Raw genomic sequence first — 113,883 nt, forward strand, 5'->3', positions numbered from 1 at the left:
GGGGGCGGCGTCGGCTGTGAGGATGGCGCGGACTGCGCAACCGGTGCGGATGGGGCGACCGGTGCGGATGGGGCCACCGGTGCGGGCTTCGCGACCGGTGCCGGCGGGGCGATCGATGTCGGCGCGGGAGGCGCGGGAGGCCCGACCAGTGTGGGCGGCGCAGGCGGCTCAGGCAGGGCAGGCGGTTGCGCAGGCAGGTGTGGGACGGACACCGGCCTGCTGGGCGGCTCTTGTACCCGGGGCCCATGGTTCTGCTGCTCGGCCTCGGCGGCCGCCATGGCGTCGGCCATGTGCTCAGAGGGCACGACGAGATCGTGCGGGAGCAGGACGATCGCCGTGGTGCCGCCGTACGGGGACGGGTTCAGTGAGACCTTGATGTTGTGGCGGGCGGCCAGCCGGGCGACCACGAACAGCCCAAGCTGGTCGGTGTCGACGAGGTCGAACTCCGGCGGTTCCGCCAGCCGCGCGTTGATGCTCGCGAGCAGCTCGGGCTGGACGCCGAGGCCGCGGTCCTCGATCTCCACGACGAACCCGCTGCCGACCCGTTCGGCGAGCACGCGCACGTCGGTGTTGGGCGGCGAGAAGGCGACCGCGTTCTCCACCAGCTCGGCGAGCAGGTGCACGACGTCGGTCACGGCGGTGCCGACGAGGCCGTCGGCGGACTCGGTCATCACCTTCGCGCGGGTGTAGTCCTCGATCTCGGCGACCGCGCCGCGCAGCACGTCCACGATCCGCTGCGGCTGGCGCCAGCCGCGGCCCGGGGTCGCGCCGGACAGGATGATGAGGCTCTCCGCGTGACGCCGCATGCGGGTCGTGAGGTGATCGAGCCGGAACAGGTCATCGAGGTCGTCGGCCTCCGCCCGGCTCTCCAGCGTGTCCAGCATCGTCAGCTGCCGGTGCAGCAGCGACTGGTTGCGGCGCGCGATGTTGAGGAAGATCCGGGCGACGCCGCGGCGGAGCTCCGCCTGGCCCACGGCGGCGTCGACGGCGGTGCGCTGCACCGAGGCGAACGCCTCGGAGACCTTGACGACTTCGTCGATCTTGCCGCGGGTCTGCAGCGCCGGGACCTCGGCGGCCACGTCCACGCTCTCGTTCCGGCGCAGCCGTTCCACGACGCCCGGCAGCCGCTGCTCGGCCATCTCCTGGGCGGACCGGCGCAGGCCGACCAGCTCGCGGCCGAGGCCGCGGCCGAACCGCAGCGACAGCAGGATCGACACGATGACCGCGAGCAGGCCGACGCCGCCGACGACGCCCACCCGGATGTAGGCGTTGCGGCCGAGGCCGTCCGCGTGCTCGCCCGCGCGCTTGGAGTTGGCCAGCAGCATCTTGTTGACGTTGAGGACGAGCGGCTGCGCCGTCGCCTGCCACTCGCCGGAGGACACCGGCAGCGCGCCGCGTGTCTGGTCGGCGACGCGGTCCTCCATCGACTTGAAGGCCCGGTACTGCTGCGAGGCGAACACCTGCGCCGTGCCGGTGTTGTAGATGGCCGGGTCGAGCAGGGACCGCTGCTTCGCCCACTGCTGGCGCTGCTCGCCGACCATCTCCACGAACATCCGGTGCTCGGCGGCGGTCATCCGGTTCTTGGTGACGAAGGCCCCGGCCACGAGCGCGTTCTCGCGCTGGATCAGCTCGAGCGCCCGTCCGGCCGCACGCGTCGACAGCGTCCAGTTGTAGAGGGACGAGTCGTCGATGACGACCAGGGCGTCGTACGCGCGGTGCATGGCGTCGACCATGCGGTTGTAGACCTGGATGGACCCCAGCCGGTCCACCGACCGGTCGTCCACGGCCGCACGCGACGTGCGCAGCGCGTCCAGTTCGTCGAGCACGTCCGCGACCCGCTGCTCCATGGCGGCGTTGGTCGCGCCGCGCGCCACGTCGCCGGTTGCCTCCTTGCGGAAGAAGGCCACCGCGGCGTCGACCTTGGCGCGCTGCGCGCGCAGCTCCGCGGGGATCTCTGGCGCGGCCGAGGCGGGCGTGCTGAGGAAGATGGCCGAGGCAAGGCGTTCCTTGCCCAGCTCGATCAGCACTCCCTGGCCGCTGGGAGCGAACTTGCGGTCCAGCGTGTGGTAGCGGCGCTGGTCCAGCGCGTCGCCGACGGTGACGCTCGCGGCATAGCCCCAGAGCGCTATCAGCGATATCAGCGGCACGAAGAGAAGAACGGCGATCTCAGCTCGGATCGACCGTGTGCGGGGGGATGTCAAATGAACCTCGAACGATCGGACTCCTGGTGTCCTGGCACCTGGTCCCAGGCGCCCGCGGGACCAGGGCTATCGATCATAAAGGCCGCCCCGAATGCCCCCGCAACCCCCCTCGCCCGGTTTTTGAATACCTGGTGGTTATTCGGCCTGGTTGGAATGGGTCCGACCGAAACGAGTCGCACTTAGTGATCATGTAATTCTGTGGCGTGGACCACACCGGACAATTCCCCGCGGCTCCGGGACGTGCGCCATACTCGGCGTCTTTGATCACCTTTGAGCGGAGGCGTCGGAACGTTGAGCACGGACACGGTGGCGAAATCCATCACGCGGGCCCTGTCGGCGGGCACCCTCTGCGCGGCGTACCAGACCACCGCCGCTGAACGGCCGGACCAGCTCGCGGTCCGCAGTCACGACGGGACCGTGGAGCTGACGCACGCGCAGCTGGCCGCGCGGGTCCGCGCGCTGAGCGCCGGGTTCGCCGCCCTCGGCCTCGGGCACGGCGACCGGGTCGCGCTCATGCTCACCAACCGGCCGGAGTTCCATCTGGTCGACACCGCCGCGATGCACCTCGGCGCGGTCCCGTTCTCCATCTACAACACCAGCGCGCCCGCACAGATCGCGCACATGCTGGCCGACGCCGCGCCGCACATCGTCGTCACCGAGCGGCTGTTCGCGGACGCGGTCAAGGCGGCGGGCGTGCCCGCCGCGCACCTGGTCATCGTGGACCACCCGGACGTGGACGACCCGGAAGACGATCTTGATGAGGGCGCGCTGAGCCTGGCCGGGGTCGAGGCGGCCGACGCCGCGGATTTCGACTTCGACGCCGCCTGGAACTCGGTGCGCCCCGACGACGTGCTCACGCTCATCTACACCTCCGGCACGACCGGTCCGCCCAAGGGCGTCGAGATCACGCACGCCGCGATGATGGCCGAGATCCGCGGGCTGCACGAGGTCATGCCGGTGACGCCCGGCGGCCGGCTCATCTCCTACCTGCCCTCGGCGCACGTCGCCGACCGCTGGACCTCGCACTACTCGGGCCTCATGACGTGGGGCCTCACCATCACCACCTGCCCCGACCCCAAGGCGCTGATCGGGCTGGCCGCGCAGCTCCGCCCGACGTTCTTCGGCGGGGTGCCGCGCATCTGGGAGAAGCTCAAGGCCGCGCTGGAGATGTTGTTCCCGGCCGAGCTCGCGGCCGGCGACCCGGCCGGCCACCAGAAGATCAAGGAGGCGATCGGGCTGGACCAGGCCGAGTACTTCCTCACCGGCGCCGCACCGACTCCGCGTGACGTGCAGGACTTCTTCGGCCGCATCGGCATCCCCCTCCTGGAGGGCTGGGGCATGAGCGAGACCAGCGGGTTCGCGGTGGTCAACCGGCCGGGCGACCCGCGTCCCGGCTCGGTCGGACGGCCGCTTCCCGGCGTCGAGGTGAGGCTCGCCGACGACGGCGAGCTGCTCTGCCGCGGCGCGGTGGTGATGCGCGGCTACCGCAACCGGCCCGACCTGACCGATGAGGCGGTGGACGCCGGCGGGTGGCTGCATACCGGCGACGTGGCCACCATCGATGGTGACGGTTACGTCACCATTGTGGACCGCAAGAAGGAAATGATCATCAACGCGGCGGGCAAGAACATGTCCCCGGCGAACATCGAGAACACGGTCAAGGCCGAGAGCCCTCTCATCGCCCACGCGGTCTGCGTCGGCGACCGCCGTCCGTACAACGTGGCCCTCATCGTCCTCGACCCCGAGACCGGCCGCTTCCCCGGCGACCCGGCGACTCTTGCCGAGATCGAGGCGGCGGTCGAACGTGCCAACGCCCGGCTGTCCCGGGTCGAACAGATCAAGAAATTCACCGTGATCGGCGACGACTGGGCACCCGGCGGGGACGAGCTCACACCGACCATGAAACTCAAGCGAAAGCCCATCGCGGCCCGGTACGACAAGGAGATCGAAGATCTCTACCAGCGGTGAAGGGAGCGAGATCGGCGACTCGGGACCGACAGACACGCCCAGGAGCGTTACCATTCCGGCCGTGAGTCCCGAAAGCCAGGCATCCGAGGCACTTCCGTCGCGGCGCCGCCGAGCCCCCAGGGGCGGGCGGCATCGCGGCGCTGAATCCTACCTGCTGCCACCCGGCTCCCCCGCCCTCATTCTCGCAGCTCCCGGCCCTGCCGCCGCTCCCGGTGGCGCCGTCGCGACCGAGCTCGCGCGGCTCGTCGAGATCGAGCAGACCGGCCAGCCCGCGCTGGTCGGCCACCTCGAGGGCGCCGAGCGGCATCTGAGCGCCGTCCTCGCGGAGGTGCGCGCGGAGCGGCCCGACGAACCGGCGGCCGTCGTCGTGCCGCTCACCACCGGCCCCGATCCCGAGGTGGAGGCCGCGGTCCGCAAGATCGTGGCCGACGCCCACGTGCCGGCGGTGGCCGCCGATCCACTCGGCCCGCACCCGCTCATCGCCGAGGCGCTGCACGAGCGGCTCGCCGAGGCCGGGCTGGCCCGCGCCGACCGGGTGCGGATGATGACGATGGTGACCGCCGCCAGCGGGGTCGTGGTGGTCACGCCCGGCGACGCGGAGGCGGTCCGCCAGGCCGAGGTCACCAGCGTGCTGCTGGCGGCCCGGCTGGCCGCGCCGGTCTTCACCGCCTCGCTCGGCGACGAGGCCGCCATCGCGGCGGCCGCCGCGCAGTTGCGCGCGTCCGGTGCCACCCGGCTGGCCGTGGCGCCACACCTGATCGGTCCTGAGGTCTCCGCCGAGCGCCTCGCCGCCGCGGCGGCGGCGGCCGGCGCGGAGCACGCCGCCCCCATCGGCGCGCACCCGGCGCTGGCCCAGGTGGCCGCGCTCCGCTACGTGGAGGCCCTGGCCACCGCCCTGTCCGACTGAACCGCTCTGTCCCGGCTGAACCGCCCTGTCCGGCTGAGCGGCCCGACCGGAGCCTCAGCGTTCGATCAGGGTGGCGCGGAGCCGGGCGATGGTGGCGTCGGCGACGCCCAGGGAGCGCAGGAGGGCGGGCATGTCTCCGTGGCGTGCGCGCAGGTCGGCGATCAGTGCGCCCATGGTGTCGGTCTCGGCGGTCATGGCGTCGCGCGGCAGGTAGGCGTAGGTCCGCTCGTACGCGGCGTGGCGTTCAAGGCGCGCCTGGATGTCCACCAGGTTGCGGCCGGTCATGGCGTAGTCGGCGACCACGTCCTCGTCGGAGACGCCGAGCGTGCCGAGCACGGCGGCGCTCACCAGCCCGGTGCGGTCCTTGCCCGCGGCGCAGTGGAAGACGGCTGCGCCCGGCGCCTCGGCGATGGCGCTGACCGCGTCGGCCAGCGCGGTGCCGGTGCTCTCCATGATCCGGGCGTACCGCTGCGCGAGCGTCAGCGACGTGTCGGCCATGAGGTGCCCGTTGCCCTCGTCGATGATCGGCGCGCGGACGAGCTCCACCGCGCCGTCGAGCGGATGCGGGCCGCCGTCGTGGGCACGTTCGAAGTCGGATCGCAGATCGATCACGGTCGTCACGCCGAGCTCCCGGAGGGCCGCCACGTCGGCCTGGGTCAGCTCGTGCAGCGCGTCGCTGCGGAAGAGCCTGCGCCACCGGACGATCCCGCCCTCGGCGACGTAGCCACCGAGGTCCCGGAAGTTCACGCAGCCCTCAAGAGCGATCTCCCGCTCCACCGCGCCCCCTCTGCTGGTCGGCTCGTGGCGGTTCGTCCATGAACGAACCGCCACGAGTCAACAGCAGAACTAGCGGTTCTTGAACGCCGGGGGTCGCTTTTCGATCGTGGCCGTCATGCCCTCGACGAGGTCCTCGGTGAAGAAGGCCATGGTCTGGATGCCCGTCTCCACCGCGAGCTGCCGGCGGAGGCCTGGAGCGTCCAGCGACATGTTGAGGAGCTCCTTGGTGCGGTTGAGCCCGTACGGGGACTTGGTGAGGAGCTCCCCGGCGAGCGCCAGCGCGCCCTCGAGGTCGGCGCCCTCGGCGGTGAGCTCGGTGATGAGCCCGAGTTCGGCCGCCTTCGCCACGTCCAGGCGCTGGGCACGGTAGAAGATCTCGGCGGCCTTGGCCGGGCCGACGAGCCGCGGCAGCAGCCACGAGAGCCCACAGTCGCCCGCCGACAGCCCGAGGTCGACGAACGGCACCACGAACCTCGTCGTCGGATCGGCCACGCGCAGATCGCAGGCCAGCGCCCAGGAGACGCCCATGCCGGCGACCGGGCCGTGCAGCGCGGCGATGACCGGCTGCGGTATCTCCCGGAGCCGGGCTGTCACCTCGCCGCCCCGCGCGATCCCGCGATAGATCCGCTGAATGCGTCCCTCATCACCGCCTCCCGGGTCGCCGCCCTGGAGGTCCATGCCGGAGCAGAAGCCGCGCCCCTCACCGGTGAGGATCACGACCCGGGTGTCCGGGTCGCGCATCAGCTCGTTGAGGACGTCGAGCATCTCCTCGGTGACCGACGCGGTGACCGCGTTGAGCCGCTCCGGGCGGGACAGGGTGATGGTGAGCACCCCGTCCTGCCGGCCGAGCCGTAGGTCTCCCATGAGGAGTCCCGTCAGGAGGTCAGCTGCTGGATGAGGGGACCCATCTGCTCGCCCACGTTCTTGAAGACCGTGAGCGGGGCGTCGGCGTTGATCGCGGCCCAGTTGTCGCGTACGGCCTCGACCGTCAGCGTCTCCTTCTGGCCGTAGCCCGGGCCCTCGGCGACGAAGATCTTGGCGATCCGGCCGCCGCCGACCGTGTAGACCTCGCCGGAGTCGGGGTTGCTCTCGTGCGCCAGGTAGGCCACCAGCGGGGTGACCTGGTCGACGCCCAGCTTGTCGGCGAAGTCGGCCGGCAGGAGGTCCTCGGTCATGCGGGTCCACGCGACGGGGGCGATCGCGTTGGCCTTGATGTTGTACTTGGCGCCTTCGTGGGCGAGCGTCTTGGTGAAGCCGACAAGGCCCATCTTGGCGGTGGCGTAGTTGGCCTGGCCGAAGTTGCCGAACAGGCCGGCCGGCGACGAGGTGTTGACGATGCGCCCGTAACCCTGCTCGCGCAGCGTCGGCCACGCGGCGGACGACACCAGGAACGAGCCGCGCAGGTGCACGGCGATGACCCCGTCGAACTCCTCGACGCTCATGTTCTTGAACGACCTGTCGCGCAGGATGCCCGCGTTGTTGATGACGATGTCGACCTTCCCGAACGCGTCGAGCGCGGTCTGGATGATCGCCTGGGCGCCCTCGGGAGTGGCGACGTTGTCGGGGTTGGCGACGGCCTCGCCGCCGTTCTTCGTGATCTCCTCGACGACCTCCTGAGCCGGGCCGGCGGAGGCGCCCGCGCCGGAGCGGTCGCCGCCGAGGTCGTTCACGACGACCTTGGCGCCGCGCGACGCCAGCTCCAGCGCGTGCTGCCGGCCGAGGCCGTGCCCCGCCCCGGTGACGACCGCGACCCGCCCGTCGTAGCGCAGTTCCGACATCCTGTCTCCTCACATCGCACCGACTGCCACCCGGTGAACAACCAGGGGGTTACTTAGTACCACGCCGACCGAACGGCGCTCGGATTCGGGCCCGCGGTTATCGTGGCGACGGAGCTCCCACCCGAGGAGGAACGCGGATGATCACCCGGGAAATGGCGGAAGGCCGGTTCGTCCGGCAGCCCAACCGGTTCACCGACACGATCACGGCCGACGGCTCCAGCGGGTATCCGGCCGAGTCCGGCCGCTACCGGCTCTTCGTCTCCTACGCCTGCCCGTGGGCGCACCGCACGCTGATCGTGCGCGCGCTGCTGGGCCTGGACGAGGTGATCGGCCTCGGCGTCGTGGACCCCATCCGGGACGAGCGGGGCTGGCGCTTCCCCGACCGCGACCCGGTCACCGGGGCGGCCTTCCTCTCCGAGCTCTACCTGGCGACGGACGGCTCGTACGAGGGCAGGTACACCGTGCCCTGCATCTGGGACACGGTGACCGGCCGCCTGGTCACCAACGACTTCCCGGCGATCACGACCATGTTCGAGACGCAGTTCACCGACTACCACCCCACGGGCGCACCCGACCTCTATCCGGTGGAGCTGCGGCCGGACATCGACGAGCTGAACGAACTCGTCTACGCGACGGTCAACAACGGCGTCTACCGCGCGGGCTTCGCCACCGAGCAACAGGCCTACGACGAGGCGGTGGACGCCCTCTTCGCAACGCTGGACCGCCTAGAGGAGCGCCTTAGCGCCCATCGCTATCTCTTCGGCGACCGCATCACCGAAGCCGACATCCGCCTCTATCCCACGCTGGCCCGCTTCGATGCCGTCTACCACGGCCACTTCAAGTGCAACCTGCGCCGGCTGATCGACTATCCCAGCCTCTGGGCGTACGCGCGCGACCTCTACCAGCAGCTGGCCTTCCGCGACACCACCGACTTTGACCAGATCAAACGCCACTATTACGTGACCCAGAAGAACATCAACCCGTCAGGCGTGGTCCCCAAGGGTCCGGTCGCCGACTGGACCGAACCCCACGGCCGCACCGCGCTCAGCGGGAGCTGAGCAGCACGAAGAGGGATCCCAGCAACAGCAGCGCCATCCCCACGCACGCGAAGATCCCGCCCACCCGCCAGGAGAGATCCCGATCCCTTTCCGGCACCACAGGCAGCGCCGTCGTGGCGGCGCTCCTGCCATTGGCGGCGGCGCCCGCGCCGTTCGTGGCGGTGGCGGCGGCGGTCGTGAGGGTTGTGCCGCCGCCGGTGGCCTGGGGATGGACCACCGGCGGCAGCCGGGGAAGGCGATCTTCGTTGATCGCCAAGTCTTCGCTGATCGCCAAGAGGACGGCCTCGGCCACCCCGATCGGCATGCGCTCGCGGGGGTCCTTGCGGAGCAGGCCTTCGAGGACGGGCCGGAGGGCCTGGGCCTGGGGCGGGATGGGCGGTTCGTCGTTGAGGACGGCCCCGAACACGGCTACCGGATCGTCGCGGTGGAAAGGCGGCCGTCCGGATGTGGCCGCGTAGAGCGTCGCGCCCAGAGCCCACAGGTCAGAGGCGGGAAGGGCACGTTCGCCCAGGAAACGTTCGGGCGCGATATAGGCCGGTGAGCCGAGCACGCCGCCGGCCTGGGTCAGCGTGACGTCGCCTTCGATGGTCGCGATGCCGAAGTCGGTGAGCACGGCCCGGTCGCCCTTGGCCAGCAGGACGTTCCCCGGCTTGACGTCGCGGTGCAGGATCCCCACCCGGTGTGCGGCGCCCAGCGCCGAGAGCAGCTGGCAGCCGATGCGCGCCGCCCTGTCCGGCGGCAGCGGGCCGTCCTGCTTGATCACTTCCTGCAGCGAACGTGCCTCGACGTACTCCATGACCACCCAGGGCCGGCCGCCCTCTTCGACCACGTCGTAGACTTTGACGACAGAAGGATGGGACAGCCGCGCGGCCGACCGGGCCTCCCGCAGGGCCCGGCGGGCGGCGTCGTCGGAGGGGCTCAGCACCTCCTTCACCGCGACCTGGCGGCCGAGGACGACGTCCTCCGCCCGCCATACGATTCCCATGCCGCCCCGGCCGAGCTCGGCCAGCAGGCGGTAGCGTTCGGCGATCACCTGATCCGTCTGCATCACACGGGTGATTCGGTGGCGGGAACCGACCGGATTGCCCTGGTCGTCCAAGAATTAAACCCGCCACTATGCTGGCGAGCTTCTTCCACCGACGGACACTCTCCGAGATAGAACGAGAAAGGCCCTCCGATGCTGCGCAGTCAGTTCTTCGGCAACCTGGAGCAGGGGCAGGTCCCCGGCCACTTCACCCTGCAGAACTCCAAGATGCTCCGGGTGCACCTGAACGGCGAGGTCCTGGCCCGGCAGGGCTCCATGGTCGCCTTCCAGGGCCAGATGGAGTTCGACTACGAGGGCTCGGGAGGGATGGGCAAGTTCCTCAAGAAGGCCGTCACCGGCGAGGGCGTCCCGCTCATGCGGGTACGCGGGCAGGGCCTGCTGTTCGCGGCCAACAACGCCGACGACATCCACCTGTTCTACCTGGAGAACGACGGGATCACCGTCAACGGCACCAACATCCTGGCCTACGACCCCCAGCTGCAGTCGGACATCCAGCGGGTCCAGGGCGCGGGCGTCGCCGCGGGTGGGCTGTTCAACACCACGCTGACCGGGACCGGCTGGGTGGCGCTCACCGCCCACGGCACCCCGGTGATGCTGGACTGCGGCCGCGCCCCGACGTTCGCCGACGGCCAGTCCGCGATCGCCTGGAGCACCAGCCTGCAGGTGGGCGTCAACAAGACGTTCAAGGCGGGCGCGCTGATCGGGCGGGGCAGCGGTGAGGCCATGCAGCTGGCCTACCAGGGCCAGGGCTTCGTGCTCGTCCAGGCGAGCGAGGGCCCGCCCGTGATCGGTGAGGGCGGCAAGGGCGGCCTCGGCGGCCTCCTGAGCGGCTGACGCCCTCTCGTCACCAGCGCTCCCGTCACCAGCGCCCTCTTTACCAGCACTCGCGTCACCAGCACGTTCTCCACACCGGCCGATCTTGACGAAACCGGCTGCCGGACTTGGGCAAGATCGGCCGGATTGGGGTGTGACAGGCGGTGGAAGCCACGTCGGTTGCATCTGCGACATGGAAGTGCGAGTAGCCTTGACTCGTCTTAGAACTCACCTGCGAGCTGCGGAAGAGGGCGATCTCCGCCGTGTCGACAGAGTCGTCGCATTCAAGTGCCGACCCCAAGCACACAGATTTCGGCGCCAACGAGTGGCTGGTCGACGAGCTGTACCAGAAGTACCTCGAAGACCCGAACTCCGTTGACGAAGCCTGGTGGAACTTCTTCGCGGACTACCAGCCGGACACCCGGCCGTCCGCGACCCCTGGAGTGACCACGGCGCCCGACGGCCAGGCCCCCAGGGCCGCGAACGGCACGGCAGCCGCCCCGCCGACAGCACCACCGACAGCGCCGCCTGCGCAGGCCCCCGCCAAGCCCGCCGCTCCGGCGAAGGCGCCCGCGAAGGCCGACAGCAAGCCCGCCGCCCAGCCGGCGGTGAGCAAGCCCGCCCCGCCCCCGGTGCCCGCCGGCGCCGAGGAGGTCCGGCTGCGCGGCGTGGCCGCCCGGACGGCCACCAACATGGAGGCCAGCCTCGCGGTGCCGACCGCGACGAGCGTGCGGGCCGTGCCGGCCAAGCTGTTGATCGACAACCGCATTGTGATCAACAACCATCTCAAGCGCGGCCGCGGCGGCAAGGTGTCGTTCACGCACCTGATCGGCTACGCCATCGTCAAGGCGCTGGCGTCGATGCCGGAGATGAACGCCGCGTACACCGAGGTCGACGGCAAGCCGGTGCTGGTCAAGCCCGAGCACATCAACTTCGGCCTGGCCATCGATCTGCAGAAGCCCGACGGCCAGCGCCAGCTGGTGGTGCCGAGCATCAAGACCGCCGACACCCTCGACTTCCGCCAGTTCTGGGCGGCCTACGAGGAGATCGTCCGCAAGGCCCGCAACAACAAGCTCACCCTGGAAGACTTCCAGGGCACCACGATCAGCCTGACCAACCCCGGCACGATCGGCACTGTGCACTCGGTGCCGCGCCTGATGCCGGGCCAGGGCACGATCATCGGCGTGGGCGCGATGGAATACCCGGCCGAGTTCGCCGGTGCCTCCGACGAGGCCCTGGCGCGCATGGGGATCAGCAAGGTCATGACGCTGACCTCCACCTACGACCACCGGATCATCCAGGGCGCGCAGTCCGGCGACTTCCTGCGGAGGATCCACGCCCTCCTGCTGGGCGAGGACGGCTTCTACGACGAGATCTTCGAGGCGCTGCGCATCCCGTACGAGCCGGTGCGCTGGGTCAAGGACATCTCCGCCACCCACGAGGACGACGTCGCCAAGGTCGCCCGCGTGCACGAGCTGATCCACGCCTACCGGGTCCGCGGCCACCTGATGGCCGACACCGACCCGCTGGAGTACAAGCAGCGCCGCCACCCCGACCTCGACATCCTCAAGCACGGCCTCACCCTGTGGGACCTGGAGCGCGAGTTCGCGACCGGCGGTTTCGGCGGCAAGCCGACCATGAAGCTGCGCGACATCCTCGGCGTGCTGCGCATGGCCTACTGCCGTACGGTCGGCATCGAGTTCATGCACATGCAGGACCCCGAGGAGCGCGCCTGGATCCAGGAGCGCCTCGAGGTCCCGCACGTCTCCCCGTCGCGCGACGAACAGCTGCACGTGCTGCGCCGCCTCAACAGCGCCGAGGCGTTCGAGACGTTCCTGCAGACCAAGTTCGTCGGCCAGAAGCGGTTCTCGCTGGAGGGCGGCGAGTCGGTCATCCCGCTGCTCGACTCGGTGATCTCCTCCGCCGCCAAGGCGAACCTCGACGAGGTCGTCATCGGCATGGCCCACCGCGGCCGCCTCAACGTGCTGGCCAACATCGTCGGCAAGTCCTACGCGCAGATCTTCGGCGAGTTCGAGGGCAACCTCGACCCGCGCAGCGCGCAGGGTTCCGGCGACGTGAAGTACCACCTGGGCGCCGAGGGCGACTTCGTCGCCGACGACGGCTCCAAGATCCGCACCGAGCTGGTCGCCAACCCCTCCCACCTGGAGACGGTCGACCCGGTGCTGGAGGGCGTCGTCCGCGCCAAGCAGGACATCCTGGACGTCGGCGAGGCGGGCTTCACCGTGCTGCCGGTCCTGATCCACGGTGACGCCGCGTTCGCCGGGCAGGGCGTGGTGGCCGAGACCCTCAACCTGTCGCAGCTGCGCGGCTACCGCACCGGCGGCACCGTGCACGTGATCATCAACAACCAGGTGGGCTTCACCACCGCGCCGGAGTACTCGCGCTCCAGCGTCTACGCCACCGACGTGGCCCGGATGATCCAGGCGCCGATCTTCCACGTGAACGGCGACGACCCCGAGGCCTGCGCCCGGGTCGCGCGGCTGGCGTTCGAATACCGCCAGACGTTCAAGAAGGACGTCGTCATCGACATGGTCTGCTACCGGCGCCGGGGCCACAACGAGGGCGAGAACCCCTCGTTCACCCAGCCGCTGATGTACGACCTGATCGACGCCAAGCGGTCGGTGCGCAAGCTCTACACCGAGGCGCTGATCGGCCGTGGCGACATCACGGTCGAGGAGGCCGAGGCCGCGCTCCGCGACTACCAGGAGCAGCTCGAACGCGCCTTCACCGAGACCCGTGAGGCGGTCAAGCAGCCGCCCGCGCCCGGCTCGGTCGTCAAGCCCGACGTCGAGGAGCGCATCCCGATCGACCACGCCTCGGCCGGGACGGCGATCCCGCAGGAGGTCGTCAAGCGGATCATCGAGACGCAGGTCAGCCTGCCCGAGGGCTTCACCGTCCACCCGCGGCTCCAGCCGATCGTGCAGCGCCGCGTGCAGTCGATCGAGGACAGCGCGATCGACTGGGCGACCGGCGAGCTGCTGGCGATGGGCTCACTGCTCATCGACGGCCACCCGGTGCGGCTGGTCGGCCAGGACACCCGGCGCGGCACGTTCGGCCAGCGGCACGCGGTGCTCGTCGACCGCAAGACGGGCGAGGAATACACCCCGCTCCGCCAGTTCGGCAAGGGCATCTCGAAGTTCTACGTGCACGACTCGCTGCTCAGCGAGTACGCGGCGATGGGCTTCGAGTACGGCTACTCGATGACCCGGCCGGACGCGCTGGTGGCGTGGGAGGCCCAGTTCGGCGACTTCGCCAACGGCGCCCAGTCGATCGTCGACGAGTACATCTCGTCCGGCGAGCAGAAGTGGGGCCAGCGCTCCGGCGTGGTGCTGCTGCTGCCGCACGGCTACGAGGGCCAGGGCCCTGACCACTCCTCGGCGCGCATCGAGCGTTACCTGCAGCTGTGCGCCCAGGACAACATGACCGTGGTCTACCCGACGACGCCGGCCAACTACTTCCACCTGCTGCGCTGGCAGGTGGTGTCCGACCGCCGCAAGCCGCTGATCGTCTTCACGCCCAAGTCGCTGCTGCGGCTCAAGGCGGCGACCTCGGCGGTCGAGGAGATCACCGGCGGGGCATTCCTCCCGGTCATCCCGGAGAACGACCCGGCGATCGAGCCGGCCGGCGTCAAGCGCGTGGTCCTCACCACGGGCAAGATCTACTACGACGTGGTGAACGCCCGCAAGGCCGCTGGCGCCAACGACACCGCGGTGGTCCGGCTGGAGCGGCTCTACCCGCCGCCGATCGACGAGATCAAGGCCGAACTGGCCAAGTACCCGGCCGACGCCGAGGTCATCTACGTCCAGGACGAGCCGGCCAACATGGGCGCGTGGCCGTTCTTCGCGCTCAAGCTCCAGCCGCACCTGGAGGGACGTGTGCTCAAGCGGGTCTCCCGCCCGGCATCGTCCTCGCCCGCGGTCGGCTCGGCCAAGCTCCACCAGGCCGAGCAAGAGGCACTCCTGGCCCGCCTCTTCGGCGAAAGGCACTAGCAAGCCCAAACGATCGAGGGCCCCGGCATGCACCATCCGCCGGGGCCCTCGCCCGTCCGGCACCCATCGAAGCGAGAGAGAATCACCTCATGTACTTCACCGATCGGGGGATCGAGGAGCTGGTCGAGCGGCGTGGCCAGGAGGAGGTCAGCCTGGTCTGGCTGGCCGACCGGCTGCGCGAGTTCGTCGACCTCAACCCGGAGTTCGAGACGCCGGTCGAGCGGCTGGCGACCTGGCTGGCGCGGCTGGACGACGAGGACGACGAATAGGTCGGCGGGCAGGGCCCAGACGCGACATGTCTTGACTTTGGGTGGACGCGACATATCGTGTTTACTGGTAGGTGGTCTCCGGTCCATGACCTGAGGGCTCGAACGAAAGGCAAGACGCGATGTCGCGTTGGACGATCGAAGAACCGACCACCCTCGACTTCGACGGCGTGGTCGCGCTGAAGGCGACACTGATCGCCGGGAGCATCTCGGTGCTGGCCGCGGACGACCGGCCCTCGATCCAGATCGCCGCGATCGACGGGCCGCCGCTGGTGATCACGCACGAGGCCGGCATGCTGAGCGTCACCCACGAGCGCATGTGGGAGGGCATGCTCAGCTGGCTGCAACGGCAGAAGGTGCAGGCCGTCATCACCGTCACGGTCCCGCCCGAGTGTCCCGTCACCATCAACCTCGTGTCCGCGGACGCGGTGATCGCCGGGCTGACCGCCCGTGCCACGATCAAGAGCGGCACCGGCGACGTCACCCTCGACGGGGTCATCGGCGACATCGACGCCAACACCGTGTCGGGCGCGGTCGAGGCACAGGGTCTGGACGGCAAGGTCGCGTTCGCCTCCGTCTCCGGCGACCTCGCCCTCGCCGGCGGCTCGATCGACCGGCTCGCGGCCCGCACGGTCAGCGGCCGGATCGCCGCCGACGTCGATCTGGCCGGGACGAGCCGGGTCGAGGTCAACACCGTCTCCGGCGAGGTCACGCTCCGGGTCCCCGACTCGATCTCGGCCACGGTCAGCCTGAACTCGGCGGCCGGCCAGATCGACACCTCCTTCCCCGGGCTCGACCGGCAGGACCGGCCCGTCGGGCGGAGCCTGGGCGGCACGATCGGGGACGGCTCCGGCAAGCTGTCGGTCACCACGGTCTCGGGCGGCGTCACCCTCCTCAGCAGGCCCGAGGACGACGCCCCGGAGATCGACGCATCCGGAATGGAGAACTGAGTTGAGCCCCGTCTTCGGCCATGGCCGCCTCCGGCTGTACCTGCTCAAGCTGCTGGAGGAGAGCCCGCGGCACGGCTACGAGGTCATCCGGTTGCTCCAGGACCGGTTCCTCGGGGTCTACTCCCCCTCCCCCGGCACCATCTACCCCCGCTTGGCCAGGCTGGAGTCCGAGGGCCTGGTCAGCCATGAGCTCATCAAGGGCAAGAAGGTCTACACGCTGACCGACAAGGGCCGCGCGGAGCTCGAACGCCGGATGGACGAGCTGGCCGAGCTGGAAGAGGAGATCTCCGCCTCCGCCCAGGAGTTCGCCCGCGAGGTCCAGCAGGACGTCCGCCAGACCGTGCGATCACTGCGCGAGGAGCTCACCCAGGCCGCCCGCGAGATGCGCGACCAGTCCCGCGCCACGTCCAAGGACGCCTGGAAGGAGACCACCGAACGCCAACGCGAGGAGTGGCGCCGCCACAAGGAGCACTGGCGCGAGCAAAAGCAGGCCTGGACGGAGGAGTGGCGGCAGAACTGGGACGACGCGTGGAAGACCGCGACCGGTTCGAACGACGACATCGCCCGCCTCAAGCTGGAGCGCCTGCTGCGCAAGTTCGTCGAGGACATCCGCAAGAGCGCCAAGAAGTCGCACCTGGACGACGACGACCTCACCGCCGTCCAGGCCCTCCTGGACGAGACCCGCGAACGTCTCAAGAACGAGATCCTGGACCGCGACCACTGACGGCCGCGTCCCACGCCGCTACGGCGTGAAGACGATCTTGCCGAAGAGCTCGCCCTCCGCCATCGCCGCGAAGCCCTCGTTCGCCCGCGCCAGCGGCAGCACCCGGTCGATCTGCGGCCGGACGCCGCTCTTGACCAGGAAGCGGGCCAGCCGCTCCAGCTGATCGCGGGTGCCCATCGTCGACCCCACGACCGACAACTGCAGGAAGAACACCCGGCTCAGCTCCGCGGGCGGTACCTGGCCGCTGGTCGCGCCGGAGACCACGATGCGCCCGCCCGGCCGGAGCGACTTCAGCGAGTGCGACCAGGTGGCCTCGCCGACCGTCTCCATGACCGCGTCGACCCGTTCGGGCAGCCGCGCACCCGGCTCGAACGCCTCGTCCGCACCCAGCTTCAGTGCCCGCTCACGCTTGCCCTCGCTCCGGCTGGTGGTCCAGACGCGGTAGCCCGCCGCGGCGCCCAGCGCGATCAGTGCGGTCGCGACGCCGCCGCCCGCGCCCTGGACCAGCACGGTCGAGCCGGGCAGCAGGCCCGCCTTGTCGAACAACATGCGGTACGCGGTGAGCCAGGCGGTCGGCAGACAGGAGGCCTCCTCGAAGGACAGCTCCGCCGGCTTGGGCACGAGGTTGCGCCGCGGCACCGCCACCTTCTCGGCGAACGTGCCGTCGTACGACTCCGAGAGCAGCGAACGCTTCGGGTCGAGCGTCTCGTCACCGCCACCGCGGTCCGGGTCGCCGATCACCGCATGCACGATGACCTCGTTCCCGTCCTCGTCCACGCCTGCCGCGTCGCAGCCGAGGACGATCGGGAGCCGTTCCGCGCGGAGCCCCACGCCCTTCAGCGACCACAGGTCGTGGTGGTTGAGCGCGGTCGCCTTCACCGTGACCGTGGTCCAGCCCTCGGGCGCCGCCGGATCGGGCCGCTCTCCCAGGGTCAGGCCCTTCAGCGGATTGTCTGCGTCGAACTGCGAAGCCGTGACAGCGAACATGCTCCGCACATTACACACGCTCTAAATCGCGGCGATGCTCCTGGGTGCGCGTTCGGCTCGGCTCAGGGCACGGATCACGTCCACGTGGCCGTGCCGCCCTACCGCCAGGCGGGCCAGCAGCACGACCACGGTGTCGACGGCTCCGGGTGGCAGCGGAGGCGTCGGCAGCCCGACACTCACGGCCAAGTCGTCGGTGTGGACGACCAGCTCCATCAGGCGGCTGGTCACGAAGTCGTCCAGGCTCAGCGACCAGTCGCCCCACACCGGCAGGTGCACGGCCCGGGGCGGCGCGTCTGGGAGGGTGTCCCGGAGCCCGTCGAGGGCCTTCCTTGTACGCGCGATCAGGGCCTGTGGCCCGTCCGCCGCCGCCTTCTCCTCTCCGCGCTGGACGCGCAGGTTGAACGGCTCGTCCAGGCCGCTGCCGATCCAGCCGACCCGCTGGTAGTAGTCGAGGATCGGGATGGCGGGAAGGTCGGTGGGCGGCTCGGGCAACACCAGCGAGACGAACGAGATCTGCCCGGCGAGATGGTTGGCCAGCGCCCCGACGCTGAGCCGGGGAAGCGCGCTGGGCTCGTCCCACGCACGGGCCACGGCCGCGCTTCCCACCAGCGCGGCCGCAGACTCGGCGACGGCCAGATAGTCGTTCCGGATCTGGGTCAACGCATCTGCTCCCTCATGAGTCCCAGCGGCGCAGTACGGGCAGCGAGACGGCGGCGACCAGCAGTGAGATCACGCCGCCGACGATCCAGGGCGAGACCAGCCCGTACGTGTCGGCGACGAAGCCTCCCGCCAGCGCGCCCAGCGGCGTGGCGCCGTACGCGAGCATCCGCCCGGCGCTGGTCACCCGGCCGAGCAGCTCGTTGGGGATGAGCCGCTGGCGGACCGACACCGACACCACATTCCACATCGCCAGCGCGATGGAGAACACGGTGAACAGCGCGACGACCACCACGACGTTCCGGCCGTAGAACCCGATCGCCAGCCAGGCCGCCGGGCTGATCACCTGCACCGCGATCGCGACCTCCCGGGCCCCGAACCGGGCCACCACCCAGCCGCTGACCAGGCTGCCGAGCACCCCGCCCGCCGCCATCGCGGCCAGCAGCAGCCCGAAGCCGAAGTCACCGAGGCCGAGCACCTCGTGCGCGAACAGCACCAGCAGCGACAGGGCCATCGCCTCGGCGAAGTTTCCCGCGGCGGCTATCAGGGTGAGGGCCCTCGGCAGCCGTGCGCGGCCCAGCCAGCGGAGGCCCTCGGCGATCTCGGCGAACATCCCGCGCCGTGCGGGCACGGCCGCCGGTTCGATCGTGTCGATCGGTTCGGTGGCCGGGGCCGGGGTCCGGATCCGGGCGAGCAACACAATGGAGAGCAGGAACGTCACCGCGTCCACCCAGAACGGGAACGGCGTCGCGAACGCGAACAGGGCGGCGCCGAGCGGCGGGCCGAGGAACTCGCGCGACACCGACTCGGCCCCGATGAGCCGGCCGTTGGCCCTCTCCAGTTCGTCCGGGCGGACGAGGGTGGGGACGATCGCCTGGCTGGCGCCGGTGAACAGGATGTCCCCGCAGCCGATGCCGAACGCGAAGATGTAGATCATCCAGATCTCGGACAGGTCCAGCGTGGCGACCATCGCGATCAGGGTCACCAGCGACAACTGGCCGATCTGCGTCCCGATCATCAGCCGGCGCCGGTCGAACCTGTCCACGATCACGCCGCCGAACAGCGCCAGCACCAGCCAGGGCAGCCGCCCGGCGAAGGCCACCCCGGCGACCAGCCGGGGATCCTTGGTCAGGGCCGCCGCCATCAGGGGCAGCGCCGCGAGCAGCACGCCGTCGCCGAGTGTGGAGATGAAGCTCGCCGACCACAGGTAGCGGAACGTGTTGCGCCTGGTCCTGTCCTCCAAGGCCGGCCGGGACGGTGCCGGCGTCAGCTCACTCGTGCTCACGGGGCCTCGTCCTTCTGATCATGGTGGTAGACGACGGCGGAACGGGTCCGGGCGTTGCCGCTGATACCGATGACGGCGCTCTCCGTCGCCGGCAGCGTGCGCGCCTCGAGGCCCGCGTGGCCCAGCGGCGTGTAGAAGAATCCGTAGACCGCGTGCCAGGGCTCCTCCGCCCCGGTGACGGGATCGATCACGGCTTCGGCACGGGGAACGACGCGTTCCTGGACGACGCATCCGTTCGCGGCCTTGTCCCGCAGCAGCGGCAGCCAGTCGGCCTCGGCGACCTTCCAGCCCGGCACGACCCCGTACCCGCCGTACCGCCCGTTCGGCTTGACGATCAGGTTCGGTCGGCGGTGCCGGCACTCCTCGACCAAGTCTGGATCGCTGCGGAACGCGTCGGCGTCCAGCACCCGTGTCCAGGGCAGCACCCGGTCGACGAGCGCGCGCTCCCGAGCGGTGAACCGGTCCCGGTGGCACGGCTCTGACATCAGCGCCATGCAGGTCTTCTCGCAGAAGATGTTGCTCTCCAGTGGCGTCCACAGGACCGCCGTGCCCGCCTCGTGGGCGCGGAAGATCAGCTCGGCGTGCGCGATCGCGTCGGGATCGCCGACAAGCTGGTCGGCCTCGAAGCCGCGGTAGACGACGTCGATGGGCATGCCGCGCAGGCAGAGCCGCCCCCCGCGTTCGGAGAGCTCATTCACCTCACCGAGGTGGAAGTCGAGCCCGAGCCAGCGCATCTGATCCTGGAGCACGCGCCAGCTGTGACAGCCGGCCAGCGCGCCGGGTCCTTCCAGCAGCGCCACCACCGGGTCCCGGCCGGGGGCGACGGTGGCACCGAGCTGCCGCAGCAGCCCGGCCAGGTAACGGCCATGATGGACGTAGCCGAGCCCGTGCTCGTCGGCGAACGCGGCGAACTCCTCGTCCCCGAGCAGGCACCGGCACATCTCCCCTGCCCGGTCCCAGCCTCCGAGCTCGCTTCCGGTCCCGAACTCCAGGAGCTTCATCGACGTGCCGTCGTGGTAGACGTCCGCGCGCCCGCAGACCGGTGCGGTGGCGGCTCCCAGCCGTCGCATCAACGCGGCTCGTTCCCCCGTGACGTGCACGGCCGCGCAGAACCGGTCCATGTCGCCGTCGAACAGGCGTTCCGGCAAGCTGAAGAGCAATCCGGCCAGCCGCTGGAGGTCGCCCGCGAAGGACCTGACCTCCCGGCGGCCGAGGAACAGCGGCCTGGGCAGGTATTCGCCGGGCCAGCGTTCGAGCGTGGGATGTTTTTCGAGGCGCTCGGTGATGGCGAGCAGACCGCTGCCCCGCGACCTGGCCTGTTCGTTGAACGCCACCGCGACCCGATCAGCCATGGCAGTATCGGCCGTTTCGGTGTCGGCCGTTTCGGTATCGGCCACGTCAGCCTCCCTTCGGCTGGTGCGCGGGCATCCGTCCCCAGGTCGCGCAGCCCGCGCGCCCGATGGGCTCGGCGATCAGCTCGTACCGGGCCATGACCTCCAGAACGGCGCGCCGCACCGCGTCCTGGCCGGAGCCGCGCAGCCGGAACCGCCCGCCGATGTGGTCGTAACCGCCCGTACCGTCGAAGATCGAACCGACGTCCGGCAGCACCTCGGCGTACACCTCGGGCACGACGCCCACCAGCGGGGTGCGCGACAGAACGCGGCTCGGCAGCGGCCTGGGCTCGGGCACGCTGACCCAGCCGCCCGCCCCGGTCGGACGGAACGCCTCGCGCGGGGTGAGCGGCGGGAGGCCGAGCGTCGCCCGGAACGCCTCGCCGAACAGGTCGATCCCGAACAGATCGCGGTGGATGAACGCGACCTCGGCGCCACCGGGCCGCAGGCCGATCTCCAGGAAGACCAGTTCGCCGTCCGGCCGCCCGAAGACCTCAAGGTGGAACGGGCCGTCCCGCAGGCCGAGCGCGTCCAGGCAGCGCGACGCGAAGGCGATCAGCCGGTCTCGCAGGCGCCCCTCGTCCAGCAGCAGGGACCCGAGCGGGACGCCGTCCATGAAGTCCAGGCAGGTGTTGACGTAGACCGACGCGCTCACGAAGTGGAAGAGCCCGCCGCGCCGGATCCCGTCGACATGGAAGATGTCGCCCGCCACGTACTCCTCGCACTCGTGACCGCCCGGGGATGCTTGTGAGGAACGCGTAGATGCCAGCGCCTCCGCCAGCCCGGCCACGGTGTGTGCCAGCACCACGCCCTTGGAACCGGCGCCGTCGCGCGGCTTGAGGATGACCGGCAGGCCGAGGTCAGCGACCACCTGCTCGGCGGTCGTGTCCTCGTCGAGGGTCCGGAACCGCGGCACGGGGAGGCCCGCCGCGCCGATGATCTCCTTCATCCGCGGCTTGTCCCGGAACGCGTTGACGAACTCCGGCGTCCAGCCCGGGAGCCCCAGCTCGGTCCGGAGGCGGGCGGCCGTCAGCACGTCGCGTTCCGACAGGCCGACCACCCCATCGAACGGGCCGAGGGCCGCGCTGAGCCGCCGCGCCACCGGCAGCACGGTCTCGAACCCGAGATCGTCCACCACCACCGTGTCCAGGGCACCCTCGGTGTTGAGGATCGGCAACCCGTGCCGCAGCGTGATGTAGGCGAGCCGGTGGTCCTTCGTCGGAACGAACCGGTGGTACTCCCCGAACTCGTCGTCAAACCGGTTGAGGACGAGATATCTAGGCATCGTCGCCCACCCCCCTGGCCCGGACCGACTCCGTGATGCGGACCGACTCAGTGATCTCGTGAAAGCGCGCGACCGCCTCGGCATGCGAATCGGACGTGTAGATCACATGTCCCAGCCGGGAACGGAAGTCCTCCAGGGGCGGCACCGGATCCCCGGGCGCCACGTACAGCTCCGCCTCCAGGATGTCGCCGCCGACCTGCCACCTGTCCCATCCGGACACCGCGCCGACCGTCTCCACACCGGGTGCGATCAGCAGCGCGATGCCCGCGTACTTGGCGCGCGGCGCCCTCGGCGGTGCGACCGTGCCGAGATCGAGGCCGGTGTAGGCGGCCAGCATGACGGCCGGCAGCGAGATCCCGGTGACGATCTCGACCAGGTCGACGATGTGGCCGCCGGGCAGCCGCGCCCCGATCTCGATGAGGACCGGCTCGCCGTCCACGAGCCGCAGCTCGCAGTGGAACGGGCCGAGCGTCAGGTCGAGAGCCGCGCACAGGTCTCGGACGTACGTCTCGACCGCGTCCCGGGTGCCGCGCGGCAGGTCGGCCTGCGCGATGTGGCCCGTCTCGACGAACGTGGGCTCCGGCCCGAGGAACTTGCCGGTGACCGAAACGATCACGACTGTGCCGTCCGCCACGTACCCCTCGACGGTGAGCTCGGGGCCGTCGAGGTACTCCTCCACGACCGCCCGGCCGTCCATGCCGCGCCCCAGGTCGGTCCGGGGATCGGTGAGCATCCAGTCGTACGCCTGCTGCAGCCCGGCCAGGTCGTCGGCCCGTGAGACGTGCACGCTGCCGGCCGAGTCGCGCGGCTTGAGCACCAGCGGGAAGCCCACTTCCGCGGCGGCGTCCGCGAGCCCGGCCGCAGAAGAAATCGTGGTCAGCCGCGGCACGCGCAGGCCCGCCGCAGCCGCCCTGGCGCGCATCAGTGCTTTGTCGCGCAGCCCGTCGACAGCCGTGATGCGCAGTCCCGGCAGCCCGAGGCGGTCGGCCAGTCGTGCCACGATCTCCACATAGAACTCGAAGCCCGGGATCAGCGCGGTCAGCGGGCGTTCGCCGTGCAGCCGCAGCACCGTCTCGGTCAGCAGTTCCTCGTCGTTGGCATCGAGGACCACCAGCCTGTCGGCGAGCTCGCGCACCCCGTCCGCCAACTTCCGGTCACCGTCGTCATGGGAGACCACGATCGTCTCCAGGCCCAGTTCCCGCGCGCGATGCAGGATGCCGTGGCAGGACGCGGTGGGCTCCACCACCAGGACGCGGCCCTCCCGTTTCCCGGCCGTCATCGGTCGATCACCAGATCCGTCGCGGGCTGCGAGACGCACAGCAAGATCTCCCCGTTCTCGGGCTCCTCCTCCGGAGCCATGTGATAGACGACCGAGCCCTGTTTGAGCCCGGTGGCGCAGGTGCCGCAGACCCCGGCCCAGCACAACGACTCGACCTCGACGTCGTGGTGCTCGGCGAACCGCAGCAGCGAGTCGTGCTCCCAGTCCCACTCGTACTCGTCACCGGACCGGGCGAAGCGCACGCGCGGCGGCGTGAGCGCCTCCAGCACCTCGCCCGAGCCGATCGGCGGAATCGTGCGGCGCAACATCGTCGAGCCGCGGGACGCGTCGAGCAGGGCCACCCGGTCGCTCGGCAGCGTGGCCGGGTCCGCGGGCACGAACCCCTGCCGGGCGAACCACCGCGTCGTCGTGCGCGAGAACAGCACGACCTCGGTGTAGCCCGCCCGGCGTGCGGCACCGATCATGCAGGCCAGCAGGATCCGGCCCATGCCGAGCCCTTGCCACTGCGGCGCGACGGCCACGTTGAAGATCTCGGTGATGTCGCCGACCCGGCTGAGCCCGGCGCAGCCAGCGAGGGTCTCGCCGACCTCCAGGACGAAGAGCTCCTCGACACGCTCGTCGAAGAACTGCCGGTCACGGGTGATGAGCGCGCCCGACGCCATGAACGGCCGGGACAGTTCGTGCACACGATCCACGTCGGCCGCCGTGGCCGGCCGGAACCGCACGTCGACGACGTCCGGCCCGCCACGGCTCAGCACAAGATCGATGTTCCTCTGGCGAATCATGAGCATGGCCCCCTACAGGTACGACTCGAGGGAGCCACGGCGCCGGACATCGAGGCTGCAGCAGTGGAAGCCGCCGCCGAACGTGCGGCCATGGCGGTAGGGCACCGGGACGACGGTGAAGCCTTCCTTCTCCAGCTGCCGGACCAGCCCGTTCTGCGCAGCCGGGACGATCACGGTCTCCCGGTCCACCGACACGATGTTCATCCCGATCCAAGTCGAGGCCCGTGCCCAGTCCAGGCCGTAGCCGTCGTCGGCGGGGTCGTCGAACCAGAGCGTCTTCCACGACCGCAGCGGCGCCGGGATGTCCTCCTGGCGGAGCCGCCCCGCGTTGGCGAGGAGCAGGCCGGGCCGCAGCAGGTGCAGCGTGGTACCGACATGGTCGTCACAGATCGAGATCTCGTGGACCGTGTAGTCGTCGCCGACGGCGCGGGCGAGCCAGCGCGCGCCGAGCCGGTTGCCCGTGTTGCTGACGTTGAAGAACAGGTCCGCGCCGCACCTGATGACGTTGGCGCCGTCGAAGAGCGGCTCGTTCTCGGCGAGGACGGGACCGTCCGGGGTGAAGCGATAGGTGTCCTCGGGCAGCCGCGGCCGCGGCGCGGCGAGCCAGCGCGCGCCGGCGTCGAAGTACTCGGTGAGCAGGCCGCGGTACGGGAAGGTCTCGGCGTAGCGGGCCCGCACCGGCATCGGCGCCTCCACGACCGTGGAGCCGACCACCAGCAGGCAGTCGCGCGGCATGAGCGCGTGGTTGGCCTCGGCCTCCCAGCCGGGCTGCGCCAGGCGTTCGCCCAGCCCGGCGGGTTCGGGCCGCCGGACGCGCACGCCCAGCCCGGTGAGGGCGGCGGTGAACGCCGCCAGGTCCTCCTCGGTCTCCTCGATCACACGGGCGAGACGGGCGGTGTCCACGCGTTCGGCGTCCACGGGCTCAGCGCCGGGGCCGTCGAGCTGGAAGAAGTGCCGGAGGGAGATGTCCACCGGCGGCAGGTGGTAGGCGTTCGCCGTCCCGACGACGATCTCCTCCAGCGGGTCGAAGTCGTTGTAGGAGCTGACGAGGCCGGTCATCTGGCGTCCTTCCGTGAGGTCAGGGCGAGGCCGTACGGCTGGTCGAGCGACATGAGCTCGATGTAGTTGACGTTCACGTTCGCCGGGCAGCGGTGCGCCCAGACGACCGCGTCCGCCACGTCGTCGGCGGTGAGCGGCTCGATGCCCTCGTACAGTGCGTCGGCGCGTTCCCGGTCTCCGCCGAAGCGGACCATCGCGAACTCGCTGCGCACCATGCCGGGTGCCACGCAGGTGACGCGGACACCGCTGCCGTGCAGGTCGACCCGCAGGTTGGCGGTCAGATGGTGGACGAACGCCTTGGTGCCGGCGTAGACGTTGCCGCCCATGAACGGGTACTCGGCGGCCAGCGACCCGATGTTGACGATGTGACCGCGCCCGGCGGCGCGCATGCCCGGGATCACGGCCTGCGTGCAGGCGAGCAGGCCCTCGATGTTGGTCTGCACCATCGTGTGCCAGTCGCCCGCGTCTCCGTCGTCCAGCGGGCCGAGACCCAGGGACAACCCGGCGTTGTTGACGAGGAGTTCGATCCCCGCACCGTTCGCGGTCAGGTCGGCGACCGCCGCCCGGACCGCGGTCGCGTCCCGCACGTCCACCTGGGACGGCCGGACACGGTCAGCGCCGTAACGTTCCACAAGTTCGGCCAGCCGGTCGCCGCGGCGCGCCCACGCTGCGACGTGGTGACCGTCCTTGAGCAGGTGCTCCACGATGGCCCAGCCGATGCCCGAGGAGGCGCCGGTGACCACCGCCCATGACGCCGTCATCGGATGCTCCCTTCACCGGCCGCCGGCTCGGCGGCGTGCGGCCGAAAGGGGCATTTCCAGGTGGCGTCCACCGCAAGGCCGGAATACTGAACGGCTTCTGACGCCTCTCCGAACTCCGCGAGATTGGGATTCAATGAGCCTTGCAATGTCATCTCCCGTGCACGTGTCTCGCGTTGGAGCCGTGGATAAATACCGCGTTGTTTGAGGCGGTCGAACTGGACATGTGAATTGAATGCCAATGCCGGTCGTTCGAAACGCCGGCTGACGCGCGATGATTGTGGATGGAGTCCGACCACGAAGAACGGATGACCACCCGCACTGAACCCGAAGTTCGGTGAAGACGGATCCGAATCCACCCGTTCAGACCAGCCGAATCGCGCCGAATCGAGATCATGAAGGCGCTGCAACTGGTGCCAGAGAACCTCGTCGAACTCTTCCTCGGTCAGCCCTCCCGGGCCGTAGAAGGTCGCCACGAAGGACGCCAGCAGAAGATCGATCTCGTCCTTGGCGGCGGCGAACCCGGCCAGATCCGCGTGCAGGGCCTCGGTGGTGCCCTCGTCCCCCATCACGCCGTAGTGCCGATGCACGATGGTTCCGCGCCGCGCGGCGGTCTTGCCCGCGACGCAGGGGAACGAGTCCCCGGTCACCTTGTCGATGAGTGCTTGCCGCACGTCGTTTTGCCGGATGCTGTCAGGCACGGACGACGCCCCCGTCGTTGGTGCTGTGCTCACACTGAGTCCTGTCTGGTAACGCTGTGTCCTGTCGGTGTCTGGTCTTCAGTCAGCAAAGAGATCGGCCGTGGCCCCCCGCTGCGGCCACGGCCGATCGACCAGTGTCAGACCTCGGCCAGTTCGGGCGTGGCCTCCGCCCGCCGGCCGACGGTCGCCTCGTACAGCTCCGCGAAGTAGTCGCCGATCAGGTCGATGTAGGTCACCAGGTCCTGGTAGGCCTCCTCGGCGCTGCCGAAGCCCTCGACGGCGAGCGAGACGGTCTTGAACATCAGCTCGTCGTGGTCGTGGTCCTCGTCGAAGTCCAGGTGGGTCTGGGAACCCCGGGTGTACTCCTTGCCGAACTCCTCGGTGGCCTTGTTGAGGATGATCTGGTTGTAGCGGTCGGAGTACCACTCGACGAACCAGTCCCAGACCGTGGTCGGCGCCGGGCCGCGGGAGTCGGCGGCGAGCCGCAGGTACCCCATCAGCTTGGCGGTCGACGGGAACACCGGGGTGGCGTTGAGCTCGTCCAGCGTCAGCCCGAACTTGACCAGGTCGCGGGTGAACATGTTCTCGTGGCCGTACTCCTCGGCCAGGTACTGCGCCAGCTTGGCGGCGAGGGCGTCGTCCTTGGAGCCCACCTTGAACAGCGCGTACGAGTCGACCTCGTTGTTGAGGCGGATCCGGAGCACGGTCTCGGTCTTGTGCCGGACGAAATACTCCCGGTCCGTCCATTCCCCCGTGTGGAACTCCCGCATCTTGGGTACGCGGTCGAACTGCCGCTCGACGCTTTCCTGAGCGAGTTTCTGCAGGCGTTCCCGATCCAGCTTTGCCACGTTGTGCTCCCCTTGCGTTCTACCTATGTCAGGTCGTGATACGCATCCTTGGGGAGCCCACGCGGCTGGGCAAAGAGCCAATCCGAAACGCTTGGCACCCTCGGGCCGAACGGGATATGGCCGCTTCTGGCCGCAGGGCGCCTGACCTGATACGTCGAGGCGAGTGAGCGGCCGGGTGGCTTGTTTGTTGCGAACCTGACTGCCACCATGACCATCTCAGGAGCATGACCGTGCTTCGGATGAAAAACCCTCGACCCCCACAAGGGGCGGAGAGATGACCGAAGCTCCCAGGAACGGGAAACGTGAATCCATGACCTATTCTAGAGTTAACCGATCGTTTAACTCTGTGAACGCCGAACAACTCGCCAGGATCCTTGGCCCCTGGTCCCGCGAAGGTGTCATCTACGAGGAACTGGCCGCGGCGATCCGCTACGTCATCACCGATGGACGCCTACAGCCCGACACCCGCATCCCGGCCGAACGCGCCCTCGCCAAATACCTGGGCGTGAGCCGCAACTCGGTGGCGGCGGCGTACGGCATGCTGCGCACCGAGGGCTACCTGCACAGCCGCCGCGGCGCCGGCAGCTACGTCTCGCTGCCACCCCGGGCTGACACGCCCCGCGGCATCACCTGGGCACCGGACGCCGCGCCCGCGGAGATCGACTTCGCCATGGCCTGCCTGCCCGCGCCGGAGCCGCTGCTGACCCAGACCATGGTCGAGACGGCACCGGAGCTGGCCCGCCACACCGACCAGCCCGGCTACGACCTCACCGGCATCCCCTCCCTCCGGAAGGCCATCGCCGACCGGTACACGCGCGGGGGCCTGCCCACCCTGCCCGAAGAGATCATGGTGACCGGCGGCGCCCAGCAGGCGTGGACCCTGCTGCTCCGGCTCCTGGTGAGCAAGGGCGACCGCGTTCTCATGGAGTCCCCCGTGCATCCCACGGTCCACAACGCGATCCGCCACGCCGGCGGGCGCCCTGTCGCAGTCTCCGTCGGCGTGGACGGCTGGGACGTCGACATGATCAGGACGACCCTGCACCGCGCCCGCCCCGTCCTCGGCTACCTGATGCCGGACTTCCACAACCCGACCGGGCAGGTGATGCCCGCCCAGGCCCGCCGTGCGATCGCGGTGGCCGCACGCGAGGCGGGCACCCGTCTCGTCGTGGAGGACACCGTCTCCGAACTGAGCGCCGAACCGGGCCGCCTGCCCCTCCCCCTCACCGCGCACGGCAACCCGTCCCGCATCATCACCGTCGGCTCCATGAGCAAGGTCTGCTGGGGCGGCCTGCGCGTCGGCTGGATCCGCACCACCGCCGCGCTGATCGACCGGCTCGCCCGGGTACGGGAGTCGCTGGACGCAGGCAACGCCATCGTCCAGCAGTACATCGCCGCGCGGGTCTTCGAGTCCTACGACGACCTCGTCGTCACCCGCCGCCGAGTCCTGACCGAGCAGCGCCGAACACTGATCAACGCCCTGCGCGACCGCCTCCCCGGCTGGTCCTTCGCCGAGCCCACCGGCGGGCTCGTCCTATGGGCGGACATCGGCCGCCCGGAGAGCACCCGCCTCTCCCGCGCCGCCGCCGCCCACGGCGTGCGGATCCCCGCGGGCCCCCGCTTCGGCATAGGCGGAACGCTGGAGAACTACCTGCGCATCCCCTACGTCCACCCGCCCGAGACCCTGATCGAAGGGGTGAGACGCCTGGCCCTGGCCGACAACGACCGGTCCAAGCCCTCCCGATTGGACCTACACACCGTCTGACCCCCGTTGGCACGCTCGAACGCGTGCTGATTTCGGAACTATGGCGTTATCCGGTGAAGTCCTTGGGCGGCCAGCGAGTGACCAAACTCGAACTCGGCCCCCAGGGCGTCATCGGCGACCGTGCCTTCGCCCTGCTGGACGCCCGGACCGGCAAGGTCCTCACGGCCAAGCGCCTCCCCACCCTCCTACGCGCCCGCGCACGCCTCCGAAACAACGGCGCCGAAATAGTCCTCCCCACAAGACGCGTCCACAGCTCAGACCCCGCCGTCGACCTGGTACTGAGCGCCTGGCTGGAACGCCCCGTCCACCTCCTCCGCACCCCCACCCAGAACGCCCAGGTCGAGGAGGACAACGGCTCCACCTTCGAGCTCCCACCCTGGGGCTTCGTGGACGAGTCCCCCCTCCACCTCCTCACCCGCAGCACTCTCCGCAAGGCCCGCCAATGGCACCCCGAAGGCGCCTGGGAGGTACGCCGCTTCCGCCCCAACATCGTCCTGGAAGCCCCAGACGACATCGAGGGCCATCTAGACCTAGGCGAAGCCCAAATCCACATCACCGGCGCCTGCCGCCGCTGCGTCATGGTCACCCAACCCCAAGAGGGCCTCCCGACCGACCGCGCCATCCTCCGCGCCATCACCACCCAAGCCGCCGCCACCCTAGGCGTCTACGCCACCATCACCCGCCAGGGCACCATCTCCCTGGGCGGCAAGGCAAAGACCGCCGCCCCCGCCCTAGCAGAATCAACCGCCCCTGCCTCGTGACGTGCTCGGAACCCCGCTCACCACCTTCTGACCTGCCCGGGAGACGTTTGAACGACGTTCCGACGACGCCAGGAAGACGCGCACCTGTTTCTCTTCACCCATCCGAATCGAGAGAGAAACGAGGCACAAGGTGCGACACGTCATCAAGAGTCTGCCCGGCGGCAGAGCAGGCAAGAGCGCGGCCATCGGAATGGCCGTGCTCGCCGCCGCGACCTTCTCTCCAGTTGCTTGGTCCGACGCCGTCGCGCAGACCCCGCCCGCGCCGATCCCTGCCACCGTCGGTGAGCCCACCACCAAGGGAATCAAGGCCCCTGGCGTCCGTCGCATCATGCCGAAGCACGTCTCCAACAAGTGCCTCACCGTCCATGGCGCAGGCGGCAGAGGCGCCAAGTTGAACCAGTACACCTGCGTCGGGCGAGGCAACCAGAAATGGGAGCTCGTCCCGGTCAGTGCCCCGCTGCCCACTTACACGCTCCGCCCCCAGCACCGAGCCGGGCTGTGCCTGTCGGTTCCAGGTGGGAAGTACAAGAAGGGTGTTCAGCCCGTCGTATGGAGCTGTAACCGCGCCCAGGACCAGATGTTCTGGATCACCTGCGGCGGCAAGGGGAACACGAAATGCGAGATTCGGCCGTACTCTCGGCCCGGCCGCGGCCTGTGCCTCTCCATCCGGGGTGGCTGGAAATCGAACAACGCCCCCGCGATCCTCTGGCGATGCAGCAAGGCCAAGGATCAGAAGTTCGATATCCGATAGCGGAACGGTCCGCGCCCCGGCTCCGGGGCGCGGACCGTCCCGTCCGCTGCTTGGGCGCTCAGAAGCCGGTCGGTTTGGGGATCCCTCCGGGGGCTTCGCCGGGCGACAGGCCCTTGGGCCGTTCGTAGTCGACCGCCTCGCCGACCTCCACGTGAGTGGGGTCGAGGACGCGGCGCAGGAACAGCTTGGTGCGCTCGTGCTGCGGTTCACCGATGACCTGGTCCGGCGGGCCCTGCTCGACGATCACGCCGCCGTCCATGAAGACGACGTGGTCGGCCACTTCGCGGGCGAACGCCATCTCGTGGGTGACCACGAGCATGGTCATGCCGTCCTGCGCGAGCTTGCGCATGACCGTGAGCACGTCCCCGACCAGTTCCGGGTCGAGTGCCGAGGTGGGCTCGTCGAACAACATCAGCGCCGGGTCCATGGCCAGGGCCCGGGCGATGGCGACCCGCTGCTGCTGCCCGCCGGAAAGCTGGGCCGGGAAGCTGTCGGCTTTCTCGGCGAGCCCCACACGTTCCAGGTTGGCCCGCGCGGTCTTCACCGCCTCGCTCTTGCCACGCTTGAGCACCCGGCGCTGCGCGATCGTGACGTTGTCGAGCACCTTCAGATGCGGGAACAGGTTGAACTGCTGGAAGACCATGCCGACCTTGCGGCGTGCGGCGTCGATGTCGACGTCGGGGTCGGTGAGTTCCTCGCCTTCGACGAAGACCTTCCCGCCGGTGGGCTCCTCCAGCAGATTGACGCAGCGCAGCAGCGTGGACTTTCCCGAGCCGGACGGGCCGATGATGCAGATGACCTCTCCGCGCTCGACGGTGAAGTCGATGCCTTTGAGGACCTCGTTGTCACCGAACGACTTGTGCAGGTCGCGGATCTCCACCATGTGGTTCATCGGGTCACCGTGCCTTTGCCTGCCGTGATTCCAGGCGGCGCACCAGGAAGCCCAGCGGGATCGTGATGGTCAGGTACGCGGCGCCGGCGGCGATGTAGGGCGTGGTGTTGGCGACGGTGTTGGACAGGCTCTCGCCGAACTTGGTCAGGTCGTACTGGTCGGCGGTGAAGCCGAGCACGAAGACCAGCGAGGAGTCCTTGAAGAGCAGCACCAGCTCGTTGGTCATCGGCGGGATCACGATCCGCAGCGCCTGCGGAATGATGATCGAGATCATCGCGCGGGTCCGTGACATGCCGAGCGAACGCGCGGCCTCCAGCTGCCCCTTGGGCACGGCCTGGATGCCCGCCCTGATCGTCTCCGCCATGTAGGCGGCGGCGACCAGGCCGAGTCCGACGGAGACGCTGAAGAACACGCCGCCCGGCGGGTTGGCCATGTCGGGAAACGCGATCGGGACACCGAAACCGACCAGCAGCAGGATCAGCAGCGCCGGCAGGCCCCGGAAGATCTCGATGAAGACCAGGGCGAACCACCGGTACGGCAGCACCGACGACAACCGCATGAGGCCGATGACCAGGCCGACCGCCAGGCCGACCACGTAGGCGGCGAGGGTGTAGAGGATGGTGTTGATCAGCGCGGTGCCGAACAGGCTCCCCCACCGGCCGTCGAGCTTGTCGAAGTCGAGGAAGTACGTGTTGATCGCGGACCAGTCGGCCCCGAAGATCACACCAATGACGACCAGGACGAAGACCGCGTACTGGATGTAGAGGCTTATCTGGCGCTTGCGGCGAGGGCTGAGCCCGGTCCTGCGGGGGGTCTTCCCCGCAGGACCAGGCTCTTGCACGGTTGTCGTCATTGCGACGTCATCAGCTCTCTGCGGGCTTGGACTTCGGCTCGGACCCGACCCACTGCTTGTACAGCTTGGCCCACTCGCCGCTGTTCACGGTCTCGGTGATCGTGTCGTTGATGGTCTTGAGCAGCACCGGGTTGCCGCCCTTCTTGACGGCGAAGCCGTACTGGGCGCCGGTCGGGAGCTCCGCCGCGACGGTGAACTTCGAGGAGACGTCGCTCTTCTTCAGCCACTCGTTGACGACCGGGGTGTCCTGCAGGACGGCGTCGATCTGGCCGGAGACGAGCGCCAGGCGCTGCTTCTCGGAGTCCTTGTACTCCCTGGGCTTGATGCCCTTGGTCTTGGCCATCTCCAGGCTGGTGGTGTCGGCCTGGACGCCCAGCTTGAGGTTCTGCGACTTGACGTCGTCGACCGTCTTGGCCGTGACCCCCTTCTTGGTCAGCAGGGTGATGACCTCGGGGTAGTAGGGCCGGGAGAAGTCCAGGCTCGCCTTGCGCTCGTCGGTGATGGTCATGCCCGCGGCGGCCAGGTCACAGCGGCCCGCGTTGAGGGCCGAGCCGCCCTTGATGGCGGCGAAGTCGATGTTGACGATCTCCTGGGTCACGTTGAGCTTCTTCGCCACCAGGTCGATCATGGAAACGTCGAAGCCGACCGTCTTGCCGCCCTGGTCGAACTGGAACGGCGGGTACGGCAGGTTGGTGCAGACCGAGAGCTTGCCGGCCTTGACCGGCTTGAAGGCGGCGGCGCCGCCTGCCTTGTCTCCATCTCCCTGCTTGTCAGCTGACTCGCCACAGGCGCTCAGCGCCAGGAGACCGGTCAGGGCAAGCGCGGCCGTCGCGACAACGCCACGGCGCAGAGAACCAGTGATCACGGGTCCCCCTCCAGTTCGAATCTAGGTCGGACCTTCGCAGATCCGGAGGTCAATGGCACATTTTGGCCTACACCAGGCACTATCTGGATTAAGGCTCCGAAACAATCGGACAACACTGCAACCCCGATTGGGAAGATCACCGTCATACGAACGCGCCGCGTAAGATAGGTATCACGCTGTGACGTCTTGGTGATGGCCGCCACCTCACAGTTCAAGGTTGGGCGCGGTCAGGTGTGGCACAATCGGACAACGGGTGACCCCCGTACGTCGCGAGATGCCCAACACGGTGACGGCTACCAGACCGCACCTACGCGGCGGCATCGCCCGCAAAACCCATTCTCTGACAGGGGTCGCTGTGGCTGCTGAGCCCATTCCCAACGAACCACTCTCCTATGACGACGATCCGGCCTTCCCGCTGCACCGCGGCGGCAAGCTCGAGGTCCGCTCGACCATCCCGGTGCGCAACAAGGACGATCTGTCCCTGGCGTACACGCCCGGGGTCGCGCGGGTGTGCACGGCCATCGCCGACCACCCGGAGCTGGCCTACGACTACACCTGGACCTCGAAGGTCGTGGCGGTCGTCACCGACGGCACCGCCGTGCTGGGTCTGGGCGACATCGGCCCCGCCGCCTCCATGCCGGTCATGGAGGGCAAGTCGCTGCTGTTCAAGGAGTTCGCCGGGGTGGACTCGGTGCCGATCGCACTGAGCACGACCGACGTCGACGAGATCGTCGACACCGTGATCCGGATGGCGCCGAGCTTCGGCGGCATCAATCTGGAGGACATCAGCGCGCCGCGCTGCTTCGAGATCGAGGACCGGCTGCGGGAAGCGCTCGACATCCCGGTCTTCCACGACGACCAGCACGGCACCGCCATCGTGGTGCTGGCGGCGCTGACGAACGCGGCGCGGCTGATCGGCAAGCCGCTGTCGGATCTGCGCGCCGTGGTCGCCGGGGCGGGCGCCTCGGGCATCGCGGTCTCCCAGATCCTGATCAACGCCGGCATCGGCGACATCGCGCTGTCCGACAGCAAGGGCCTCATCTACGAGGGCCGGGACGGCCTCAACCCGATCAAGCAGCGGATCGCCGCGATCACCAACCGATCGCATCTCAAGGGTTCCACCGAGGAGGCGCTGCGCGGCGCCGACGTGTTCATCGGCCTGTCCGGGAGCACCGTGCACGAGTCGTGCATCGCCACGATGTCGGACACCGCGATCGTCTTCGCGTTGTCCAACCCCACTCCCGAGGTGCAACCCGAGGTCGCGCGCCGGCACGCCAAGGTGGTCGCCACCGGCCGCAGCGACTTCCCCAACCAGATCAACAACGTGCTCGCGTTCCCGGGCATCTTCAAGGGCGCCTTCGAGGTGCGGGCACACTCCATCACCGAGAACATGAAGCTCGCGGCGGCCACCGCGATCGCCGACATCGTGAGCGACGACCTGTCCCCCGACTACGTCGTCCCGAGCCCGTTCGACGAGCGCGTCGCGCCCGCCGTCACCGCAGCCGTGGCCGCGCAGGCGCGTGCTGATGGCGTCAGTCGCATCTGATCTGGACGTCCGTACATCTGATCTGAGTGAACGGCCCGTGATCCCTAGGCTGGGGTCACGGGCCGTGATCGTCTGCTAGGCATGCGTGACGAGCGTGAAAATTCCGTCATGTCGGGTACGTCGCGATCAATTTGTCGGTAAATGCTCTCGGGAGCCGCACAATATTTCATATTCCGAGTAGACCACTTCGTTCTCCGGGTGGGCGGAGGTGTAATACTCGACAAGGGGGAATGACACCTACGATTCGCACGATCAGGTCGACTCCGTCAGGAGCGAACGTGGACCTCGCCTCTTACGCAGACCTGGCGATCGAACTCGTGAACACGCAAGACTCGCAGGCGGACAATCTGCGTGACCTCGACGCGCTGCGGGAGCTGCTGGTGATCCGGCCCCATCTGGGCGGCCGGGTCGCACACCGCGACCTCGACGCCATGCGCGAACTGCGCGCCCAGCTTCGCGCCATCTTCGTCTCCGCGGTGGCCGGTGACGAGGAGGACGCGATCGAACGGCTCAACTCGCTGTTGATGCACCATCCGGTCCATCCGCAGCTCTCCGCCCACGACGGACATCGCTGGCACCTGCATCTGAACGAGGGCGGCTCGATCCAGGACCGGTACGCCGCGTGGGCTGCCATGGGGCTGGCCATCAAGGTGAGCGACCGCGGGCTCGACCGGCTCGGGATCTGCCGTGCCGACGACTGCGAGCGGGTGTTCTTCGACACGACGGCCAACAAGTCCCAGCGTTACTGCTCGGACCGCTGCGCCGGACGGCCGAGCGTGGCGGCGGCCCACCATCCGTCCCGTACGAGCGCCCGGGCGACGATCGACCCCGGATTGATCGACACGGCGGTGCCGGCCCAGCGGCGGGCCGCTCAGCAGGACGGGCGGAAGACCGAGACCCGCGACGGCGGCCAGTAACACGCGACCACCCGTCCGATCACGAGTTCGTCGGGCACCGCACCCCAGTTCCAGCTGTCACGGCGACCGCGCGCCCGCTGGTTGTCGCTCTCCAGCCACCAGCCGTCGCCGTCCCGGAATGTGGCGCGCTTCACGGTCAGCGTGTCCGGCTGTTCCGGATGGCGCGCCACCACGAGGTCGCCGGCCGTCACCCGGCCGCCGCGCCGCACGACCAGCGCGTCGCCCGGACGCAACGCGGGCGCCATCGAGTCCCCGGTCACCGCGACGACGCGCCACGGAATGCGAATCACCGCTCCCCCCATGACCTCGGATTTGCCGGCTTGCCCGCATGCCTTCCGCATTCGCGGATACAACAGGCCGGTGAGGGCCCCCACATGGGACGACCGCGGGTTCGGGTCCTAGGCCCAAAGACCGAGCGCCCTGCCCATACGCCCTCCAGGCCACAAGAGTAATGTCGGTGGCCTGAGCATGATCCGATACGAGGGAAGGGAAACGCAGGTGCTCGTCAACCTTCTGCGTCCGAAGACAACGGTCTCCGCGCACTGCGACCTGCCGTGCGGGGTTTATGACCCGGCGCAGGCACGCATCGAGGCAGAGTCCGTCAAGGCGATCATCGAGAAGTACGCCGCCAACGAGGACCCGGCCTTCCGGGCCCGGGCGATCCAGATCAAGGAGCAGCGCTCCGAACTGGTCAAGGAGCACCTCTGGGTGCTCTGGACCGACTACTTCAAGCCGCCGCACTTCGAGAAGTACCCGCAGCTGCACCAGCTGTTCAACGAGGCCACCAAGCTCGCCGGCGCGAGCGGCACCAAGGGCAGCCTCGACGTCAAGGTCGCGGAGGACCTGCTGGGCAAGATCGCCGAGATCGACAAGATTTTCTGGGAGACCAAGCAGGCTTGACCATCCGGGAACACCTGCTCAACTCGCCGTAAAAAGGACTCGTCGGGAGTCGCTAGCCTGTCAGGCATGATTCGGGCTGCGACTCCTGACGATGTCCCCACCATCCTGCGGCTCGTGCGCGAGCTCGCGACCTACGAGCGTGCTGCGGACGAGGTGAAGGCGACCGAGGCTGACCTGCGGAGCAACCTCTTCGCCGCCGAGCCGAAGGCCTTCGCGCATGTCGCCGAGCACGAGGGCGAGGTCGTGGGTTTCGCCTTGTGGTTCCTGTCGTTCTCTACATGGCTCGGCAAGCACGGCATCTACCTCGAAGACCTCTACGTCAGCCCCGATGTGCGCGGGCACGGGTACGGGAAGGCCCTCCTGACCGAACTCGCCCGCATCGCCGTGGAGCGCGGATACGGGCGAGTCGAATGGTCGGTGCTCGACTGGAACACGCCGGCCATCGGGTTCTACAAGTCGCTGGGCGCGGCGCCGCAGGACGAGTGGACCGTCCACCGGCTGACCGGCGAGCCGCTGCGGGCGCTCGGCACCGCAGAGCGCAACTGACCGCGCAGCCCGCCTGACCGCGCAACCCTCCTGACCTCAGATCGCGCTTAGCATGACGGTCGGGTCAGCCCAGCGTTCGTTGGGAACGAGCGGATACCAGCCGGGGCGGCCGGGGTCACGGTCGTACGGATAGCCCCCTAGCTCGCGGTACAGCTCGACGTACTCTGCGACCTTGTCACGGTCCAACCGCACCCCCAGGCCGGGTCCCGTCGGCACCGGGATCCGGCCGTCCACGTACCGCATCTTGCCGCCTTCGATCACGTCGTCGGCGAGGTGATGGTAGTGCGCGTCCGCGGCATAGGTCAGGTTGGGCAGGACCGCCCCCAGGTGCAACATCGTGGCGAGCTGGATGCCCAGCTCGCCCGATGAGTGCACCGAGACCCCGACCTGGAACGTCTCGCAGATCCCGGCCGCCTTGATGCAGGGACGGATGCCGCCCCAGAACGTCGTGTCCAGCAGGACGACGTCGGCGCTGCGGCGCAGCACGTTGGTGGCGAGCTGTTCGAAGTTCACCACGACGGTGTTGGTCGCGAGCGGTACGTCGACGCGTTCGCGGACCAGGCGGAGCCCCTCCAGCCCGAGAACGGGGTCTTCGAGGTAGTCGTTGTTCAGATGCTCGATGGCCTTGCCGAAGCGGATGCCCTCGTCCATGCTCAGCACCGCGTTCGGGTCGTACCGGAGCCGGTCGTCCGGGAACGCCTCCGCCAGCGCCAGGTAGCACTCCAGCTCGTACCCGGGTGGGAACACCCCGCCCTTGAGCTTGTGGACCGAGAACCCGTGCTCCTCCTTGAGCGCATGTGCGTGCGCCACGAGCTGCTCGGGCGTGCGGACCTCGCCTGTGTCCTTCCCGGGATACCGGTAGAAGAGGTACGAGGCGAACGGGACCGTGTCCCGGATCTTGCCGCCGAGCAGGTCGTACGCGGGGACGCCGAGGTGCTGGCCGATGAGGTCGATACAGGCGAACTCGATCGCCGCCAGCATCTGCGTGCGGTTGTTGTAGAGGCTGGCCGTCGGGTTGGCGATTTTGAAGCGGAGCGCCTCCAGCTCGAACGGGTCGTGGCCCTCCAGATAGGGCGCCAGGGCACGGAACGCGTCCTCGGCGCTCTGCCCGCCGCCGCCCATCTCGCCCAGCCCGACCAGCCCGTTGTCCGCCTCGACCTCGACGATCGTGCGGATGAAGCGGCCCCAGTGGGCCCCGTTGCTGTGCAGCAGCGGCGCTTCGAGGGGCACCGCGACGGTGGTGGCCCGGATGTCGGTGATCTTCATCTACGCGTTCCCCTTCACCGTGACGGCGACGATCCCGCATGCGGGCAGGCGGACGACCGCGGTGCCGTCCCGGACCGGCACTTCCTCGACGTCACGGCCAAGGCCGGAGTCGACGAGGGCACGGCGGAGCCCGGGCAGCCGCAGTCCGGCCTCCACGGGCCCGTCGGCCAGCGACTGAAGCCGGACGACCAGGTCGCCGTCCACCCGGCCGATCGAGGTGATCAGTACGTCCGGATCGTCGACCGAGACGAAGGTGCCCGTGGCGGCCGCCTCGTTCTCACCTGTCGCGAGGGTCGCCACGAACGCGTCGGTGAGCCCGGCGGCGGTCGCCGCGCCGAGCCGCCGTCCCGGTACGCCGCCCGTGGCCGATGCGACGGCGTACCGGAACGTCGTTTCCCCCGACTGCTGGGACGGGAAGTTGGTGTCCCAGATGTTGTTGAGCGCCCAGGAGTAGACCGTGGACGGCTCGACATCGAGTGTCGGTGGGAACGGCGCGTACGGCATGTGGATCGAGCCGAACTGCACCAGCGGTGCCTCCAGCGTCGCCCACGCGACCGTAAGATCAGCGTCTTCGAACGCGGTCCAGTGCCTGATAGGCCGCATGTGCTCGGCGGATCCCGGCACGCTCGGCACGTGGGTGCCGCCGACGCCGCCCGTGAGCTCCCACACCGACGGCGGCCCGCCGACCGCGAACGGGAAGGAGAAGAAGACCGCCTCCTTGGCCGCCGTCGGCTGCTTGCCCAGCTGGAAGCGCAGGTCGAGGCGCGGGACGCCCGCGTACAGGTCGATCGTCGTCCGCAGCCAGTCGACGCCCTTGCCGGTCAGCTCCACGACGAGCCGTTCTCCCGCGGGCGTGCGTTCGCACCTGACCACACCGGCGTTCCTGCCGATCGCGCGGTCGCCCAGGAGCGTCTTGTCGTGCACGAGCATGTGCCCGGACAGGTGGTTGAAGTGCGGCGCGGTGGCGTACCGGTCGTAGATGTACTGCCCGAAGCCCGCCGCCGCGTCGGCGTTCACCAGCTCGCGGCCCGCGACCTTGTCGAAGACCGAGCTGAGATATCCCTCGGCGAGGTCGTACGTCACCCGGTAGTACTCGTTCTCGATCATGCCGTCGCGGCCCAGATTGATCGGCTCAGGTGCGGGCGCCTCACCCCGGATCACGTCCAGCCGTACGTGGCCGAGACCCGGCACATCCGGGACGACGGCGTCCAGGTGCCGGCCGATCGGGCGGGTCGGCCACTCGTCCGGGTCGACCTCCTCCTCGCGGTGCGGCACCGGCTCGCCGGTCCGGGCGTCCACGATCGTGATCGGGACGTCCACGGCGACCACGTCGCGGGGCAGGAACGCCCGCGCCACGTCGGTACGGGCGAACGTGCCCGGGTTGACGACGACGAACGAGGCGAGCGCATCCGGCGAGGCGCCCTGCGTTGAGCCGAAGCGGCGGGACCCCGCCTGGAGCAGGTCGAGGGCGTCGTCGTACGACTGGTAGCCCACGGCGGACTTGCGGGTCCACTGCAGGCCGCCCGAGTCGCCGCCCTCCTCGGCGTCCTCCCAGGGGTTGGCGGCGCCCCAGGTGTGCTCGTCGAAGAGCGCGGCCTTGTCGTACGCCTCATCGACGCCGTCAGCCGTCGCCCCGGCCAGGGAGTGCAGGGTCTCAGCTGCGCGCAGCACGTTCTGCGCCCGCCGGACGTAACCGAGCGGGCGGGCGCCGGAGCCGAGCCCGTCGGCCCACCAGTCCGTCCAGTCGCCCTCGTGGACCTGCAGCTGGTCGAGGTGGTGCTCCTCGACGTGCTCGAAGAAGTCGGCGTTGGTCGCCATGCGGAGCCGCGGGTACGCCCACGTCTCGTTCCACTTGCGCGCGATCTCGGCGGGCATGATCGACGGCCCGGCGTTGTCGGCGTGGGCGCCCTGCACCCGCAGATGCACCGCGTCCAGCACGTCGGGCGCCTTGGCCGCGCCGACCTGGCCGGGCGCCGCATACCAGCCGAACGTGCCCGGCCCGTACGGATAGGGACGGTCGGCGAGCGAGCCCAGATAGCGCGGCAGCAGGTCTTCGGCCAAGTCGTAGCCATCGACGAGGCCGACGGTGTTGCCCTCCATGTAGGCCATGCCATGCGGGGTGTCGGTGAACCACACGAGCAGCTCGCGCCCACTGGGGGCCCGCCACCGGAACGGCCGGCCGAGCTTGTCGCCGCCCGTGATGTACGGGACGGACCGTCCAGCCCAGTTGTGCGCCGCCGCCAGGTAACGCACTCCGGCTGCGTTGAGCGCGTCCACGACACCCACGACCGCGCCCGGGATGTCGGTGTGCATCGCCGACCGCACATCGATGCCGTACGACGAACGAAGCCGTTCAACGAAACGCAGTTGCCGGTAGAGCTCCTCGACCGAGCACGCCTCCGTGTGCAACTGCATCGGGAAGGCGGTGACCTCGATCTGGCCCGCACGGCTCCGTTCGGAGAACTCGGCGACCAGGTCCTCGGGCCGGGTCGCCAGCCAACGCAACGCCGGCAGCGACGATTCCACCGACCAGCGGAAGCGTGCGTCGTCCGGCCAGTCCGCGGTCTCCTGGGCGAGCCGCAACGCCGCATCCAGATAGTCCAGGTGGTGGCGCAGCACCGTTCCCTGGGTATCGGTGTAGCCGATGTCCAGGTGGGAGTGGTGAACGACGAAGACGTTCCACTTACGCTGCGGCGTGACGTCGAGCGGCGCGGCGCCGACGAGCCCCGCGACGTCGCGTACGCGCAGCGTCAGCCGCCGCGTCTCGGCGACCTCCGGCACGAGCAGCGTCGCACGCCCCTGGTCGTCCGTCCGTCCCGTGGCGACGCCGGAGCCGTCCTCGTCTTCGAGCGCGAGGTCGAGCCCGCCGGCGGCCTCACCGGTCACGTCGATCCGTACGACCTGCCGGAGTCCGCCGTCGCCATCCCGCTTGAACAGCGGCAGCACGGCGGCACGGACCGCCAGCCCGCGCACTGCGAGGACCTCGACCGAAGAGTCCTGGCGCAGCGCGTCGCGGATCCCGTCATAGTCGGGTGATCCGAGACTGGCCTGCAACAGACGGCTCGTCATGTTTCCCCTAAAACAAATGAGAGCTGAACAAATAAGAGCTGGTTGAGAAAAAGCCGATCAAAGCTGGGCGATGGAGAGACCCCTCGCGAACAGGCGCTGTGTCGCCAGGAAGAGCACGACGGTCGGCAGCGACACCACGAGCCCGGCGGCCAGCGCGATCGGCACGGGCGTGCCCGCGTAGACGTCGCTGGTCAGCGCGGCGATCTCCGTCATGACCGGCCGCGCGGTCTCCGACTGCGTGAGCGTCAGCCCGAACAGCAGGTCGTTCCAGGTGAACGTGAACTCGAAGATGAACACCGCGGCCAGCGCCGGCCACGAGACCGGCAGGAAGATCCGCAGGAAGACGCGCATCGTGGACGCGCCGTCCATGCGCGCGGCCTCGAAGATCGAGACCGCCACACCACCGTAGAAGTTGCGCATGACCAGCGCCGCGAACGGGATGTTGATGGCGAGGTGGATCAGGACCATGCCGAGCCTGGTGTCGTACAGCGGGGTCTTGCTGTACCCGACGAACAGCGGCACCAGCAACATCTGGAACGGGAAGATCGACCCGCCGTAGATGAGCATGAACCATGCGAAGCCGTATTTGAGCCGCAGCACGACGATCGCGTATCCGGCGAGCGCACCCAGCAGCACGGCGAGCCCCGGCGACACCAGCGCGTAGAGCATCGTGCTGAACAGGCTCTGCGCGATGTCGGTGCGCTCCCACACCTCCGCGATGTTGTCGAACAGCGCGAAGCTGCCGGACGGCTTGATCGCGTCGGAGGGCTGGTACTCGTCGGCCGGCCGGAACGCGTTCGCCAGGATGAGGTACGTCGGGAACAGCCAGATCAGCCCAAGCCCGGCCAGCACGGCCCGGCGCAGAATCGCACTGGTGGCGGTGGCGCGCATCAGTGGTCCTCCTTCCCGATCTGGCGGCGCATGTAGGCGTACGAGGCGAGCCCGGTGACGGTGGTCAGCAGCACCGCGACCGCGGAGCCGTAGCCGTACTCGTCGGCCACGAACACGTCGCGGTACATGGTCACCGCGAGGGTCTCCGACGTCCGGCCCGGACCGCCCTGGGTCATCACCCAGACGATGTCGAACGTCTTCAGGCTCGCCACCAGCGCCAGCCCGACCACCACGGTCGTGAGCGGGCGCATCAGCGGCCAGAGCACGTGCCGGAACAGCCGCCAGCCGGAGGCGCCGTCGATCCGGGCGGCCTCGATCGGCGCGCGCGGGATCGACTGCAGGCCGACCACGAACAGCAGCATGTTGACGCCGAGCTGCTGCCAGGTCCACACCCCCAGCATGGCGAAGGTGTTCTCCGGCCCGTCGTTGAGGAACGACATGTCGCCGCCCGGCATGCCGAAGAAGGTCAGTGCCTGGTTGGCGACGCCCTCGGGTTGCAGGATGAAGCCCCAGACGAGGCCGAGCCCGGCTCCGGACATCGCGTACGGCAACAGGAACGGCAGGCGGAACCAGGGACCGCCCCTGATGTCGTACGAGAGCACGGCGACCAGCAAGCCCAGCCCGACCGGAAGCACCGTCGTGCCGGCCACCCACAGCAGGGTGTTGCGGATCGAGGTGATCAGCGCCTCGTCTTCGAACAGGCGGGTGTAGTTGTCCAGGCCGATGAACTCCGGCGATCCCAGGCCGTCGTAGCGGGTCAGGCTCAGCCAGGCCGTCCACACGAACGGCAGGTAGAGCAGGACCGCGACGAGCAGGAGCGCGGGCGAGACGTAGGCGTAGCGCAGCCGGCCGAACAGTGCGTAGGAGCCGCCGGGCCGGTGCGGGCCGGACCGGTGGCCGCCGCTCCCGGCACCGCGGCGCTTGGTGTGCGCCGCGGCCGGCCGGGACGGCGAGGTGGCGGGGGCCATCAGTTTCCTTGGGTCTTCCAGTACTGGTCGTTGGCCTTCTGGATCGTCTCCAGCACCTTCATGTAGGTGTCGGGCTTGACCGTGAAGCCGCTGAGGCCGTCGAGCGCGGCGGTGAGCACCGGGGCGGGAGCCGCCTCGAAGTACCGCTGCATCAGCCGGTAGTCGCCGCCGGCCGCGTCCTTCGTGATCTTGCCGAGCTCAGGCTGGGCGATCTTCACCCGCGGGTTGCCGGAGACGTCGCCGCGCGAGTTGGCCCACTTCTCCTGGGCGGCGGGGGTGACCCACCACTTCAGGAACTTGGTGCTGGCCGCGGGGTCCGGGGCCTTGGTGAGCGAGCACAGCGGCCCGCTCTCGAAGACGAGCGACGTCTTGGGCAGCGAGGGGTTGACGTTGGGGATGAAGAAGAACCCGTAGTCCTCGCCGAGCTTGAGCTGCCGCTGAGTCATGCTGGTGTTGAACCAGGTGCCCGAGGAGACCATGGCGGCCTTGCCGCTCTTGAAGTGGTCGGCCGGGTCGGCCTTGTCGCCGGGGTTGCTGAACCACCCGGCGTCGATCATCGTCTTCCACCGCTTCATGACGTCCACGACGCCCGGGTCGGTGTAGGAGGCCTGGCCGGTGCCGAGCTTCTCGTACAGGTCCGGGTTGGTGCCGACGAGAAGCTGCTCGAACCACACGAACGAGAACAGCGAGGTCGGCGTGGTGTGGTTGAACGGCGTCTCGCCCTTGGACTTCAGGGTCCGCGCGATGTTCTCCAGCTCCGCCCACGTGGTCGGGGTCTTGAGCTTGTACTTCGCGAACATCTTCTTGTTGTAGAACATGCCCCAGTAGGCGGTGTTCAGCGGGACGCAGTACTGCTTGCCGTCGATCGTGTAGTACTTCGCCAGATCGGCGGACAGGTCACCGCTCTTGATCGCCGCCTGCCAGATGTCGGTGGTGTCGGCCACCTGCTTCTGCTTGACGATCTCGGTCAGCCGGCCGCCGGTGCTCCAGGTGAACAGGTCCGGCTTGACCTTGGTCCGGAACGAGGCCTTGATGAACGCGGTGTAGGCGGGCTCGTCGGTGTAGCCCACCGGCTTCATGCCGAGCCCGATCTCCGTCTTCGACTGGGCCCCCATCTGGTCGAAGAACTGCGACCAGGCTCCCTTGTCGTTGTAGAGCTTGATCTCGGACTTGGACCCGCCGGAATCATTGCCGGACGAGCAGCTCGCGAGGGCGAGCATCGCCGCGCCGGTGGCGAGCGCGGTAACCCGCAGACGCATCGACGGCATCATGGGGCCTCCTAGTCGGGGGTGGGACGAGGGGTTGGCTGTGGAGCCGCCGGCCCTGCGCGGGCGGACGGCCTGGGTGGAACGGGGTGTCAGGTGGAACGGGGATGTCAGATCAGGTGAGTCTGGCTTCGATGACGCTCTTCACGTCCAGGAGGTGGGAGCGCATGAGCTCCTCGGCTCGCTCCGCGTCGCCCGCCTCGATGGCACCGAGGATCGCCCGGTGCTCGTCGTGGTCGCGGGCCCGGTCATCGAAGATGCGCAGTATCTCCCGCTGTTCGGCGGCGTGCACCGAGAGCAGCGAGTCGATGACCTCGTTCAGCACCTCGTTGCCCGCGGCCTTGGCGGCCGCCCGGTGGAACGACCGGTTGGCCTGGTCGAGCTCGGCGTCCGCGCCGTCGAGGTGGCAGCCCGCCTCGTCGAGGACCGACCGGAGGGTGGCGAGGTCGGAGGGGTCGGCCCGGCGGGCGGCCATCGCCGCCACCGGGGGTTCGATGAGCAGCCGGGCGTCCAGCAACTGCAGCAGCTGGTCGCCTTGGAGCTCGCGGACGTTGGGATTGGGCATGACGACCCGTTCGAGGTCGGCACCCACATAGATGCCCGAGCCGTGCCGCATCTGGACCGCGCCGGTGGCCTCCAGCCGGCGCAGCGCCTCGCGCAGCGTCGGGGTGGTCACGGCGAAGCGCTCGGACAACTCCCGGGCCGAGGGCAGCCGGTCGCCGGGACGGAGCCCGCCGGACCGGATCAGCTCCAGCACGCTCTCGGTGAGCGCGTCGGAGAGACTGGGCCGGGCCACATCCTGAGCCATCGACTACCTCGTTCGCAGAAGAAGTTAAGTCATCTAATCACTTGATGTGCTGCGGTGTCCAGCGTTCACGAGACCCGCATCCGACCGGGATCCGCATCCGACACTGCCAACCCCCGGCGCAGGGCTGCGCGCTGACCTGCGAGAGCCTCGCGCGCAACGGCGGCCGAGAGCACACCGTCGAAGCCGTGGTAGACGTGCGGCATGTGATGCAGTTCGGTCGGCACCCCGGCCTGGATGAGCCGCAGGGCGTACGCCAGGTCCTCGTCGCGCAGCGGATCGCCCTCCGCGACGAGCATGTACGTGGCCGGCAGCCCGGACAGATCCCCGGCACGCGCCGGAGCCGCGTAGACGGGCGCTTGGCCGTGATGCGGGCCCAGGTAGTGCCGCCACATGTGCCCGACATCGCCCCTATTGAACAGCGGAGGCTCGACGAAGGCCCGCATCGAGGGCGTGTCCATCCGGTCGTCCAGAACGGGATAGATGAGCAGCTGGAACACCAGCGGCGGCCCGTCCTCGTCCCGGGCGCGCAACGCGATCCCGGCGGCCAGGCCACCGCCCGCGCTCCCGCCGCCGACGCCGATCCGGTCCGGATCGACGCCGAGCTCCGCCGCGTTCTCGCGCACCCACACCGTCGCCGCGTAACCGTCGTCGAACGCGGCCGGGAACGGATGCTCGGGCGCGAGCCGGTAGTCCACGGAGACGACCACGATGCCCACCTCACCGGCGAAATCCAGGCAGCGCACGTGCTCGTTCTCCAGGTCACCGGTGACGAAGCCGCCGCCGTGGAGATAGACCAGCGCCGGCACCGGCCCTCGCCGCTCCTTCGGCCGGTAGATCCGGACGGGCACGGACCCCCCGGCCGGGTCGGGGATCTCGCGATCCCCGACCTCGACCCGGGCGTCGGACACCGGCTCCGACAACACCTCGACGAGCGCGCGCATGGCGTCCCGTGCCTTGGCCGGGTCGGCCAGGCTCACGTACGGCATGTCGGCGAGGGCGTCGGTCAGCTCGGGATCCATCGGTGTCCTTCTTTCTCAGCCGCTGACTCTCTCAGCCGCTGACTTTTCTCAGCCGGAGACCGGGAGGTTGACGAAGCGCGGGCGGTAGATGCTGACGTTCTTGTAGTTGTCGTTCTCCGCGCCCTGGGTGGTGTCGAGGCTGTTGACGTTGTACGACACGACGATGTTGTTCGTGGTCGTCATCGAGGCGTGGGCGTGGGCGTTGTAGGTGTAGATGTTCGGGTTGCCGGCGCCGGTCTCGGGGGTCCGGTAGACCGTCTTCTCGTCGGTGAACGGCCCGGCGGGCGAGCAGGAGAGATAGGTGTCGATCTCGGTGCTGAACGCGTCCTTGGTGTCCTGGGTCAGCAGGATGTAGAAGTTGCCGCGCTTGGACACGCTGAACTCGTTCGACACGCCGCTCAGCATGCGGACCGCGGACGCCTCCGACGTGGAGTCGAAGTTGCCGCTCGTGGTGCGGTAGGTCCACGTGCCGCGCAGGTCGGTGCCGGAGACCCGGGCGATGTAGAGGTGCTTGCCGGAGGTGCCGAGGTCCTCGGTGCCATAGATGTAGGTGTAGCCGCCGTCCCTGAGGAGCGCCGAGCCCCACATGATCCCGCGGCTGGAGGGCAGGTCCGTCACGGAGGTCGGCTGGTTGAGGTTGCTCGTCGAGAAGCGGGCGAGCACGTTGCGCTCGAACTTGAGGTTCCAGGCGCCCCCGACCCAGTACTCCCGGTAGGGCTGCTGCACCTCGCTGCCGTTCACGGTCATGTCGCCGGCCCAGTAGACGTGCGAGGCGTCACGCGGAGGCAGGAGCGCGGTGGGGTTGGCCGTCGTGCCACCGTGCGCGGTGGTCATCGCCCCGCTGGTGGACCGCACGACGAAGGTGTTGTTGGGGAACGGGGTGGTGCCGCCGTCGGCGATGGTCAGCGGGCGCGTGCCGCCGTTGACCTCGCCGAGGAAGGTGTCGGAGAAGCCGAAGACCGTCCGGCCATCCGGCAGCTTCACCGAGTAGGTGCTGTCGGCGCCCGTCCAGTCGTCGAGCCGGGCGTTGCTGTTGCCGTACGTGGTGAACGAGTTGTTGAGGGAGGTGTGCTGGGAGGCCGTGCCGAAGGTCGGGGCCGCGGCGCCACCGCATACGGGGGCGGCAGCAGCGGAGGCGGGTGGGGCGAGGAAGAAGGTGGCCAGAAGCGCGGAGGCCACCGTGGTTCGGGCAGCGTGCAGGGTCAATGGACGCATGCGAAAACTCCTTGTGGGGGTGAAAAGGAGATCTGTGGGGGTGGACGGAGATAAGGCGTAGACGGAGATAGGGAGAGGTGGACGGGGATGAGGAGATCTAGAGGTCGATCGCGGTGATGTGCCAGCGGCCGAGGTTCGCCACGTACGCCGTGGTGCCCTTGAACGCCAGGTTGGTGGGGTGGCACAGAAGGTGGGCGGTGGGATCGTCGGCGACCACCTCGACGTCCCCATCTGTGTTCTCGTCGGGCCGAACTCGCAGCACCTTGCTGGGCTCGTAGCAGGCGACATAGAGGAGGCCGTCGGGGCCGAAGGCGATCCCGTCGGGGACGGTGCCGGGGAGTTCGACGACGGTGCTCCGCTGCCCCACGCTGCCGTCCGCGCGGATCTCGACGCGGGTGACGCCGGGCATGAACGACTCGACGACATAGAGGGACGACTCGTCCGGCGCGAGCGCGAGCCCGTTCGCGAACGCCATCGGGCGTTCGTCCCAGACCTCGCCGGTACCGTCCACCTCGTACCGGAACACCGCGGGCCCCGGCTCGTCCAGCTGGCGGCTGTCGGAGACGTACATCCGGCTCTGCGCGTCGAACACCGCGTAGTTGGGGTTGCGGAACCGGTGGCCGCCCGCCCCGTCGGCGAACAGCTCCACCTTGCCCGTGGCCAGGTCGAGCCGGAACACGCCGGGATGGACGATGTCGCAGATGAACAGGTAGGAGGCGGTCGGGTCGAACGCGATGCCGAGCACGAAGCCGTTGGTGGTCGCGATCTGCTCGATCTTCGTGCCCGCCGGGTCGATGCGGAAGATCTGACCGGCCTCGCCGCCGCACCAGATGCTGCCGTCCGCCGGGTGCACGGCGACGCCCTCGGGGTGGTCCAGCCGCGGGCTGGTGAACAGTCCGTCGAAGAACACTCGGGTGCTGGTCATCAGACCTCCGGCAGCGCTGCGGGGTTGCGGGCGAGCAGGCCGCCGTCGACGCGGTGCTCGGCCCCGGTGATGAACGAGGAGCGCGGCCCGGCGAGGAACGCCACCAGCTCGGCGACCTCCTCGGCCCGCGCGACCCGGCCGAGCGGGTGGGCGCGGCCCCACTCGGCGACCTGGTCGTCCTGGCTCGTGCCGCCGCGGAACAGGTCCGCGGCCCAGCGCAGCATCGGGGTGTCCACGGAGCCGGGGCACACCACGTTCGCCCTGATGCCGTCGGCGGCGTGATCCAGGGCCATCGCGCGGGTGAGCCCGTTGATGGCCGACTTGCTCGCGGTGTACGCGGCGACCCGGTCCTGGGAAGCGAAGGCCTGGACCGACGACATCGTGACGATCGTGCCGCCGCCCCGCCGCCGCAGCTCGGGCACGGCCGCCTTGCAGACCAGGAAGACACCCTTGAGGTTGACGCCGAGCACCTCGTCCCAGAGCTCCTCGGTGGTGTCCTCCACGGTGCCGTACCGCTGGATGCCGGCGCAGGTCACCACGGTGTCGAGCCCGCCGTGGCGTTCGACCGCCAGCCCGACCAGACCATGCATCTGCGCGACGTCGGTGACATCGGCGACGACCCCGGTGACGTCGTGTCCCTTGTCCCGGAGCTGCGTTTCGGCCGCCCGCACCGACTCCTCGTCCAGCCCGCAGAAGACCACCGCGGCGCCATCGGAGGCCAGCCGTTCGACCACGGCCCGGCCGATCCCGAGCGAACCTCCGGTCACGACGGCGACCTTGCCGTCGAACTCCCCGCTCACTTAGCCTCCCTGCTCAATGTCTCGCCCTGCTCACCCTGGCCGTGCTCATCCTGCTCAATTTCTCGCTCCGTTCAGGGGCCGCTCTTCGTCGATGACGCTCGCGCGCAACCACAGCGGCTTGATCTCGTGCGGTTGCAGTGTGAGCGCAGACCCGTTCCGCACCGCCTCGGTCAGTCCCTCGGTCGGGTGCCCGGCGAACGGCTCCAGGCCGACCACGTAGGCCCGTCCCCACCAGGGATGATCTCGGGAGGCTCCCAGCTCGCGCCACACCCAGAGGTGCCGCAGCACGGTCGCGTCCCAGCCGACCCGGAGCCCGAGCCCGTCCACCGGATCGGTGATCTCGTACCAGCCGTCCGGTCCGAAGCCGGTGAGGTAGTGGATGTCGCTCGGCCGGCCGTAGTCGGGGACCACGGTGAGCTCCTTCTCGGTGACCACGGGATCGGACTCGACCTCCGGCGGCAGCCGGATCCGGTGCCCGGGGAGCAGGAACGGGGCGCCGAAGACGATGTGGTGACCCCACATGACCTCCAGCTCCACCCCGGACTCGTTCGTCAGCTCCTCGTCGATGAGGAGCTCGGGCCGCCCGCAGACCAGCCGGAACGTCTTCGTCACGCGCAGCGGCATCCGCCGCGCACGCACGCTCAGCCGCACCGCGATCTCGCCCGGGTCGTCGGTCACGATCTCGACGTCCCACGGCAGCCCGGCCACCTCGCCGTGCTGCGCGAGCGCCGCACCCCGGTAGGTGCTCGGCAGGCCGCCGTTGGGCAGCACCTCCTGCCAGCCGCCCTCGTAGTGGTCGAGGAAGGCCGCCACGTCGTCGGAGGCGCCGCCCGCCACGTCGCGGGGGTTGCGGATCCCGTCCGGCGCCAGCCAGACGAAGTCCATGTCCCGCCGCTTGTAGCAGAACTCGGCGACGTCACCGCCCTTGTCCGCCAGCACGGTGACCCGCAGCAGTTCGTTCTCCAGCACCACGGCGCGCAGGCCGAACCAGGTGATCTCGTGCAGCCGGGCACCCCAGTTGCGGGCCGGGCGGTGACGTCGGTGACTCATCGGTCAGCGGAACCTCACGTCGACGAAACGGGGGCGGTAGATGCTGCTGTCCTTGTAGTGGTCGGTGTTCTTGAAGGTGTTCACGTTGTACGACACCACGAGGCGGCCCTTGGAGCTGAGCTCGGGATGGGCGTGGGCGTTGTAGGTGAAGACGTTGGCGTTCTTGTAAGTGCCGGTCAGCCCGGTCTCCGGGGTGTTGTAGACGGTCGTCTTACCGGTGAACGGACCCTGCGGCGAGCAGGAGTAGTACGCCACGATCTTGGTGCTGAAGAGCTCGGTGGTGTCCTGGGTGATCAGAACGTAGCCGCGCCCTAGCCTGCTTACGCTGTACTCGTTGGCGACGCCGTCCATCACGCGGGCCGAGTCGGCCTCGCGCTTCGACCAGCCCTTGCCCGTGTAGAACTCCCACCGGCTCTTCAGGCTGCTGCCCCGGACACGGGCGAGGTGCATGTACTTGGAGTTGCCCTTGTCCTCGACGCCGTAGATATAGATCGTGCGACCCGAGCGTTCCAGCCACGACGCCCAGGAGATGCCCTTGCTGGAGGGCAGCGGGGTCACGCTGGTGGGCTTGGACAGGCGCTTGGGCGAGAACTGCGCCAGCACGTTCCGGTGCCAGCGCCAGTCCCAGATGCCGGGGCCGAACCGCTCGTACTCCTGGTAGGTGGCCTGGACCTTGCCACCTGCGGTGATGGCGTCCCCGGCCCAGTACCAGTGCTTCTTGTCACGCGGCGGCATGACCGCCTTGGGCGCCCCCTTGCTCCCGCCGGTGACGGTGGTGAGCCTCTTACCGTCCTTGACCACGAACGTGTTGTTGAGGAACGGGGTGGTGCCGCCCTCCTCGATCACCGGTGACCGCGAGCCGTCCTTGTTCACCTTGCCGAGGAAGGTGTCGGAGAAGACGAAGGCGAGCCGGCCGTCGGGCAGGGTCGTCGAGTAGGTGCCGTCGGCGCCCGTCCAGTCGTCGACCCGGCGGTTGTCGGTCGCGTACCTGGTGAAGAGCCCGTTGAGCTCGGCGTGCGGCTTGGAGCTCACGAACGCCGGGGTCCGTACCCCGTCGCAGGTCAGGGGCGCCGCAGCAGCAGCCGTCCGCAGTTGGGCGGCGGACGCCTGGCTCGGCTTGGGCGGCGCCGCGTTCGCCGGAACGAACGCGGTCGTGGCCAGGGTGAGGGTCAAGGCACCGGCCGCGAGGCCGAGCGTTCTCTTCCGGAGTGTTCTGTTGTCGCGGGGGGTGGGTTTCCGCACGTGCACCTCACGGGTCTCGTCGATCACGATTCCATGGAGCTAGAAGTTTGGTCATTAGATGACTTGTTGTCTAGATGTATCGTGCTGCGCATGACGACTGGACCCCGGGCGGCTCGCGTGGCCTTGATCGGCGAGTGCATGATCGAGCTTCGGCATCTGTCGGCGGACCGGCTCGCGCTGGGCTACGCCGGAGACGTCTTCAACACGGCCGCCTACCTCGCGCGCAGCGCGGAGCCCGGCGCGGTCGACGTCCAGTTCGTCTCGGTCACCGGAGACGACCCGTACAGCCTGACCATGCGCGAGCACTGGCGTGCGTACGGCGTGCACGACACGTACACGCGCACCCTCCCCGGCGGAAAGGCCGGCCTGTATCTCATCCGCACCGACGAACGCGGAGAGCGCACGTTCCAGCACTACCGGCGGGGATCCGCCGCCCGCGACCTGTTCGGCCCAGACCAGCCCGCCGAGATAGACGAGGCCATCGCCTCCCACGACCTCGTCTACCTGTCCGGCATCACCCTCTCGATCATGACCCCGACCGCCCGCGCCCGCCTCGTCGACGTCCTCGCCGAGACCCGCCGACGCGGCGGCCGCGTCGCGTACGACGGCAACTACCGCCCCAGCGGCTGGCCCTCACCCCGCGCCGCCGCCGGCGTCGCCAACACCGTCCTCGCGCACACCGACATCGCGCTCCCGAGCCTGGACGACGACCGCCTCGTGCACGGCGACACCGACGCAGACGCCTGCATCACCCGCCTGCGCGCCGCCGGCGTCCGCGAGATCGTGGTCAAACTCGGCGAGCAGGGCTGCGTCATCGCCGACGAATGTTCGACCGAGCCGATCCCCGCCGTGCCCGGAGCAACGGTCGTCGACACCACCTCCGCAGGAGACGCGTTCAACGGCGCCTACCTCGCTGCCCGCCTCGCCGGCGCCACCCCGCGCCCCGCCGCCGAGGCCGGAGCCCGACTGGCCGCCGAAGTGATCGGCCACCCGGGCGCCCTCCTGCCCGCCTAGACGCTCGCCGCCCGCCCCGCGCCCCGCCGTGGGTCAGGTCCAGGCGGGGGCGTCGGCGAAGGGGAAGTGCTCGCCGGGGACATAACGCGGTTTCGGCTGGTAGGTGTTGACGCCGGGCTCGCCGCGCAGGAGCAACGCGCTGGGGAACGGCTGCGGCTCGGCGGTGATCCGGGTCGAGGTGGGGATGTAGCGGATGGTCAGGCCGCAGCGCCGGTAGGGCGAGGTGTTGGCGTTGCTGCCGTGCATGATGCCGGGGTGGTGCACCTCGACGTCGCCGGGCTGGAGCACCATGTCGACCGCCTTCGACTCGTCCACGGTCACGTCGCTCTCCACGTTGAACACCGCGTCATCGCCCTCGTGCTCCCGCACGGCGTGCAGTTCCTCCCGGTGGGTGCCGGGGATGACGCGCAGGCAGCCGTTCTCGGGAGTCGAGCGGTCCACGGCGAGCCAGAGGGTGACCACGTTCATCGGATCCAGGGGCCAGAACGCGCCGTCCTGGTGCCAGAGCACCGCCTTGCCCGTGCGCGCCGGCTTGGCGATGTAATGCGAGGCGAACAGCGCGATGTCGGGGCCGATGAACTTCTCGGCGATGTCCAGCAACCTGTCGTCGGAGACCAGCCGGACCCAAAACGGGTCCCGGGCGACGAGCTCGGTGGACAGGTCCTCGCCGCTGCGTCCGGGGTACCGCTCCTGCAGCCAGCGGACGTGCTGGTCGGCCTCGGCGATCAGTTCCGCGTCGAGCACGTTCCGAAAGATCGCGTAACCGTCCGTGTCGTACTTCTCCATGAGATCCATGGCGGCAAGATATCTAGAGAACAAGTCATCTAGTCAATAGACCGGAGCGATTGAACGTGATCCTTTCCTCGCGGTTGTCACGTTTGAAGCGAGAACAACCGCGTCGGTCCGCGAATCCGTGGGAAAGCCACGCGCGGCGAAGTCTCGCCGGGGGCTCCGCACGCGGTAGTTTCGAAGCAGCGGGACTATCCCAGTTAGGGAGTGACGTGACCGAGGAAACCGCTGCGATGCCGGCCAGTACGAAGTTGTCCTTGCGCGACGTGGTGACGGTGAAGTTGCCCGCCGCCAGTGCCTACCTGTCCGTCCTGAGAACCGCCACGGCGGGCCTCGCGGCCAGGCTGGACTTCACGCTGGACGAGATCGAGGACCTGCGCATCGCCATCGACGAAGCGTGTGCGATGTTGCTCGCCCAGGCGGTCCCCGGGACCGACCTGACATGCGAGTTCGAGCTGACCGGAGACGCCATGCGGATCTCCGTGTCGGTGCTGACCGTCGAGGGCACGGAACCCAGCCGCGACACCTTCGCCTGGACCGTTCTCTCCTCGCTGGCCGGAGAGGTCGACTCGCGCGTCGGTGCCGACGACCGGGTGACCGTGACGTTGCAGAAGCGCCGCGGCGCGGCGGGGGCCCCGTGACGGAAAAGACGACGGTCGCCGGCAGCACCGGCAACGAGCGCACCGAAAGCGCGGTTCCGGACCGCGCCCGGGCCAGGGCCCTGTTCGAGCGGCTCGCCGAGCTGCCCGAGGGCGACCCCGAGCGCCAGCGCATCCGCGACCAGCTGGTGGAGCTGCACCTGCCGCTGGTCGAATATCTCGCCCGCCGCTTCCGCAACCGCGGCGAATGGCTGGACGATCTGATCCAGGTCGCCACGATCGGCCTGATCAAGTCGATCGACCGGTTCGATCTGGGCCGCGGGGTGGAGTTCTCCACGTACGCCACGCCCACGATCGTCGGCGAGATCAAGCGGCACTTCCGCGACAAGGGCTGGGCCGTCCGTGTCCCGCGGCGGCTCCAGGAGCTGAAGCTGTCGCTGACCAAGGCGATCAGTGACCTCGCCCAGCGCGAGGGCCGCGCGCCGACGGTCAGCGAGCTGGCGGCTCACCTCCAGATGACCGAGGAGGAGGTGCTCGAGGGACTGGAGTCGGCCAACGCCTACTCCACCGTGTCGCTCGACGCCCCCGACTCCGGCGACGAGGACGCCCCCGCGGTGGCCGACTCGCTGGGCATGATCGACGAGTCGCTGGAGGGCGTGGAATACCGCGAGTCCCTCAAACCGCTGCTGGAGAAGCTGCCCGCGCGCGAGAAGAAGATCCTTCTGCTGCGGTTCTTCGGCAACATGACCCAGTCGCAGATCGCCGCCGAGCTCGGCATCTCCCAGATGCACGTGTCGCGGCTGCTCGCCCGCACCCTGGCCCAGCTGCGCGACGGGCTCACCGCCGACGAGTGATCAGGGGTCAGGCATCGGAGCGGGGACGCTCGTCCGCGCTCCCGGTGCCGCCCGCGTCGTCGCCATCACCCGCGTCGTCGTCGTCCGCGTCGCTGTCACCCGCGTCACCATCGCTCTCGTCCTGGACGAGCCACGCGGTGCTTGGCGGAGCGAGCACCGTGACGAGAGCAAGAACAGCGACCACACCGAGCGGAACGCCGATGAGGTACTGCTCGCTCTGCCACAACGACCAGGCGATCGGCAGCGCGAACAGCTGCGTCAGCACCGTGGGCGCGCGGCTCCAGGGCTCGGCGCGCAGCAGGCCGCGCGCGCACGCCAGCATCCCGGCGCCGCCGGCCAGCGCCAGCGTGGTCACCCCGATCGCGGTCGCCGGGTCGTGCGGCTCGCCGAGCAGGGTCTCGACCCCCACGTAGAGGCCGAATCCGACGGCGGCGACGCCCTCCGCGGCCTCTAGGGCGGCGGCGGCGTTCACGGTCATGGGGCGCTTGGACACAACCTGGAACCCTACCGGCGCCTGAGTACTGGGCGCGATGGATACCCTTGCGCCCGTGCGCGCCATGCTCATCGCCAACCCCAAGGCGACCTCCACCTCCCGGCGGGCCCGCGACATCCTCGTGCGGGCCGTCTCCGGCGACCTCGACCTGTACATCGCCGAGACGGGACACCGCGGCCACGCGACCGAGCTCGCCCGGCAGTCGGCCGAGGAGGGCTACGACATCCTGGTGACCGTCGGCGGTGACGGCACGGTGAACGAGGCGGTCAACGGACTTCTGGCCGAGGGCCCCTCCCCCGACCTCCCGGCCCTGGCGGTCCTGCCGTGCGGCAGCGCCAACGTCTTCGCCCGCGCGTTGGGCCTGCCGAACGACCCCATCGCCGCGACGCGCACCGTGCTCGAAGCGCTGCGTGCCGGACGTCACCGCAGTGTGGGTCTGGGCACCGCCCGCTTCGCCGACGAAGCAGAGCGATATTTCACGTTCGGCGCAGGAGTGGGCTTTGACGCGGAGGTGGTCCGCGAGGTCGAACGGCGCCGGGTGACGGGCGCGAGGGCCGACCCGTCCCTCTACGTGCGGACCGCACTCCGGCACTTCTTCACGGGAACCGATCGCAAGCGGTCGGCGCTCACCATGGAGCGGCCCGGGCGGCCCGCCAAATCCGGTTTGTTTTTCGCGTTCGTGTCCAACACGTCGCCATGGACTTTCATGGGTCCCCGTGCGCTGAATCTCAGTCCCCGCGCGAACTTCAACCGCGGCCTCGACGTCTTCGGAATGCAATCCATGGACGTCCTCCCGATGCTGGGGGCCGTCGGCCAGATGTTGCTGGGCGGTAACCGCCCAGTACAGGGGACGCACACGCTCAACGTTCACGACGCCGCGGAACTCACCCTCCGCGCGGAGCGTCCCGTGGCCTTTCAGCTCGACGGCGACTACCTTGGTGAGCAGGAGAGCATCACATTCCGATCGGTGCCCAAGGCGATACGCATTGTCATATGAGGCTGATCATGGGCCCTGTTAACGACAAGGCAACAAGCCCGACTCACTGATGTGACACATCCGACACCCATACTTTGAGAAACGTTTCTCAAAGGTCTTGCGTCCGGCTGCGGGGCCCTGACACGCTCAAAGTGCGCCAGCCGAGAGCGGCCCAATGTCGTCAGCCGCCTGCTCGCAGCGCCGTAACCAAATCACCCCTGCACACAAAACCTTTGCGGTACGGGGTGTTCGCGACATGTGAAACCGTTCACAAGTGGAGCATCTCCACGCTGACGAAGGAGTGGACCGCATGGACTGGCGCCACCGCGCAGCCTGCCGTGACGTGGATCCCGAGCTGTTCTTCCCGATCGGCAACACCGGGCCCGCGATCCTGCAGATCGAAGAGGCCAAGCAGGTATGCCGCCGCTGCGACGTCACCGACGCCTGCCTCCGCTGGGCCATCGAGTCCGGCCAGGACTCCGGCGTCTGGGGCGGCATGGGCGAGGACGAGCGCCGCGCCCTCAAGCGCCGCAACGCCCGCGCCCGGGCCCGCGCCAACGCCAACCTCTAACTTCACACTTCTTAGCTTCACACTTCGCGAACACCCGCCGCCCGGCCATGCCGGGCGTAACCGGCGCCGCCTCCGAACTCCCCAGCCGGAGAGCCCAAGACGCCGACCAGGGCACCGCAAACGCCCGTGGCCAAGCCACGGGCGTTTGTCATGTCCGCCCCGCAACATCATCACCTGCACCACGGGAGCTTCAGCGGACCGGTGGGCCGCCTGGGCGGTTGCTGTGATTCAGGGGGACGTCGACGATCACTTCGGTGCCGCCGCCGGAGCGGCGGTGGAAGTCCAAGGTGCCGCCCAGTTCGCCCACGATGAGCGTGCGGACGATCTGCAAGCCGAGGCTGTTGCTGCTCTCCACGTCGAAGTCGGCGGGCAGCCCGACGCCGTCGTCCGCGACGGTGACGACAAGCCGCCGTGCCTCTTCGTCGGAACGGTGTTTGTCGGGACGGTGTTTGCCGGAACGGTGCTCGTCGGGAGGGTGCCCGTCGGAACGGTGCTCATCGGGACGGTGTTCGTCGGAACGGTGGGCCACGACCTCCAGGGTGCCGTCGCGGTGATCGGGCAGGCCGTGCTCCAGCGCGTTCTGCAGCAGCTCGGTGAGCGCCATGGCGAGCGGCGTGGCGATCTCGGCGGGCAGCACGCCGAAGCTGCCGGTGCGCTTGGGGACGACCCGGGTCTCGGGGGTGGAGACCTCGCCCGCCATGGTGATCACGCGATCGACGATGTCGTCGAAGTCGATCAGCTCGTCCGGGGTGAGCGAGAGCGTCTCGTGCACGATGGCGATCGAGCCGACGCGGCGTACCGCCTCGTCCAGCGCGGCCCGTCCCTCGGGGATGCGAAGCCGGCGGGCCTGCAGGCGGAGCAGCGCGGCCACGGTCTGCAGGTTGTTCTTCACCCGGTGGTGGATCTCCCGGATGGTGGCGTCCTTGGTCATCAGCTCCCGGTCCCGCCAGCGGAGCTCGGTGACGTCGCGGACCAGCACGATGGCGCCTATCCGGGCACCCCCGACCACGAGCGGGATGGTCCGCAGCTGCATGATCGACCCGTTCGACTCGACCTCGACCTCGCGCGGTGCCCGGCCGCTGAGAAGGGCGGTCAGTGCCTCCTCCAGCGGCTCGCCGGTGTCGCACAGCTCGGCCGTCACCTCGCCGAGGGACTCTCCGACGAGGTCGGCCTGCAGGCCGAGGCGCCGGTACGCCGACTGCGCGTTCGGGCTGGCGTAGGTCACCCGGCCGGTCCGGTCAAGCCGGATCAGCCCGTCACCGACCCTGGGGGAGCGGACCAGATTGGGTTCCTCTCCCGGCACCGGGAACCGGCCTTCAGAGATCATCTGGGCGAGGTCGCTGGCGCTCTGCAGATAGGTGAGCTCCAGGCGGCTGGGCGTACGGGCGGAGCTGAGATTGGTGCTGCGCTGGATGACGCCGAGCAACTTGGCCCCCCGGCGGACCGGGATCGACTCCTCCCTGACCGGGATGCCGCTCCCCCATTCGGGATCGCCCTCACGCACAATGCGCCGTTCCCGCCAGGCGACGTCGATCAGGCCGCGCCGGCCGGTCCGGACGATCTTGCCGACCAGGTCCTCGGGGTAAGCGGTCGGGCCCGTCGTCGGGCGCATCTGGGCGACCGCCACCCAGCCGGGCACGGTCCCCTGCCCGGCAACCGCCGGGCGCGGGCGTGACCTCGGCGCGTTCTCGGCGGGCAAGGCCTCCGCCGAACGCAGCGGAACCCACAACAGAAGGTCCGCGAACGACAGGTCGGCCAGCAACTGCCAGTCCGACACGAGGGCGTGCAGCCACTCCACGTCGGTCTCGTTGAGGTCGGTGTGATCGCGCACCAGATCGGTCAAGGTAGGCACCGCTCCATCATCGCCTATCCCCATGCCTGCCCGGCCCCGCCCACCTGGCAGGATGCGGGGACATGACCGCAGGACAGGACCCCCTGGCCAGGTTCCGGGCCGCCACGGAACGCCGCGACGAGGCGGGGCTGCGCCGCCGGCTGCGCCCCCGTACCGCCGACCATGACGGCCTCATCGATCTGGCCTCGAACGACTACCTGGGCCTGTCCCGGGATCCCCGGCTGATCGAGGGTGCGGTCGCCGCGGCCCGCGAGTGGGGTACGGGCTCCACCGGATCACGGCTGGTCACCGGCACCACCGAACTGCACGCCGAGCTCGACCGCAGGCTCGCCGCGTTCACCGGCAGCCCGGCGGGCCTGACCTTCTCCTCCGGCTATCTGGCCAACCTCGGCGCGGTGGCGGGCCTCTCCGGCGCGGGCACGCTCGTGGTGTCGGACCAGGTCAACCACGCCTCGATCGTGGACGCCTGCCGCCTCTCCCGGGCCCGCGTGGTGATCACCCCGCACCGGGACGTGGCCGCCGTCCAGCAGGCCCTGGCCGACCGCGACGAAGAACACGCGCTCGTCGTCACCGACGCCGTCTTCTCCGTGGACGGCGACCTGGCGCCCCTGGCCGCCCTCCACCGAGTCACCCGCGCCCACGGCGCCCTCCTGGTGATCGACGAGGCGCACGCCCTCGGGGTCGTCGGCGAGCACGGCCGCGGCGCCGCGCACTCCGCAGGCCTGACCGCCGAACCCGACGTCGTCCTCACCCTCACCCTGTCCAAGTCCCTCGCCGCCCAGGGCGGCGCGGTCCTCGCCGCCCCCGAGCTGATCGAGACACTGGTCGACACCGGCCGGGCGTTCATCTTCGACACCGGCCTCAATCCGCCCGCCGCCGGTGCCGCCCTCGCGGCGCTGGACGCCATCGAGACCGAACCCGGCCTTCCCGCCCGCGCCCGTGCGGTGGCCCGTCGCATGGCCGGGATCGCGGCAGACCTCAGTTTGGAGACTGCCGCCCCGGCCGCCGCCGTCGTCCCGGTCTTCCTCGGCGAGCCCCATGTCGCCCTCCGCGCAGCCGAGATCTGTGCCGAGCACGGCGCCCGCGTGGGCTGCTTCCGGCCGCCCTCGGTCCCCAAGGGAAGGGCGTGTCTGCGCCTCACCGCCCGCGCGTCGGTGGCCGAGTCCGACTTCACAATCCTCCGGGCGGCCCTGACGGCGGTCTCGGGCTCTACCAGCCGTAGTCTTCACACGTAACATCGGGGACAACCGCTGGTGAACGTGAGGAGAGTCCGTGACGGAGGTCAGGGGTGGGCCCCGTCCGGGCCCCGGATTCGACGCCGCGCCCATGAGTGACTTCGGACGCCACCACCACTCGGCGTCCGCCCCGCGCATCCCCAAGTACTACAAGCTCAAGGAACTGCTGGTCGAGCTGATCCAGCAGCTCCCCCCGGGCAGCCCGCTGCCGCCCGAGCGCACCCTCGCCGAGAAGTACGAGACCTCCCGCACCACGGTCCGCCAGGCTCTGGCAGAGCTGGTCGTCGAGGGCCGCCTCCAGCGCATCCAGGGCAAAGGCACCTTCGTCGCCAAACCGAAGGTCTCCCAGGAGCTCCAGCTGGTCAGCTACACCGAGGACATGCGCCACCACGGCCTCCAGCCGGAGACCCGCATCCTGGAGATCGGCTACGTGAGCGCCGACGAACGCCTGGCCACCCTCCTCGGCATCCGCCCCGGCGGCCGTGTCCTGCGCATTCACCGGCTCCGCCTCGCCGACGGCGAAGCCATGTCGATCGACACCTCGCACCTGCCGGCCCGCCGTTTCCCCGGCCTGCGCCGCGAGCTCCCCCGCCACCGTTCCCTGTACGAGACGCTCGCCACCGCCTACGACGTGCACCTCGCCGAAGCCGAAGAGACCATCGAGACCGTCCTGGCCACCCCGCACGACGCCCAGCTCCTGGCCGTCGACGTAGGCCTGCCGATGCTCCTGCTCTCCCGGCACGCATTCGACTCCACCGGCCAGCCCGTCGAATGGGCCCAGTCCCTCTACCGCGGCGACCGCTACAAATTCATCACCCGCCTCCGCCGCGGCTAAAAAAGTCAGCCGCGTTAAGCGGCCATTTCCCCCCGGTTACGCCACGCCCGATGACCTTCACTGACCGTATCCGGCCACGGTGACCGCCATCACACGTCACTGAGCAGCACTTTCGTCACCCACAGCAACCAGGTCACCCGTTCTGGGTACGCTCTGAACACACGATCCCTACGATGACCGGAGCAGATCGTGAGCGAAGGGTCGCCTAAAGTGACACTCGTAGAGCTTCCGCCATACACGGCGGAACTCCCTGACACCGCGTACAACATGTGGGTGCGCGGGGAGTTGCACGACTTTCTCCACCTCCCGAACGACGGCACTCGCGTAGAGATCATCGGAGGCGAGATCGCCGTGTCCCCCGCACCGACGGTCCGTCATGCGATCATCGTCCAGGATATTTCCAATGCACTGACTCGGGCGCACCACGAGAATCCCGAGTTTCCATGGCGGCTGCTGCAGGTCACGCAATTGACGCCCGTGGGGCCGGACGGCGGCTACATCCCCGACCTGGTCGTCCTGGATGCCGCCATGCTCAAGGACGCCGACGACGCGGACGTGCCCGGATTCGTCCCCGACCAGATCGAGATGGCTGTGGAGGTGACCTCTCCCAGTCGCGCGGACGACGATCGAAAACCGACCGAGCAGCGCGACCCGGCCAAGAAGCCGTCCAAATGGACGGGCTACGCGCGGGCCGAGATTCCCTACTGCCTCCTTGTCGACCGTGATCCAGAGCGGTCGGCCATCACACTCTTCTCCATCCCAGATCAGGCGAGTGCCGCCTACCTGCATGTGGAGGGGTGGCAGTTCGGCGAGAAGGTCCACCTACCTGATCCGTTCAACGTCGACATCGACACCAGCGGATGGAAGCCATGGAAGAAGTGAGCGAGGAGTCGCGCACCGAGTGGTACGTCGTCCGGCAGGCCTACGAGATCGAACTGCCCGACACTCCCTACAACCTGTGGTGCTCCGGCGAGCTCTGGGATCACGTCAACGCCGAGGAGGGGGCAAAGGTCGAGGTCATCGGCGGCGAGGTCTGCATCGATGGAGCGCCCCGTCCACCACTGCCCGACTCACCGAGAGCTCGTCATCGGACCGTTCAGGAGGTGTGGGAAGAGAACGAGCGCCTTCGCGAGGAGATCCGTCGTGGGTGGGAGGCGTCGAAGCGGGAGGCGTCCAGGGACCAGACGTGAGGCCGGGCATACGTGTTGGGCGCCGGGTCGGCGCCCACACGTGTGATGGGGTTAGAGGGTCTGGGATAGGGCCTTGATGGGCATGTGGAGTTCGGTGAGGAGCTCCAGGTCCTTTTCGGCGGGGCGGCCGAGGGTGGTCAGGTAGTTGCCGACGATCATGGCGTTGATGCCGCCGAGCATGCCGTCGCGGGTGCCGAGGTCGCCGAGGGTGAGCTCGCGGCCGCCCGCGTAGCGCAGGATCGTGCGGGGCAGGGCCAGCCGGAACGTGGCGATGGTCTTGAGCGCCTCGCTGCCCTCCACCAGGGAGAAGTTCTCGAACGGGGTGCCCGGGCGCGGGGTGAGGAAGTTGAGCGGGACCTCGTCCGGCTCCAGCTCGGCGAGCTGCCCGGCGAACTCGGCGCGCTGCTCGACGGTCTCGCCCATGCCGATGATCCCGCCGCAGCACACCTCCATGCCGGCCTCCTTGACCATGCGGAGGGTGTCCCAGCGTTCTTCCCAGCTGTGCGTGGTGACCACGTTGGAGAAGTGGGAACGGGCCGTCTCAAGGTTGTGGTTGTAGCGGTGAACGCCCATCTCGGTCAGCTCGTCGACCTGGGCCTGGGTGAGCATGCCGAGCGAGCAGGCGATGTTGATCTCGACGGCCTCGTTGATCGCCTTGATGCCCTCGCGGACCTGCTTCATCAGGCGCTCGTCCGGGCCGCGGACCGCGGCGACGATGCAGAACTCGGTGGCGCCCGTCTTGGCGGTCTCCTTGGCGGCCTCGACCAGTTCGGGGATGTTGAGCCAGACGGCGCGGACCGGGGAGGTGAACTGGCCTGATTGGGAGCAGAAGTGGCAGTCCTCGGGGCAGCCGCCGGTCTTGAGGGAGATGATCCCCTCGACCTCCACCTCCGGGCCGCACCAGCGCATGCGGACCTCGTGGGCGAGGGCGAGCAACTCCTCGAGCCGGTCATCGGGAAGGTTGAGACACTCCAGGGCCTGCGCGGCGGACAGACCCTTGCCCTCGTCGAGCACCTGGCGGCGAGCCACCTCGAGGATGTCGGTCACGGATTCTCCTTTGTGAGGCCGTAGCTATCGCGGAAGGTAGCAGCGTCGAAGGCACCGCCGAACGCCGGGGCCAGCGACCGATGCGCGGTGATCAGGAACTCGGCGGGGTCGAGGGCGCCCGCGCCCGCGGGCATCGCCCCGGCGAGCGGCCGCGCGGCGATCGTCTCCAGGTCCTGGATGTTGCTGCGCATGGCCAGCCCGGGTTCTTCGGGCCACTCCCCGATCACGACTCCGGCGAGCTGGATCCCGCGGTGCGCCATCGCCTCCAGCGTCAGCGCGGTGTGGTTGAGCGTCCCGAGATCGGGCCGGACCACCACGACCACGGCCGCGCCGAGCCACCGCGCCAAATCTGCCACCGTCGCGCCCTCGTCGTCGTACCGGACCAGCAGGCCGCCGGCGCCCTCGACGAGCACCAGCCGCCGGGTCTCCGACAGCTCGCGGACCTGGTCCACGACCTCGGGCAGGCTGATCGGCGGCATCCCCGCCCGTCGCGCGGCCGCCGCGGGCGACAGCGGGTCCGGGAACCGCCCGAGCTCGTGCACGTCATCGATCGCCGCGAGGCGCCGTACCTCATCGAGGTCGCCGAGCTCATCGGGGGCCGCCCCGGTCTGCCCGGGCTTCACGACGGCGACCGGCGTCCCCCGGGCCGCCGCCAGCGCGGCCAGCGCGGCGGTGACGATCGTCTTGCCGACACCCGTACAGGTTCCGGTCACTACGAGCACACTCACGAGCCGCACACTAGCGTGCGGTCACTCACTCAAGGCTCGCTGATTCCCACAGTCTTGACACGCAGACTTTGTACGGGCGGAAACCCGCGGCCCCGGCCACGCGTCCAAGCCATATGGCAGCTCCATCCGCAGGCCTGGCCAGCCGGAGCATCGCACTCATACTGATCAGCGTGGGCGTCCTCACCGGCTGCGGCTCGATCTGGGACGACAAGGAAGCCTGCGCCCTCTCCGATCCCGACTGCTCGACATGGACGCCGACACCCGCGACCTCCGCACCGGCGTCCGAGGCCCCGTCGGCCGGTCCGTCAGACCGGTTGCTCCTGCGGTGGCGGATGACCGGCGGTTTCGCCGGTCTAGGTGGTCCCGGAAGCATCCCCGAGTTCTCCCTGTACGCCGACGGCCGCGCGTACGCGATCCAAAAAGGCGACGTCGATTCACCGGTCGACAGCCTGGCGAAGTTCCAGCTGAGATCGGATGCGCTGACGCGGCTGCTCCGCGACGCCCGGGCAGCCGGTCTCGAACGTTCCAGAACGGCCGGCTCCGAGGATGTCGCCGATGCGCAGATCGTGGAGATCACCATGGGTTCGGCGCGGACCAGGGTCATCCAGCCCGAGTCTCAGCCTGCCGACCCGGCCGTGCGGATGTGGAAGCGACTCCAGCCGTACGCCTGGCCCACTGCCGATCAGCAAGGCTCCCACCGCCCCTACCTGCCACTCCAGGTCGCCGTCCTCGCCGGAGAGACCACGTCCTCGGGCAAGACCATCAAGCCGTGGCCCCTCGCACCGCTGGCCCAGGGCGAGCGGGCAGCCGGAGCCATCTGCAAGGTGGTCACCCATCTCGACTCGACTACCGCCAGGGAACTCGCCCAAAGCAACGTCGTCTGGCTGAGCCAGGGCAAGACCTATGCCGTGCGCTTGCGTCCCCTGCTTCCCAACGAGCACACCTGCAGGGACGTAGCCCGCGCCTGACGCCTATTCCCCTAACACCTATTCGGTGAACGGTCGCTTGTTAGCGTGCGTTCATGGAACCTCGGCACGGTGGGGCACCGAGATCGCCTATCCGCGAAGCACCACCGGTGTCTGAGCCGCCTTCCGTCCTCGTCCGTCTGGCCAGGCCCGACGAGTACGCCAGGGCGGGAGATCTGACCGTGGAGGCCTACGTCGGCGGCGGTTTCGTGTCCCCCACCTCCACGTACGTGCCGATCCTGCGGAACGCCGCTGACCGCGCCGCCAAAGCCGAGCTCCTGGTGGCAGAGATCACCGGCGCGCTCGTCTACTGCGTTCCAGGCAGCCCTTACACCCAGCTGGCGCGGCACCCCGACGAAGCCGAGATCCGAATGCTGGCCGTCGGTGAACGCGCACAAGGCAAGGGCGTGGGACAGGCCTTGGTGTACGCGTGCCTGGAACGTGCCCGTGCGGCAGGCCTCGCCCGCGTCAGACTGGCCACCCAACCGGACATGCGGGCAGCGCAACGCATGTACGAGCGAATGGGCTTCACGCGCACCCCGGAACGGGACTACTCCCCGGTGCCGGGATTCCCCCTCAAGGCCTACGTCCGGCTCCTCTGAGCCTCGACCGTCAGGTCGACGCCAGCTCTCCATGCTCCGAGCAGCGGGCGCTCCAGCCCGTGGGCGTCACCTGAACGATCATCCGCCGGCGGCACCGGCCGCAGTAGCGGGGCGGCTCCATCCGGCGAGCGGCGCGGCACGAGCCGTGGTCACCCTGGTGAACGGGCTCGCCGCAGCGATCGCAGTAGGCACTCTCCACGACCGGCACAGTACTCCCTCTATTGATGTAAGCAGCACGCGCGTCCTAGTGCGCGCGCATCCGGTCCACCAGCCCGGTGTCGTACGTCCCGTCCACGAACTCGCGACGGTCCAGCAGTTCGATGAGGAACGGGAGGTTGGTCTCCAGACCCTCGATCCGGAAGGCGTCCAAGGCCGCCCGTGCGCGCCGGAGCGCGTCGGCCCTGTCGGTGCCGTGCACGCACAGTTTGGCCAGCAGGGGGTCGTAGAACGGGGTGACCATGGTGCCCTCGGCGTATCCGGCGTCGATCCGGATCCCGTGCCCGACGGGTTCCTCCCAGATCTTGATCTCTCCGGGGTTGGGCAGGAAGCGCTGCGGGTCCTCGGCGTACACCCGGAACTCGATCGCGTGCCCGTCCGGCCGGACCGGCCCGATCGTCAACCGCTCACCGGCCGCGATGCGGAACTGCAGCTCGACCAGGTCAAGGCCGGTGACCAGCTCGGTGATCGGGTGCTCGACCTGGAGACGGGTGTTCATCTCCAGGAAGAAGAAGTCCTGCGTGGCCGGATCGACCAGGCACTCGACCGTCCCGGCGCCGCGGTAGCCGACCGCTTCGCCCGCGCGCACCGCGGCGGCGAGCATGCGCTCCCGCAGCTCGGGGGTGATGCCTGGGGAAGGTGTCTCCTCCGCGACCTTCTGATGACGGCGCTGCACCGAGCAGTCGCGTTCCCCCAGCGCGATCACGGTGCCGTCGGTCAGCCCGAGGATCTGCACCTCGACGTGCCGCGCCCGTTCGACGAACCTCTCGATCAGGATGTCCGGGCTGCCGCTGTGCTCGCCGAGATGACGCTCCGCCCGCGATCGTGCCGCCTCGTAGGCGCTGCGCAGACCCGGCTCGTCGAACGCGGCGCCCATGCCGACGCCGCCTCCGCCCCTGGCGGCCTTGACCATGACGGGGTAGCCGATGCGTTCAGCCTCCTCGACCGCGGTGGCGACGTCGGGGACGGGTTCCCAGGTGCCGGGGGTGACCGGGATGCCGGCCTCCTTCATCAGGTTGCGTGCGTTGATCTTGTCGCCCATCCGGCCGATGGCCAGCGGCGGCGGGCCGACCCAGGTCAGACCGGAGTCGATCACGCGGCGGGCGAACTCGGCGCTCTCGGCGAGGAAGCCGTATCCGGGGTGAACGGCCTGCGCGTTGGTGCGGTGCGCGGCCTCCAGGATCGCGGAGGCGTCCAGATAGCTGGCGGCGGCCGGCGGCGGGCCGATGAGGATGGCCTCGTCGGCCTCGGCGACGAACGGGAGGTCGGCGTCCGCCTCGGAGTACACGGCGATGGCCTTGACGCCCATCCGGCGCGCGGTGTGAATGATCCGGCTGGCGATCTCGCCGCGATTCGCCACGAGCACGGATTCGAACACCTGCGGACACTCCTTCATCGGCTCCGGCCGGTCGCTCGCACTGCACACGACCGCTCTGCATGCGACACCTTGGACGTGGCCGAGACTAGTGGTGCGACGGCGTCCAGTCCGGCCATGCCGTTGACAAATACCAACTCGTGGACTTGTCCGCGGGGACGTATACCCCCGGACGCGGATCTACACGCGGTCAGCGGCGAACGTGTCAGCGGCGGACGTAGCGGTCCACGACGCGGCTCAGCGCCTCGACGACGGTCGGGTCGTACTCGGAGGCGGAGTCGAGCCGGAGTCGTTCCAGCACGGCGGCGCCGCGGTCACGGTCGCCGGAGTCGCCGACGAGATCGTCGTAGGCGTTGGCAACCTTGATGATGCGGCTGGCGAGCGGCGGCGGCACCGGCCGCTCGACGTGGGCGGCGGCGCCGTTGGGGGTCTCGCCGTGGCCGGTCCGGTACGGGTGGGACGACAGGTGCACGATGTGGGCCACCCGGTCGAGCACGCCGGTCTGTTTGATCACCTCGGAGCCGAGCTCGGCGATGCGGCGCTGCTCGGTCGGTGCGGCCAGCACGGTGGCGCCGCCGGGGATCGGGTCGGCGAGCGAGAGCTGGCCGATGTCGTGCATGAGCGCCGCGTACTCCAGTTCGAGGAGTTCCTCCTCGCACATGCCGAGCTCGCGGCCCATCGACACGGCGAACCGGGACACCCGGCGCGAGTGGCCGGTCTCGACGTAGCCGCCGACCTCGGTGACGCGCGACAGCGCGCGCACGGTCTGCAGGTACGTGGCGCGCACACCGGCGTAGCGGCGGAACGCGAACTGCGTGACCAGAATCGGCGCGGTGAAGATCAGCAGCGCCGCCGGACCCATCACGGTGGTGGAGACGGCGACGAGCATGGCCGTCGCTGTGGTGGCGGCACAGAGCGCGATCTTGGCGCGGATCTCGTCGCGCAACGCGATGCCGAAGCGCGTCCGCACCGCCTCGGCCCGGATCACCGACGCGACCAGGACGTCGGCGAAGCAGGCGAAGACGGCGACCACGCCCATCAACGTGAACAGCAGCGGCAGCGAATCGATCCCAGAGGTCACGAGCGGCCGGAAGCACAGCGACACCACGGCGACGGTGAACAGCCGGCGGGCCATCGCGTCCAGCCCGGGCGAGCGTCCGACCGCGATGTGCGGCAGCGAGCCGATGAGCATGCCGACGGCGGTCACGGCGACCACCTGCAGCGGCGAGTGCGTCGCCAGCACCACGCCGGGATCCGGGTCGGCCCCGGCGCTCTCGGGACCGACCCCGACCAGGAGGGCGTAGCCGATCGCGCCCGCGGTGGCGATGGGCGCCACCTCGCGGTTGCCGGGCATGACCATGCGGAACAGCTCACCGAGAGCGATCAGCACCCCGAAGATGACCGCGACGTCGGGCTGGACCAGGCCGACCGCGGCCACCTGCGTGACCGCGACGATGACGAAGAGCCCCGCGGAGGCGATCAGCAGCAGCTGGCCCGAGTCGAGCGTCTGCCACGCGGCACGTTCCTGGGTGGTCACCGTTACCGCCGGACCTCGTCGGTCGCGACGCGGATCGGCACGGTCGGATCATCGTGGTCCTGCAGGGTGATCTCCACGACGTTGTCCTCCGGCAGGACGACCGGCTCCGGGGGCTCCCAGCCGCTGCGTTCCAGGGCGCACAGGAACGCGTCGACCATGACCGGGTCGAAGTGGTCGCCCGCGCACTTGCGCAGCTCCACCACGGCCTCCTCGATCGTCCGGGCGGCGCGGTAGGAGCGGGTGGAGGTCATCGAGTCGAACGCGTCCGCGACACCGATGATGCGGGCGAACTCGGGGATCTCGTCGCCGGCGAGGCCCATGGGGTAGCCGCGGCCGTTCACCTTCTCGTGATGGTGCATGATCCCGGCGAGCGCCTCGTCCAGGAAGCCGATCTCGCGGACGATCTCCAGCCCGCGCATCGGGTGGAGCTGGATCGCGGCGAACTCCTCCTCGGTGAGGTCACCGGACTTCTGCAGCACCTTGGTCGGCACGCCGAGCTTGCCGACGTCGTGCAGCATCCCCGCGTAGCGGATGGCCTCGACCCGGTCCGAGCGCATGCCGATCTCCTGCGCGATCATCACCGAGCCGCGGGACACCCGTTCGCTGTGGCCGCGCGTGTAGTAGTCCTTGGTCTCGACCGCCTGGCAGAGCGCGGCGAGGGTGGCGGCGTGCGCCTGCTGCTGCGCGCGGGTCTGCTCCAGGGCCCAGCGCGCGATGAACAGCGGCAGCAGCACGAGCACGGCGGCGAACGGCCCGACCCGCGGCCACAGCCCCGCGATGAGCAGCCCGAACATGCCGTAGCCGAGGCAGCCGAAGGCGAGCCCGCCGCTCTCGCGCAGCAGCTCACGGAGAGTGGCCTGCTTGCTGAGTAGCAGGATGCCCGCCACAAGCAGCAAGTTGACCAGCACGAACGTGACGAGCGCGCCGAGGAACGGGCCGATGACGTGCTCGACCCAGTGGCCCCGCCCCGGCTTCAGGCCGTCGGGGGCGAGCGCCTCGAAGACGACGCCGGAGGCGAAGCCGCACAGCGCGAATTGCGCGCCGTTGAACAGCCGCTTGACCGTGGAGAGGCGGCGCTGCCCTGTGACGACCGCACAGAAGCCGAGCAGCGCGGCGCCCACCGGGTCGAGCAGGACGACCGACGCCAGGCTGGCGGCGAAGCTGAGGGAGACCCGGGCGCGCTCCAGGTTGAGGAGCGCGGGCGCCGAGTCGCAGATGAGGAAGAGCACCCCCAGGACCGCGAGCACGATCAGCGTCTCCCAGTCGAGCGGTTTGAAGTTCACCGCGATGAGACCGGTCGCCAGCGCCACCACTCCGCAGACGTACGCCCATGCCGCGAGCGGTAGTCCACGCATTGCCGCCCCCTCAGAGGTCGACGCGGCCGAAGCCGGCAGGCCTACGCCCAGGAAACGCCCCTGGACTCCAGCTGTGAGGACACCGTGGCGTCGCCGCCCTGCCCGCCGACATCACATGCTCTGGCATGGCTCCTCGCCCCGGCCACCCGGGCAGGTGATGATGCTCCCGTCGCTGATTTCGGCACAAGCCTAACCTGGGGGGCCCACGCCACACAGGCATGCGGGGAATCGTGAGCAAAGCGTGAAGCAATCGTCACCTTAAGTGATCAGCTGTCTCGGGACCGTGCCCACGCAACCGTTGCGGACAGACCCTCACGCAGCCTGACGGCGGGCGTCCAGCCGAGCACGGCACGGGTGGGGCCGGGGTCGACCGACATGGCGGGCAGGTCGCCGAGCCGCGGTGGCGCGAACGCCGGCTCGTCCGGCGCTCCGGCCGCCTCGGCGACGAGCGTGTGCAGCTCGCGGTCGGTGGTCTGCAGCCCGGTGCCGACGTTGAACCGCTCGCCGCCGCCCTGCTCGCCGGCCGAACGCATGAACGCGTCCACGACGTCGGCCACGTAGACGTAGTCGCGGGTCTGCTTGCCGTCGCCGAAGACCTGGGTCGGCCTACCGGTCAGCAGCGCGTCCGTGAAGATCGAGATCACCCCCGCCTCGCCCTCGGGCGTCTGCCGCGGGCCATAGACGTTGGCGAGCGTGAGCGTGGTGAAGTCGAGACCGTGCAGCGCCTTGTACGTCTGCGCGTAGATCTCACCGGACACCTTGGACGCCGCGTACGGGGACGCGGGCCGCAACTGGGCGTCCGGCGGCACCGGGAGGACGTCTGGCACGCCGTAGACCGCACAGCTGGATGTGAAGACCACCTTGCGGCTCCCGGCCACGCGCGCCGCCTCGAACACGTTGGCCGTGCCGACGACGTTCGTCCGGGCGTCGAGCAACGGGTCGGCGACGCTCAGGCGCACGCTGACCTGGGCAGCGAGATGGAAGACGACCTCGGGGCGGCGGCCCGCGACGCGTTCGGCCAGGGCCGGATCGGCGACGTTCATCCGCCACAGTTCGATGTCGGTACGGGTGTTGCCGCCCGTCGAGAAATCGTCGACGCCGACGACCTCATGGCCGTCGGCGAGAAGGCGATCGACGAGATGGGAGCCGATGAATCCGGCCGCGCCGGTGACGAGTGCGAGCACCCGAGTCACGATACCGAGCCGCGACCGCGGCGCGGGGGACCCTGGCAGGCCGGGTCAGGCCGGGCCGGCCCGCGTCAGGCCCGGCTCGGGCCGTTCACGGCCGGTTCAGGCCGATTCGGAGGACGTCGTCTCGGCGGACTTGATCTCGCCGCAGATCTGCTCGATGCGGCCGAGCACCTTGGCTCGCAGGTCGCCGGGCACGGGCTCGCAGCCGCAGGATTTGTTGACGAGCTTCTTCACGGCCTCCTCGAGGCCGTACTCCTGGAGGCAGGGGCCGCACTCGTCGAGATGCTCCCGCACCTGGCTGCAGCCACCCTGGTCGAGCTCGCCGTCGAGGTAGGTGTAGACCCGGGCGAGAACCTCGGTGCAGGGCGTCTCGTGGTGGTTGCCACAGCTCATGCCGATCCCTCCCTCGCACGGGTGAGGCCGCGCTCCTGAGCGTAGTCCTCAAGCATGCCGCGCAGCTGCCGCCGGCCTCGGTGCAGCCGTGACATCACCGTACCGATAGGGGTCCCCATGATGTCGGCGATCTCCTTGTACGCGAAGCCCTCGACATCGGCGAGGTAGACCGCGATGCGGAACTCTTCGGGGAGCTCCTGGAGCGCCCTCTTGACGTCGGAGTCGGGCAGGTGCTCCAGCGCTTCGGCCTCGGCGGACTTGAGCCCGCTGGAGGTGTGCGACTCGGCGCGCGCGAGCTGCCAGTCTTCGATCTCCTCGGTCGCCGCCTGCTGAGGCTGGCGCTGCTTCTTGCGGTAGGAGTTGATGAACGTGTTGGTCAGGATCCGGTAGAGCCAGGCCTTGAGGTTCGTGCCTTCCTTGAACTGATGGAAGGACGCGAAGGCCTTGGCGAAGGTCTCCTGCACGAGATCCTCGGCATCCGCCGGGTTTCGCGTCATGCGCAGGGCGGCCGAGTACAGCTGGTCCAAGAACGGGAGCACATCGCGCTGGAACCGTTCCTGGCGCTGCTCCACGGTCTCCGTGGTGCCCGGGACCTGACCCACCCCCTCCGTCGTGGCGACGCCGGCGGCGTCGTACCTCACAGACGATATAGGTCGGCGTGGCCTGACAACGCCAGCGGGTGCCCGCGTGCTGCCCTGAGACGGCACCACGGCGGTGCCGCTTGGGCTTTCTGCGACGGCTGTGGACATCGACTGCACCTCCGCTGGACGTTCTGTGTCATCTCCCGCCCACGCTGCGCCATCGGCCCTCCGAAACCGTTTCCGGAGCGTGAGCCGTACGCGTGCAGGCGGTTATGCATCGGTGCAACGCCGCCACCACCCCGTCGATTCCCGGCCGCGGACCGTGTTTTCGGGCGGGTCTCACCGGGCTTAAGTCAGGTCACCCATACCTGCACGGAGGGTGATGTGGGCGCCTCCGCGGGGAACAAGTCACATACGCGGCTAGAACAGGAGCAACCCTTTGCTACCGGTGCCGGCACGACCTCCGGAGCCCTCCATTGCCAGCCTGCGGAACTCTCCCGGTGACGGAGAGTCGCTGGCCATGTACTGGACGTTCTACTGGGCCGTGGCAGCGGCCCAGCTGGCGCGCTGGCTCCCCCGCCGTCCATCCCGGGTCCTGGACGTGTCCGGTGGCCATTCGCACAGCGGCGCGCACGCCGCCGCGGCCGGCCACACGGTGCTGGAGGTACGAGATCCCCATCTGGCCGCGGCCCCGCCCGTGGCGCCGGTGGCGCCGGCCGCCAACGGGAATGGCCGTCACCGGCCGCCGGCGCCGCGCTCCGGGCACAACGAGCACCACCCGCCCGGCACCCTGCGCCAGATCATCGCCGAGACGGGCGCCCTGCCGTTCCTCTCGGACGCCTGCGTGGACGCGGTGATCGCGGAGGACCGCACCCTCTCCCGCCACCTGGCGACCGAGTCGACCATCGCTGAGATCGCCCGGGTGCTGCGCCCCGGCGGCCGCGTGCTGCTGACGGTCGACTCCCTCACCCTCGGCATGGCCTTGCTGGCCGAGCAGAACTGCTGGGCCCACCTGTCGGACGTGCCAAGCGCCGAGGTCGTCCTCGTCCCCTGGCCGGACGGCACAATCACCCGCTGCTTCTGGGCCGATCAGCTACGCGAGCTGCTCACCGAGGTCGGGCTGGAGGTCGAGTGGATCAGGCCCCGCACGGTGCTCTCCCCGTCGACAGTCGAGCACATCCTGACTGCGTCCCCCCGCGAGCTCCCCCGCCTGGTCCGCACGGAGCTCAGCGCCCCGCTGGTCGACGAGTCCCTGGGAATCCACCTACTAGCCAGCGCCAGGCGTATTTGATGGCCTTTGGGGCCTTGGGCCCTCGCCTGGCGGCTCGGACCCAAACCCCAAAAGCGGCGAGCGCGACATCGCTTCACGACCCGTTAGCGCGCTCGCGCGCGGGCTGAGGTCGCAGACCCAAGCCCCGAAAGCCTTGCATTCACCGGAACGCCCTGTCGTGTTTGGCTTGGCAGACCATGCAGCGGGCGGCGTCCGGGCGTGCCTCCAGGCGGCCCGGCGGGACGTCCTTGCCACAGCCGATGCACTGGCCGTACGAGCCTTGCTCGATCCTCTGGAGCGCCGCCTGGACCGCGTTGCGGTGCCGTTCGAGGGATTCGAGCGCCGCTTCGACACGGTCGCTGTCGGTGAGGCCCGCACCCGCGTCGGCAGCGGAGTTCTCGCGCTCGGGGTGCTCGCCGGTAAGGATCGCGATCGAACGCTCCAGGTCGGCGAGCATGGCCTCAAGTCGGGTACGGGCGGTGGCGGCGTCCACGTGCTCCGAGCTCCTCCCGGTAATGCCCCGGGCAAAGGGGGTGGGCCTCGCCTCCGACCGCCACCGACGGGGAGCTCCGGCCAGGGGGTACCGGGCAGGAAGCGCCGGGACGGGACACCGGCGCGAAAACTACCGGTTGCGGCGGTCAGAACAAGGTGTCGGAATGTTTGCCAGAACTATCCCCCATTTGTCGAGGGCTGTATCAGTTCTGGACCGTTGTTTTTTACGCTGTTCACGGCCTTTGAGACCGGATAGGCCTCGAAGTTCCCGGCCATCGCGGGGGTGAGCAGCTCACGTACCTGGTCGGTGTCGGTCAGCCCCGGGTCGAGCCAGGCGTCCCAGCGGTCGGGGGTGACGATCATCGGCATCCGGTCGTGGATGCGGCCGAGCTCGTCGGGGGCGTCGGTCGTGATGACCGTGCAGGTCCACACCCATTCGTTCTCGGGCGACTTCCACAGCTCATAGAGCCCGGCCATCGCCATGACCGCGTTGTCCTTGGGATGGATGAAGAAGGGCTGCTTTTGCGGCTTTTTCTTCTTGGCCTTCTCCCCTTCGGCGGGGTCGTCCGTCCGGGAGTCTTCCAGGACGTACCACTCGAAGTAGCCGTCGGCGGGGAGCAGGCAGCGCCGCCTGGCGAAGGCCCGGCGGTACGCGGGCTTCTCATGCACCGTCTCGAACCGGGCGTTGATCATGCGGCTGCCGATGGACAGGTCCTTGGCCCACACGGGCACCAGCCCCCAGCGCACGGTGCGGAGTGTCCGTTGCGCCTCCTCCTCGGGCTCGTCCTTGGCCGCGCGCGTGAGCACGACCGGCACCTGTTTGGTGGGCGCGACGTTGTAGTCGGGCTGAAGATCCTTTTCGACGGCGTCGACCTGCACCTGGAACTCGTCGATCAGCTCCTGGCGCGCCCGGGCCGTGGCATAGCGACCGCACATGTGCCCATCCTGCCCGCTGGGTCTGACAGGCCACCAACCCAGACCGTTTCCGGACGGTGGGCGCACGCCAAGCTGCGCTTGACCGCCGCCAGCCCCCACCCGCCCGCCCAACAAGGGACAAGCTGCGCTTGACCCCTCGGGTGGCGGGCATAGAGGGCCCATGCGACCCTTCACGACTCTGGCCCGACCCTTCGTGGCGGCCCCGTACATCATCACCGGCCTGGAGACACTCCGCGACCCGCGTCCGCGCGCCGAGCAGGTCGCACCCACCGTCAAGCCGATCGCCGACCGTCTCGACTGGCTCCCCACCAAGGACCCCGAGAGCCTCGTGCGCATCGAGGGCGCGCTCAGCCTCGGCACCGGTGTGCTGCTGCTGACCGGCAAGTTCCGCCGCGCGACCACGTTCCTCATGGCGGTCCAGCTGGTGCCCGCCATGGCGAGCGAGCACCGGTACTGGACCGAGGACGACCCGGAACGCCGCAACAGCGAGCGTTCGCACCTCCTTAAGAACGCCAGTCTCTTCGGCGCCCTGCTCATGGTCGCCACCGAGCCGCGCCGCGGCCGCCGCGTCGGCGAGCTCCGGCAGCAGGTCCGCGACGCCCGCGTCCAGGCGGCCATGGAGTCCAAGGCTCTCCGCAAGGAGACCAAGGCCGAGCTCAAGAACGCCCGGAGGGAGGCGGCGCGGCAGATCAAGGAAGCCCGCAGGCAGGGCGACCGCAAGACCGCCAAGGCACTGGCCAGGTCGGCCAAGGCCGCGAAGGCGGCTTCCAAGGCGACCGTCAAGGGCACCTCCCAGGCCGCCTCCAAGGCCGGCACTGCCGCCGGCAAGGCCGGATCGGCCGCCAGCAAGGCCGGATCGGCCGCGTCCAAGCCCGTTCAGGCGGCCAAGGGCAGGGCGTCGAAGGCGCGGAAGCGCTGAACCTGGCGGCTCCGGAAGGGCCCGGCTTCCTCAAGCCGACCATAAGAAAACCTAAAATCCGTTGAACCACCCATGGGTGCGGCCTCGTACTGCCCACTGACCGCCCGTTCTTTCAGGGATCCCCTCCTACCTGACGGAGACGCCCGGCCATGGCAATGCCCGGAACAGTCGGACGCCCCACCGGGGGTGGGTTGCGGAACCTTCTCCGCCGCCCAAGACCGGTACGCGACGCCGACGACGAGAGACTCGTCGCGGAGCTGTACCGCGAGTACCACCGCCCACTGCTGGCCTTCGTGCTCCGGCTCACCGCGGGGGACCGGCAGTGGGCGGAGGACGTGGTGCAGGAGACCATGGTCCGCGCCTGGCGCAATGCCGACCGTCTCGATGCCACAACAGCATCCCTGATGCCTTGGCTCGCCACAGTCGCCAGACGTATCGTCATCGACAATCGACGGCACCGCGACGTCCGGCCGCCGGAGGTCGGCGACGGCGCCCTGGAGAACGTTCCGATGGCGGATGAGATGGACGGCCTCTTGCACAAGGTGGTCGTGGCCGAGGCGTTGAACGCACTGTCACCCGCTCACCGCGAAGTGCTGACCGAGACAGTCCTTCGCGACCGGACAGTCAATCAGGCCGCGGAAGTACTCGGCATTCCGGTAGGGACAGTCAAGTCCCGAGTTTATTACGCACTCCGCGCACTGCGCGTCGCATTGGAAGAAAGGGGGGTGACGGCATGACTCCAGAAGTCGAGCACACCGATGTCGGAGCCTATGCCCTGGGCCTTTTGGAAGAGGACGATAAAAGGGCCTTCGAGGCGCACCTCCGTGAATGCGAAACGTGCACCGCCGAGCTCGCCGAGATGAGCGGAATGGCGGACGCGCTGAGCGAGATCGGCTCTTTCACCGACGTCGGGCATGTGCACGGGCGGGGCGACGACGCCGCCCCGCCGGCCGCCGAACCCGACGTTCCGGATTCGGGGGACGCCCCACCCGACGCCGTTATCGACATGATGCGGCGCCGCCGTCAACTCGACAAGCGGCGCCGTCGCGGCACGTACGCGATCGGCTCGATCGCCGCCGCCGCGGTGCTGGCCACCGGGATCACGGTGGGCGCAGCGATCAACAATGAGGGCGGCGGCACCGAGCCCGGCCACAACCACGGCCCGGCGCAGGCCCTCGTCATTTGGGGCGAACGGCACAACGGCAGCGACGCCAAGACCGGCGCGGCCGGTGTCGTGGGCTTGGAGAGCAAGCTCTGGGGCACGCACGTCGGGCTTGAGCTGCGCAATGTGCGCGGCCCGCTGAAGTGCCGCCTGGAGGCGGTGTCCCGCACCGGTGAGCGAACGGTCGTCACCGGCTGGCGGGTCCCGAACAAGGGCTACGGCGTGCCCGGCTCGCCCGCGCCGCTCGTCACCCACGGCGGCACATCCATCCCGCGTGCGGACCTCGACCGGTTCGAGGTCGTGGTCGAAGGCGGCGGCGGGACCCTGCTGACCATCCCGGTCTGACCGTTCCAGTCTGAGGCCCCCATCTGACCGACCCTCGTACATCTGACCGACCCTCGTACCTGAGAGCCGCCCGGCAACGCGACCCCCGCCGGGCGGCTTTCGCATGTCCAAATGACAGGCGTCCAATTGATAAGGGAATCGCATCATTGAAATAAGAAAAGAAATGTTAAACCTATTGAACCCGGGTCGGCGACCACCGCGTGCCTCAGGGTGAAGGCAATAAAGCCACACCCTAGAGACCAGGGGTAAAACAATGTCCGTTCGCAAGATCGTGGTGCCCACCGTCGCCGCCGCCGCAATTATCGCTTCCCGGGGCCGGAGTGGCCGCCGCCACTGGAATTACCGGTGAAATCACCGGCGCCTCGAATAAGTCCGCCAATGGTAAATCCGCGGTCGCGGAGCAGGGCAACGGCCACGGCCACGGCCGCACGGCCGCAGCAGCGGCGGCCGCGCAGAACGGTGCGCTTCCCGTGGACGCCCCCGGGACCGCCCCTCAGGGCAGCGAGATCACCTACCTGGCGGCGAGCCTGCTCGGCCGCAACGAGGTGCCCGCGGCGGATGGGAAGGCCGTGGGCGACCGGGACGGGAGCGCGACGGCGCTGATCCGCATCCAGGGCGACCGGATCTGGTACGCGCTGCGCTGGAGCAATGTCGCGGCGCCGACCGCCGGGCACATCCACCTCGGCGCCAAGGGCGCGAACGGCGCGGTCAAGGTGCCGTTCTTCGCCGGAAACCTGCCGGACACCGCGCGAGCGGTCGCGGGAGTCGTCCAGGTCACCGACAAGGCCACGCTGGACCAGCTCAAGAGCAACCCGAACGGCTTCTACGCCAACCTGCACACGGGTGAGTTCCCGGGCGGAGCCGTACGCGGCCAGTTCCACAAGCTCAGCAAGCCCGCCGACCTGAACGGCGTGCTCATCGGCTCCACGCCCGCGACCCTGCAATCCATCGCCGACGGCGCGCAGGAGATCCCCAGCGCGGAGGGCAAGAAGACCGGTGACCCCGACGGCCGGGGTACCGCGTTCGCCCGCAGCCACGGCGCCATGATCACCTGGGGCTTCACCTGGTCGTCCACCGCTCAGCCGACCGTCGGCCACATCCACCAGGGCACCAAGGGCGTCAACGGCCCGGTCGCCGCGGACCTCTTCGCCGCCCCCGCCGGCCTCCCCGCCGGGGTGACCGGCCTGGCCGGGATGACGCCGGTGGCCGGCGACGTCGCGGACCGCATCATGCGCCAGCCGGAGAACTACTACTCGAACCTCCACACCGCCGAGTTCCCGGCGGCGCCATCCGTGGCCAGTTTGCGCCATTCAGCGGCACCCAAGCCCGGACGTTCACCAAGCCGGTCATCAGCGGCGCACAGATCTACCGCTGCACCAAGCAGGCCGACGGCACGCTCGCCTTCACGCAGGAAGGCGTCACCGCCACGCTGGCCGGCCCGATCGCGCACTCGTTCGTCAAGCCCGGCCCGCAGGGCCCGCCGCAGTGGGTCGCCCGGGATGGCAGCGCCGTCACCGGCAAGGCCGTCGTCAAGACGCCCAACGGCGATGGCAACATCCCTGAGCTCGTCCTCGACGCCACCCAGGCCGGCGCGAAGCAGGGCCTGCTGGCCGGTTCGACCGCGATCCTCCGCCTGAACACCATCGGCGGCGTCGCCCCCGCGGGCACCTGCGCCCCTGGCGCCGGCGCCAAGGTTCCCTACCAGGCTGACTACCTCTTCCTCGGCTGATCGTCTTCCTCGGCTGATCGCCGAGGGTCACGACCGGGCCCCGCATTCCCGGGGAGCGCCGCACGGTGGCCGGTCCACGCCACCGTGCGGCTTTCCGCTGCCAGGATCCCGGCTCGCCACCGCATCCCGATAACCTTGGGGTTATGCCTGCTCCGCACTGGTCCGCCCCGGTAGCCCATGCCCCGGTCGACGCCACCGTGGCGATTCCCGGGTCCAAGTCGATGACCAACCGTGCGCTGATCCTGGCCGCCCTCGCAGGCTCCCCCACCTCCGTGACACGCCCGCTTCATAGCCGCGACACCGAGCTCATGGCCGAGGCGCTGCGTTCGCTCGGGGTGGGCATCGGCGAGGCCGCATCCAACAAAGACGCGGACGACTGGCAGATCCTCCCCGGCAAGCTGACGGGCCCGGCGCACATCGACTGCGGCCTCGCCGGCACCGTGATGCGGTTCGTGCCCCCGGTCGCGGCGCTGGCTGACGGCGAGGTCGTCGTGGACGGCGACCCGTACGCGCGCAAGCGCCCGATGGGCCCGATCATCACGGCGCTGCGCGCGCTGGGTGTGGAGATCGACGACGGCGGACGAGGCGCTCTCCCGTTCACCATCCGGGGCACCGGAGCCGTGCGGGGCGGGACCGTCACCATCGACGCCTCCAGCTCCTCCCAGCTGGTCTCGGGCCTGCTGCTGGCCGCGCCGCGCTTCGACAAGGGCGTGGAGCTACGGCATGAGGGGCCGCCCGTCCCGTCCGCGCCGCATCTGGCCATGACCGTCGAGATGTTGCGCGCCGTGGGCGCGACGGTCGAGACCGAGGAGAACGTGTGGCGGGTGGCGCCGGGCCCCCTCCGCGGCGGCGAGACCGTCATCGAGCCGGACCTGTCCAACGCCGCGCAGTTCCTCGGCGCCGCGCTGGTGACCGGCGGCCGGGTCACGGTGCCCGGCTGGCCCGAGCGCACGACGCAGCCCGGTGACGCCCTGCGCGACCTCCTCGCGGCGATGGGCGCCGAGGTGTCACGCGGGCCGGGCGGCCTGACCGTCCGCGGCACCGGCACGTTCGACGGCCTCGAAGCCGACCTGCACGAGGTCGGCGAGCTCACCCCCGTCCTGGCGGCCCTCGCCGCGCTCGCCGCCACCCCCTCCCGGCTGACCGGGATCGCGCACCTGCGCGGCCATGAGACCGACCGGCTCGCGGCCCTGGTCAACGAGATCAACGCGTTCGGCGGGGACGCCCGGGAGCTCCCGGACGGCCTCCAGATCAACCCGCGCCCGCTGCACGGCGGCGTCTTCCACACCTACGACGACCACCGGATGGTCATGGCCGCGGCGGTCCTCGGCCTCGCCGTTCCCGGCGTCGAGGTGGAGAACGTGGCCACGGTGGGCAAGACACTTCCCGACTTCACCAAGCTGTGGGGCTCGATGGTGACCGCCTCTCCGCTCGGCCCCGCCTAGAAGGGTCCGGACCACTGGCACGCCGAACACGCGACTACGACGAGGACGACGTCCGGGTACGCCCCGGGCGCCGCGGCTCCAAGCCGCGCACCCGGCGCCGCCCGGCGCACGACGACGCGGTCGCCGGCTTCGTGACGGCCGTGGACCGCGGCCGTTACCAGTGCCTGCTCGACGACAGCACCGACGAGGGCACCGACGACCGCCCAGATCTAGGTGGAGGGACGACCCCGCACGACCCCCGCAGCGCGGAAGAGGCGGCGGCACGGCCGGGAAGGCGCAGGGTGGTCGCGATGCGCGCCCGCGAGCTCGGCCGCAAGGGCGTCGTCGTGGGCGACCGGGTCGCGCTGGTCGGAGACGTGTCCGGCGATCCCGACACACTGGCGCGGATCGTCCGGGTGGAGCCGCGGACCTCGTCCCTGCGCCGCACGGCCGACGACACCGACCCGTTCGAGCGGATCATCGTCGCCAACGCGGACCAGCTGGTGATCGTGACGGCGCTCGCCGATCCCGTGCCGCGGCCCCGGATGATCGACCGCCAGCTCGTCGCCGCGTACGACGCGGGCATGGACCCGCTGCTCTGCCTCACCAAGGCCGACCTGGGCGACCCCGACGCCCTGGTGGCCGAGTACGCCCCGCTCGGCGTCCCGTACGTGGTCACGGTGCAGGGCGAGGAGCTCGGCGAGAACCGGGAGCTGCGCGGCCACCTGAAGGACCGCATGAGCGTGCTCGTCGGCCATTCGGGTGTCGGCAAGTCGACTCTGGTGAACGCCCTCGTCCCGGACGCCGAGCGCGCCGTGAGCCATGTCAACGCGGTCACCGGCCGCGGCCGTCACACGTCGTCCTCGGCGGTCGCGCTGGAGCTCCCCGACGGCGAGGGCTGGATCATCGACACCCCGGGCATCCGCAGCTTCGGCCTCGCGCACATCAAGCCCGAGAACGTCATCCACGCCTTCGAGGACCTGGCCGAGGGAGCCGCCGAGCGCTGCCCGCCGCACTGCGACCATCTCCCCGGTGGCCGCAGCGAAGCGAGGACCACCGGGGAGCAGTTGCCGGGGGGCCTGGGGGGTCGCCCCCCCAGAGAGGCAGGGCAGGACTGCGGGCTGGACGAGTGGGTCACCGAGGGGCACGCGTCCCGGGCACGCCTCGACTCGCTCCGCCGCCTCTTGGCCGCGCGCGAGGGCGAGGCCGAATAGTGCAGGGCGGAATAGCGCAGGGTCGGTTAGCGCAGGCCGTACAGCGCAGAGCAAATAGCGCGGGATTCGCCGCCCCGTCGTCGGTATCGTCCTGCTATGCCCCACGTCATCGCAGAGCGGTACGAGCTCGTGGAACTGCTCGGCAGCGGTGGCATGGGCGCCGTCTGGCGGGCCCGTGACCGGATGCTCGACCGCGAGGTGGCGATCAAGGAGGTCGCCCTCCCGGCGGGCATGGACGAGGAGCAGCGCGAGCGCGTTGACGCCCGGACGTTCCGCGAGGCCCGCTCGGCCGCCCGGCTCGACCATCCGGGCATCGTCACGGTCTACGACGTGGTCGAGCACGAGGGCCGGCCCTGGATCGTGATGCAGCTGGTCCGGGCTCCCGCGCTCGACCGGGTGATCTCGCGCGAGGGGGCGCTGCCGCCCGCCCGGGTCGCGGCGATCGGCGCCGACGTCCTGGACGCCCTGCGCGCCGCGCACGCGGCCGGGGTGGTGCACCGGGACGTGAAGCCGGGGAACGTGCTGCTCCCCCACAACCGGGCCGTCCTCACCGACTTCGGCATCGCCACCGTGGCGGGCGACGAGACCCTCACCCAGGAGGGGGCCATCGTCGGCTCGCCGGCGTACCTGGCCCCGGAGCTCGCCCGCCACCAGAAGGCATCCCCGGCGTCCGACATGTGGTCGCTGGGCGCGACGCTCTACGCCGCCGTCGAGGGCCGTCCCCCGTACCAGCGGCAGGACGTCTGGGGCGTGATGGCCGCCGTCCTCAACGACGATCCAGACCCGATGCGGCAGGCCGGTCCCCTGCAGCCGGTGCTCGAAGGGCTGCTCCGCAAGGACCCGGAGCAGCGGCTCCGCGCCGAGGACGCGATCCACCAGCTGCGGCAGATCGCCCAGGGCACTCCGGAGCCGGCCTGGTCGCCGTCCCCGGTCGGGGGCACGCCCGCCCGGGACATGACCCTGCCTCCCACGCCTCCGCCGCCCACGATGGAGACCCCGCCCCGCCGTTCCACTGCGCAGCGCTGGGCCATCGTCATCCCGGCGGGCGTGCTCGCCGCCGTGCTCGTGGCAGCGGTGATCGTCTTCATCTCGTTCATGGGTGACGACGACAACCCGAGAAGCGGCACCTCACCCGGCGCGGTCAGCCGGACCACCAGCGGCGGTGTCACGGCGTCCCGCCAGCCCCAGACCAACGCCCCGGCGGGTTTCCAGACCTACAGCGGGACGTTCGCCGCCGCCGTCCCGCAAGGCTGGAAGCAGGAGCAGGTCGGCCGCAACGTGTCGTTCACCGACCCGGACGGCGCCGCCACCCGTGGCATCTTCTTCCAGCACCTCGCCAACACCACGGGCAGCGAGGCGAGCCACCTGAACAGCGCGGCGCAGAACTTCCAGAACGACTCCAGCTACGCCAACTACAAGCAGGTGGCATGGCGCGAGAACATCCCGTTCCAGGACGGCAAGGCCGCGGAGTTCGAGTTCACGTTCAACAAGAACAGCAAGGCCGGGCATTGCCGCGTGCGGGTCTTCTCGTACAACGGCGCGCTCTACATGACGTTCCTCGTCTCGGGCCAGCACAACTGGCAGGACAGCAACGCCAAGTTCGAGACGTTCCTCTCAAGCTTCCGCCGCCCCTAGGAGCGTCCCCGGGGCGGGTCGTTCGGCGGACGGCGCGGCACGATGAGGGGCGGCCGGGACGAAGACATCCCCGACGGGCCGGGCTGCCGCGCTGTCTCTGGCGGAGTGGCGGCCGTTTCCTTCGCCTGGGAGCGCGCCTCGTCGAGAAGCTCGTCCTCGGTGGGGGCGATGGAGACGATCACCAGGAGCACGGTCGCCACCAGGCTGATAAAGATGATCAGCGGGAGCAGGAAGTCGAACGGCCGCGCGCCGTCGGGCACGTGGACGGGGCCGTCGAGCTCCACGCGCATGGCCGCCATGCCGGTGTAGTGCATGCCCGACACCGCCACACCCATGATCAACGCGGCGCCGACGGTGGCCCGGGTGCCCCGTACCCGCAGCGTGAACCACAGCGCCACGGTGGCCGCGGCCATCGCGATCAGGACCGACAGCAGCACGACGCCGAAGTGGTACCCGACGTGCGCGGACGTGTGCATCGCCGCCATGCCCGTGTAGTGCATGCTCGCCACACCGATGCCGGTGACCACGCCGCCGGACAGCAGCGGTGCCAGCTGCGGGCCGCCGAAGCCGACCGTGAACAGCCCGACGCCCACGACCCCCATCGCGATGAACGCGCTGAGCAGCGTGAGCGGGACGTCGTAGCGGATCTGTGCGCCGGGGACGCGGAAGCCGAGCATCGCGATGAAGTGCATCACCCAGATCCCGGTGCCCCCGATGGACAACGCCGCGAGCCCGAGCCAGGAGGCCCGCCGAGTCCCCTCGGTGGCGCGGGCGCGCGCCGTGCACATCAGGCCGAGCAGCGAGCCGACCACCGACATGACGTATGCGAGCAGGGGCGTCGAGACCCCATAGGCGAAATGGTGCACTTCAGCCATCACGAATCCCCCGAATGAACTGCGCCAATGTGGACGCATGCTAACGAGTCGATCAGTAGGTGAAACAAGGACTTGCTTGACCGCTTGCGGCCAGGGCGACCTCTGATGCGAAGGTTGCCGAAGATCGCTAACGATCCCTCTACGCCCAATGAGACTTGGGAAGTTCAGGTGCAAAAAGGGAATCAGTGGTGAGAATGGTCATATGAATCGGCGGGGGTTCCTGACGACCACAGCGGTGAGCGCCCTCGCGGCAGGGTGCTCCTCGGACGAGCCACGCACGCCCCCACGGCGTCCTCCCGCCGCCTCCTCCCCTGTCTCGCCTGGTCCGACGGGTGCGGCCGACTGGAACGCGCTCGCCCGCACCCTGGACGGACGGCTGATCCGGCCCGGCGACGCCTCGTACGCCCGGGCTCGCCGCCTCTACATCCCTCGTTACGACCGCATCCGCCCGGCGGGGGTCGTTTACTGCGACAACGCCCAAGACGTGGCCGAGTGCATGGCGTTCGCGGCCCGGCAGCGGCTGCCGGTGGCGGTGCGCTGCGGCGGGCACAACTACGCGGGCTGGTCCACCGGGCCGGGCCTGGTGATCGATGTGTCCGCGATGAGCACGGTCGAATACGACGGCGGGCGGGCGGTGGTCGGTGCCGGGACCCGGCTGATCGATCTGTACGACCGGCTCTCGCGCGAGGGCCGCGGTGTGCCTGCGGGCACATGCCCGACGGTGGGGGTCGCGGGGCTGACGCTGGGCGGCGGGTTCGGGGTCCTGTCCCGCGCGCACGGGCTGACCTGCGACGTTCTGGAGTCGGCACGGGTCGTGACCGCCGACGGCCGCGTCGTCACCTGCGACGCCGACCGGGAGCCCGAGCTCTTCTGGGCGTGCCGGGGCGGTGGCGGCGGCAACTTCGGGGTCGCGGTGGAGTTCACGTTCCGGACGCACGAGGCCGCCGACCTGACCACGTTCGACCTGCGCTGGCCCTGGTCGCGCGCGGCCGCCGTGATCAGCGGCTGGCAACGCTGGCTGCCGTCCGCCGCCGACGGTGTCTGGACCAGCGCCCATATCAACGCCCAGCCCTCCGCGGGCACCCCGACGATCGAGATCACGGGGGTGGCGCTCTCCGACGCCGGACCCGATCTCGCCCGGCTCGCCGCCGCCGTGGGGGTCGATCCGGACGGGCCCAACCTCCAGCGCCGCTCCCACCTCGCGACCATGCAGCAGGTGGGGGGCTGCGCGGGCCGGACGATCGACGGCTGCCACAGCCAGGGCACGCTGCCGGGACAGCGCCCATCGGGACGCTTCCCGCGGACGGACTACGCGGGCAAGTCGCACATCGTGTCGCGCCCGCTCTCGGACGACGCCATCGCCACGCTGGTCGCGCGGTTCACGCGCGGCAACGATGTGACAGGCAGGTCAGTGCTCATGGACGCGCTCGGCGGCGCAGTCAAGCGGCTGCGGCCCGGCGACACCGCGTTCCCGCACCGGCAGGGCCTGTACTGCATCCAATACCTGGCGAACGGCGGCGACCGCGAGTGGCTGCGCGGCACCCATCAAGCCATGGAGCCGTACGCGGGCGGCGCCGCGTACGTCAACTACATCGACCCCGAACTCGCCAGCTGGCGCCAGGCGTACTACGGGCCCAACCTCGACCGCCTGACCAAGGTCAAGGCCGCGTACGACCCACAACGGCTCTTCCGCTTCCCGCAGGCAGTCGGCTGACCGCCGCAGGCTGTCGGTTGGCTCCGCTCAGCTCTGGCTGAGCTCGTCGTAGAGCTCGTTGGCGCGTTCTTCGGCCTCGTTCAGAACCTTGACGTGATCGGGCGCCAGATCCTCCACGCACAACGTCATCGCGGTGGTCACATGGCTGAACGCGGACTCCTCGGCGCCGCGCAACGCCGCCCGCACCGTCGCCGAACGGGCACCGAGCGCGGCCCACTCCAGCTCCAGCCGGGCGACCGCCTCGTCGAAGGCGCGCGAGGTCTCGGCACCCAGCTCCTGGAGTTCGTCCGGGATCGGGCCGCGGCCCGCCTTGCGGGCCCGGCTGGACAGGCCGGAGATCCGGCTGGCGAGCGTGAGGCCCTCGCGGGCCAGCGGCAGCACCTCGTGGATCAGGTCGGTCACCGCCTTGGCCAGTTCCTCGACCCGTGTGAGCAGCGTCTGGGTGGCCTCTTCCAGGGCGGCCGACGTCCGGGCGGCGACCTGCGTGGCCACCGCCTGCTGCTGCTCGGTGAGCACCGGCACCACGTCGGTCTCCAGACGGCGACGCAGCTCCCTGACCTTGGCGGCGTCACGTTCGCCGGGCCCGGCCCGCTCGATCCAGTCGGCCCAGATCTTCTCGATCCGGCTCTCCCCGGACGCGCCGATCTCGGCGGCGATCTCGTCGAGCGCCTCACCGGCCCGGCTCTTCAGCCGTTCCACCCGTCCGTACAGGGCCTCCCGGCGGAATGGGTCGTTCAGCTCGTTGAGCAGCGCCTGCAACCGCCGGGACACGTCGATCGCGTGTTCGGCGAGCGGGACAAGCCGGTCGGCGAGCTCTTCGAGCGTCTGCGCCCGGCGTGGGTCGGTCAGTTCGGCCACCCACCCGGGAAGGTCGTGCGCCATTCGCCCATGCTCCCATTAATGAGGCCGATCAGCCGGTCGCAACGCCTTGTCCGAGCGTCGAAGGTTCTTCCACCCGGTAAGAGTGTCGGCGCAGGGTGTGATCACGGTAGCGTGTCACGCCGTGGCAGGCTATTCCGATGACCTGCGTCTCGCCCATGTGCTGGCGGACGCGGCCGACGACATCACGACCAAAAGGTTCAAGGCACTCGATCTGAGCATCGAGACCAAGCCTGACCTGACCCCGGTCAGTGACGCCGACCGCAGCGTCGAAGAACAGATCCGTGGCACCCTCAAGCGGGCTCGCCCCCGGGACGCCGTCCTGGGCGAGGAGTACGGCAGGACCGGTTACGGCGCGCGCTGCTGGGTCATCGACCCGATCGACGCCACCAAGAACTTCGTCCGCGGCGTTCCGGTGTGGGCCACGCTCATCGCGCTGATGCAGTACGACGAGGTCGTCGTCGGCCTCGTCTCGGCGCCCGCCCTCAACCGCCGCTGGTGGGCCGCCCGCGGCGGCGGCGCCTGGACGGGCCGGAGCCTCGCCCGCGCCACCCGGCTGCAGGTCTCCTCAGTCTCCGAACTGTCGGACGCCTCGCTCTCGTTCTCCAGCCTCAGCGGCTGGGAGGAGCAGGGGCGGCTGGAACGTTTCCTCGACCTCGGCCGCTCGGTCTGGCGCACCCGGGCCTTCGGCGACTTCTGGTCGCACATGATGGTCGCTGAGGGCGCCGTGGACATCTCCACCGAGCCCGAGGTCTCGCTGTGGGACCTCGCCGCCCTGCAGGTGATCGTCGAGGAGGCGGGCGGCATGTTCACCGACCTGGCCGGCGTCCCGGGCCCGGACGGCGGCAGCGTGGTCTGCACCAACGGCAAGCTGCACGCCGACGTCCTCCGCACACTGGGCGGCGGTCAGCTCTCTCTCCGTATCTGATCAGCCCCCCGCATCCGCTCCATCTCTCCGTATCTGATCCACAACGCTTCGCACTTCTTGGACGGCCGGACACTCGCGACATATCGTGGAACCGGCAGCCCCTTCGCAGCCGTTTAACAATCGGGCGGCCATACGGAGGTAGGAGATGTCCACCAAGACCAAATTCGTCATCGGCGGTGTCGTCGTTGGCTTCCTCACCCTGTTCATCTTCCCGTGGTGGGTCACCGCACTGATCATTCTCGGCGTCCTCGGCGCACCGCTCGCGGGCTACCTCATGCTTGACCCCTCCCAGCGCAAGCGGGTACGTGCCCAGGGCCGCAAGCGTCTCGGCAGCTGATCCGTTGCCCGCGCTGGCCTACGGCCGGGAGCGGTGTGCGAGCATCGGCTCGTGACTCGGATCGGCGTGGTGGGCGCGGGCATTCTCGGCCTGGCGGTGGCCAGGCGGCTCGCTGAGCTGCGTCCGGACGCAGCTGTGACGGTCCTCGACAAGGAGGACCGGATCGCCGCCCACCAGACCGGCCACAACAGCGGCGTCGCGCATGCCGGGCTGTACTACGCCCCCGGATCGCTCAAGGCGACCCTGTGCCGGCGCGGCATCAACCTCCTCAAGGACTACTGCGCCGATCACGACCTTCCCTACGACGAGTGCGGCAAGGTCGTGATCGCGCGTTCCGCCGACGAACTCGGCGCCCTCGCTGAGATCGAGCGGCGCGCGACCGAGAACGGCGTGCCCGGCCTGCGCCGCCTGTCCGCCGCCGGGCTCCGCGAGATCGAACCACATGCGACCGGTGTGGCCGCCCTGCATTCCCCCACAACCGCGATCGTGGACTTCACTGCGGTCGCCCGCGCGTACGCCGACGACGTGGGCAAGGCGGGAGGCGAGGTCCGGCTGGGCTTCGAGGTCGTACGGCTGCGGCGCGCGGGCGATCAGGTCGTGGTGTCGTCACCGGACAACGAACTCACCTTCGACCACCTGGTGGTGTGCGCCGGCCTGCACTCCGACCGGGTGGCGAGACTGGCCGGGGACTCTCCCGCACCTGCGATCGTGCCGTTCCGAGGCGAGTACTACCGTCTCGTCCCGGCGCGCACAGATCTCGTCCGCGGGCTGATCTATCCCGTGCCTGATCCGCGCTATCCGTTCCTCGGCGTGCATTTCACACGGCGGGTGGACGGCGGCGTCGACGTCGGCCCGAACGCCGTCCTGGCGCTGGCCCGCGAGGGTTACCGTCGCCGCGACATCCGCCCGGCCGACCTCTGGGAGACTCTGCGCTGGCCAGGTTTCCGGCGTCTGGCCCGGCGGCACTGGCGTACGGGGCTCAAGGAGATGTACGGCTCGGCGGTCAAACGCGCGTTCCTCGCCGAGGCGCAGGCCTTCGTACCTGAGCTGACCGCCGCCGACATGGTGCCCGCACCCGCCGGCGTACGGGCGCAGGCGGTGGACTCGGACGGCTCCCTCGTGGACGACTTCCGCATCGGCTCGATCGGTCCCATCACCACCATCCGCAACGCGCCCTCCCCCGCGGCAACGTCTTCCCTCGCGATCGCCGAATACGTGGCCGCCCAGGTGATCGATCACCGGTAGGACACGATCGCGCCGGTCCCGGTACGCCCGTAGGCACCTCCGGCCGCCGGCAGCCGCGATGACCCCACCCCGGTGACGACGGCGGGAACCCGATGAGCGGCATCGGCCAACAGAAGCCGACCATGCCCGCATTCGGAAGAATCGCTGTGACTCAAAGGGGCCCATGTGACCATCGAGCAAGGCAGCGCGGACGAGAGCGACGCCTCCATCATCGAACGGTCCTTGGATGAGCCGGAAGGGTTCGCCACGCTGTTCGACCGCTACGCCGATGACATTCACCGGTACGCGGCCCGGCGGCTCGGCGCGCACGTCGCGGACGACCTCATGGCCGAGACGTTCGTCATCGCCTTCCAGCGACGTGACCGCTACGACCTGGCCCGCGCCGACGCGCGTCCCTGGCTGTACGGGATCGTCAGCAACCTGGTCGGCCACCACGGCCGTGCCGAGGCCCGCCGGCTGCGCGCGATGTCGCGGCTGCCCGCCCCCCAGGGGGACGAGCCGCTGGCCGACCGCGTGACCGACCGGGTCGGCGCCGAGGACACCCACCGCACACTGGCAGGTGCCCTGGCGCGGCTACCGGCTCGCTACCGGGACGTTCTGCTGCTTGTCGCGTGGGGCGACCTCAGTTACGAGGAGGTCGCCGAGGCACTCGGCACGCCGCTGGGAACAGTGCGCTCACGCCTTTACCGCGCTCGAAGAAAACTCTCCGACGACCTGGGCGGGGTCGATCCGACGTCCGTAACGGAGGAGCCCATCCATGGATGACCTCAAAGTCCTGCGCGAACTGGAGGCCGATGTGCCGCCGCTCACCGCGTCCGCCAGGACCGCGGCCCGTATCCGCCTGCTCGCCACCATCGACGGCGCGGCGGCCCGCAGGCCCGCCCGCCGCCGTCCGGTCCTGTTCATGGCCGTCGCTGCGGCCCTGGCCGCAGGTGCGGCCGCGGTCCTGCTCGTCCCGGGCGATCCGGCCACCACGCCGCCCCCGGTGCAGCCGGTGAGTGCCTACGAGGTGCTGGAGACCGCCGCCAGAACGGTCGAAGCCCAGCCTGAGACCACGCCGCGCCCGACCCAGTGGGTGTACGAGAAGTCGCTGCATGCCCCGGGGAACACCCGGCGGCAGGTTCACGAGTACTGGATCCGGTTCGACGGCCGCACGCACGCATCCATCGAAGCCGGCCGCCTCGAGATCAAGCCCGCGATCAAGCCGGGGTACGACGACAAGAGTCCCCAACAGTTGGTCGTCTATCTCAAGAAGCTGCCACGCGATCCCGAGGGGGCGCTTCAGCGGATCTACCGGGACTTCGATCACTACGCCGGAGCCGACCGCAACGACAAGGCGTTCCGGGTGATCTCGGACCTGCTCTCCCACAACGTGGCGCTGCCTCCGAGCGTGCAGGCCACGCTCTACCGGGCCACGGCGCGGATCCCGGGGGTCGCGGTCAGCAAGAACGCCACGGACGCCGCGGGCCGTCCGGCCGTCGCGGTCACCCGCGAAGGCGACGGCGTCCGCGGGGAGGTCCTTCTGGCCCGCGGCAGCTACCGCTTCCTGGGCTTTCGCATGACCACCACCCGGGAGCAGAAGCGCTCGATCCGCGGAGAGTCGGCCGTCCTTCCGAAGGGCACCGTGAGGATGAACGTCGCGCGTCTCGCATACGGCATCGTCGACAAGCCGGGCGGCCGTCCCTGACCGCTCACGAAGGCCGGCGCCGCATCAGTACCACCGATGCGGCGCCGGCCCACGTGCTGCCGGGACGCAGACATGTCATGACTCATGGGACCGCATGTGGCCGCGACCGCCGCGCCGGCGGGACGAATCCTTGACGCCGGTCACCAAGGGATGGCGTCGTTCAGGGAGTCCGGGCCGCGGAAGGTGCCGGTGGGCCGTCGGCGGGGATGGTCCAGTTCCTCGCCGTCCATATGGAAGGCGATGTCCTCGGGATCGGTGCAGGGAGCGGGGTCTTGTCGACTGCCCGCAGGCTGCCGCTGGTGACCAGATGGGAGACGGCCGACTCGCCGCCAACCAGCCGAGTGCGCGCCGCGTCCGCGTCGTCAGCGGCCGCGGCCAGCGATCCACGTACTCGGCGCTCATCCACGACATGTCGGCCATAGGCCGAGAATGTCAGGTGCGGCGGGCTCGCAGGACGGTGTCGTGAACCGTGACCTCCTGACCCTCCCCCTTGTGCTTTTCGAGGCGGGGGCGGGCCTCGGCGGTGACGATCTCCCACTCGTCCTTCGGGAGCGAGTCGGCGACCTCTTCGGCGGTGTAGAAGAGCTCGGGCATCTTCAGGGGCCGCACCCCGGTCTCCATGTCGGACGGATGATGCGCGACGATCAGCAGGGTGCCGCCCGGGGCCACCATGCCGGCGAGCCGGGCGAACAGGATCTGCCGCGGCCCGTCCGGCGGGTGCGTGAACTGCGACGAGATCAGGTCGAACTGCTGGCCGGGGTCCCAGGTATTCATGTCGCCCTGTACCCACTGAACGCTCTTGGTCGGGTCGTTCACGGCGCCGCGTTCTAGCGCAGTCTGGGAGTAGTCGACCGCCGTCACCTTCCAGCCGCGTTCCGCGAGCCAGACGGCATCCGCGCCCTCGCCGCAGCCGACGTCGAGCGCGGTGCCCGGAGTCAGCTCGGAGGTCTCGGCCACCAGCTGGACGTTGGGACGGCCACTCCAGACGTGCTCGTGGGAGCTGTAGCGCTCCTCCCAGTAGCTCTCATCGAACATTCTGGATGTCCTCCTCGACGAGGTCGTAGTTGATCATGGCGCCGGCGTTCAGCCCGGCCGCGGCGGACACGATGACCTGGGCCTTGAGGTCGGTCACATTGCCGGCCACGTAGACGCCCGGAACGGAGGTGGCACCGCTCGGGTCGGCCGGGATGTGACTGCCGAAGACGGTGCCGTTCATCTCCAGCTCCACCGGCTTCAGCCCGAGCGCCTCGAACAGGCCGGCACGGGCGGTGAAGCGCGGCGAGACCACAAGGGCCTGGCGCGGAACGACCTCGCCGGAACGCAGCCGGACGCCGGTGAGCCGATCGTCGCTGACTTCGATCCCGGCGACCTCGCCCTCGACGAAGGTGATCCCGCGCTTGGCCAGTTGCTCGCGTTCGTCCTCGGCGGGCGCGGGCCCGGTGTGGACGAAGTAGGTCACGTCGGCGCTCAGCTGGCTGAAGAGCTTGGCCTGGTGCAATCCGAACGGGTTGGTGCCCAGCACACCGATCGCCTGGTCGCGCACCTCCCAGCCGTGGCAGTACGGGCAGTGCAGGACGTCGCGTCCGAATCGTTCGGCGATACCCGGCACGTCGGGCAGCTCGTCCACCAGCCCGGTAGTGATCAGCAATCGGCGCGCATGCGCAGCGCTTCCGTCGGCCAGCTCGACATGGAAGCCGTCGTTCGCCTTGCGAGCCGCGGTCACGGTCCCGGAGACGATCTCGCCGCCGTAGGACGTGACCTCGCCTCGGCCGATGGCCAGGAGCTCGCCGGGGGGTGTGCCCTCGCGCCCGAGGTAGTTGTGAATGTGTCCGGCCGGGGCGTTGCGCGGCTCGCCGGCGTCGATCACCAATACTGAACGGCGCGAGCGTGCCAGGGCCAGGGCCCCGCTGAGCCCCGCCGCACCTCCACCGATCACGATGACGTCGTACTTCGTGTTATCCATGGCCACACTGTCAACGATGTGTGCCGGGATTGACAAACCTCGTTGCCAGAACGGCAACAAATCAGAAGATGCCGAGACTGGGAAGGAGCTTCTGCGCGGCCTTCACGATGTGGTCCGCACTGCTGAGCGCCTTCTCGATCTCAGCCTCGTCCGCGCTGTCACCTGGAAAGGCCGGATACTCCAGCTCGTTGCGGCGGATGCGAAGGCCCCTGAACGGCTTGAACACCTCGCCGAACTGAGCGCGCAGCACCTCGTCCACGACCAGGTGCCCGCCCTTGGTCGTCGGCCGGAGCCCCTGGTGGGCGAGCACGGCGGTCCCCGCAAGGCGCGCGGCGTCATAAGCGAGGACGTAAGCGCTGTCGCGGTCGGTGGCACCAAGCACGACCGCCGAGGCATAGGTCCGCTGTGCCTTTGTCAACCAGGGTTCACCGTCAGCGGCTGGACCCTGGACCTTCTGCAGCTCCCCGGTGGCGATCAGCCGTTCGATGACGGCTTCACCTCGTGCCCAACGCGCCATGCCGCCTCACCCGTCCGCCGGAAGATCACCGTATGCAATCACGAACGGCGATGCCTTGACCTGCTGAACGAGCGGATCCGTGCCGGCAAGCCAGCGATCGGCGGGCCGGACGACCGGGTTGACCGGCAGGTCGAGCCGGTCCTGGGCGACCTCCGCCGCCTCGTAGACCTCCGCGCGGTCGACGTCCCCGAGCACGAGCACGTCCACGTCGTTCGGGAACGGACCGGCCTCGCCCTCATAGCGCCGGGCCCACGAGCCGAAGATCAGCACCGTCTGGACCCCGGCCACCTGGGCGAACGAGTCGGCCACCGCCACCTGGGGACCGAACGTGAGCGTGAGCAGCCGGGCCAGCGCGTCGGCGACCAGGTGGCCGGTGTTGGCCCGCAGCAGCCGGGAACGACCGACCGCCCGCGCAGTGATGAGCTCCGCGTCCAGCAACCGGCCCACCTCGCCGTGCAGCGTGGACATCGACACGCCCAGCCGCCGGGAGAGCTCCGCCAGCGTGAAATCCTGGTCAGGATGGAAGAACAGCACGGTGAGCAGGTCGGCCTGATGCCGAGACCTGAAGATCGGCAGGAGCGGCGGCGCCTCACTTCGCATAAGCCGAATATATCTCCGCACTAACCGAAGTCGAAACACCGCCTCGCGCACCGTTCCGATACGCACGCCGTTCACAACACGAGCCCGACGTACCCGAAGGCACACAGGTACGGCGGCACGGGCCGCATGAACACTCCGCAGCCGATCCCCGCCTCATCCAGCACCGCGCACGCCGTCTGCCCAGCGAGGGCGTGCCAGCCGCCACAGCTCCCAGCCCAGCGACCCGACCGACACCACCTCCGATGAATATGACGCAGGAAGGGAATCCCCGCCGCGCTCATCGGCCGAGTCGTCATGGCCACCGGCGCCGGCGCGCTCTCGGCCGACACCGGCTTTGCCCTCGAGCAGTCGCCCTGGCTGTGCTGGGCGCTGACGGCGGCCTGGCCATGCCCGCCGCGATCTCCGTGCTGAAAGGCGCCGTCCCACCGAGCAGGCCAGTATCAGCTCGGCCCTCAACGACACCATGCAGCAGGCCGGCGCGGCCCTCGGCATCGTCAGCAGCAGCTACACGTGCTCCATGCCCGAGACCGCCTCCGAGCAGGCCCGCCGCAACATCAGCGACCCTTCGCCCCCGGCGCCCCCGCCCGTCGCCGTGACCGCCCGGCTGTCGGTCCCCTTGACCTCTGGGCAGGCCGGGGGCAGAACACGCGAGTCTAGCGCATCAAGAGACGGATACGGCCGAGCCAACCTCGACCTTCTCTGCAAGCGGATCCTGCTCCAGGACTGAGCCCACGGTCACAAGATCAGCGACAGAGCCGGTAAATGTGCAGAGCTGTCAGTGGCGGTCGTGGGCCGCCGGGGTGGCGGTAGTTGGATGATCTCCCCGTCTGCCCGTGCTGGCATCGGGATCGAGGCGGAAAGGCCGTGGAGCTGGGCCGGGTCCGTAACTTATGGTCGGAGCCTGGGCGGCGGGCACTTCGGTCTTGTGGGTGTGATGGTGGAGATCGATTGGTTCAAGGGCCCGCGTGAGGCGTTGCTGGCGGACGGCTCACTGGTGGCGTGAGTAGGTACCGCGAGGCGGGTGCTGGTGCCCGAGCTCTGGGAAGTCTGAGGAGGCCGCGCGATGGCTGCGCTGACCGACGCCGATCTGTACCTGCGCGGCGCCAAGACGCTGCTTGCCTCCTGGCAGGAGTACGCCCGCGCAGTGACCGGCGCGGCGGTTCAGCGCCTGCCCGGCGTCGCCACGGCCGTCTTTCCGTCCGGGCCAGAACGCGCCGTCTACAACAACGCACTGCTGGAACGCGACCTGGCCGCTGCCGCGCGTGCCGAGGCGCTGGATGCGATGGAGAGCACGTACGCGGCGGCCGGTGTTGCGCATTTTGCCGCATGGGTGCACGAGAGCGACACGGCGATGCGCGGCGATCTGGAACGGCGCGGCTACACATTCGCCGAGTCGACGCGTGCCATGGGCATGGTGCTCGACGACCTGCGCCTGCCCCCGCCGCAGATCGAACTCGGGCGACCGGATTGGTCTGAGTATCTGCGCATCGTCGGGGTGCCGCCCGGTTTTCTCGGTGGGGCCGATTGGACTGCCTTCCACATCCTGCTCGCACGCCTTGGCGGCGAGAACGTCGCCACGGCGATGGCGTTCGACCACGGCGACGACTGCGGGATCTACAACGTGGGAACGCTGGAGCGGGCTCGGCGGCGCGGGCTGGGCACCGCGCTGACCGTCCTCCAGGCACACGATGCGCTCGGGCGCGGCTGCCGGACGGCGAGCCTGCAGTCGACGGAGATGGCCGAGCACATCTACGCAGCCGTGGGCTTTCGCGATCTTGGCCGGTTCCTCGAGTATGTGCCATAAGACCGCGGCCACTTCGACACCCGGGAAGCAGACGCCTGCCGCCGCGCGGGCTTCAAAATCACAACCGTGACACGCCCGATCATCCCTGCACGGTTACCTGTACCCGGCTTGCACCTGAACCTGTACGCCGACGAGCCGATGCCGAGATCACAGAACTAGGATCGCTACGGGCCAAGAGCATTGGCCGGGACGCGGCAGTATCAGCCTCCCCGCCCACAGCGCGGCAAAGCTCCCTCTTCCACCACCAGATATGCGGTCACGTCGGCGCCCAGCCCTGCCTCCCGCTCGCCTCGCTGCCGAGTCTGAGCCCAGCCTCGCAGTGACCTGCAGCCGGGCAATCAGCCGCACCAAAGGGCGGCCGATGCCGCAGCGGCCATGAGCATGGTCGGCATGTGGCAGCACCAGCCTCGCCGCGCGCAGCACGGCAAAGCTCTTCCCCACCAAACGCGCGGTCGCCTTGGCACCAGATGTGAGCATGGCTGGAAAGTTCCAGCACCAGCCTTCCCACGCGCGGGCGACCAAGCCTCTCTCGTCATCAAACGTGCGGTCGTCTTGGCGCCTAGCCTTGCCCGTTCCCTTCTTCGCGTTCGCGATCACCGGGGACCTTGGCGCCAGGCCGGGCATGAATGACTGGCCCCTGTCGCTGACGATCCGGGGATGTTGTTTGCCGAGCACGGCCCGGTGCTCTCCGCGCTGGCAACTTCCACATCTCAGGCAGCTGGCCATAGGGGCTTCCTGAGGGCGCCGGTCAGGTAACGGCCCGCAGCAGCAGTGCGGTGAGCTGGCGGGCCGCCGTTTTGTCGAGCGGGGCGTGGTCGAGCATCAGGCGGTACCACAGCACGCCATAGACGATGTCGATGACCAGCTCCGGATCGATGTCCGGGGAGATCTCACCTCGGACGGATGCGCGGTCCACGATCTGCCGTAGTGCGGCGCGGCGGGTGAACAGGAAACGGTCCCGGAACGCGGCGGCGAAGGCCGGGTCGAGCAATGCCTGGGCCATCAGGCCGATCAGGATCGGGCGCTGGCCCTGCTGGCGGAACGTGGCGTCCAGGAACGCCATCAGGTCGGCGGGCAGTGAGCCTTCGTCCGGAACGCTGATCCGGGTCTCGGCCAGGTCGACCAGGGCTTCGAGCACGACGTCGGCCTTGGAGGGCCACCAGCGGTAGATCGTCTGTTTGCCCACGCCGGCGCGGGCAGCGATGCCCTGCATGGTGAGGGCGGCGTAGCCCTGATCCTCCAGCTCTGTCAGGGCGGCGGTGAGGATCGCCCGCCGGGCCGTCTGGCTTCGTGGTCGCCCGGGTCCTCGCTGGTCCGACATGCCGCCCACTTTACAGGACGCACTGTCTCGAATTAATATCGAGACATCACGTCTAGAAATGGAGGCGCATGATGCGCGTTGTGATTCTGGGTGGCACGTCCGGCATCGGCCTGGCCACGGCTGAACGGCTGGCCGCCGACGGTGCCGAGGTGATCGTCACCGGGCGCGACCCGGAGAAGCTCGCGGCGGTCAAGGACCGGATGGCCGCGGCGGAGATGGTGGACGGCACAGACGAAGGTGAGGTCACCGCGTTCTTCGAACGGATCGGCCCGTTCGACCACCTGGTGCTGGCATTCAGCTCGGGTGCGGTCGGCATGGGGGCGCTGGCCGACACCGCTCTGGCCGACATCAAGGCGGCGTTCGAGGGCAAGCTCTTCGCCTACCTGTCGGCGATTCAGTCCGCCCGGGTGACTGGGTCGATCACCTTCGTCTCGGCCGCCTCCGCACGGGCTTCCCTGCCCGGCACGGTGTCGCTGGCAGCGGTGAACGGGGCGATCGAGCGGATGGTGTCGCCACTGGCGGCCGAACTCGCGCCGGTCCGGGTCAACGCCGTGTCACCCGGGATCATCGACACGCCGTGGTGGTCGTTCCTGCCCGAAGAGCACAAACAGGCCCAGTTCGCGGAGGTCGCCAGCGGTCTGCCGGCCAAGCGGGTGGGCCGCCCTGCCGACGTCGCCGAGGCGATCCGGTACCTCGTAGAGGCGAGCTATGTGACCGGTACGATCCTGCCCGTCGACGGTGGTTTCACCGTTGCCTGACCTCCCTTGATGGCGCTGTCGCATCACCACCCGGGACCAATCCGGCCTGTCAGCGGCGCGCAGGCCGGCCGGCGGCCCCCACCGGGGCCGCAGCCCTTTCTCAAATCAAGATCAACAATCCTTAGGTTAATCCCACCACTGTCGGCGGAGCGACCTTCACCTCGGTCGAACTTCCCCGGCACGAGGACGGCCACAAGACCGGCCTGACCTTTCCGCATGAAGGCGGCAGCCAACGGGATGTGGTTTTCCCACTCCAAGTGGATGTGGGACAGGCCAACGGTGGCCGTGGACGTCGGCTCCCACCTAACGACCCGGGCCAGGCAGCACGCGTGCTGCCTGGCCCGGCACCGTTCTCGCCGAAAAGCTCCTCGGGACGGGGAACGCCAACTAGCCGATCCGTCCACTGATACTGCTGGCCGGGGTCCTTACCTTCGACTCGCTGACAATGTGCGATTTCGGCAGCGCGAAATGCCCGTTCGTGAGGAGGTTCTGTAGCCACGCCTTCTCGTTCACTCGGCGAAGAGCTCCTCGATATGGGTGATGTCGAGTGCCCGGGCTCCCCACCGTTCAAGCTGGTCGGTATCCGGACAGGCACGGATTCGCGCCTCGGACTTGGGATCCACAACGATCCCGCGCCCGGCGAGCACAAGGAGGAGCATCCTCGCTTCCCCCCGTGCCTCCCCCCGCGCTTCCCCCAGCGCCTGCCCCTTCGCCTCGCCTTCAGCGCGCAACTTCTGGGAGAACTCGCTGACGTACTCGTATTGCGCGTTCAAGAGAAGTTCCTCCAGCAGCAGCAGCCCTGACTCCCCGAGCATGGAGCCGAGCAGGTCGGTGTACTGGCCAGCCTTGTCGATGTCGATGGTGTCGAGGGCCTCGGTCACCACCTCAAGAATAACCTTGCCGTCCGGGCCGTCTCCGTGAGCGCCGCATGACAGGACGGCAAGCTCGATGTTGGAGATGGCTTCCGCGAGGGTGGTGACCTTTTTGATTGAGTCAGGCCCGAGTACCACGGGGCGCAGGACCAACCCGGGATGCCCGAGTTCGATCGGCGCCTTACAGGCAGCGACCTCGGCGACAGTGGGCAGATGACCAGAAGCACCGCTGGACAGTCACAGTTGGTTACTACGCTTAGTAGCTGAACGCTCACATGTGGTGTTTGTCACAGAGAGTCCCAGACTTTGCGGTCCTCGCCTCGTGGGTCCTGAACGACTTCGTTCGCGGCGCCGTCGAAGACCTTGACGGAACGGGCGGACGTGTCGAACCGCGGCCAGCCTGGGTCGCCGGTCACAGCGAAGTCGACCCACGCCTTGTGCATGACGTCGGCCAGTTCCTGCGGCGGATTCTCTCCCGCCATCCCCAAGGCGTCGGGCGAGCGCAGGTTGTCGAAAACGAAGCCGAGTTCCAAGGCATGGCACGCACCTAGCCCGAGGTTCGGCGAGCACCAGCCGAACTCGTACATCCAGGTCGGCGAGTGCGCCTCCGCGACGCGGTTGGCGGGCAGCCGGAAGAAGCTGTCCGTGATGAGCAGGGCCAGTACCTCGCCGGCTGACAGGTCGGCGTGGTTGTCGCGGTAGGCGGTGGTGACGGAGGGCTGGATGCCGAAGCCGGTGGCGATGATGTTCACCAGGTCGGGGGTGAGCGCGTCCGCGAGCCCGTTCGGCATCAAGAAGAGGCGGAACTCCTCGGCCGTGCAGCCGATGAGCAGATCCACGTCGCGTCCTGCCCCGTCCGCGATCGCGTCCTCCGCACGACGGACATAGAGATCGTCGTCCAGCACCGGCATGAGCGACATGGCTGCCGCCGCGGTCGTCCGGCCCCACCGGCCGGGATCGGGCAGCGCCGCCACCTCGGCGGCGACCGCAGCCTGCACCGGAATGATCGTGGCGGGGTCGAGCGCGGCGAAGCCCTCAGCGGTGGGCTCGACGCCCAGCCGCGCGGCCAGCTCCTTGGTGACCAGCAATGCGTCCTCGGGCGACTGGGCGATGCTGCCGGCGCCGGACTGCGCGATCGCCCGGTGGAAGAGACCGAGATCCAGCGAGAGCAGCGTGGTGACGCTCATCGCACCGGCCGACTCGCCGAACGCCGTCACCCGGTCCGGATCCCCGCCGAACGCCGCGATGTTGTCGCGTACCCACTCCAGCGCCGCGATCTGGTCGCGCAGACCGCGGTTGAGCGGCGCGCCCGGCAGGCTGGCGAAGCCCTCGACACCCAGCCGGTAGTTGATCGTCACGCACACCGCGCCGTCACGCGCGAAGGTCCGCCCGTTGTAGATGTCCACCGCGCCCGAGCCGTTTCGGAAGGCACCGCCGTGGATCCACACCATGACCGGCAACCCAGAGCCGCCGGGAGTCCACACGTTCAGGTTGAGGCAGTCCTCACCCGGGATCACAGGGTCTGGCAGCAGCGCGTCGTACGGCTTCGGATAGCCGGGCTTGGGCACTGTCGGCCCGTACTCCGTGGCGTCTCGCACGCCGTCCCAGGGCTCTGGCGGCTGCGGCACCTGGAAGCGGTTGGGGCCGAACGGCGGCGCGGCGTACGGGATCCCCAGAAAGGCAGCGACGCCGTCCTCGACCTTGCCGCGGACCTTGCCGTACGACGTCTGAACGACCGTCTCCATGCGCGCCCACCCGAACTAGAACGAAGTTCAAACGAGCGTACGCCCTCCACGGAACCGCGTCAGGCGGTGCGCCGCTCCCCGTGCGGGTAGCTCGCCGAACGGTCCTGGAAGGACAGGATCGCCGGATTCTGGACGACGCCCCCGCGGATCTCGATGGCACGCCGGATCGTCTGATCGGCCTGCCAGGCCGCCGGCCCGGCGAGCACCGTCGGCAGGTGCGGGAGCAGAGCCTGGCTGATCTCCCAGGTGGCCGAGTCCCACAGGTATGACGGGCTGTGATCGACGCCGTAGAAGCGGACGTTGTCGCCCACCGTGAACATCGGCTCGGTGAACGTGGTCGGCCGGGCCCATTCGAATCCCATCCCCGCGTCGCAGGACACGTCGACGATGAGCGTGCCCGGCGCGAACACCGGCAACTCGTCCGTGGCGGCGAACATCAGCGGGGCGTCGGTGTTCTGCAGCACGCAGTTGACCACGATGTCGTGCTCGGCGAGGAATGTCGCCATCGGCACCGACTTCCCATCGACCAGGGCAAGCGTGCGGGTCGGGCGGTCGGCGTCATGGTCGAAGTGCACGATGCTCGCCGAGTGGATCGGCGAGGCCACCGCGGTGACCCCGCGGTGGGTGAGCACGTGCACGTCGTGCACGCCATGCGCGTTGAGGGCGGTCACCGCGCCGCGCGCGGTCGCCCCGAAGCTGATGACGGCCGCCCGCAGCCGGCGGCCGTAGTCGCCGGTCACTCCGGTGAGCGCGAGGGCGTGCAGGACCGAGGAGTAGCCCGCCAGCTCGTTGTTCTTGTGGAAGACGTGCAGGCTGAATCCGCCACTGGCGGACCAGTGGTTCATCGCCTCGAAGGCGATGAGCGTCAGCCGCCGGTCGATGGCCAGCTGAGTGATCTCCCGGTCCTGGACGCAGTGCGGCCAGCCCCAGAGGGTCTGCCCTTCGCGCAGCTCCGCCAGATCCTGGGCGAGCGGCTTGGGATTGAGGATGACGTCGCAGTCAGCGATGAGCCGGTCGCGGGGCAGGATTCCGGCCACCAAGGGGGCCAGCTGCTCGTCGGACATGCCGAAGTTCGCGCCGTACCCGCGTTCAAGGAAGATCCTCGACCGGATGCCGGGCTCGATACGCGACAGATGAAGGGGGTGGATCGGCAGACGCCGTTCGTTCTCTTTGCGGGACCGCGCCATCACCCCGAGGCTGAGCATCAACGCAGGACCGAGACCTTGGCACGGGACGGCCGGACGGCGCCGTGCCGGGTGAGCGGCCAGGCGATCGCGTCGGCCACGGTCGCGCGGACGGTGAGCTCACTGTCCAGACCGGTGGCTTCCAGCAGCTTGACGACCTGGGGGCAGGGCCCGGCCAGAACGAAGGCGACGCCGAGCGCGTTGGCACGACGCCAGGTGCCGAGCAGCACGCCCAGCCCCGCCGCGTCGCAGAACGGCACTCCCGCCACGTCCAGGACCAGCAGCCGGGTGTCGGGGCGAACGGCGGCCAGCAGCCTCTCCCGCAAGGGCGGCGCGGTGGCGATATCGATCTCCCCCCGCAGCCGGGCGACGGTGTAGGCGGGTCTTCGCAGCACCGAGAGAGCCTTGTCGGCTCGCTCCGGCGCGGGGCGTTGGACGGTGTGAAGCATGAAAATCTCCATCTTCGACCTGCGTCGGCAGGTCAGGGTTGTTGAGCCGGCCGGTCGGCCACATGGAGCATGATGTGGCGACGGCCCTGGCCGATGACATCGGCGGCGTGGTCCGGAAGGCGGTGATCGCGGGCGTCTGATCGCTCCTGAGACGCCGCCGTACTCCGCGTTGGACGCGGTGTCGACGTGACATCCCCTTCAGGGGTGCAAGTGGCGAACCAGCCTCAATAGTGAGATGTCATCGTTGCCAGATACCCGAAGTCTACGCGCATCCGACGCCGAAATGCAGAAAAACCTCAACTATTCTGCGGCGCTCGCTTCCAATTTTTCACCTGCTACTCCTGGCGAACGCCCGGGCCGCCGACTGGCTGCCCGGGCGTCCATTCAGTGGCGGGGACAGGATTTGAACCTGCATAACCCGGCTTATGAGACCGGTGGGCTTCCGAATTGCCTCCACCCCGCATCGATACGTCCACGATACGAAGCCTTGCCGTCCTGCGGCAATCGGTTTTCCGAGGGCGAGCTGACCAGGAGGGAACGGCAACTCACTCCTGAACGCGCACTACGGCTCAGTCGTGGGCAGGAGCGGACTCCCGCCAGCCGCGCTCGATCAGGCGCATGAGCGCCGGGTACACGAGCAGATACCGGAACGGCATGATCGCTGCCATGTAGGCGCGGCCAAACCACCCGTTGACCTTCACCAGGACCGCCATCTGGCCCCGGTAGCCGCCCGATCCGTCCGGGACCCAGCCGATGTGCATGACCGTGTGGACGGTGCGGTTGGCCATCTCCGCCGCCCACTCGTCCTGGATCAGATAAAGCGACGTGAACGGGACGCCCTGGAACCCCGGACCTCGCGGCGCGTTCAGCAGGTCGTCCGGCATCCGTTCCATGAGCGACGGCACCCGGGCACCGACGCCCTCCTTCTCGCGGTCCCAGCCGAACAGCGCGCCCAGCTTCCAGCGGACATTCCAGACCACCCGCACGGGTAGCGGGGCGCCCTCGGGAAAGTCGGCCGAGAGCAGGCTCGACACGAGCCGAGGCAGGTCGTCCGGTCCACCGCCAGGCGTCCGCAGGACCCACACGTCCTCCACCTTGAAGTCGCCGACGATCTCGTGGATCCGCCACGGCCGTTCCGTGTGCTCGGCTTTCGACACCCTCACCGCTGCCTCCTCTTGCGAGACCCTTCCATACGTACATGCATGTACGTATGTTACATCTCACTGAACGACCACCACTCGGGAAGAGCCAGGGGAAATGAAGATCACAACGAACGAGCCGGCCGTCGTCCAGTAGAACGTCCTCGACGAGATCCGCGCCCTCAGTGCGTCAGTGAGCGTGGAGCATGCGGGTGAGGTAGTCGCGGGCGAACGCACGGATGGCGGGTTCGTCGTCCAGAGTCAGACCGCCGCCGGGAACGAGGAGGAGGGAGACCGCGACTCGCAGGAGGACCTCGGCGACCGTCGCGAAGTCCTGGGGGTCGTCGGGACGGGCGCGGCGGAGCCGGTCGGCGAGGATGTCGCGGGCGGCGACCATGACGGCGCCGCCGTTCATGCTGAGTTGCGGGAGGAACGCCTCGGGCTCGCTCTGCAGGACACGCGTCATGAGCGGGTGGGTACGGGCGCCCTGGAGACCGGCGACGAAGCCCTCGACGACGGCGTCCTCGGGCGAGGGCAGGTCTTCGGTCGCGTCGGCGATGGCGGTGAGGAAGCGGCGTACCTCGCGCAGGATCACGGCCTGGAGGAGCTGCTCCTTGTTGGTGAACCGCCGGTAGATGGTCGTACGGGCGACTCCGGCGCGCTTGGCGACGTCTTCGACGCTGACGCGGCGCAACCCGTACGTCTCGAACTCCGCCAGGGCGGCATCGAGGATCCGGGTGTCCAGATCGTCGGTGTCAGGGGTGGCGGCGAGCAGCCCGGTCAACGCAGCGTCCATGGTCATAACCCTATTTCCTGGCCCGATCCCCCACTGTAACCCGGAACGAGACACAGCTACAATCTTCGTAGTTCTGTTCCTCGCGTTCCTCTTGGCGGTGCCCATGACGGAGAAGGCGACCGAGCCGCTCGGCCCGGATTCGTTGACCTGGCGGTACTTCGGCGACACCCGGATGTTGCTGGTGGGACCCCGCGCGGCCGTGCTGCAGAACATGCTGCCCGCGCTCGGTCAGGGAGTCCTGGACCACTCGGTGTTCTTCTCCGAGACGTTCGCGCGCCTCAAGCGCTCCGCCGGGCCGATCCTCAACACGGTGTACGGCGGTTCGCGGTCGGCGGAGATCGGGCAGCAGGTCCGCGACTACCACCGGGACATCAAGGGCACGATGCCGGACGGCTCCCGCTATCACGCGCTCGATCCGGAGACCTACTTCTGGGCGCATGCGACCTTCCTCGACACCATGGTGTACGGGATCGAGAGGTTCATCCGGCCCCTCAGCGAAGCCGAGAAGCGCCGGATCTATGAGGAGTCCAAGACCTGGTTCCGCATGTACGGGGTGAGCGACCGAGGCATGCCCGAAGACTGGGAGGCCTTCCAGGCGTATTGGAAGCGCATGCTCGAAGAGGTCGTCGTCCCGCATAAGACCGCCCGCTATGGCGTCGGCTACGTCATCAAGGGGCTGCCTGCCCCGCCCAAGGTTCCGGCCCGGCTGTGGCGCGCGGTCTCGCCGCCGTTCAACTCGGTGGCCCGCTTCATCACGGTCGGTGGCCTGCATCCGCGCATGCGCGAACTCCTCGACCTGCCGTGGAACACCGCCGACGAGCGCCGCTACCAGCGCTTCGCCGCCGGAGTCCGCCGTCTCAACCGAGCCTGGCCACTACTGCCAGAGGCCACCCGCTACCTCCCGCAGGCGAGGGCGGCCTTCCGCCGCGACGGCCGCCCCCGCTAACGACTTAGGACACCTCCGCCAACGACGCAGACCGAGGGCCACCCACTGCTGACGCCTTCGGCATCCCGCCGCCTCGGTTAACTGCGGATACGGGCGTCGTAGGACTTGCGAGCGTCCGCGTCGTACTCCAGGAAGATCTTGTCGAGGCCGTAGCGGCGCGCGATCGCCTGCTTGAGGCGGTCCGGCATGAGGGCGCCGAGGCGGATCTGGGCGGCGAGCTTCGCCGGGACCACGACCTGCGCGCGGGGCTTGCCGACCAGCGCGACAACAGCCGCGGCGATGTCCTCCGGCTCGGCGTTCTTCTGGCCCTTGGGGCTGCGGGTGCCCGCGATCAGCTCGGTGTTGGTGAACGTGGGCAGCACCGCTGAGACGTGGACGCCCCGATCCTGCACCTCCAGCCGGGTGGCCTCGGTGAACGCGACGACGGCGGCCTTGCTCGCGTTGTAGAGGGCCATCCCGGGCGTCGGCACCACGCCCGCGACCGAGGCGATGTTGATGATCTGCCCGTGTCCTCGCGAGAGCATGCGGTCCAGGGCGAGTTTGGTGCCGAGCATGACACCGTGCACGTTGATGTCGATGCACCGGCGAGCGTCGGCGTCGCTTTCCGCGGTCACCGGGCCGATCGGCATGATGCCGGCGTTGTTGACGAGCACGTCCAGCCCGCCGGCCTCGGATTCGACCTTGCCCAGAAAGGCCTCGAACGACTCGCGCGAGGTGACGTCGACCGTGAACGCCTGGACGCCGAGCTTGTCCCCCGTCTCCTTGACCGCCGCCTCGTCGATGTCACCGATCACGACCGTGGCGCCCTTGTCCTTCAGCGCGCGGGCGGTGGCGAGTCCTATGCCGCGTGCGGCGCCGGTGATGGCGATGACCTTGCTCATTGGGCGAACTCCAGGCTCATTGGATCAACTCCAGTTTGACGGGCAGGCCGTCCTTGGGCGAGGGCAGGGAGGTGGTGTCGAGCGGCCATTCGTACCGCGCGGGCACGCTCCACCGGTAGCGCTGGACGAGCTGGTGCATGATGCCCTTGACCTGCATACCGGCGAAATGCAGGCCGATGCACTTGTGCGCGCCGCCGCCGAACGGAGCCCACGCGTACTTGTGCACCTTGTCCTCACGGCGGTCGGCTGCGAACCTCCCCGGATCGAACCTGTCAGGCTCCGGCCACCATTCGGGCATGTGATGGTTGGTCAGTGCAGGAACCATCACGGTCGTGCCAGCTGGAATGTGGAAACCAAGGATCGAGGTGTCCTTGACGACCTTCCGCGGCAACGCCGGCACGGGAGCCACCAGCCGCGTCGCCTCCTTCATCACCAGATCGATCGACTCGAGCTTGTCGAGGTCGTCGAACTCCAGCGGGCCGCCGAGGGCCAGCGACTCCTCACGTACCCGTTCCTGCCACTCGGGGTACTTGGCGAGGTAGTACGCCATCGTCGTGAGCGTGATCGTGGTGGTGTCGTGCGCCGCCATCAGCGCGAAGATCATGTGGTTGACGACATCGTCATCGGTGAAGCGATGACCGTCGTCGGTCTCCGCCTGGCACAGTGCAGCAAAGAGGTCATCGCCCCCTTCACTTCGCTTGGCGGGCAGGTGCTGGCGGAAGAACACCTCCAGTGCCTTCCGCGCCTTCAGGCCCTTGTGCCAGCGAAGCCCAGGCACCGGAAAGCGCACATAGGCGGTCCCCGCACGCACAGCGCCAATGAACGCGCCGTTGACCCTGTCGGCCTCGGCACGTTCCAACTCGACACCCATGAAGACGTCCGTCGCCAGATCCAGCGTGAGCTGCTTGACGTGGTCGTAGACCTTGAACCCCCTCTGGGGCTCCCAGGCGTCGAGGCCCTTGCTGATCCCGGGCGCCATGGCGTCCATGTACGACCGCAGCCGCGCCTTGGTGAACGCCTGCTGCATGATGCGCCGGTGGTGCAGGTGCTCCTCGAAGTCCAGGAGCATGATGCCGCGGTAGAAGAACGGCCCGATGAAGTAACTCCACGCGGGCCCGTTCGCGAAAGCCTTGTCCCTGTTGACCAGCACCGCCTCGGCCGCCTCGGGTCCCTGCACGGTGACGATCCGCTGCCCGAGCAGCCACCCCCAGGTGACCGGCCCGAACTGGTCGTACCGCATACGGGCGAACCCGAACGGGTCGCGCATGACCTTGATCGTGTTGCCGATGTACGGGAGACCTGGCTCTCCGCGTACCGGCTTGAGATCACTGCCTTGCGGTGGCGCTGCGAGGATGCTCGTGCCCATAGGCCCTCCGGCCCCCGGTCGCGCCGGGACGTGGAACAGATGTGCGGAATATGTAGCTTTGTTGTAACGCACCGGGCAACCGCATGTCCAGAGTAGGCAAACCGTCGCCTGCGGAGCCGCCGCCGCTGTCGGCCCATGTGCAACTGACGCACGCGCGCAACAACCGCACGGTGATGGCGCGTCCGTTGCTGGGCCTCAGGTGGAGGATGGGCAGGCTTTGGCGACGGATCAGCGGGCCCTTGGCGGCGGATTAGCAGGCCTTTGCGGCGGACTAGCGGGCTTTAGCGGCGGGCTTGTTGCGGAGGATGCGGCGGCGGGCGGTGTCGGTGAGGAGGCGGTACGCGCCGGAGCGGTCGCGGTAGTACGTGCGGCCGTCAGCCGGTATTGGGACGCCCTCTTCTCGGAGCGGCGCCGTGCGGAGGCGGCGGCCAGCGGTGACCGGGATGTCGTCCACGACCCGGACGATCGCGGGACGCAGTTCGGGCTCCACTCGCAGCAGCGCCTCCGACAAGTCGACCGGCTTGACCTCGCCGTCACCGCGCAGGGTAACGGCGGCCGCAGCCATCTCGGTGTCGCCGACCGGGATGCCGTAGACAGCGACCGCGTCGATGTACGGCAGATCGTCGAGGGCGTTCCGGATGGGGCCTGGCGGCACGATGCCCTCTGCGGTCCGGATCAGCTCGGCGTCGCGGCCGACCAGCCAGAAGTCCCCGTCGGCGTCCCGCCGGAACAGGTCGCCGGTGATCGTCCAGGCGTCCTCGGGTTTGAACACGCCGCGTATGACGCGAGGGGTCGTGGTGACGCGGCTTGGCTTGACGCGTGCGACCAGCATGCCGATCTCGTTCGGCTCGCATTCCTGCGCGAAGCCGTCCGGTCCCTCGGCGAGCCGCCCGTTCTCCAGGTCGTAGCGCGCCAGCCGCACCTCCGCGCTGCCGGGCAGCGGGCGGCCCAACGAGCCGGGCTTCTTGCCGCTCAGGTTGACCAGGATCGCCTCACCCTCAGTGGCGGCGTAGAACTCCAGCACCCGGGCCGGCGCAAACCGGTCCTCGACCCGCCGCCACAATCCGCGTGGCATGCCGGAGCCAATGAACAACCGCACCGGGTGGTGGCGTTCCCCCGGGTGAGGCGGCGCGTTCACCAGGTCGCGCAGGAGGGTCCAGGTGTACGAGGCGACGGTGACGCCGTAACGCCGCGCCTCGTCCCAGAACGTCTCCGGGTCGTACGCGCTGGCCAGGGCGAGCCGGGCGCCGCCCGCGACCGCTCCGCCAAAGCTCATCAGGAGCGCCGACGGGTGATGCAACGGCGTGATGCTGAAGACCGTGTCAGCCGGTGATAGCGCCGCCGACGAGGCCGTGCCGAACGCCGACAGCGCCCATCGCCGGTTGGTGATGCGGGCCGCACGCAGGTGTTCGCCGTCGCCGGTGAAGAGTATGAACGCGGTGTCGCCCGCGCGCCCCGGGTTGGGCCGGTACCAGCCAGGCAGCGGCACCTCGTCCGGGTCGATGCGTTCCATGTCCATGAGCGGCAGCCCAAGGCCGCGCTCCCCGCCGCCGAGCATGTAGCAGGGCACGTCCCCGGAGAGCTCGCAGGCGCGCGCGGCGTTCTGCGGATCAGCCACGACCCTCGTCACGCGGCCGAGATCGATCTCGCGCGCCAAGTCGCCGTCGGGCCGGTGCAGGACGGCGACGGCGCCGAGGCGGCTCAGCGCGGCGACCAGCGCCAGTGCGCTCGGCCGGGTCTCCATGAAGACGCCCACCGCGTCGCCCTGCCGGACGCCGATGCTGATGAGTCCCCGGACGACGGCGTCGATGCGCGTCTTGGCCGCGGCCTGGGTGTGTGCCCGCCCCTGGTAGAGGAAGAAGATGTCGTCCGGTGCCCGCTGCGCCTGCTCGTCGAGGAGGAGTCCGAGCGACATGCGCGTGTCGGACTGGATGCGTTCGAGGCGGGCGAGGCGGGGCAGGTTCTGTGCGGCCTCGCCGGCGAGCTGGCGTCCGCCGCGTACCGCCCGGGAGACGGTCACCGCGGCCGAACGCACGGCACTCGCGCCGACACCGGTCGCGAGCTGCACGCCGTAGCCGACCGTCCCGCCGGGCGGGCTCGCGGTCGATGCCGCAGCCTCGCCCTCGACCGGCACGATGATCTCTGGCAGGTCGGATTGCCCGGCGCGCCACTTCGCCCACTCGGCGACGGCGGGCCAGGTCTGCGCCAGCGCGAGCGAGCCCACGACAAGGCCGAAGTGCCCGGCGCGCAGGGACGCCTCGTACACCTGGGCCCGCGGCGCCGCCCGGCGGATGCCGCGGACCATCGGCGGCGGCGCGATCTCGTCCAGCTCGCCGACGAACGTCACCACCGGGCACGAGATGTCGGCCAGGGTCACGAGGCGGTCGCCGATGACGAAGCCACCGGTGAGCATCCGGTTGTGCTGGATGAACTGCCGCAGGAACTCCGCCAGCGCGGGCCCCGGCCAGGCCACCCAGCCTTCGCGTTCGAGGAAACGCCGCTGGCGCTCGCGCGGCGCGAGCCGTTCCCGATCGTGCAGCTGCCGGATGAAGTCGATGCGGCTGCGCACCGACTTGACCGGGCTGAGCAACTGGAACCCGGTCCGCGTCACCCATCCCGGCACCGCGACGTTGCCGAGCAGCCGGTCGGGGATGCGCCCCGCGCCCTCGGCGGCGACCCAGCTCGGCAGCCCGAACGGCAGGCCGACGCTGATGTCGGCGGGACTGCCGAACGTGATCAGCGACTCGATGCCCTTGCTGCGGCGGTACGCGGCGACCTGGTAGACGAACATGCCGCCCTGCGAGTAACCGGCGAGGTGCACGTCCTGGCCGGTCGCCTCCCGGATCCGGTCGATCGCGTCGCTGATCGCGAGGACGTGGTCGGTGATGGTGCGTTCCAGCCCGCCCGGCTCGCGTTCGGGCGCGCCGAAGTCGACCACCCACGGATCGACGCCGAACTCGTGGAGCATGCCCACCGCGCTCACCCGCGCCGAGATGTCGTACACCTCGGCAGTGATCATCAGCGGTGGGACGAGCAGCACCGCCGGCCGTTTGACGTCGTCCTCCGGCGGGCTGCCCGGGAAGTAGTGCCGCAGCCGGTAGACGCGCTGCTCCGTCACCACCTCGAACGGGGAGGCGTCCGCGTCCGTATCGAGGTCGAGCCCGCCGAACCGCGCCACCTCCAACGCGTTCTGGGCGGTGGAGCCCAGGCGCGAACCCAGGCGGAGGAGCGATTTGGCAACAGAGGGCATCGTCGGCCTTTCACATGGGTCGATGCCATGTTGTCCGCTGGGGACAGGATTATCAATAAGTGATCAGGCGGATCCGGAAACGATACGGGCTCCGTCCATCTTCCCAGCTTGGAGGCGTTCCCACATGTAGCGGCGGCGCGGCTTGCCGCTGGAGGTGCGCTGGATCAGCCCGGTGCCGACGACGATGGTGAGCTCGACCCCCTCGTCCCCCAGCCGGCGGCGCAACATCTCGCGGACATCGGGCGCCCACGAGTCGTCGGTCGTCTCGGCGAAGAGCGCCAGCCCCTTCTGCCCGGCGCCCGGAACGGCGGCGACCACGATGCGGCCCTTGCCCAGCCGGGCGACCTCAGCGATCTTGGCCTCGAGGTCCTCCACGTACACCGAACGGCCGCGCACCTTGATGCTGTCGCCCATCCGGCCGAGCACGAAGAGCTGCCCCGCGTGGAAAAACCCGGCGTCACCCGTGAAGACCTTGCCGCCGTTGAATCGCGTCGATTTACCTTCGGCCCCGGCGTAGTAGCCCGGGCAGGCGGAGTCACCACCCACAACGATCTCACCGAGACAGCCCTCCGGCAGCTCCCGGCCGTCATCATCCACGATCGTGACGGGCACATCCTCCTGAGGCGTACCGCACCCGACCACCCAGCCGGTCTTGGCGCCCACTGACTGCGGCCCCAGACCATGCTGCTCCAGGATCCGCACAGGCTGCCCGAAAGCCAGCGACTCATTATCTGGCCGCACTGCCAGTGGGTCGCGCTCCACTTCGTCCAGCGTGACCAGCAGCGTGGTCTCCGCCATGCCGAACGCGGGCTTGAACGCGTGGCGCGAGAACCCGAACGGCTCCAGCAACTCGGCGAAGACCTCCAGCGAGTGCGGATCGATCGGCTCGGCCCCGATGATCGCGGTCTTCCAGCCCGAAAGATCGACACCCTCCAGCTGCTCCGGTTTCACCCGCCGCGCCACATACGCGTACGCGAACGGAGGGGCGGCGGTGTGCCGCGCCTCGGTGAAGCACCGGATCCACCGAGCAGGATCCCGAATGAAATGATCAGGCCGCATCAGCTTCAGATGGGCCTGCCGGGCGATCGGGGTCAGAAAACACCCAATAAGGCCCATGTCGTGGTAGAGCGGCAACCAGGAGGCGACGGTGTCCTCCTCGTCGAACCCGGCGCTGCGCGAGATGAGCTCGGAGTTCGCCTCCAGGTTGTCCCACGTGACCATGACACCCCGCGGCGCGCCGCTGGAACCGGACGTGAACTGCAACAACGCGAGCTCGCCCAGCTCCTGCACATCGGCCTCAATCGAAGCCTGCCGGGGCTCCCAAGGCCCGCCGTCCAGCCCGGCCTGCTCCATGGCACGGGCCGCGAGCGGGGCCAGATCAGCCGAAGCAATGGTCAACACCGGCTCGGCCTGGCGCAGAATCGCCGCGACATGCGCAACGTAATCATCACCGTCCTGGAACAACGGCGGCGTGATCAAACACACGGTGGCACCCGCCGCCCAGACCCCGTAATACGTCTCGATGCACGTGAAGTCGGTCGGAAGGACCATGCACACCACGTCACCGGGCCGGACGCCTGCCTCGATGAGCGCTCCACACGTACGACGCGCGGCCGACGCCAGCTCACCGTAGTCGCGGAACTCCCACCCGCCATCGTCACTCGCCAGGTGAACGCCGCGTCGCATGTTCGGCTTGTCCAGCCAGTCGCGCAGCGCAGATGTCATGCGGGGGTCCCTTCGCGTTCACACGTGACTCGTGAGTAACTTCACCAGGACGGCCGCATCTGCGTCAACCGCGACGATCACAAACCAAACGCAGGCTCCTGCACATGCGCGCCCAGTGACAACTGGACCGCCAAAAATCGTCACGCGAGGCCATTTCATCCCCATTGATCCCGTTGTTACCGTCGCGCACAAACCTGCGAGCAGGAACGAGGTCACATGCAGCCCCGCTTGGCCGCCGTCACCCTCAGCCTTCTCCTCAGCGCCGGCCTGCTAAGCGACACGGCATCTGCGCAAACAGCTGTAGGCGAGAAACGCGTGAGCTCGCGGATGCTAGAGCTCACAGTGAAATCCAAGGCCATGCGCAAGACGCTCAAGGTCCGGCTGCTGGTACCCAAGGGCTGGTCGCGCAACGCCAAGCGCACCTGGCCGATCGTGTGGGCCCTGCACGGCGGCAACGACCGCTACACAGCCTGGACCAAGAAGACCGACATCGCCGCCCTGGCCGCACGCCGCCAAGTGCTGGTCGTCATGCCCGAAGGCGGCTTTGCGGGCGGCTACACCAACTGGTGGAACTACGGCCGAGGTGGCAGCCCGGCGTGGGAGACGTTCCACCTCACCGAACTACGCTCTCTCCTAGAAAAGCGGTATCGAGCAGGCAGGAAGCGCGCGGTCCTGGGCCAGTCGTCCGGCGGATACGGCGCGTTGATCTACGCGGCCCGTCACCCCGGCATGTTCCGCTTCGCCGCCTCGTACAGCGGCTACGGCTCCACCCTCACGAACGGCGCGCCCGACGTGCTGATGACCGGTCTGTCCGGTCTCGGCCCGTTCACCGACAAGTACGCGATGTGGGGCCACCCGATCTTCCAGCGCAACATCTGGGCGGCGCACGACCCCGTGTCAAAGGCCGCGGGCCTCCGCGGCACCAAGCTGTTCCTCTCAGTCGCCAGAAGGGGAGTCAAAGGCCCCCTCGACCCCCCGACCGGACAGGCCGCCGACCCCGCTGAGGCGTTCTGCTGGTACACCACCCAGCCGCTCCTCAAGCGCCTCAAACAGCTGAAGATTCCAGTAACAACGCACCTCTACGCCAAGGGCACGCACAGCTGGGCCTACTGGAAGTACGAGCTGCACCGTTCCTGGCCGCTGATAATGAAGTCCCTAGGCGCTTAGGCCAGCACGCGACCGCCTGGCCACCAACCGCCACCCAAGCAACGTCACCCCGGTGAAGACCGTAGCCACAACAATGAACGCAACGGCCGTACCCTGCCCGGAAAGCGCCCGCAGCACCATGCCGGCGGCAACCGTCATCACCCAGATACCCACGCCAACCGGCAAAAGCCCGAACGGCTCACGCCAGGCGCGAGTAACACCCCACCCCAGCGCCAGTCCCACCAGAAACGGCCAAGCCGTAGTCGCAAACCCGCCCAAGCTAGCCGCCTCCTCGTGACTGGCCCGCCCGATCAGGACGAACACCAGCACGCAACAGACGTCCACAACCCCAGCCGTAACTCTCCGCACCACCCCAGGCTATCGACGCGA

General features: G+C 69.3%; 108 protein-coding genes, 1 tRNA gene and 1 pseudogene (1 of these 110 running past the window's edge). 45 read left to right on the forward strand and 65 right to left on the reverse strand.

What is annotated here, in order from left to right:
• Positions 1-2,147, reverse strand: the 5' portion of a protein-coding gene (locus tag ACH34W_RS44720) for a nitrate- and nitrite sensing domain-containing protein (RefSeq protein WP_395967317.1). The gene continues 361 nt to the left of window position 1, outside the view; 2,147 of the gene's 2,508 nt are visible here — the first part of the coding sequence; the start codon lies at positions 2,145-2,147; its stop codon lies off the left edge, out of view.
• A gap of 345 nt (positions 2,148-2,492) precedes the next feature.
• Between ACH34W_RS44720 and ACH34W_RS44725 the strand changes: the two genes are divergently transcribed.
• A complete protein-coding gene (locus ACH34W_RS44725; RefSeq protein ID WP_395967318.1) occupies positions 2,493-4,169 on the forward strand; it encodes an AMP-dependent synthetase/ligase in 1,677 nt (558 codons plus the stop codon).
• Between the two features lie 61 nt (positions 4,170-4,230).
• Positions 4,231-5,076, forward strand: a complete 846-nt coding sequence (locus ACH34W_RS44730) for a sirohydrochlorin chelatase (RefSeq protein ID WP_395967319.1) — start codon at positions 4,231-4,233, stop codon at positions 5,074-5,076.
• Positions 5,077-5,130: 54 nt separating this feature from the next.
• Here the strand turns inward: ACH34W_RS44730 and ACH34W_RS44735 are convergent, their stop codons facing one another.
• From ACH34W_RS44735 to ACH34W_RS44745, 3 genes are all read right to left on the reverse strand, one after another.
• On the reverse strand, positions 5,131-5,853 hold the full coding sequence (locus tag ACH34W_RS44735) for a tyrosine-protein phosphatase (RefSeq protein WP_395967320.1): 723 nt from the start codon (positions 5,851-5,853) through the stop codon (positions 5,131-5,133).
• Positions 5,854-5,922: 69 nt separating this feature from the next.
• Positions 5,923-6,717, reverse strand: coding sequence for an enoyl-CoA hydratase/isomerase family protein (locus ACH34W_RS44740; protein WP_395967321.1), 795 nt, complete (start codon positions 6,715-6,717; stop codon positions 5,923-5,925).
• 11 nt (positions 6,718-6,728) lie between these two features.
• Positions 6,729-7,631: an SDR family oxidoreductase gene (locus ACH34W_RS44745; protein WP_395967322.1), complete on the reverse strand. Its 903-nt coding sequence runs from the start codon at positions 7,629-7,631 to the stop codon at positions 6,729-6,731.
• Positions 7,632-7,768: 137 nt separating this feature from the next.
• Between ACH34W_RS44745 and ACH34W_RS44750 the strand changes: the two genes are divergently transcribed.
• On the forward strand, positions 7,769-8,689 hold the full coding sequence (locus tag ACH34W_RS44750) for a glutathione S-transferase family protein (protein ID WP_395967323.1): 921 nt from the start codon (positions 7,769-7,771) through the stop codon (positions 8,687-8,689).
• On the opposite strand, the gene ACH34W_RS44755 is transcribed toward ACH34W_RS44750, so the two are convergent.
• A complete protein-coding gene (locus ACH34W_RS44755; protein WP_395967324.1) occupies positions 8,676-9,737 on the reverse strand; it encodes a serine/threonine-protein kinase in 1,062 nt (353 codons plus the stop codon). The genes ACH34W_RS44750 and ACH34W_RS44755 overlap by 14 nt on opposite strands.
• Positions 9,738-9,869: 132 nt before the next feature.
• Between ACH34W_RS44755 and ACH34W_RS44760 the strand changes: the two genes are divergently transcribed.
• The 5 genes from ACH34W_RS44760 to ACH34W_RS44780 all read left to right on the forward strand — a co-directional run bounded on the left by ACH34W_RS44760 (position 9,870) and on the right by ACH34W_RS44780 (position 16,497).
• A complete protein-coding gene (locus tag ACH34W_RS44760; protein WP_395967423.1) occupies positions 9,870-10,568 on the forward strand; it encodes an AIM24 family protein in 699 nt (232 codons plus the stop codon).
• A 242-nt stretch (positions 10,569-10,810) separates the two neighbouring features.
• The gene (locus tag ACH34W_RS44765) at positions 10,811-14,557 is read left to right on the forward strand and encodes a multifunctional oxoglutarate decarboxylase/oxoglutarate dehydrogenase thiamine pyrophosphate-binding subunit/dihydrolipoyllysine-residue succinyltransferase subunit (RefSeq protein WP_395967325.1); all 3,747 of its coding nucleotides are present in this window, start codon (positions 10,811-10,813) and stop codon (positions 14,555-14,557) included.
• 89 nt (positions 14,558-14,646) lie between these two features.
• Positions 14,647-14,826, forward strand: a complete 180-nt coding sequence (locus tag ACH34W_RS44770) for a DUF6104 family protein (RefSeq protein ID WP_151566124.1) — start codon at positions 14,647-14,649, stop codon at positions 14,824-14,826.
• Between the two features lie 119 nt (positions 14,827-14,945).
• Entirely contained in the window at positions 14,946-15,773 is an 828-nt protein-coding gene (locus ACH34W_RS44775; RefSeq protein WP_395967326.1) for a DUF4097 family beta strand repeat-containing protein, read from the forward strand.
• Between the two features lies 1 nt (position 15,774).
• A complete protein-coding gene (locus ACH34W_RS44780; RefSeq protein WP_395967327.1) occupies positions 15,775-16,497 on the forward strand; it encodes a helix-turn-helix transcriptional regulator in 723 nt (240 codons plus the stop codon).
• Between the two features lie 18 nt (positions 16,498-16,515).
• Here the strand turns inward: ACH34W_RS44780 and ACH34W_RS44785 are convergent, their stop codons facing one another.
• The 11 genes from ACH34W_RS44785 to ACH34W_RS44835 all read right to left on the reverse strand — a co-directional run bounded on the left by ACH34W_RS44785 (position 16,516) and on the right by ACH34W_RS44835 (position 27,532).
• A complete protein-coding gene (locus ACH34W_RS44785) occupies positions 16,516-17,484 on the reverse strand; it encodes a zinc-binding dehydrogenase (RefSeq protein ID WP_395967328.1) in 969 nt (322 codons plus the stop codon).
• Between the two features lie 21 nt (positions 17,485-17,505).
• Positions 17,506-18,144 (reverse strand): maleylpyruvate isomerase N-terminal domain-containing protein, encoded by a 639-nt coding sequence (locus ACH34W_RS44790; RefSeq protein WP_395967329.1) that lies wholly within the window; start codon positions 18,142-18,144, stop codon positions 17,506-17,508.
• A gap of 13 nt (positions 18,145-18,157) precedes the next feature.
• Positions 18,158-19,426: an MFS transporter gene (locus ACH34W_RS44795; RefSeq protein ID WP_395967330.1), complete on the reverse strand. Its 1,269-nt coding sequence runs from the start codon at positions 19,424-19,426 to the stop codon at positions 18,158-18,160.
• Positions 19,423-20,823, reverse strand: a complete 1,401-nt coding sequence (locus tag ACH34W_RS44800; RefSeq protein WP_395967331.1) for a hypothetical protein — start codon at positions 20,821-20,823, stop codon at positions 19,423-19,425. The genes ACH34W_RS44795 and ACH34W_RS44800 overlap by 4 nt, the downstream gene beginning before the upstream one ends.
• Position 20,824: 1 nt before the next feature.
• Entirely contained in the window at positions 20,825-22,102 is a 1,278-nt protein-coding gene (locus ACH34W_RS44805) for an acetyl-CoA carboxylase biotin carboxylase subunit family protein (RefSeq protein WP_395967332.1), read from the reverse strand.
• A complete protein-coding gene (locus tag ACH34W_RS44810; RefSeq protein ID WP_395967333.1) occupies positions 22,095-23,381 on the reverse strand; it encodes an ATP-grasp domain-containing protein in 1,287 nt (428 codons plus the stop codon). The genes ACH34W_RS44805 and ACH34W_RS44810 overlap by 8 nt, the downstream gene beginning before the upstream one ends.
• On the reverse strand, positions 23,378-24,166 hold the full coding sequence (locus ACH34W_RS44815; protein WP_395967334.1) for a GNAT family N-acetyltransferase: 789 nt from the start codon (positions 24,164-24,166) through the stop codon (positions 23,378-23,380). Before ACH34W_RS44815 ends, ACH34W_RS44810 begins: the two co-directional genes overlap by 4 nt.
• Positions 24,167-24,178: 12 nt before the next feature.
• Positions 24,179-25,225, reverse strand: a complete 1,047-nt coding sequence (locus ACH34W_RS44820) for a hypothetical protein (RefSeq protein ID WP_395967335.1) — start codon at positions 25,223-25,225, stop codon at positions 24,179-24,181.
• The gene (locus tag ACH34W_RS44825; protein ID WP_395967336.1) at positions 25,222-25,986 is read right to left on the reverse strand and encodes an SDR family NAD(P)-dependent oxidoreductase; all 765 of its coding nucleotides are present in this window, start codon (positions 25,984-25,986) and stop codon (positions 25,222-25,224) included. Before ACH34W_RS44825 ends, ACH34W_RS44820 begins: the two co-directional genes overlap by 4 nt.
• The gene (gene gntA / locus ACH34W_RS44830; protein ID WP_395967337.1) at positions 25,983-26,684 is read right to left on the reverse strand and encodes a guanitoxin biosynthesis heme-dependent pre-guanitoxin N-hydroxylase GntA; all 702 of its coding nucleotides are present in this window, start codon (positions 26,682-26,684) and stop codon (positions 25,983-25,985) included. Before gntA ends, ACH34W_RS44825 begins: the two co-directional genes overlap by 4 nt.
• 137 nt (positions 26,685-26,821) lie before the next feature.
• Positions 26,822-27,532: an iron-containing redox enzyme family protein gene (locus tag ACH34W_RS44835; protein ID WP_395967338.1), complete on the reverse strand. Its 711-nt coding sequence runs from the start codon at positions 27,530-27,532 to the stop codon at positions 26,822-26,824.
• Between the two features lie 346 nt (positions 27,533-27,878).
• Here ACH34W_RS44835 and ACH34W_RS44840 point away from each other — a divergent pair, with 346 nt between their 5' ends.
• The 3 genes from ACH34W_RS44840 to ACH34W_RS44850 all read left to right on the forward strand — a co-directional run bounded on the left by ACH34W_RS44840 (position 27,879) and on the right by ACH34W_RS44850 (position 30,806).
• Positions 27,879-29,294, forward strand: coding sequence for a PLP-dependent aminotransferase family protein (locus tag ACH34W_RS44840; RefSeq protein ID WP_395967339.1), 1,416 nt, complete (start codon positions 27,879-27,881; stop codon positions 29,292-29,294).
• A 23-nt stretch (positions 29,295-29,317) separates the two neighbouring features.
• Positions 29,318-30,055: an MOSC domain-containing protein gene (locus ACH34W_RS44845; RefSeq protein WP_395967340.1), complete on the forward strand. Its 738-nt coding sequence runs from the start codon at positions 29,318-29,320 to the stop codon at positions 30,053-30,055.
• 130 nt (positions 30,056-30,185) lie between these two features.
• On the forward strand, positions 30,186-30,806 hold the full coding sequence (locus ACH34W_RS44850; RefSeq protein ID WP_395967341.1) for an RICIN domain-containing protein: 621 nt from the start codon (positions 30,186-30,188) through the stop codon (positions 30,804-30,806).
• 58 nt (positions 30,807-30,864) lie between these two features.
• On the opposite strand, the gene ACH34W_RS44855 is transcribed toward ACH34W_RS44850, so the two are convergent.
• Genes ACH34W_RS44855 through ACH34W_RS44865 form a run of 3 tightly spaced genes read right to left on the reverse strand, consistent with a single transcriptional unit; the run spans position 30,865 to position 33,416 of the window.
• Positions 30,865-31,698 carry an amino acid ABC transporter ATP-binding protein gene (locus ACH34W_RS44855; RefSeq protein WP_395967342.1) on the reverse strand — a complete coding sequence of 278 codons (834 nt, stop codon included), beginning with the start codon at positions 31,696-31,698 and terminating at the stop codon, positions 30,865-30,867.
• A gap of 4 nt (positions 31,699-31,702) precedes the next feature.
• On the reverse strand, positions 31,703-32,551 hold the full coding sequence (locus tag ACH34W_RS44860) for an amino acid ABC transporter permease (protein ID WP_395967343.1): 849 nt from the start codon (positions 32,549-32,551) through the stop codon (positions 31,703-31,705).
• Between the two features lie 10 nt (positions 32,552-32,561).
• Positions 32,562-33,416, reverse strand: coding sequence for an ABC transporter substrate-binding protein (locus ACH34W_RS44865; RefSeq protein ID WP_395967344.1), 855 nt, complete (start codon positions 33,414-33,416; stop codon positions 32,562-32,564).
• 355 nt (positions 33,417-33,771) lie between these two features.
• Here ACH34W_RS44865 and ACH34W_RS44870 point away from each other — a divergent pair, with 355 nt between their 5' ends.
• A complete protein-coding gene (locus ACH34W_RS44870) occupies positions 33,772-34,962 on the forward strand; it encodes an NADP-dependent malic enzyme (RefSeq protein WP_395967345.1) in 1,191 nt (396 codons plus the stop codon).
• A gap of 278 nt (positions 34,963-35,240) precedes the next feature.
• Complete coding sequence (locus ACH34W_RS44875) at positions 35,241-35,879, forward strand: CGNR zinc finger domain-containing protein (RefSeq protein ID WP_395967346.1); 639 nt, start codon at positions 35,241-35,243, stop codon at positions 35,877-35,879.
• Here ACH34W_RS44875 and sodX read toward each other — a convergent pair.
• Positions 35,834-36,169, reverse strand: a complete 336-nt coding sequence (gene sodX, locus ACH34W_RS44880) for a nickel-type superoxide dismutase maturation protease (protein ID WP_395967347.1) — start codon at positions 36,167-36,169, stop codon at positions 35,834-35,836. The two genes, ACH34W_RS44875 and sodX, sit on opposite strands and share 46 nt — an antisense overlap.
• A 208-nt stretch (positions 36,170-36,377) precedes the next feature.
• Between sodX and sodN the strand changes: the two genes are divergently transcribed.
• Both sodN and ACH34W_RS44890 read left to right on the forward strand, forming a co-directional pair.
• On the forward strand, positions 36,378-36,779 hold the full coding sequence (sodN, locus tag ACH34W_RS44885; RefSeq protein ID WP_392591179.1) for a superoxide dismutase, Ni: 402 nt from the start codon (positions 36,378-36,380) through the stop codon (positions 36,777-36,779).
• Between the two features lie 66 nt (positions 36,780-36,845).
• Positions 36,846-37,325: a GNAT family N-acetyltransferase gene (locus tag ACH34W_RS44890; RefSeq protein ID WP_395967348.1), complete on the forward strand. Its 480-nt coding sequence runs from the start codon at positions 36,846-36,848 to the stop codon at positions 37,323-37,325.
• A 36-nt stretch (positions 37,326-37,361) separates the two neighbouring features.
• On the opposite strand, the gene ACH34W_RS44895 is transcribed toward ACH34W_RS44890, so the two are convergent.
• The 12 genes from ACH34W_RS44895 to ACH34W_RS44950 all read right to left on the reverse strand — a co-directional run bounded on the left by ACH34W_RS44895 (position 37,362) and on the right by ACH34W_RS44950 (position 51,870).
• Positions 37,362-38,591 (reverse strand): enolase C-terminal domain-like protein, encoded by a 1,230-nt coding sequence (locus ACH34W_RS44895; protein ID WP_395967349.1) that lies wholly within the window; start codon positions 38,589-38,591, stop codon positions 37,362-37,364.
• On the reverse strand, positions 38,592-41,660 hold the full coding sequence (locus tag ACH34W_RS44900) for a glycoside hydrolase family 38 C-terminal domain-containing protein (RefSeq protein ID WP_395967350.1): 3,069 nt from the start codon (positions 41,658-41,660) through the stop codon (positions 38,592-38,594).
• A 57-nt stretch (positions 41,661-41,717) separates the two neighbouring features.
• Positions 41,718-42,551 (reverse strand): carbohydrate ABC transporter permease, encoded by an 834-nt coding sequence (locus tag ACH34W_RS44905; protein WP_395967351.1) that lies wholly within the window; start codon positions 42,549-42,551, stop codon positions 41,718-41,720.
• Complete coding sequence (locus ACH34W_RS44910) at positions 42,551-43,519, reverse strand: carbohydrate ABC transporter permease (protein WP_395967352.1); 969 nt, start codon at positions 43,517-43,519, stop codon at positions 42,551-42,553. Before ACH34W_RS44910 ends, ACH34W_RS44905 begins: the two co-directional genes overlap by 1 nt.
• Positions 43,519-44,778, reverse strand: a complete 1,260-nt coding sequence (locus ACH34W_RS44915; RefSeq protein WP_395967353.1) for an ABC transporter substrate-binding protein — start codon at positions 44,776-44,778, stop codon at positions 43,519-43,521. The genes ACH34W_RS44910 and ACH34W_RS44915 overlap by 1 nt, the downstream gene beginning before the upstream one ends.
• A gap of 121 nt (positions 44,779-44,899) precedes the next feature.
• Complete coding sequence (locus tag ACH34W_RS44920; protein ID WP_395967354.1) at positions 44,900-45,592, reverse strand: FadR/GntR family transcriptional regulator; 693 nt, start codon at positions 45,590-45,592, stop codon at positions 44,900-44,902.
• 65 nt (positions 45,593-45,657) lie between these two features.
• Positions 45,658-46,611, reverse strand: coding sequence for an alpha/beta hydrolase (locus tag ACH34W_RS44925; RefSeq protein ID WP_395967355.1), 954 nt, complete (start codon positions 46,609-46,611; stop codon positions 45,658-45,660).
• A gap of 48 nt (positions 46,612-46,659) precedes the next feature.
• The gene (locus ACH34W_RS44930; RefSeq protein ID WP_395967356.1) at positions 46,660-47,826 is read right to left on the reverse strand and encodes a DUF5005 domain-containing protein; all 1,167 of its coding nucleotides are present in this window, start codon (positions 47,824-47,826) and stop codon (positions 46,660-46,662) included.
• Positions 47,827-47,923: 97 nt separating this feature from the next.
• Positions 47,924-48,751, reverse strand: coding sequence for an SMP-30/gluconolactonase/LRE family protein (locus tag ACH34W_RS44935; RefSeq protein WP_395967357.1), 828 nt, complete (start codon positions 48,749-48,751; stop codon positions 47,924-47,926).
• Positions 48,751-49,551: an SDR family NAD(P)-dependent oxidoreductase gene (locus tag ACH34W_RS44940; RefSeq protein WP_395967358.1), complete on the reverse strand. Its 801-nt coding sequence runs from the start codon at positions 49,549-49,551 to the stop codon at positions 48,751-48,753. Before ACH34W_RS44940 ends, ACH34W_RS44935 begins: the two co-directional genes overlap by 1 nt.
• Positions 49,552-49,605: 54 nt before the next feature.
• Entirely contained in the window at positions 49,606-50,601 is a 996-nt protein-coding gene (locus ACH34W_RS44945; RefSeq protein WP_395967359.1) for a DUF4432 family protein, read from the reverse strand.
• Between the two features lie 3 nt (positions 50,602-50,604).
• Complete coding sequence (locus ACH34W_RS44950) at positions 50,605-51,870, reverse strand: DUF4185 domain-containing protein (RefSeq protein WP_395967360.1); 1,266 nt, start codon at positions 51,868-51,870, stop codon at positions 50,605-50,607.
• Positions 51,871-51,933: 63 nt separating this feature from the next.
• Here ACH34W_RS44950 and ACH34W_RS44955 point away from each other — a divergent pair, with 63 nt between their 5' ends.
• Positions 51,934-52,857, forward strand: coding sequence for a sugar kinase (locus ACH34W_RS44955; protein ID WP_395967361.1), 924 nt, complete (start codon positions 51,934-51,936; stop codon positions 52,855-52,857).
• Between the two features lie 33 nt (positions 52,858-52,890).
• On the opposite strand, the gene ACH34W_RS44960 is transcribed toward ACH34W_RS44955, so the two are convergent.
• The gene (locus ACH34W_RS44960; protein WP_395967362.1) at positions 52,891-53,652 is read right to left on the reverse strand and encodes a phytanoyl-CoA dioxygenase family protein; all 762 of its coding nucleotides are present in this window, start codon (positions 53,650-53,652) and stop codon (positions 52,891-52,893) included.
• 206 nt (positions 53,653-53,858) lie between these two features.
• On the opposite strand from ACH34W_RS44960, the gene ACH34W_RS44965 reads away from it, so the two are divergent.
• Complete coding sequence (locus ACH34W_RS44965) at positions 53,859-54,287, forward strand: anti-sigma factor (RefSeq protein ID WP_395967363.1); 429 nt, start codon at positions 53,859-53,861, stop codon at positions 54,285-54,287.
• Positions 54,284-55,099, forward strand: a complete 816-nt coding sequence (locus ACH34W_RS44970; RefSeq protein ID WP_395967364.1) for an RNA polymerase sigma factor SigF — start codon at positions 54,284-54,286, stop codon at positions 55,097-55,099. Before ACH34W_RS44965 ends, ACH34W_RS44970 begins: the two co-directional genes overlap by 4 nt.
• A 7-nt stretch (positions 55,100-55,106) precedes the next feature.
• Here ACH34W_RS44970 and ACH34W_RS44975 read toward each other — a convergent pair whose 3' ends face one another.
• Positions 55,107-55,592 carry a hypothetical protein gene (locus ACH34W_RS44975; protein WP_395967365.1) on the reverse strand — a complete coding sequence of 162 codons (486 nt, stop codon included), beginning with the start codon at positions 55,590-55,592 and terminating at the stop codon, positions 55,107-55,109.
• A 64-nt stretch (positions 55,593-55,656) separates the two neighbouring features.
• Between ACH34W_RS44975 and ACH34W_RS44980 the strand changes: the two genes are divergently transcribed.
• Positions 55,657-56,589, forward strand: coding sequence for a diacylglycerol/lipid kinase family protein (locus ACH34W_RS44980; protein ID WP_395967424.1), 933 nt, complete (start codon positions 55,657-55,659; stop codon positions 56,587-56,589).
• A gap of 289 nt (positions 56,590-56,878) precedes the next feature.
• Positions 56,879-57,139: a WhiB family transcriptional regulator gene (locus ACH34W_RS44985; RefSeq protein ID WP_151566148.1), complete on the forward strand. Its 261-nt coding sequence runs from the start codon at positions 56,879-56,881 to the stop codon at positions 57,137-57,139.
• Between the two features lie 190 nt (positions 57,140-57,329).
• Here ACH34W_RS44985 and ACH34W_RS44990 read toward each other — a convergent pair whose 3' ends face one another.
• The gene (locus tag ACH34W_RS44990) at positions 57,330-58,991 is read right to left on the reverse strand and encodes a histidine kinase N-terminal domain-containing protein (protein ID WP_395967366.1); all 1,662 of its coding nucleotides are present in this window, start codon (positions 58,989-58,991) and stop codon (positions 57,330-57,332) included.
• Positions 58,992-59,053: 62 nt separating this feature from the next.
• Here ACH34W_RS44990 and ACH34W_RS44995 point away from each other — a divergent pair, with 62 nt between their 5' ends.
• The 4 genes from ACH34W_RS44995 to ACH34W_RS45010 all read left to right on the forward strand — a co-directional run bounded on the left by ACH34W_RS44995 (position 59,054) and on the right by ACH34W_RS45010 (position 62,251).
• Positions 59,054-60,226: an 8-amino-7-oxononanoate synthase gene (locus ACH34W_RS44995; RefSeq protein WP_395967367.1), complete on the forward strand. Its 1,173-nt coding sequence runs from the start codon at positions 59,054-59,056 to the stop codon at positions 60,224-60,226.
• A 91-nt stretch (positions 60,227-60,317) separates the two neighbouring features.
• The gene (locus ACH34W_RS45000; protein ID WP_395967425.1) at positions 60,318-61,061 is read left to right on the forward strand and encodes a GntR family transcriptional regulator; all 744 of its coding nucleotides are present in this window, start codon (positions 60,318-60,320) and stop codon (positions 61,059-61,061) included.
• Between the two features lie 210 nt (positions 61,062-61,271).
• The gene (locus ACH34W_RS45005; protein WP_395967368.1) at positions 61,272-61,943 is read left to right on the forward strand and encodes a Uma2 family endonuclease; all 672 of its coding nucleotides are present in this window, start codon (positions 61,272-61,274) and stop codon (positions 61,941-61,943) included.
• Complete coding sequence (locus ACH34W_RS45010; protein WP_395967369.1) at positions 61,931-62,251, forward strand: hypothetical protein; 321 nt, start codon at positions 61,931-61,933, stop codon at positions 62,249-62,251. The genes ACH34W_RS45005 and ACH34W_RS45010 overlap by 13 nt, the downstream gene beginning before the upstream one ends.
• A 51-nt stretch (positions 62,252-62,302) precedes the next feature.
• Here the strand turns inward: ACH34W_RS45010 and bioB are convergent, their stop codons facing one another.
• Both bioB and bioD read right to left on the reverse strand, forming a co-directional pair.
• Positions 62,303-63,298, reverse strand: a complete 996-nt coding sequence (bioB, locus tag ACH34W_RS45015) for a biotin synthase BioB (RefSeq protein WP_395967370.1) — start codon at positions 63,296-63,298, stop codon at positions 62,303-62,305.
• On the reverse strand, positions 63,295-64,026 hold the full coding sequence (gene bioD / locus ACH34W_RS45020; protein ID WP_395967371.1) for a dethiobiotin synthase: 732 nt from the start codon (positions 64,024-64,026) through the stop codon (positions 63,295-63,297). The genes bioB and bioD overlap by 4 nt, the downstream gene beginning before the upstream one ends.
• Positions 64,027-64,196: 170 nt before the next feature.
• Here bioD and ACH34W_RS45025 point away from each other — a divergent pair, with 170 nt between their 5' ends.
• Both ACH34W_RS45025 and ACH34W_RS45030 read left to right on the forward strand, forming a co-directional pair.
• Positions 64,197-64,994 carry a hypothetical protein gene (locus tag ACH34W_RS45025; protein WP_395967372.1) on the forward strand — a complete coding sequence of 266 codons (798 nt, stop codon included), beginning with the start codon at positions 64,197-64,199 and terminating at the stop codon, positions 64,992-64,994.
• A 107-nt stretch (positions 64,995-65,101) separates the two neighbouring features.
• Positions 65,102-65,593, forward strand: a complete 492-nt coding sequence (locus ACH34W_RS45030) for a GNAT family N-acetyltransferase (protein WP_395967373.1) — start codon at positions 65,102-65,104, stop codon at positions 65,591-65,593.
• A gap of 10 nt (positions 65,594-65,603) precedes the next feature.
• Here the strand turns inward: ACH34W_RS45030 and ACH34W_RS45035 are convergent, their stop codons facing one another.
• The 7 genes from ACH34W_RS45035 to ACH34W_RS45065 all read right to left on the reverse strand — a co-directional run bounded on the left by ACH34W_RS45035 (position 65,604) and on the right by ACH34W_RS45065 (position 72,300).
• Entirely contained in the window at positions 65,604-65,792 is a 189-nt protein-coding gene (locus ACH34W_RS45035; protein WP_395967374.1) for a hypothetical protein, read from the reverse strand.
• Between the two features lie 45 nt (positions 65,793-65,837).
• Positions 65,838-67,187, reverse strand: coding sequence for an acetyl/propionyl/methylcrotonyl-CoA carboxylase subunit alpha (locus ACH34W_RS45040; protein WP_395967375.1), 1,350 nt, complete (start codon positions 67,185-67,187; stop codon positions 65,838-65,840).
• Positions 67,188-67,389: 202 nt separating this feature from the next.
• Entirely contained in the window at positions 67,390-68,721 is a 1,332-nt protein-coding gene (locus ACH34W_RS45045) for an HD-GYP domain-containing protein (protein WP_395967376.1), read from the reverse strand.
• A gap of 2 nt (positions 68,722-68,723) precedes the next feature.
• Positions 68,724-70,076 (reverse strand): HD-GYP domain-containing protein, encoded by a 1,353-nt coding sequence (locus ACH34W_RS45050; RefSeq protein WP_395967377.1) that lies wholly within the window; start codon positions 70,074-70,076, stop codon positions 68,724-68,726.
• Between the two features lie 266 nt (positions 70,077-70,342).
• Positions 70,343-71,260: an NAD-dependent epimerase/dehydratase family protein gene (locus tag ACH34W_RS45055; RefSeq protein ID WP_395967378.1), complete on the reverse strand. Its 918-nt coding sequence runs from the start codon at positions 71,258-71,260 to the stop codon at positions 70,343-70,345.
• Between the two features lie 105 nt (positions 71,261-71,365).
• Positions 71,366-71,659, reverse strand: coding sequence for a mycothiol system anti-sigma-R factor (rsrA, locus tag ACH34W_RS45060; protein WP_395967379.1), 294 nt, complete (start codon positions 71,657-71,659; stop codon positions 71,366-71,368).
• The gene (locus tag ACH34W_RS45065; RefSeq protein ID WP_395967380.1) at positions 71,656-72,300 is read right to left on the reverse strand and encodes a sigma-70 family RNA polymerase sigma factor; all 645 of its coding nucleotides are present in this window, start codon (positions 72,298-72,300) and stop codon (positions 71,656-71,658) included. The genes rsrA and ACH34W_RS45065 overlap by 4 nt, the downstream gene beginning before the upstream one ends.
• A gap of 379 nt (positions 72,301-72,679) precedes the next feature.
• On the opposite strand from ACH34W_RS45065, the gene ACH34W_RS45070 reads away from it, so the two are divergent.
• A complete protein-coding gene (locus ACH34W_RS45070) occupies positions 72,680-73,531 on the forward strand; it encodes a methyltransferase domain-containing protein (RefSeq protein WP_395967381.1) in 852 nt (283 codons plus the stop codon).
• A 139-nt stretch (positions 73,532-73,670) separates the two neighbouring features.
• Here ACH34W_RS45070 and ACH34W_RS45075 read toward each other — a convergent pair whose 3' ends face one another.
• Both ACH34W_RS45075 and ACH34W_RS45080 read right to left on the reverse strand, forming a co-directional pair.
• Entirely contained in the window at positions 73,671-74,003 is a 333-nt protein-coding gene (locus ACH34W_RS45075) for a TraR/DksA family transcriptional regulator (protein WP_395967382.1), read from the reverse strand.
• 176 nt (positions 74,004-74,179) lie between these two features.
• Positions 74,180-74,938, reverse strand: a complete 759-nt coding sequence (locus ACH34W_RS45080; protein WP_395967383.1) for an SOS response-associated peptidase — start codon at positions 74,936-74,938, stop codon at positions 74,180-74,182.
• 160 nt (positions 74,939-75,098) lie between these two features.
• Between ACH34W_RS45080 and ACH34W_RS45085 the strand changes: the two genes are divergently transcribed.
• From ACH34W_RS45085 to ACH34W_RS45120, 8 genes and pseudogenes are all read left to right on the forward strand, one after another.
• Positions 75,099-75,857, forward strand: a complete 759-nt coding sequence (locus ACH34W_RS45085; protein WP_395967384.1) for a DoxX family membrane protein — start codon at positions 75,099-75,101, stop codon at positions 75,855-75,857.
• 191 nt (positions 75,858-76,048) lie between these two features.
• Positions 76,049-76,594 (forward strand): sigma-70 family RNA polymerase sigma factor, encoded by a 546-nt coding sequence (locus ACH34W_RS45090; RefSeq protein ID WP_395967385.1) that lies wholly within the window; start codon positions 76,049-76,051, stop codon positions 76,592-76,594.
• Complete coding sequence (locus ACH34W_RS45095; RefSeq protein WP_395967386.1) at positions 76,591-77,364, forward strand: anti-sigma factor family protein; 774 nt, start codon at positions 76,591-76,593, stop codon at positions 77,362-77,364. Before ACH34W_RS45090 ends, ACH34W_RS45095 begins: the two co-directional genes overlap by 4 nt.
• Before the next feature lie 470 nt (positions 77,365-77,834).
• A pseudogene (locus ACH34W_RS45100) lies at positions 77,835-78,635 on the forward strand (CHRD domain-containing protein); the annotation flags it as partial.
• A gap of 92 nt (positions 78,636-78,727) precedes the next feature.
• The gene (locus tag ACH34W_RS45105) at positions 78,728-79,093 is read left to right on the forward strand and encodes a DUF3455 domain-containing protein (protein ID WP_395967426.1); all 366 of its coding nucleotides are present in this window, start codon (positions 78,728-78,730) and stop codon (positions 79,091-79,093) included.
• A 143-nt stretch (positions 79,094-79,236) separates the two neighbouring features.
• Positions 79,237-80,538 (forward strand): 3-phosphoshikimate 1-carboxyvinyltransferase, encoded by a 1,302-nt coding sequence (gene aroA, locus ACH34W_RS45110; RefSeq protein WP_395967387.1) that lies wholly within the window; start codon positions 79,237-79,239, stop codon positions 80,536-80,538.
• A 14-nt stretch (positions 80,539-80,552) separates the two neighbouring features.
• Positions 80,553-81,731, forward strand: a complete 1,179-nt coding sequence (gene rsgA / locus ACH34W_RS45115) for a ribosome small subunit-dependent GTPase A (protein ID WP_395967427.1) — start codon at positions 80,553-80,555, stop codon at positions 81,729-81,731.
• A 96-nt stretch (positions 81,732-81,827) separates the two neighbouring features.
• Positions 81,828-83,366, forward strand: a complete 1,539-nt coding sequence (locus ACH34W_RS45120) for a serine/threonine-protein kinase (protein WP_395967388.1) — start codon at positions 81,828-81,830, stop codon at positions 83,364-83,366.
• Here the strand turns inward: ACH34W_RS45120 and ACH34W_RS45125 are convergent.
• The gene (locus ACH34W_RS45125; protein WP_395967389.1) at positions 83,363-84,241 is read right to left on the reverse strand and encodes an MHYT domain-containing protein; all 879 of its coding nucleotides are present in this window, start codon (positions 84,239-84,241) and stop codon (positions 83,363-83,365) included. The genes ACH34W_RS45120 and ACH34W_RS45125 overlap by 4 nt on opposite strands.
• A gap of 202 nt (positions 84,242-84,443) precedes the next feature.
• On the opposite strand from ACH34W_RS45125, the gene ACH34W_RS45130 reads away from it, so the two are divergent.
• Positions 84,444-85,955, forward strand: a complete 1,512-nt coding sequence (locus ACH34W_RS45130; RefSeq protein ID WP_395967390.1) for an FAD-binding oxidoreductase — start codon at positions 84,444-84,446, stop codon at positions 85,953-85,955.
• Between the two features lie 27 nt (positions 85,956-85,982).
• Here ACH34W_RS45130 and ACH34W_RS45135 read toward each other — a convergent pair whose 3' ends face one another.
• Positions 85,983-86,837 carry a hypothetical protein gene (locus ACH34W_RS45135; protein ID WP_395967391.1) on the reverse strand — a complete coding sequence of 285 codons (855 nt, stop codon included), beginning with the start codon at positions 86,835-86,837 and terminating at the stop codon, positions 85,983-85,985.
• A 121-nt stretch (positions 86,838-86,958) separates the two neighbouring features.
• On the opposite strand from ACH34W_RS45135, the gene hisN reads away from it, so the two are divergent.
• From hisN to ACH34W_RS45160, 5 genes are all read left to right on the forward strand, one after another.
• Positions 86,959-87,762 carry a histidinol-phosphatase gene (gene hisN / locus ACH34W_RS45140; protein WP_395967392.1) on the forward strand — a complete coding sequence of 268 codons (804 nt, stop codon included), beginning with the start codon at positions 86,959-86,961 and terminating at the stop codon, positions 87,760-87,762.
• A gap of 145 nt (positions 87,763-87,907) precedes the next feature.
• Complete coding sequence (locus tag ACH34W_RS45145; RefSeq protein ID WP_151566177.1) at positions 87,908-88,099, forward strand: hypothetical protein; 192 nt, start codon at positions 87,908-87,910, stop codon at positions 88,097-88,099.
• 51 nt (positions 88,100-88,150) lie between these two features.
• Positions 88,151-89,344 (forward strand): L-2-hydroxyglutarate oxidase, encoded by a 1,194-nt coding sequence (lhgO, locus tag ACH34W_RS45150; protein ID WP_395967393.1) that lies wholly within the window; start codon positions 88,151-88,153, stop codon positions 89,342-89,344.
• 165 nt (positions 89,345-89,509) lie between these two features.
• Entirely contained in the window at positions 89,510-90,109 is a 600-nt protein-coding gene (locus tag ACH34W_RS45155; RefSeq protein WP_395967394.1) for an RNA polymerase sigma factor, read from the forward strand.
• A complete protein-coding gene (locus ACH34W_RS45160; RefSeq protein ID WP_395967395.1) occupies positions 90,102-91,031 on the forward strand; it encodes a CU044_5270 family protein in 930 nt (309 codons plus the stop codon). Before ACH34W_RS45155 ends, ACH34W_RS45160 begins: the two co-directional genes overlap by 8 nt.
• Positions 91,032-91,463: 432 nt before the next feature.
• Here ACH34W_RS45160 and ACH34W_RS45165 read toward each other — a convergent pair whose 3' ends face one another.
• The 4 genes from ACH34W_RS45165 to ACH34W_RS45180 form a co-directional block, all read right to left on the reverse strand.
• Positions 91,464-92,066 carry a class I SAM-dependent methyltransferase gene (locus ACH34W_RS45165; RefSeq protein ID WP_395967396.1) on the reverse strand — a complete coding sequence of 201 codons (603 nt, stop codon included), beginning with the start codon at positions 92,064-92,066 and terminating at the stop codon, positions 91,464-91,466.
• A complete protein-coding gene (locus tag ACH34W_RS45170; RefSeq protein ID WP_395967397.1) occupies positions 92,056-92,994 on the reverse strand; it encodes an NAD(P)/FAD-dependent oxidoreductase in 939 nt (312 codons plus the stop codon). The genes ACH34W_RS45165 and ACH34W_RS45170 overlap by 11 nt, the downstream gene beginning before the upstream one ends.
• A 61-nt stretch (positions 92,995-93,055) precedes the next feature.
• The gene (locus ACH34W_RS45175; protein ID WP_395967398.1) at positions 93,056-93,511 is read right to left on the reverse strand and encodes a hypothetical protein; all 456 of its coding nucleotides are present in this window, start codon (positions 93,509-93,511) and stop codon (positions 93,056-93,058) included.
• 6 nt (positions 93,512-93,517) lie between these two features.
• Complete coding sequence (locus ACH34W_RS45180) at positions 93,518-94,111, reverse strand: hypothetical protein (protein WP_395967399.1); 594 nt, start codon at positions 94,109-94,111, stop codon at positions 93,518-93,520.
• A gap of 1,063 nt (positions 94,112-95,174) precedes the next feature.
• Between ACH34W_RS45180 and ACH34W_RS45185 the strand changes: the two genes are divergently transcribed.
• A complete protein-coding gene (locus tag ACH34W_RS45185; RefSeq protein ID WP_395967400.1) occupies positions 95,175-95,915 on the forward strand; it encodes a GNAT family N-acetyltransferase in 741 nt (246 codons plus the stop codon).
• A gap of 748 nt (positions 95,916-96,663) precedes the next feature.
• Here ACH34W_RS45185 and ACH34W_RS45190 read toward each other — a convergent pair.
• The gene (locus ACH34W_RS45190) at positions 96,664-97,236 is read right to left on the reverse strand and encodes a TetR/AcrR family transcriptional regulator (protein WP_395967401.1); all 573 of its coding nucleotides are present in this window, start codon (positions 97,234-97,236) and stop codon (positions 96,664-96,666) included.
• 68 nt (positions 97,237-97,304) lie between these two features.
• Between ACH34W_RS45190 and ACH34W_RS45195 the strand changes: the two genes are divergently transcribed.
• Positions 97,305-97,994, forward strand: coding sequence for an SDR family oxidoreductase (locus ACH34W_RS45195; protein WP_395967402.1), 690 nt, complete (start codon positions 97,305-97,307; stop codon positions 97,992-97,994).
• Positions 97,995-98,503: 509 nt separating this feature from the next.
• Here the strand turns inward: ACH34W_RS45195 and ACH34W_RS45200 are convergent.
• The 7 genes from ACH34W_RS45200 to ACH34W_RS45230 all read right to left on the reverse strand — a co-directional run bounded on the left by ACH34W_RS45200 (position 98,504) and on the right by ACH34W_RS45230 (position 104,179).
• Positions 98,504-99,004 (reverse strand): hypothetical protein, encoded by a 501-nt coding sequence (locus ACH34W_RS45200; protein WP_395967403.1) that lies wholly within the window; start codon positions 99,002-99,004, stop codon positions 98,504-98,506.
• Between the two features lie 149 nt (positions 99,005-99,153).
• Positions 99,154-100,611: a carboxylesterase/lipase family protein gene (locus ACH34W_RS45205; RefSeq protein ID WP_395967404.1), complete on the reverse strand. Its 1,458-nt coding sequence runs from the start codon at positions 100,609-100,611 to the stop codon at positions 99,154-99,156.
• A 59-nt stretch (positions 100,612-100,670) separates the two neighbouring features.
• Positions 100,671-101,798, reverse strand: coding sequence for a N(5)-(carboxyethyl)ornithine synthase (locus ACH34W_RS45210; RefSeq protein ID WP_395967405.1), 1,128 nt, complete (start codon positions 101,796-101,798; stop codon positions 100,671-100,673).
• Positions 101,799-101,815: 17 nt separating this feature from the next.
• Entirely contained in the window at positions 101,816-102,244 is a 429-nt protein-coding gene (locus tag ACH34W_RS45215; RefSeq protein WP_395967406.1) for an STAS domain-containing protein, read from the reverse strand.
• A gap of 388 nt (positions 102,245-102,632) precedes the next feature.
• A tRNA-Met gene (locus ACH34W_RS45220) sits at positions 102,633-102,707 on the reverse strand.
• Positions 102,708-102,813: 106 nt separating this feature from the next.
• Positions 102,814-103,407, reverse strand: coding sequence for a DUF2867 domain-containing protein (locus ACH34W_RS45225; RefSeq protein ID WP_395967407.1), 594 nt, complete (start codon positions 103,405-103,407; stop codon positions 102,814-102,816).
• A gap of 166 nt (positions 103,408-103,573) precedes the next feature.
• Positions 103,574-104,179 (reverse strand): TetR/AcrR family transcriptional regulator, encoded by a 606-nt coding sequence (locus tag ACH34W_RS45230; protein WP_395967408.1) that lies wholly within the window; start codon positions 104,177-104,179, stop codon positions 103,574-103,576.
• A 103-nt stretch (positions 104,180-104,282) separates the two neighbouring features.
• Between ACH34W_RS45230 and ACH34W_RS45235 the strand changes: the two genes are divergently transcribed.
• Positions 104,283-105,125: an oxygenase MpaB family protein gene (locus ACH34W_RS45235; RefSeq protein WP_395967409.1), complete on the forward strand. Its 843-nt coding sequence runs from the start codon at positions 104,283-104,285 to the stop codon at positions 105,123-105,125.
• A 77-nt stretch (positions 105,126-105,202) separates the two neighbouring features.
• Here ACH34W_RS45235 and ACH34W_RS45240 read toward each other — a convergent pair whose 3' ends face one another.
• The 4 genes from ACH34W_RS45240 to ACH34W_RS45255 all read right to left on the reverse strand — a co-directional run bounded on the left by ACH34W_RS45240 (position 105,203) and on the right by ACH34W_RS45255 (position 112,347).
• Positions 105,203-106,006: an SDR family oxidoreductase gene (locus ACH34W_RS45240; RefSeq protein ID WP_395967410.1), complete on the reverse strand. Its 804-nt coding sequence runs from the start codon at positions 106,004-106,006 to the stop codon at positions 105,203-105,205.
• A 16-nt stretch (positions 106,007-106,022) separates the two neighbouring features.
• On the reverse strand, positions 106,023-107,372 hold the full coding sequence (locus ACH34W_RS45245; protein ID WP_395967411.1) for a cytochrome P450: 1,350 nt from the start codon (positions 107,370-107,372) through the stop codon (positions 106,023-106,025).
• 271 nt (positions 107,373-107,643) lie between these two features.
• Positions 107,644-110,622 (reverse strand): AMP-binding protein, encoded by a 2,979-nt coding sequence (locus ACH34W_RS45250; RefSeq protein ID WP_395967412.1) that lies wholly within the window; start codon positions 110,620-110,622, stop codon positions 107,644-107,646.
• A 63-nt stretch (positions 110,623-110,685) separates the two neighbouring features.
• The gene (locus tag ACH34W_RS45255; protein ID WP_395967413.1) at positions 110,686-112,347 is read right to left on the reverse strand and encodes an AMP-binding protein; all 1,662 of its coding nucleotides are present in this window, start codon (positions 112,345-112,347) and stop codon (positions 110,686-110,688) included.
• Positions 112,348-112,704: 357 nt separating this feature from the next.
• Between ACH34W_RS45255 and ACH34W_RS45260 the strand changes: the two genes are divergently transcribed.
• Positions 112,705-113,514: an alpha/beta hydrolase gene (locus tag ACH34W_RS45260; protein ID WP_395967414.1), complete on the forward strand. Its 810-nt coding sequence runs from the start codon at positions 112,705-112,707 to the stop codon at positions 113,512-113,514.
• Here ACH34W_RS45260 and ACH34W_RS45265 read toward each other — a convergent pair.
• Entirely contained in the window at positions 113,503-113,865 is a 363-nt protein-coding gene (locus ACH34W_RS45265; RefSeq protein WP_395967415.1) for a DUF3054 domain-containing protein, read from the reverse strand. The two genes, ACH34W_RS45260 and ACH34W_RS45265, sit on opposite strands and share 12 nt — an antisense overlap.
• Between the last annotated feature and the right edge of the window lie 18 nt (positions 113,866-113,883).

The sequence above is a fragment of the Actinomadura sp. 6N118 genome, assembly GCF_044326415.1.
GTDB lineage: Bacteria > Actinomycetota > Actinomycetes > Streptosporangiales > Streptosporangiaceae > Spirillospora.

Excerpts from the sequence above, each read along its gene's own strand:
- ACH34W_RS44740 (WP_395967321.1), bottom strand. The coding sequence starts at position 6,717 with ATGGGAGACCTACGGCTCGGCCGGCAGGACGGGGTGCTCACCATCACC.
- ACH34W_RS44745 (WP_395967322.1), bottom strand. The coding sequence starts at position 7,631 with ATGTCGGAACTGCGCTACGACGGGCGGGTCGCGGTCGTCACCGGGGCG.
- ACH34W_RS44750 (WP_395967323.1), top strand. The coding sequence starts at position 7,769 with ATGATCACCCGGGAAATGGCGGAAGGCCGGTTCGTCCGGCAGCCCAAC.
- ACH34W_RS44755 (WP_395967324.1), bottom strand. The coding sequence starts at position 9,737 with ATGCAGACGGATCAGGTGATCGCCGAACGCTACCGCCTGCTGGCCGAG.
- ACH34W_RS44770 (WP_151566124.1), top strand. The coding sequence starts at position 14,647 with ATGTACTTCACCGATCGGGGGATCGAGGAGCTGGTCGAGCGGCGTGGC.
- ACH34W_RS44775 (WP_395967326.1), top strand. The coding sequence starts at position 14,946 with ATGTCGCGTTGGACGATCGAAGAACCGACCACCCTCGACTTCGACGGC.
- ACH34W_RS44785 (WP_395967328.1), bottom strand. The coding sequence starts at position 17,484 with ATGTTCGCTGTCACGGCTTCGCAGTTCGACGCAGACAATCCGCTGAAG.
- ACH34W_RS44805 (WP_395967332.1), bottom strand. The coding sequence starts at position 22,102 with ATGCCTAGATATCTCGTCCTCAACCGGTTTGACGACGAGTTCGGGGAG.
- ACH34W_RS44810 (WP_395967333.1), bottom strand. The coding sequence starts at position 23,381 with ATGACGGCCGGGAAACGGGAGGGCCGCGTCCTGGTGGTGGAGCCCACC.
- ACH34W_RS44815 (WP_395967334.1), bottom strand. The coding sequence starts at position 24,166 with ATGATTCGCCAGAGGAACATCGATCTTGTGCTGAGCCGTGGCGGGCCG.
- ACH34W_RS44820 (WP_395967335.1), bottom strand. The coding sequence starts at position 25,225 with ATGACCGGCCTCGTCAGCTCCTACAACGACTTCGACCCGCTGGAGGAG.
- ACH34W_RS44825 (WP_395967336.1), bottom strand. The coding sequence starts at position 25,986 with ATGACGGCGTCATGGGCGGTGGTCACCGGCGCCTCCTCGGGCATCGGC.
- ACH34W_RS44855 (WP_395967342.1), bottom strand. The coding sequence starts at position 31,698 with ATGAACCACATGGTGGAGATCCGCGACCTGCACAAGTCGTTCGGTGAC.
- ACH34W_RS44860 (WP_395967343.1), bottom strand. The coding sequence starts at position 32,551 with ATGACGACAACCGTGCAAGAGCCTGGTCCTGCGGGGAAGACCCCCCGC.
- ACH34W_RS44890 (WP_395967348.1), top strand. The coding sequence starts at position 36,846 with ATGATTCGGGCTGCGACTCCTGACGATGTCCCCACCATCCTGCGGCTC.
- ACH34W_RS44895 (WP_395967349.1), bottom strand. The coding sequence starts at position 38,591 with ATGAAGATCACCGACATCCGGGCCACCACCGTCGCGGTGCCCCTCGAA.
- ACH34W_RS44900 (WP_395967350.1), bottom strand. The coding sequence starts at position 41,660 with ATGACGAGCCGTCTGTTGCAGGCCAGTCTCGGATCACCCGACTATGAC.
- ACH34W_RS44905 (WP_395967351.1), bottom strand. The coding sequence starts at position 42,551 with ATGCGCGCCACCGCCACCAGTGCGATTCTGCGCCGGGCCGTGCTGGCC.
- ACH34W_RS44910 (WP_395967352.1), bottom strand. The coding sequence starts at position 43,519 with ATGGCCCCCGCCACCTCGCCGTCCCGGCCGGCCGCGGCGCACACCAAG.
- ACH34W_RS44915 (WP_395967353.1), bottom strand. The coding sequence starts at position 44,778 with ATGCGTCTGCGGGTTACCGCGCTCGCCACCGGCGCGGCGATGCTCGCC.
- ACH34W_RS44920 (WP_395967354.1), bottom strand. The coding sequence starts at position 45,592 with ATGGCTCAGGATGTGGCCCGGCCCAGTCTCTCCGACGCGCTCACCGAG.
- ACH34W_RS44925 (WP_395967355.1), bottom strand. The coding sequence starts at position 46,611 with ATGGATCCCGAGCTGACCGACGCCCTCGCCGACATGCCGTACGTGAGC.
- ACH34W_RS44930 (WP_395967356.1), bottom strand. The coding sequence starts at position 47,826 with ATGCGTCCATTGACCCTGCACGCTGCCCGAACCACGGTGGCCTCCGCG.
- ACH34W_RS44935 (WP_395967357.1), bottom strand. The coding sequence starts at position 48,751 with ATGACCAGCACCCGAGTGTTCTTCGACGGACTGTTCACCAGCCCGCGG.
- ACH34W_RS44945 (WP_395967359.1), bottom strand. The coding sequence starts at position 50,601 with ATGAGTCACCGACGTCACCGCCCGGCCCGCAACTGGGGTGCCCGGCTG.
- ACH34W_RS44955 (WP_395967361.1), top strand. The coding sequence starts at position 51,934 with ATGACGACTGGACCCCGGGCGGCTCGCGTGGCCTTGATCGGCGAGTGC.
- ACH34W_RS44960 (WP_395967362.1), bottom strand. The coding sequence starts at position 53,652 with ATGGATCTCATGGAGAAGTACGACACGGACGGTTACGCGATCTTTCGG.
- ACH34W_RS44980 (WP_395967424.1), top strand. The coding sequence starts at position 55,657 with ATGCTCATCGCCAACCCCAAGGCGACCTCCACCTCCCGGCGGGCCCGC.
- ACH34W_RS44985 (WP_151566148.1), top strand. The coding sequence starts at position 56,879 with ATGGACTGGCGCCACCGCGCAGCCTGCCGTGACGTGGATCCCGAGCTG.
- ACH34W_RS44995 (WP_395967367.1), top strand. The coding sequence starts at position 59,054 with ATGACCGCAGGACAGGACCCCCTGGCCAGGTTCCGGGCCGCCACGGAA.
- ACH34W_RS45000 (WP_395967425.1), top strand. The coding sequence starts at position 60,318 with ATGAGTGACTTCGGACGCCACCACCACTCGGCGTCCGCCCCGCGCATC.
- ACH34W_RS45010 (WP_395967369.1), top strand. The coding sequence starts at position 61,931 with ATGGAAGAAGTGAGCGAGGAGTCGCGCACCGAGTGGTACGTCGTCCGG.
- ACH34W_RS45050 (WP_395967377.1), bottom strand. The coding sequence starts at position 70,076 with ATGCGTGGACTACCGCTCGCGGCATGGGCGTACGTCTGCGGAGTGGTG.
- rsrA (WP_395967379.1), bottom strand. The coding sequence starts at position 71,659 with ATGAGCTGTGGCAACCACCACGAGACGCCCTGCACCGAGGTTCTCGCC.
- ACH34W_RS45080 (WP_395967383.1), bottom strand. The coding sequence starts at position 74,938 with ATGTGCGGTCGCTATGCCACGGCCCGGGCGCGCCAGGAGCTGATCGAC.
- ACH34W_RS45085 (WP_395967384.1), top strand. The coding sequence starts at position 75,099 with ATGCGACCCTTCACGACTCTGGCCCGACCCTTCGTGGCGGCCCCGTAC.
- ACH34W_RS45095 (WP_395967386.1), top strand. The coding sequence starts at position 76,591 with ATGACTCCAGAAGTCGAGCACACCGATGTCGGAGCCTATGCCCTGGGC.
- aroA (WP_395967387.1), top strand. The coding sequence starts at position 79,237 with ATGCCTGCTCCGCACTGGTCCGCCCCGGTAGCCCATGCCCCGGTCGAC.
- ACH34W_RS45120 (WP_395967388.1), top strand. The coding sequence starts at position 81,828 with ATGCCCCACGTCATCGCAGAGCGGTACGAGCTCGTGGAACTGCTCGGC.
- ACH34W_RS45125 (WP_395967389.1), bottom strand. The coding sequence starts at position 84,241 with ATGGCTGAAGTGCACCATTTCGCCTATGGGGTCTCGACGCCCCTGCTC.
- ACH34W_RS45130 (WP_395967390.1), top strand. The coding sequence starts at position 84,444 with ATGAATCGGCGGGGGTTCCTGACGACCACAGCGGTGAGCGCCCTCGCG.
- ACH34W_RS45135 (WP_395967391.1), bottom strand. The coding sequence starts at position 86,837 with ATGGCGCACGACCTTCCCGGGTGGGTGGCCGAACTGACCGACCCACGC.
- ACH34W_RS45145 (WP_151566177.1), top strand. The coding sequence starts at position 87,908 with ATGTCCACCAAGACCAAATTCGTCATCGGCGGTGTCGTCGTTGGCTTC.
- ACH34W_RS45160 (WP_395967395.1), top strand. The coding sequence starts at position 90,102 with ATGGATGACCTCAAAGTCCTGCGCGAACTGGAGGCCGATGTGCCGCCG.
- ACH34W_RS45165 (WP_395967396.1), bottom strand. The coding sequence starts at position 92,066 with ATGTTCGATGAGAGCTACTGGGAGGAGCGCTACAGCTCCCACGAGCAC.
- ACH34W_RS45170 (WP_395967397.1), bottom strand. The coding sequence starts at position 92,994 with ATGGATAACACGAAGTACGACGTCATCGTGATCGGTGGAGGTGCGGCG.
- ACH34W_RS45175 (WP_395967398.1), bottom strand. The coding sequence starts at position 93,511 with ATGGCGCGTTGGGCACGAGGTGAAGCCGTCATCGAACGGCTGATCGCC.
- ACH34W_RS45180 (WP_395967399.1), bottom strand. The coding sequence starts at position 94,111 with ATGCGAAGTGAGGCGCCGCCGCTCCTGCCGATCTTCAGGTCTCGGCAT.
- ACH34W_RS45185 (WP_395967400.1), top strand. The coding sequence starts at position 95,175 with ATGGCTGCGCTGACCGACGCCGATCTGTACCTGCGCGGCGCCAAGACG.
- ACH34W_RS45190 (WP_395967401.1), bottom strand. The coding sequence starts at position 97,236 with ATGTCGGACCAGCGAGGACCCGGGCGACCACGAAGCCAGACGGCCCGG.
- ACH34W_RS45195 (WP_395967402.1), top strand. The coding sequence starts at position 97,305 with ATGATGCGCGTTGTGATTCTGGGTGGCACGTCCGGCATCGGCCTGGCC.
- ACH34W_RS45205 (WP_395967404.1), bottom strand. The coding sequence starts at position 100,611 with ATGGAGACGGTCGTTCAGACGTCGTACGGCAAGGTCCGCGGCAAGGTC.
- ACH34W_RS45210 (WP_395967405.1), bottom strand. The coding sequence starts at position 101,798 with ATGGCGCGGTCCCGCAAAGAGAACGAACGGCGTCTGCCGATCCACCCC.
- ACH34W_RS45215 (WP_395967406.1), bottom strand. The coding sequence starts at position 102,244 with ATGCTTCACACCGTCCAACGCCCCGCGCCGGAGCGAGCCGACAAGGCT.
- ACH34W_RS45230 (WP_395967408.1), bottom strand. The coding sequence starts at position 104,179 with ATGGACGCTGCGTTGACCGGGCTGCTCGCCGCCACCCCTGACACCGAC.
- ACH34W_RS45235 (WP_395967409.1), top strand. The coding sequence starts at position 104,283 with ATGACGGAGAAGGCGACCGAGCCGCTCGGCCCGGATTCGTTGACCTGG.
- ACH34W_RS45240 (WP_395967410.1), bottom strand. The coding sequence starts at position 106,006 with ATGAGCAAGGTCATCGCCATCACCGGCGCCGCACGCGGCATAGGACTC.
- ACH34W_RS45245 (WP_395967411.1), bottom strand. The coding sequence starts at position 107,372 with ATGGGCACGAGCATCCTCGCAGCGCCACCGCAAGGCAGTGATCTCAAG.
- ACH34W_RS45250 (WP_395967412.1), bottom strand. The coding sequence starts at position 110,622 with ATGCCCTCTGTTGCCAAATCGCTCCTCCGCCTGGGTTCGCGCCTGGGC.
- ACH34W_RS45255 (WP_395967413.1), bottom strand. The coding sequence starts at position 112,347 with ATGACATCTGCGCTGCGCGACTGGCTGGACAAGCCGAACATGCGACGC.
- ACH34W_RS45260 (WP_395967414.1), top strand. The coding sequence starts at position 112,705 with ATGCGCAAGACGCTCAAGGTCCGGCTGCTGGTACCCAAGGGCTGGTCG.